This is a genomic window from Saccharopolyspora cebuensis (assembly GCF_039542665.1).
Lineage (GTDB): Bacteria > Actinomycetota > Actinomycetes > Mycobacteriales > Pseudonocardiaceae > Saccharopolyspora > Saccharopolyspora cebuensis.
Window position 1 is genome coordinate 603268 of sequence record NZ_BAABII010000016.1, and the last position, 115343, is coordinate 718610.

Here is a 115343-nt window from a genome sequence, read left to right on the forward strand (position 1 = left end):
TCACCACCCCGCCGGACTACGCGGGCCGGTCCATCGGGTGAGTCGGGTGCGCCCCCGGAGCGGACCTCCGGGGGCGCACCGGTGCTCGTCACCCTGCGTGAGTTCCGGGGCGGGTGCTGAGAACGCCCGCGAGTGGGTACCCCGCGAAGGCGGTGGCGCCGGGAGCCCGCCCGGCCCCGCCCGCACCGGCGGGGTGCGGGTCCGCTCGCGAGGACACGGGAGGACGCATGAACCCTGAATCCGCCGAAGGCGACGCCGTCGAGCAGGCCCAGGACGAAGGCCCGGTCGAGGAGGAGCAGGGCCCGGCGCCGGAGGTGCCGCTGGACGTGGATCCGGCCGACCTCGCCGAACAGCAGCGGGTCGTGCCGGACGACGAGGAGTACGAGCACGACTGAGCCGCCGGGCGGGGGCGGCCACCCGCGCGGGTGGCCGCCCCCGCCCGCGTTCACCCCTCGGGCAGCACCCGTTCCGGGTTGAGGATGCCGCGCGGGTCCAGCGCCCGCTTGATCTCCCGCTGCGCCCACAGCGCCGCGGGGTCCAGCTCACGACCCAGCCAGTGCTTCTTCAGGTGGCCGACGCCGTGCTCACCGGTGATCGTGCCGCCCAGCTCCAGGCCCAGCGCCATGATCGCGTCGAAGGCCCGCTGCGCCCGCACGGCCTCCTCGGCGTCGGATTCGTCGAAGGCGACCACCGGGTGCATGTTGCCGTCGCCCGCGTGCCCGGCGCAGAGCACCTCGACGCCGTGCTCCCCCGCGATCCGGTGCAGTCCGTCGACGAGCTCCACCAGGTGCTTGCGCGGCACGCACACGTCGTCGATCAGCAGCGCCCGCCCCAGCTTCTCGTGGGCGTCCCCGACCAGTCGCCGCGCCCGCATCAGCAGCTCGCCCTCGGCGGGGTCGTCGGCGACCACGACGTCGGACGCGGCGAATCCGCGCGCCACCCGCTCGAACGCGGCCAGGTCCGCCGGTGCGGCCTCGCCCCGGTCGGACTGCACGATGAGCATCGCGGCCATCCCCTCGGGGAAGCCGAGGTCGGCGATCCGCTGCACGGCGGCGACGGTCGGGCTGTCCATGAACTCCAGCACCGAGGGGCGGTAGCCCTCGCCGAGGTAGCCGGCCACGGTGCGGCAGGCGTCGCCGACGGTCGGGAAGAACGCGACGGCCGTCAACGGCTGCGCGGCGGCGGGCCGCAGCGCCACGGTCACCTCGGTCACCACCCCGAGGGTGCCCTCCGAACCGACGACCAGGTGGGTGAGGTCGTAGCCCGCCACGCCCTTGGCGGTCCGCCGCCCGGTGCGCAGGATCCGGCCGTCGGCCAGCACGACCTCCAGCCCCCGCACGAAATCGCCGGTGACGCCGTACTTCACGCAGCACATGCCGCCCGCGTTGGTCGCGACGTTGCCGCCGATGGTGGAGATCGAGCGCGACCCCGGGTCGGGCGGGTAGAACAGCCCGTGCTCGGCCACCGCGGTGGCCAGCACGCCGTTGACCACCCCCGGCTGCACGACCGCGAGCTGCTCCTCGGCGTCGATCTCCAGGACGCGGTCCATCTTCTCCAGCGACAGCAGCACGCAGCCGTCGGTGGCGTTGGCCGCGCCGGACAGCCCGGAGCGGGCGCCCTGCGGGACCACCGGCACGCGGTGCTCGTGCGCCCACGCCAGCGCGGTCGCGACCTCCTCGGTGCTCCGCGGCCGGACCAGCACCGCCGGGGCACCGGCCGGGCAGAACGTGGCGCGGTCGCGGCGGTGCGCCTCCAGCACGTCGGCGTCGTCGATCACGCGCCCGTCCGGCAGCAGCGCCCGCAGCGGGTGCACATCCGTCGTGGTCATCGCCAGCACTTCCTACGGGAATCGAGCAAGCCGCCTCCGGCGGCACGGTCCGCCGCTGAACCTATCCGCCGGACGGCGCGTTGCCCACCGGCCCGACCTGTGGTCCCCGTCGCTCGGCGCTCAACCGAGCCCGGGCACGATCATCGCGCCCCACACCACCAGCGGCGTCACCACCACCATCGTCGCGCCGTAGACGAGCAACCGGCGGAAGACGTGGTCGCGGTCGTCCTCCTGGGAGTTGGCCAGCATGATCGCACCGCTGGTGGAGAACGGGCTGATGTCGACCACCGTCGAGGCGATGGCCAGCGCCGCCACCATGCTCGCCACCTCGACCTGCCCGGCGGCCATCAGCGGGACGGCCAGCGGGATCAGCGCCCCGAGCAGCCCGGTCGAGGAGGCGAAGGCCGAGACCACCGCGCCGATGTAGCACAGCAGCAGCGCCGAGAGCAGCGGCACGCCCAGGCTGCTGACCGCCTGGCTGACGTAGTCGATGGTGCCGATCTCCTGGAGCACGCTCACGTAGGTGAGCACACCGCAGATCAGCAGCACCGTCGGCCAGGTCACGTGCGCCACCGCGTCCTTGTGCGCGCGCGGGGAGATCAGGCCCAGCAGCACCGCCACGGTGATCGCGACCAGCCCGATGTCCAGCTCCAGGAACAAGGTGAGCACCACCATCGTGCCGATGCCCACCAGGGTCAGGATCCGGTCGCGGTCCAGCGCGACCGGGGCGACCGCGGCGCCCAGCGCGCGCTCCTCCTCGGCCACCCCGTCGGCCGCCGGGGACAACCGGAGACCGCCGAGGACCACGAAGGCGACGAAGGCGAACACCAGGTTCACCACCATGCTGCCGAAGAACAGGAACAGCGGTGAGCCGTCGAGATCGCTGCCGCGCACCACCCCGTTGACGATGACGCCGAACACCGAGATCGGCGAGAACCCGCCGACCATCGTGCCGTGCACGACCATCAACGACATCAGCAGCGGCGAGATGCCGTGCTTGACCGCCAGACCCATCGCCACCGGGGCGATGATCGCCACCGCGGCCGGGGGCACCGCGCCGATCGCGGTGAGCAGCCCGGAGACCGCCAGCATCACCCACGGGATCAGCGGGAGCCTGCCGCTGACCATGCGGACGGACTGGTAGACCAGCCAGTCGATGGTGCCGTTGGCGCGGGCGATGGCGAACAGGTACGTGACACCGACCAGCACCATGAAGATGTCGCCCGGGAACCCGGCGAGGATGTCGTCCGAGCTCATCCCGCCGGCCAGGGTGCCGACCAGGAACGCCGCGGCGAACGCCAGCGCACCCATGTTCACCGAGAACACCCCGGTGATGACGAAGATCGCCACCAGCGCGACGATCGAGATCAGCTCAGGCGACATGGGCGGCCCCCGCACCGTCCACATCGGCCAGCGCCGCGATCGCCGCCGTCGCACCGCCGGAGCGGTGCGGCACCCCGGCCGAGCGGAGCCCGGCTTCGACGCCGCCGAGCGCGCCGAGCAGCGAGAGGTCGTTGAAGGCGCCGAGGTGCCCGATCCGGAACACCCGGCCCGCCAACCGGGACAGGCCCGCGCCCAGCGACATGTCGAAGCGCGCCAGCACGATCTCGCGGAACCGGTCGGCGTCGTGCCCGTCGGGCATCAGCACCGCGGTGAGCGCGCTGCTGAAGCGGGTCGCCGGTGCCCCCTCGCGGCACAGCAGCTCCAGGCCCCACGCGCGGACGGCGGCGCGGGTGGCCTCGGCGTGCCGGTCGTGCCGGGCGACCACCGCATCGAGCCCTTCCTCGCGCAGCATGGCCAGCGCCTCGCGCAGCCCGAACAGCAGGTTCGTCGGCGGGGTGTACGGGGAGAAGCCCTTCCGCCCGGCCTCGAGCAGCGGTTCCCAGTCCCAGTAGCCGCGCGGTGCCCGGGCCCGCTCAGCGGCCCGGCGCGCCCGGGGCCCGACCGCGTTGAGCCCGATCCCGGGCGGCAGCATCAGCCCCTTCTGGGAGCAGCCGACGGTGACGTCGACGCCCCACTCGTCGTGCCGGTAGTCCAGCGAGCCGAGCGAGGAGATGGTGTCGACCAGCAGCAGCGCCGGATGACCGGCGCGGTCGAGGGCGGCCCGGATCTCGGGCACCGCGGTGGTCACGCCGGTCGACGTTTCGTTGTGCACCACCGCGACGGCCTTGATCTCGTGCTCCCGGTCGGCGAGGAGCCTGCGCTCGATCGCGCCCGGGTCGGCGCCGCTGCGCCAGTCCCCGGGCAGCACCTCGGGGACGAACCCGAGCCGTCCGGCCAGTTCGCTCCACAGCGCGGCGAAGTGCCCGGTCTCGTACATGAGCACGCGGTCGCCGGGCGACAGGGTGTTGACCAGGGCGGCTTCCCAGGCACCGGTGCCCGACGACGGGTAGACCACCACGTCGCCCTCGGTGCGCAGCACGTCCCGCAGGCCTTCCTGGACGTCCAGGAACAGCCGCGCGAATTCGGGGCCGCGGTGGTCGATCGTCGGGCGCGCGATGGCGTGCAGCACGCGATCGGGCACGTTCGTGGGTCCGGGGATCTGGAGGAAATGACGACTGCTGACAACGGACATCCGGCCCTCCAGCGGGTGTTCCGGGATGCGAAAACCTGAGCGTCGGCTGTTGAATTCTGTAGACCGTCACACGATCATGTCAAGTAGCTCACTCCAGCCTTGACACATCACCGCGTCGGTTCAAGCCCCCGCAGAGGAGCAACCGTGGTCCACGTCGCCCCCGCTCGCACCGATCACCTCGCCGACGTCCTGCGCCGCCGCCTCGACGGCAACGTCCGCTTCGACGACTACACCCGGCACCTGTACTCGACCGACGCGAGCATGTACCAGGTCCGGCCGCTCGGCGTCGTGTTCCCCCGGCACGCCGGGGACGTCGCGACCGCGGTGGAGCTGTGCCGGGACGCCGGGGTGGCGGTGCTGCCGCGCGGTGCCGGGACCAGCCACTGCGGACAAACGGTCGGCGAGGCGGTCGTGCTGGACACCAGCAAGCACCTCAACGAGCTCGTCGAGCTCGACGCCGACGCGCTGCGGGCGCGGGTGCAACCGGGGCTCGTGCAGGACGAGCTGAACCGCGCCGCCGCACCGCACGGGCTGTTCTTCGCCCCGGACACCTCCACCAGCAACCGCGCCACCCTCGGCGGCATGATCGGCAACAACTCCTGCGGCTCCCGCTCCGCCCGCTACGGCATGACCATCGACCACGTCGAGCAGCTCGACGTGGTGCTCGCCGACGGCAGCACCGCGACGCTGCGCGAACTCGGTCCGGACGAACGCGCCGCGCGGTCCGCTGTGGACGGTCTGGAGGGGCGGATCGTCCGCGAGCTGCCCGGGATCGTCGACTCGGTGCGCGGTCCGCTCGCCGCGCAGCAGGACACCTTCTGGCGCCGGGCGGGCGGGTACCGGCTGGACCGGCTGGCCGACGGGCCGTTCGACCTGGCCAGGTTCGCGGTCGGCTCGGAAGGCACCCTGGTGACCGTCACCGAAGCCGTGGTCCGGCTGACCCCGAAACCGGCGTCGGTGGTGATGGTCGTCGGGCACTTCGACTCCACCACCGCCGCCATCGCCGCCACCGACACCGCGATGCACCGCGGGGCGGCGGCGATCGAGATGGTGGACGCGTTCATCCTCGACCTGGCGCGCCGCTCCCCGCAGCACCGGCACCTGTTCGGCGCGCTGGAGGGCGAGCCGAAGGCGCTGCTGTTCGCCGAGTTCTACGGTGACACCCCGGAGCAGGCCCGCCACGACGCCGAGGAGCTGGTGTCGGCGTGGCGGGCCGAGCGGCACGGCTACGCGACCAAGCTGGCCACGGAGGAAGCCGAACTGGCCCCGCTGCGCGCGCTGCGCAAGGCCGGGCTCGGGCTGCTGATGGCCGCGGGCAAACCCGGGGAGCGCTCCATCGCCTTCGTCGAGGACACCGCCGTCCCGCCCGAGCACCTCGCGGAGTACACCTCGCGGTTCGCCGGGATCCTGGACCGGCACGGGTTGCGCGCGGGCTTCTACGGGCACGCCTCGGCGGGCTGCCTGCACGTGCGGCCGTTCATGGACCTCAGCCGCCCGGACCAGGTGCGCACCATGCGCCAGGTCGCCGAGGAGGTCTGCGCGCTCGCGCTGGAGTACGGCGGGGTGAACTCCAGCGAGCACGGCGACGGCTACGCCCGCAGCGAGTTCAACCGCACCATCTTCGGCGAGGAGGTCTACGAGGCGATGCGCCGGGTCAAGCGGCTGTTCGACCCGGACGGCATCATGAACCCGGGCAAGATCGTCGACGCCCCGCCGATGACCGACAACCTGCGCGAACCGACGCTGCCGGTAGCGCCGGCGCTGCGCACCCACTTCGACTTCGGGCACCGCGGCGGGATGCGCGGTGAGGCCGACCGCTGCATGCGCATCGGTGCCTGCCGCAAGCCCGAGACCTCCGGCGGCGCGATGTGCCCGTCGTTCATGGCCACCCGCGACGAGGAGCACTCCACCCGGGGCCGGGCCAACGCCCTGGTCAAGGCGCTGTCGGCACCGGATCCGCAGCACGAGCTCGGCGACGAGCGGCTCACCGAGGTGCTGGACCTGTGCCTGGAGTGCAAGGCGTGCAAGCACGAGTGCCCGATGTCGGTGGACATGGCCACCCTCAAGAGCGAGGCGCTCGCCCACCACCACGAGCGGCACGGCGTGGACCTGCGGTCGCGGCTGTTCGGCGCCACCCGGCTGCTGTACCGGCTCGGCGCGCTGACCGCGCCGCTGTCCACCGCGCTGACCCGGCCCGCCCCGGTGCGCCGGGCCGCGCACCGCCTCCTGGGCATCCACCGGCGCCGGCCGCTGCCGGAGTTCCGCCGCGACCACCTGCTGCGCTGGTGGCGACGCCGCCCCGCGGTGCCCGTCGCCGACGGCATCGCGCCCGGTTCGCGGGGCGAGGTGGTGTTCCTCGCCGACTCCTTCACCAGCCACACCGAACCGGAGATCGCCCGGGCCGCGATCCGGTTGCTCGAACACGCGGGGTGGCGGGTCCGCCTGGAATCGTCGGTCTGCTGCGCCCGCCCGCAGATCTCCAAGGGGCTGCTGCCCGCGGCGAAGAAGCAGGCCGCCCGGCTGGTGCGCGCGCTGGCCCCCGAGGCCGAGCGCGGCGTGCCGATCGTGGGCTGCGAGCCCTCCTGCATCAGCACGCTGCGCGACGAGCACCAGCAGCTCCTGCCGGACTCGCGCGCCGCCCTCGTCGGCGGGCAGGCCCGGCTGGTGGAGGAACTGCTGGTCGAGGCGCTCGAGGACGGCACCCTGCGGCCGACCGGGGACCCCGGCGCGGAGGTGCTGCTGCACCCCCACTGCCACCAGAAGGCGGTGCTGGGCACCTCGGCGACCGCTCAGCTGCTGCGCCACCTGCCCGGCGCCCGCGTCACCGAGCTCGACGCCGGGTGCTGCGGGATGGCGGGCTCGTTCGGCTTCGAGGCCGAGCACTACGAGCTGTCGATGCGCATCGGCGGGCAACGCCTGTTCCCCGCGGTGCAGGGCGCGGCGCCGGGCACCCGCGTCGCCGCCACCGGCGTCTCCTGCCGCCAGCAGATCGGGCACGGCACCGGCGCCGAGGCCGTGCACCCGGTCCTGCTGCTCCACGACGCCGTCTTCGGCTGAGCGCGCGCCCTCAGCCCGGCCAGTGGCCCAGCAGCTCGGCGAAACCCTCCCGCCAGCTGGGCCAGGCCGGGCGCCAGCCGACGGTCTCGCGGAGCCGGAAGTTCGTCGCGCCGCGCTGCTCGGTGAGGCGGTGCACGGTGAGCCAGTCCAACTGGGCCTCGGCCTGCTCCACGGTCAGCGACACCGGTGCCGGGCAGCCGATCATCCGGGCGTAGGCGGGCAGCCATTCCGCGCACTCGGCGGGCTCGTTGTCGACCACGTTGTAGGCGCCGGGATCGATGTCGTCGAGGACTTCCAGCACGGCGCCCGCCGCGTCGTCGAGGTGGGTGAACGAGGTGAGGCCGAACCCGTCGCCGACGACCGGGAGCGCGCTGCCGCGCACCTGCTCGTGCACCGTGCCGCCCGGGGCGAACTCGGTGGCCGGACCGTACAGCGCGCCGTAGCGCAGCGCGACGCCCTCGATGCCGGGGCAGGTCAGCACCGCCTCCTCGACCGAGGCGATGGAGCGCACCAGATCGCCCCAGCAGCCCGGGGCGTCGGTCCACAGCGGCGCGTCCTCGTCGAGGACCTCGTGCCCGTGCGGCCGGTAGGCCGCGGCGGTGCTCTGCGCGACGACCCTGCGGGCACCGGCCGCGACGGCGGCCACCACGAGGTTCCCGGCGGTGGCCGCGCGCCGGTCGGCGGCCCGCCGCGCGGCCTCGGCGTCGTGCGGACCGGCCGGGCCGAACCCCGCGATCTGGTCGACCACGACGTCCGGGGCGGCGGCGGTCAGCGCCTCGCGCAGGGCCGCCAGGTCCAGCACGTCGGCGGTGACGACCTCGTCGGCCTGCTCGGCGCAGGACCGGTCGGGACATCGGCGGACCAGCGCCGTCACGTGATGGCCGCGGGCGCGCAGCAGCGGGAGCAACGTCCGACCGACCACACCGGACGCACCGGCGACAACGACACGCAAGGGCACTTCCCACCTCGCACGGTGCTCGATGTGCAGCGGGCTGAAATCCTACCGGTGCAACGCGCACCCCGAAGAGTGAAAATCACCGTGACGTTCTGTTGAATACAGAAACGGACAAGTGCCGTGAATGCGAAAGTTCGGCGGTGGAACGCGCCGAGCCGAGCGCGTTCCACCGCCGAACGGTAAGTGCGGGGGTTTCAGAGGGCGCGGATCTGCGACGCCTGCGGCCCCTTCTGCCCCTGGGTGATCTCGAACTCCACCCGCTGGTCCTCATCCAGCGTGCGGAAACCGGTGGCGTCGATCGCCGAGTAGTGGGCGAAAACGTCGGAGCCGCCGTCGTCCGGCTTGATGAAGCCGTAGCCCTTCTCCGCGTTGAACCACTTGACGGTACCGGTAGTCATGCTCTGTAGCTCCTGTGTGTCGTAGCCAGGGGTCAACACTGCGCAGACCCCGAGTCGCGGTACTGATCACCCGGCCCGAGGAGGCCCCCGGCACGGAAAAAGCGCCTGCGGTTCGCCGCAGGCGCTTTCCATACTGCTGGCAACCAAAACTGCAACCAAGCGCCACGCTAGCACTGCGGTTGCGGGTTGTCACACCTCGATCGCCGCCGGTCACATCCCTGCCGGGAACGACTCGCGGGATCCGTTCAGGGAATGCTGAGCAGGACCCGGCCCTCCTGCTCGGCCACCCGGTTCTGCTCGGCCTGCCGGTCGGCCAGGCCCAGCGCCGCCCGTCGCGGCGTGGTGCGCTCGGCGTCCCAGGCCGCCAGCAGCGGCGGGATCTTGGCCAGCATCTCCTCCCGCAGCACCTGGAAGGACAGCACCGGGTCGGCGTCGACGCGGCCCAGCAGCAGCCACCACGCCCAGGCCGCCGCCCCGGCGTTGGCCACGAAATCCGGGATCACCGGGATGCCGCGCACCGCGAGCAGTTCCTCGGCCTCCTCGGTCACCGGGGTGTTGGCGGCCTCCACGACGACCCGGGCGGCCACCGCGGGCACCCGGTCCGGGGTGATGGCGTAGGAGATCGCCGCCGGGATGAGCACGTCCACCTCGATCTCCAGCACCGCCTCGCGCGGCAGCCGGAGCACGTCGGCGGGGACCTGCGAGCGGTCGATCTCGCCGTACCGGTCGCGGGCGTCGAGCAGCGCGGGCACGTCCAGGCCGTCCGGGTGGTACAGGGTGCCCGCCGCGTCGGCCACCGCCACCACGTTCAGCCCCGCCTCGTGCAGGTAGTAGGCCGCGCCGCCGCCCATCGTGCCCACGCCCTGCACCGCGACGGCGGTTCGGGCGTGGTTCCAGCCGCGGGCGTGCACGACGCCGAGGCAGCTCTGCGCCACGCCGTAGCCGCCGACGACGTCGCCGAGCAGCAGGCCGCCGGGCACCGGGGCGTTCAACCCGGCCCGCACCCGGCGGAGGGTGCGCTCCACGTCCGGCGAGCGCCGGATCGCCGCGTGGTACGACTGGTGCAGGCCGAGGTCGGCGAAGATGTCGTCGATCAGGTGCTGCGGCACCCCGAGGTCCTCGGCGGTCACCCAGTGGGTGTCGACCCACGGGCGCATCGCCGTGATGAAGCGGCGCAGCACGCCGGTGGCATCCGGGTCCTTGGGATCGCAGTCGATCCCGCCCTTGGCGCCGCCCACCGGGAGTCCGAAGACCGCGGTCTTGCGCGCCATGCCGCGCGCCAGGTCCGCCACTTCCGACAGCGTGCAGCCGGCCCGCATCCGGGTTCCGCCCGTGGCGAGACCGGAAACCAGGCTGTGCACCACCAGATAGCCGTTCTTGCCCGTGACCGGGTCGGTCCAGGTCACCTTCAGCAACGGGTCGTGGTCGACGAGTGCCACCGGCCCAACCTCCTTTCCGTGCGCGTAACAAGCCGACTCGGGCGAGTGCCCGCCGGCTCTGGGTTCGAGAGGGTCCGACCGCGACGCGCGGATTCGGTTCAGCGATGCCACCGGCTGGAATGCCGGCGGTGCGAGGGCGTACTGGCGAAGAGGATGCGCAGCATGGTCACCTCCGCGGTCCGTCGTGGGATGGCTCGAAGCTAAGGCCCGGCTCCGAGGATTGTCAACAATCATCGGCTCGGACATTTCACCGTCATCTCAACGGGTGGCCGCCGCCGCGAAATGGAGTCGAGGAATGCCCGCGCTCACACTTCCGAACGACATTCAAACTGCGGAGGGTAACCGCAGGCCGAAGCCACCGTGACGAGGATTCGGCGGGCACGTCGTTCTCGGGGAACCGTTCACCCGCCCGGCGCGCGGCTGGGAGGATGAGGGCATGAGCCAACCCCACGATTCGGGATCGCTGGACCAGGAAGCACAACAGCAGCTGATCCAGGAGATCGGCCGCACGATCGCGCTCGCGCTCCCCCCGGGATGGCAGGCGGCGAACGTGGAGTACCGCCAGGTGGGGTCGCACCGCGAGCTCGTCGCGTCGCTGCTGGCCCCCAACGGCACCGAGATCCCCATCGCCCCGCCCGGCGACGTCATGGCGTTGTTCACCCGATTGCGCGCCGGCATGTACGAACCGGAGCGGGGCACCTGGGTCAGCGCGCTCTACCGGTTGCAGCGCCCGGGCAGCTACACCGTCGACTTCAACGGGGACCACGAACCGGCGTGGCGCTCCGCCCCGCCCGCCGAGGCCTACGCCCAGGAGCTGCACCGCTTCCCGCGCACCGGTTCGGTCGTCCCGGAATGGCTGGCCCAGCGGGCGGGCGCCCCGCATCCCGGCGACCAGCAGCCGTCGCTGCGCACGGCGGCGGTCTTCGACCGCGACGGCCGCCCCATCACGCAGCGCCCCGCGGTGGAACCCGGGCTGCACGAGCAGCTCCTGGCCTACCTGGAGAGCGCCCCGATCGTGCTGGCCGCGCGCAGCTTCGACACCGACCGGCTGGACCCGGCCGGGGAGGCCGCGGTGCCGCTGACCTTCCACACCGACGGGAGCTGGATCTGGCCGGGCGCGGTCGGCTACTACCTGCGCAGGCACGGGGTCGCACCGGAGGACGAGCTGGTCGAGCACATCCGGCGCAGCGGCTTCCGGCTGCCGGAGGTCGACGAACCAACCCGCGAGCGGGTCGTCGCCGAGATCACCGGGGAACAGCGCTCGTGACCGGCCGATGACGCGCGCGGCGGAGCTGGTGCTCACCGGCGGCAGGGTGGCCACGATGGACCCCGCGCACCCGGTCACCGACGCGGTGGCCGTGCGCGGCGGGCGGATCGCCGCGCTGGGCTCCGCCGCCGCGGAGCTGCGCGGGCCGGCCACCGAGGTGGTCGACCTGCGCGGCAGGCTGCTGCTGCCGGGATTCCACGACGCGCACGCCCACCCCGTCTACGGCGGGCTGGAACGGCTGCGCTGCGACCTCACCGCGAGCACCAGCGCCGCCGACTGCCTGCGCCGGATCGGTGCGCACCGGGCCGCCCACCCGTCCGGCTGGCTGCTCGGCGGCGGCTGGGACATGGGCCTGTTCCCCGGCGGCACCCCGTCGCGGGAGGCGTTGGACGCGGTCACCGGAACGCAGCCCGCCTACCTCGTCAACCGCGACCACCACGGGGCGTGGGTGAACAGCGCCGCGCTGCGCGCCGCCGGGATCGACGCGGACACCCCCGACCCGCCCGACGGCCGGATCGAGCGCGCCGCCGACGGGTCGCCCGCCGGGATGCTGCACGAGGGCGCCACCGGCCTGGTGGCCCGGGTGCTGCCACCGGCGGGACGCGAGGAGTACCTGGCGGGACTGCTCGAAGGCCAGCGGCACCTGCTGGAGCGCGGGGTGACGATGTGGCACGACGCGATCGTCGGCCCCTACCTCGGCTACGCGGACACCCTGGAGGTCTACCGCGACGCCGACCGGCGCGGCCTGCTGACGGCCCGGGTGCGCGGCGCCCTGTGGTGGGACCGGGAGCGCGGCGTCGAGCAGCTCCCCGAGCTGCGCGAGCGCCGGGACCGGAGCCGGGGCGAGAAGTTCACCGCCGAGGCGGTCAAGATCATGCAGGACGGGGTCTGCGAGAGCCTCACCGCCGCGCTGCTGCAGCCCTACCTGGACACCGCCCCGGCGGGGCGGCACCGCGGCCTGTCCTTCCTGACCGCACCGGAACTGCGGGAGGCGGTGGTCGCCCTGGACGCCGCCGGGTTCGACGTGCACTTCCACGCGGTCGGCGACCGGGCGGTGCGCGACGCCCTGGACGCGGTGGCGGCCTCGGGTCGCCGGGGGCGGCACCAGATCGCGCACGTGCAGGTGGTGCACCCCGACGACGTCCCCCGGTTCGGCGCGCTCGGCGTCACCGCGACCATCCAGCCGCTGTGGGCGATCAACGACGCGGCGATGACCGAGCTGACCGTGCCCCGGCTCGGCCGTCCCCGCGCCGACGGCCAGTACCCGTTCCGCGCCCTGCGGGACGCGGGCGCGGACCTCGCGGTGGGCAGCGACTGGCCGGTGTCGGAGGCCGATCCGGTCCGGGCCGCGCACGTCGCGGTGCACCGCCGCGAACCCGGGTCCGAGGTCCCGGCGTTCCTGCCCGAGCAGCGGCTGGACCTGCCCGCGGCGCTCGCCGCGAGCACGGCGGGCAGCGCCCGGGTCAACCGGCTGGAGCACGAGAGCGGCACCCTCGCGGTGGGCATGGCCGCCGACCTGGTGGTGCTGGACCGCGACCCGTTCGCGCTGGCCGCCGACGAGATCGGCGACTGCGCGGTGGACCTGACCGTGGTCGGCGGCCGGATCGCGCACCAGCGCTGAGCGCTCCCGGTCCCGCCGGGGACCGGGAGCGGGACGCCGCGTCAGGCCACCGCGTCCCAGTGCACCAGGTACTTGGCCGACTCCGCCGCGATCAGCGCGTCGAGCTCGGCGCGGTTGGCGTTGCGGCGCAACCGCAGCGGGCGACCGCGCCGCACGTCGAGCACCATCGGGCGGGCACCGGGCAGCAGGTCCGGCATCGCCCGCTCCAGCACGCGCAGCGCCAGGTTCGCGGTGCCGCCGTCGAGCTCCGGTTCCTTGAGGTAGGGCAGCACCACCTCGGTCCCGCCGTCGGCGTACCGCAACGCCACCGCGCTGCGCCCGGAGACGGTGATCGCCAGCTCGCCGCACGGCCACACCGCCGAGCCCAGCGGCACGCCGACCGCCCTGGTGCGCGCCCACCACCGCTCGAAACCCGCGTGGAGCCGCCGGTAGTGCTCCTGCTGCACCGGCCGGGCGGCGTGCACGGCCGCCGCCACGACCGCCACCGGGTCGGTGGCGTGCACCGCCCGCCGCAACGCCGCCCGGAACGGTCCGTAGAACGCCCACGCCATGCTGTGCGGATCGAGGTAGATGCCGCGCTGGTCGCGCACGATGGCGGCGCAGCCGCGCGGTGTGCTGCGCGCGTAGTCGAGGAACGAACCGAGGCTGATCTGAACGCCGTCCACGAGTACCCCTCCGCGGTCGCGGGGGCACGGCCGCCACCGCGCCGGTCGGCAGCGGCCACCCCTGCCGCCCCGCGACCGTCCACAATGGCGCGAATGCCCCCGAAATCCCTGCCCGACAACACATTTTAGCACTTCAGAGGGCGTTTTGAACAGACATTCGAGTGACCGGCACGGGCCGCGGATCACCCGTTCGCGGGCTCCAGGGCGCGGTGCGCGGCGGCCCCGATGCGGGCGATGGCGGCGGTCGCGGGACCGCCGGAGGTGGTGGTCGCGGAGCGCTCGTCGGCGAGCTCGTCGACGAGGACCGCCACGACCGCGCGCGGCCGGTCGGCGGTGCCGATCAGGCCGACGTCGTGCCGCACCCCCAGCAGCTCCCCCGGCTTGTTCCAGCACCCGGCACCGGCGGGCAGCAGCGCGGGCAACCGGTCCCGGACCTGCTGGCGGGACAGCACGGCCAAGGCGTGCCGGGTCAGCTCCGGCGGCAGCGCCGCCCCGGTGACCAGCGCGTCGAGCACCCGGGCCAGGTCCAGCGCGCAGCTCTGCACCCGACCGGGCGCCCGCTCGTCCATCAGCCGGCGCTCCAGCCGGGTCGCCCGGCAGCCCAGCCGATCCGCGCAGTCGGCCACGGCGGCGAACCCGACGGCGTCGAGCACGGCGTTGGTCGCGGTGTTGTCGCTGACCACGACCATCAGGGCGAGCAGCTCCGCCAGCGGCAGCTCCCCGACGCTGGGCAGTTCGGGCAGCACCCCGGAACCGCCCGCCCGGCGCTCCGGCAGCGGGACCCGGGTGTCCAGGTCCAGGGCGCCGTCGCGGACCGCGCGCAGCGCGGCGACCAGCACCAGCACCTTGATCGTGCTGGCCGGGTGCACCGCCCGCTCGGCGCCGAGCAGCACCGGCTCCCGCTCGTCGAGGTCCCAGGCCGCCACCCCGACCCGCCCCGGGAGGTCGTCCCAGCACCCGCTCGCGCGCAGCCGTTCGGCGAACCCCACCCCGCACCTCCTCGTGACCGACCGTCCGACAGGCCATCGTGGCCCAGCGCCCGGCGCGCGAACACCCCCGATCACGCGGCGGCGCGACGAGAGCGCAGGAGATCCACCGCTCCCCGCGCCGAGCACCAGCGGAGCTGTCGCTCAGTTCGAGCAGAAATCACTCTTCTGATCCTCCGCCCGGCCCGCCCGGACGCTCTACGGTGATCAGGAGCCCGGCGTGACCTCCGGCGCACCGGGTCCGCGGCCAGTCCGAACCAGCAGGAAGAGGTGCATGTCGGTGCAGTCGACGTTGAGCTCGGTGATCGGTCCGGCGCCAGCCGGGAGCGCGGTCGACGGCGGTGCCGAATACCTGTCGCGCAACCCGGCCGACCTCGACGACGTGGTCGCCCGGGTGCGGCTCGGCGGCGCCGAGGCGCTGCCCGAGGCCGCCGCGCAGGCCCAGCGGGCGCAGCGGGAGTGGGCGCAGGTGCCCGCCCCGGTGCGCGGTCGCGTGGTCGCCGGGCTCGGCCGCCTGGTCGAGGCGAACAAGGAGTCGCTGGCCCGCCTGGTGACCCGGGAGATCGGCAAGCCCTACGGCGAGGCGCTCGGCGAGGTCCAGGAGATCATCGACACCTGCGACTTCTTCCTCGGCGAGGGACGCAGGCTCTACGGGCAGACGGTGCCCTCCGAGATGCCCGACAAGCAGTTGTTCACCTTCCGGGTCCCGGTCGGGGTGGCGGTGGTGATCACCGCGGGCAACTTCCCGGTCGCCGTGCCGTCCTGGTACCTGGTGCCCGCGCTGCTGTGCGGCAACGCCGTGGTGTGGAAGCCCGCGGAGTACGCCGCGGGGGCCGCCCGGGCGCTGGCCGAGCTGGCCTGGCGGGCCGGGGTGCCGCGCGGGGTGCTCAACCTGGTCTACGCCGACGGGGAGGCGACCTCCGCGGGGTTGGAGACCGCGCTGGCGGCGGGCACCGTGCAGAAGGTCGGCTTCACCGGATCCAGCGCCGTCGGGGCGCGGGTCGGCGAGCTGTGCGGCAGGCACCTGCAGAGCCCGTGCCTCGAACTCGGCGGCAAGAACCCGATGGTGGTCGCCCCGGACGCCGACCTGGACCTGGCGGTGCAGGGCGCGCTGTTCTCCGGCTGGGGGACCGCCGGGCAGCGCTGCACCTCCCTGGGCAACCTGATCGTGCACCGCGACGTGCACGCCGAGTTCGTCGGCAGGCTGGACGCGGCGCTGCGGGCGGCGACGCTCGGCGATCCGACCGGCGACGTGCTCTACGGCCCGCTGCTGGACCGCAAGTTCGCCGAAGGGTTCGAGGCGGTGCTGGACACCATCGCCGAGCACCACACCCCGCTCGGCTCCGACCACGTCGGCCGGATCACCGAGGCCGCGCCGCGCGCCGGGTTCGCCGGTGACCCGGCCACCGGCCTGTACTACCACCCGGTGCTGCTGGACGGGATGCGGCCCGACGACCACGTCTTCCGGGAGGAGACCTTCGGCCCCGTCGTCGGCGTGACCACCTACGGGACGCTCGACGAGGCCATCGAGCTCGGCAACGCCCCCGGCTACGGGCTGTCGGCCGCCGTCTACACCACCGATCCCGCCACCGCGTTCCGGTTCCGGCAGGGCACCAGCGCGGGGATGGTCAGCGTGAACAACTCGACCTCCGGCGCCGAGGCGCACCTGCCCTTCGGCGGCAACGGCAGGTCCGGCAACGGCAGCCGCCAGTCCGGCATCTGGGTGCTCGACCAGTTCACCCGCTGGCAGTCGCTGAACTGGGACTTCTCCGGTGCGCTGCAGAAGGCCCAGATGGACGTCGGCACCGTGGAACCGGAGCTCGACTACCGGCTGCCGCCCGAACTCGGCGGCCCGGCGTGAACCCGCTGCCGCAACGCGCCGAGGTGGTGAGCGGCACCGGCGCCGCCCGCCACCTCGCCGAAGCCGGGGTCGAGGCGCGGCCGGGCGCACCTGGTGCCGGGCCGCGTCCCCGCGGTCGACGTCAGCGGCTGCGACGCCCGGCGCTTCGCCGGGAGCACCGCGCGGGAGCCCGCCGAGCACGACCTCGTCCGAACCCCTAGCGAACGGAGCGACCGAGCGTGCGTGATCTGCTGCAGGACATCGACGAGTGGGGCCCGGAGAAGGTCGTCTGCGTCTCCGACGCCCGGACCGGGATGCGCGGTGTGCTGGTCATCGACAACACCGCCCGCGGCACCGGCAAGGGCGGCACCCGGATGGGCCCGGACGTGTCGGTGGGCGAGATCGCCCGGCTGGCCCGGGTGATGACGTGGAAGTGGGCGGCGGTCGACCTGTTCCACGGCGGCGCCAAGGCCGGCATCAACGCCGATCCGTCGGCACCGGACAAGGAGCGGATCGTGCGCGCCTTCGCCCGGCGGCTGGCCGACCAGATCCCCGCGTCCTACGTCGCCGGGCTGGACATGGGCATGACCGAGCAGGACGCGGCGATCATCCAGGACGAGCTCGGGGACCGGGGCGCGGCGGTCGGCGTCCCGGAGGCGCTGGGCGGGGTGCCCTACGACGAGCTCGGCGTCACCGGGCACGGCGTGGCCGAGGCGGTCGAGGCGGCGCTGGCGCACCGGGGGCGTTCGGTGGCCGGGGCGCGGGTCGCGGTGCAGGGCTTCGGCGCGGTCGGCGCGGCCGCCGCGCGGCGGCTGCACGCGCTGGGCGCGGTGCTCGTCGCGCTGTCCACGGTGGAGGGCGCGGTGCACGCCGCCGACGGCCTGGACGTCCCGGCGTGGCTGGCCGCCCGCGAGGAGTTCGGGGACGCCTGCGTGGCCAAGGCACCGGCGCACCAGCGGATCCGGCGCGGCGAGGAACTGCTCGTCGACTGCGACGTGCTGGTGCCCGCCGCCGGGCAGGACGTGCTCGACGCCGAGCGGGCCGCGCGGGTCCGCGCCGGGCTGGTGGTGGAGGGGGCGAACCTGCCGACCACCCCTCCCGGCCGGGCGGTGCTCGCCGAACGCGGCGTCACCGTGGTGCCGGACTTCATCGCCAACGCCGGGGGCGCCATCGCCGCCGGATTCGCGATGGACGCGCGGCGGTCGGCGTTCCGCCCGGAACCGGCGGCGATCCTGCGCGCGGTCGCCGAGCGCACCCGCGCCAACACGGTGCGGGTGCTCGACGCGGTGCTCCAGCGCGGCGTACCGCCGCACGACGCCGCGCTGGAGCTGGCCCAGGAGCGGGTGCGCACCGCGATGCGGCTGCGCGGACGGCTCCCCGCGGCGTAGCGGACCCGCGCGGTGGTGCGCCGCCGCGGCACCCCGAGCGGTCGGCGCCGCTCGTCGAACCGGAGGACCCCGTGCTCAACCCGATCCACCTCAGGACCTTGCAGGAATGCGTGCGCACCGGCTCGTTCGCCGAAGCGGGCCGGGTCCTGGGCTACACGTCCTCGGCGGTGTCGCAGCAGATGGTGCTGCTCGAACGGGCGGTGGGGGCGCCGCTGTTCGAGCGTTCCGCGCGCAGCGCCCGCAGCACCGCGCTGGCCTCCCGGCTCGCCCTCCGCAGCCGGGACGCGCTGGGCGCCCTCGACGCGCTGGAACGCGAGATCCGGGCGATGGTCGCCGGTGACGAGGGCAGCCTGCGGCTGGCCAGCTTCGCCACCGCCAACGCCCGGCTGCTGCCGGAGGTGCTGGCCACCGTGGTGGCCCAGCGGCCGAACGCGGAGGTGCAGCTCGACGAGGCCGAGCCGGACGAGGTGCTCGACCCGGTGCTCGACGGCGTGGTGGACGCCGCGGTGGTCTTCGAGTACGACCTCGACCCGCGGCAGTGGCCGCTGGAGCTGTGCGCGGAGGAGCTGCTGGCCGAGCCGCTGCGGATCGCGCTGCCCCGGCAGCACCGGCTCGCCGGGGCGAGCGAGGTCGATCTGCGCGACCTCACCGGCGACCCGTGGATCTGCACCCGCGCCGACACCGCGGGCGCCCGGTCGCTGGTGCGGCTGGCGGCCGAGGCCGGGTTCGTGCCGCGGATCATCTTCCGCAGCAACGACTACTCGGTCATCCGCACCCTGGTCGCCCGCGGCCTGGGCGTCGCCGTGCTGCCCGGGCTCGCGCTGCCCGACGAGCGGGTGCGGATCGCGCGCATCGCGGGACGGCGACCGCACCGCCGGGTCAAGACGCTCCACCGCAAGCAGAACACCAATCCGCTGCTGCCGATCGCGCTGGACTGCCTGGCCGAATCCTGCGCCTCGGTGGCCGACGACTGGGACGACCCGCGCTGAGGACGGGCGCGGTGGCTCCGCGCCTCCCGAAAGGAGCCCGATGACCGACAACCCGGTGGACGAGCACTTCCTGACCGCGGCCGCCGCGCTGGCACCCGGCCGAGCGGCCCCCGACGACGGCGAGCTGATCGCGCTGTTCGACGCGCAGGCCGGCAGCAGGCACCTCGACCTCGCGGCCCGCGAGCTCGGCGCCCGCGGCGAGGGCTACTACAGCATCGGTTCCTCCGGCCACGAGTCCAACGCGGCGGTGGCCGCCGCGCTGCGCCCCACCGACCCGGCGCTGCTGCACTACCGCTCCGGCGGCTTCTACCTGCGCCGCGCCCAGCAGGTGCCCGGCCAGGACCCGCTGCGCGACGTGCTGCTGGGCGTCGTGGCCTCGGCCGAGGACCCCATCTCGGCGGGGCGGCACAAGGTGTTCGGCAACGCCGGGCTGCACGTCATCCCGCAGACCTCCACCATCGCCTCCCACCTGCCCCGCGCGGTGGGCCTGGCGTTCGCCTTGGGGCGCGCCGCCAAGCTCGGCCGCACCACGCCGTGGCCGCAGGACGCGGTCGTGGTGTGCGGGTTCGGCGACGCCTCGGCGAACCACTCGACGGCCACCGGCGCGATCAACTCGGCGCTGCACTGCGCCTACCAGGGGTTGCCGATGCCGCTGCTGCTGGTCTGCGAGGACAACGGGATCGGGATCAGCGTGCGCACCCCGAAGGGCTGGATCGAGACCGCCTTCGGGGGCCGGGCCGGGCTGGCGCACCACACCGCCGACGGCGCGGACCCGGAGGAGTGCCTGGCGGTCGCCCGGCGCGCGGTGCGGGAGGTGCGCCGCACCCGGCGACCGGCGCTGCTGCACCTGCGCACCGTCCGGCTGATGGGCCACGCCGGCTCCGACGTCGAATCCGGGTACCGCTCGCGCACCGAGATCACCGCCGACTACGCCCGCGACCCGCTGCTGGGCACCGCGCGGGCGCTGGTGGCGCGCCGCGCGATGACCCCGGCGGCGGTGGTCGAGCGCTACGAGCGGATCCGCGCCGAGGTCGCCCGGACCACCGCCGAGGTGCTGACCCGCCCCAAGCTGACCGGCCCGGAGCAGGTGATGGCCGCGATCCACCAGGACCGCCCGGAGTCGGTCCGGGTCCGCGCCGGGGCCCCGCGCGGCGACCTCGGCGACCGGCTGCCGGAGGACGAGGGGCCGCTGACGCTGGCGCAGGCGCTCAACCGGTCGCTGGCCGAGGAACTCGCCCGCGACCCCCGGGTGCTGGTGTTCGGCGAGGACGTCGCGCGCAAGGGCGGGGTCTACGGGGTCACCCGCGGGCTGCGCGCCCGCTTCGGCGGCACCCGCGTGTTCGACACCCTGCTGGACGAGCAGAGCATCCTCGGCACCGCGCTGGGCACCGGGCTCGCCGGGTTCGTCCCGGTCCCGGAGATCCAGTACCTCGCCTACCTGCACAACGCCGCGGACCAGCTGCGCGGCGAGGCCAGCACGCTGGGCTTCTTCTCCGACGGCCGGTACCGCAACCCGATGGTGGTGCGGATCGCCGGGTACGGCTACCAGAAGGGTTTCGGCGGGCACTTCCACAACGACAACAGCGTGGCCGCGCTGCGCGACCTGCCCGGCGTGGTCGTCGCCTCGCCGTCGCGGCCGGACGACGCCGCCGCGATGCTGCGCACCTGCGTCTCGGCCGCCGCCGAGGACGGCCGGGTCTGCGCGTTCCTGGAACCCATCGCGCTCTACCACACCCGGGACCTGCACGAGCCCGGCGACGGCGGCTGGCTGGCGTCCTACCCGGCGCCGGGCACCGGCCACGTGCCGATCGGCCGGGCCCGGGAGCACGGGACCGGCACCGACCTGACGCTGGTCAGCTTCGGCAACGGCGTGCCGATGAGCCTGCGGGTGGCGCGGCGGCTGCGGGACCGCGGCATCGGTGCCCGGGTGCTGGACCTGCGCTGGCTGGCGCCGCTGCCGGTGGCCGACCTTCTGGCCGCGGCGGAGGCGACCGGCGCGGTGCTGGTGGTGGACGAGACGCGGCGCAGCGGCGGTGTGTCCGAACCCGTGGTCACCGCACTGGTCGACGGGGGCTTCCGCGGCCGGATCGCCCGGGTCACCAGCGAGGACAGCTTCATCCCGCTGGGCGGCGCCGCCCAGCACGTGCTGCTGTCCGAGGAGGCGGTGGAGAAGGCGGCGCTGGAGCTGACCGGCGGCTGAGCGCGGCGGACCCCAGCCGACCGGCCGTCAGCTCGCCGGGTCGCCGAAGACCTTGCCCGGGTTGAAGATCCCGCGCGGATCCAGCGCGTCCTTCACCGCGTGGTGCATCCCGACCACGGCCGGCCCCAGCTCGGCGTGCAGCCCCGCGCGCTTGAGCAGGCCGACGCCGTGCTCGCCGGTGACGGTGCCGCCGAGGGCGAGGGCGTCGGCGACGATGTCGTCGAACGCGCGCTGGGCCCGCTCCCGGGCCGCGTCGTCACCGGGCTCGGTGATGATCAGCGGGTGCAGGTTGCCGTCCCCGGCGTGCGCGATGTTGGCGATCAGGGTGTCGTGGCGCCGTGCCGCCGCCTCGATCCGGGAGAGCATTTCAGGGACCGCGGCCCGGGGCACGCAGACGTCCTCGGTGAGCACCGGGCCGAGCCGCTCCAGCGCCGGGTAGGCCAGCCGCCGCGCGGCGAACAGCGCGTCGGCCTCGTGCTCGTCGGTGGAGCGGGCGCTCCAGGTGGCCCCGGCCTGGTCGAAGCACCGCAGCAGCGCGTCGACCTCCTGCTCCCCGGCCGCTCCCGGGGTGTCGCACCGGCCGAGCAGCAGCACGTTCGCCTCCGCGCTCAGGCCCATGTTCTTCCAGGCGTCCACCGCCTCGAGGCAGTGCCGGTCGAGCAGTTCCAGGGCCGAGGGCACGATCCCCGCGGCGGCGACGGCGGCGACCGCTTCCCCGGCCTCGACCAGCGAGTCGAAGTAGCCGACCACCGTGCGCTCCGGGGCGCGCTGGCCGGGCAGCAGCTTGACGGTGATCTCGGTGATCACCCCGAGGGTGCCCTCGGAGCCCACGAACAGCCCGCACAGGTCGTAGCCCGCGACGCCCTTGGCGGTGCGCCGGCCCAGCCGCACCACCTCGCCGTCGCCGACCACCGCCTCCAGGCCCAGCACGTAGTCGCGGGTGACGCCGTACTTCACGCAGCACACCCCGCCCGCGTTGGTGCCGACGTTGCCGCCGATCGTCGACCACGGGGAGCTCGCCGGGTCGGGCGGGTACCAGGCACCGTGCTCGCGGCAGGCGGCGCGCAGGTCGTCGTTGACCACGCCGGGCTGCACCACCGCCAACTGCTCCCTGGGGTTGATCTCCAGCACGGAGTTCATCGCCTCGAAGGACAGCACGACGCAGCCGTCCACGGCGTTGGCCCCGCCGGACAGCCCGGTGCCCGCCCCGCGGGGCACCACCGGGACGCCGTGCTCGGCGCAGACCCGCACCACGGCGGCGACCTGCTCGGTGCCGTCCGGGCGGACCACGGCCAGCGGTTTGCCGAACGGCGCCCACTCCGCCTCGTCGTGGGCGTAGCGGCCGGTGGAATCCGGGTCGGTGAGCAGCGCCCCGGCCGGAACCCGCTCGCGCAGCGCCGCCAGTACCTCGTCCGTGCCACCCGCCATGTCGTCCTCCTCGACCGATCGTCACCCCCACGTTAACCACGCGAACGGAGCCGCGGACGCGCGGACCCGGTGCCGCTCAGCCGCGGCCGTGCCAGATCCGCCGGGAGGCCGCGACGGGGTCCGCCACCACGGTCGGCGGGGAGTCCCAGAACCGGGCCAGGCGGCGCTCGGGGTCGTAGCGGGGCCAGCCCGGGTCGCCGGTGGCGGCGAACGACGTCCAGGCGCCCCGGATCCGCCCGGACAGCGCCGCCACCTCGTCCGGATCGGAGCCTTCGAGCAGCGCTGCCGCCATCGGGCCGCCGGTGGCGCCGAAGGTGAACGGGACGTCCAGCGAGTGGCAGGCACCGAGCACGCCGCCCCGGGCCGGGGTCCGCCAGCCGAACTCGTAGAGGTGGGTCCGGCCGCCGGCGGCGGCGTGCGCGTCGGCGCACCACACCGACGGCATCCGGAACAGCCCGTCGCTGAGCAGCAGCGTGGTGAGCGCGCGGTCGTCGGCGCCGGGGTGCGCGGCCCGGTAGCGCTCGACCGCGCCGGGCGGCAGCCGCAGCCCCGCGGCGGTGGCCTCCGGGTCGGCGCCGCCGGGCGGGACGTCGGCGGTGAACAAGGCCGCCTCGTCGGTGTTGAAGCCGCTGATGAGGTCGATCGACCGGCCCGCCCCGGAGCGCATCGCCCGCCACGGCAGGTCGGTGAGCAGCTCGCCGTCGACGACCGCGGCGTAGGGGGTGTTGTTGGTCCAGCTCGCCCGGTCGGCGTCGATCGCGGCGAACGCGGGGCCGTGCGCGGCGTGCACCGCCTCCGGCGGGAGCCCGGCGAGCGCGGCGGCGGTCGGCTCGACGCCGAGGCCACCGGTGATCAGCTCGGCGAGCCGGCGCGCCTCGGCCTCGTCGACGAACAGCCCCGAGGCGCTCTGCGCGATGGCCCGCCCGAACAGCCCCTCCGCCGCCGGGCCGGCCACCAGGGCGGCCACCGAGGTCCCGCCCGCGGACTCGCCCATGATGGTCACGGAGCCCGGGTCGCCGCCGAAGCCCGCGATCTCCTCCTGGACCCAGCGCAGCGCGGCGAGCTGGTCGCGCAACCCCCGGTTGGCGGGCGCGTCCGGGAGCCAGCCGAACCCCTCGTACCCGACCCGGTAGTTGAGCGTCACCACGACGACCCCGCCGCGGGCCAGCGCGGCGCCGTCGTAGGTCGGATCCGCCGAGGTGCCCGCCAGGTAGGCACCGCCGTGGATCCACACCAGCACCGGCAGGCCCGCCGCGCCCGGCTCCGGCGTCCACACGTTCACCGAGAGGGCGTCGGTGCCGTCCGACGGGTTCCAGGCGGACGGCAGGCCGGGCAGCGCCGCGGGTTGGGGCACCGAAGGCGAGTGGGCCACCGCCTCGCGGACCCCGTCCCACCGGTCGGGCGGGTGCGGGGCCTGGAAGCGGCGCGGCCCGTCCAGCGGCGCGGCGTAGGGGATGCCCGGGTACGCGGTCACCCCGTCGGCGGTGCGGCCGCGCAGCGCGCCGGAGCGGGTGCGCACGATCGGTTCCATCACCCGATCACAGCACGGCGGGCCGCCCGGGCACACCGGATCGGCGGGATCGCCGGAGCCCCGGGCGGGTGGGCGTCGCGGAGCAGCGCTGCTCCGCGACGCCCACCCGCCCGGTGGATCAGTTCGGCGACCAGTGGTCGAGCATCGCGGCGAAGGTCTCGAACGCCGGCTCGTTGTAGCCGTACGGGGCCTCCAGGTGGACCCCGATCGGGAAGCCCAGGTCGAGGACGCCGTCGACGACCCGCTTGTAGAGGTCGACCACGTGGCGCTTGCGCTGCTCGAAGTCCAGCTCGGCGACCTCGGCCACGAACTGCTGCTCGGCGGCGACCGCCGCGTTGCCCGGGTCCTGGATCAGCCACTGGATGAGCTTCTTCTTGCTCTCCACGCCCGGGATGAACCCGAAGGACAGCAGGATCTCCGGGCGGTGCGGCGTGGTGCGGGCGAACTCCTCCAGGAAGCCCACGATCGCGTCGGAGTGCAGGAGCTGGGTCATGCCGTAGGTGGCGCCGCGCTCGCACTTGAACCCGAACCGGCCCTGCTCGCCCTCCCGCGTGGGGATCAGGATCGAGCCCCGGTGCGGGATCAGGTCCTGGAACTTCGTCAGCGCGTCGGTGGGCGCGACCCCGGGGCCGTCCCCGTCGCTCATCGTGCGCGGGACCCCGACGAACGCGATGCCGTCCATGCCCTCGTCGCGCAGGTTCCGCAGCCGCTCGGCCAACCGCTGCTCGTCGTGGAAGGCGGTGACCTGCGTGCACAGGCCGCGCATCCCGCCCAGCTCCGGCCGGATCGCCCGCCAGTAGTCGATGGTGTCCAGCTTCTCGCGGTAATCGACCGGCCGGTCGCCGTCCTCCTGGATGATGCCGGGGATCATGGCGTGCGTGATGCGGCCGGTCAGCCCGGTCGCCCGGCTGAGTTCGACGATCTTGCGACCTTCCGCCATTGCGCTCTGCACGCCACCGTCGACGTCGGGCGGTACCAGTTCGAGTGCGATGGTGTTCATGTCGGCCTCAGGTTTTCCTTCTGTCGACTTCGGTCACCGCAGAGCTCGACCAGGCGTGCCTGCGAACCCGTTCCGGGGAACGGGGACCATACGGATGAGGAATCTACTCGCCGCGAGGTGCGAGGTGAGGAACGCGGGCGCGACGCGGGGCGCGCGGGGCGCGTGGGGCGGTTCGACGTCGCGCCGCGGTGCGGCGGGCGGGCGGTGGCGGGGCGTCCGCGGCACCGCCCGGTCCCTTCCGGGGGTGTCCCGCGGGCGGGGAGCCCGCCCGCGGGACACCTCGGCCGGAGCCGATCAGTAGCGGTAGTGCTCGGGCTTGTACGGGCCGTTGACGTCGACGCCGATGTACTCGGCCTGCTCCTTGGTCAGCTTGGTGAGCTTGACGCCCAGGGCGTCCAGGTGCAGCCGGGCGACCTTCTCGTCGAGGTGCTTGGGCAGCACGTAGACCTGCTTGTCGTACTCACCGGGCTTGGTGAACAGCTCGATCTGGGCGATCGTCTGGTTGGTGAAGGAGTTCGACATCACGAAGCTCGGGTGCCCGGTGGCGTTGCCCAGGTTGAGCAGCCGGCCCTCGGACAGCACGATGATCGAGTGCCCGTCCGCGAAGGTGAACTCGTGGACCTGCGGCTTGATCTCCTGCTTCTTGATGCCGGGGGTCTTCTCCAGGCCGGCCATGTCGATCTCGTTGTCGAAGTGGCCGATGTTGCCCACGATGGCCTGGTGCTTCATCCGCGCCATGTGGTCGGCGGTGATGATGTTGAAGTTGCCGGTCGTGGTGATGAAGATGTCGGCCTGGTCGATGACGTCCTCGATGGTGGCCACCTGGTAGCCGTCCATCGCCGCCTGCAGCGCGCAGATCGGGTCGACCTCGGTGACGATGACCCGCGCGCCCTGGCCGCGCAGCGACTCCGCCGAGCCCTTGCCGACGTCGCCGTAACCGGCGATCACGGCGACCTTGCCGCCGATGAGCACGTCGGTGGCCCGGTTGATGCCGTCCACCAGCGAGTGCCGGCAGCCGTACTTGTTGTCGAACTTCGACTTGGTCACCGAGTCGTTGACGTTGATCGCCGGGAACAGCAGGTCACCGGTCTTGGCCAGCTCGTAGAGCCGGTGCACGCCGGTGGTGGTCTCCTCGGTGACGCCCTTGATCTCCCCGGCGATCCGGGTGAACCGCTGCCCGTCGACCGACAGGCTCTTGCGCAGGGTCTCCAGGATGACCTTGTACTCGTCGGGGTCCTCGTCGGTCGGCTGCGGCACCGCACCGGCGGCCTCGAACTCCACGCCCTTGTGCACCAGCAGCGTGGCGTCGCCGCCGTCGTCGAGGATCATGTTCGGGGCCTGGTCGCCGAACTGGAAGAGCTGCTCGGTGCACCACCAGTAGTCCTCCAGGGTCTCGCCCTTCCAGGCGAACACCGAGACGCCCGCGGGCTTGTCCGGGGTGCCCTTCGGGCCGACCACGACGGCGGCCGCGGCCTCGTCCTGGGTGGAGAAGATGTTGCAGGACACCCAGCGCACCTCGGCGCCGAGGTCGACCAGCGTCTCGATCAGCACGGCGGTCTGCACCGTCATGTGCAGCGAGCCCGCGATCCGCGCGCCCTTCAACGGCTTGGCGGCCGCGTACTCCTCGCGGGTCGCCATCAACCCCGGCATCTCGTGCTCGGCGAGCCGGATCTGGTGCCGCCCGGCCTCGGCCAGCGCCAAGTCCTTGACGGCGAACTCCAGGCCGTTGACCTTCTGCAGCTTCGCGCTCATGATTTCCTTTCTCGTTCCCGGTCTCGTTTCCGGACTTCGCCCGCTCGCGTCGGTGCGTCGCGGGTGGTGGGCGCCGCCCACCGCCTCACGTGTTGAAGTACTTGGCCTCGGGGTGGTGGGCCACGAGGGCGTCGGTGGACTGCTCCGGGTGGAGCTGGAACTCCTCGGAGAGCTCCACCCCGATCCGCTCGGACTCCAGCAGTTCCACGATCTTGGCGCGGTCCTCGATCTCCGGGCAGGCCCCGTACCCGAACGAGTACCGGGCGCCCCGGTAGCCGAGCTTGAAGAACTCCCGGACGTCGGCGGGGTCCTCCTCGGCGACCGAGCCACCGCTGGACCAGGCCAGCTCGCGCCGCACCCTGCGGTGCCAGTACTCGGCCAGCGCCTCGGTGAGCTGCACGCCCATGCCGTGCACCTCCAGGTAGTCCCGGTAGGCGTTCTTGGCGAACAGCTCGTTGGCGTAGTCGGCGATCGGCTGGCCCATCGTGACCAGCTGCATCGGCAGCACGTCGACCTGGCCGGTCTGCTCGGCCTTCTCCCGGGTGCGGAAGAAGTCCGCCAGGCACAGCCTGCGGTCGCGCTTCTGCCTGGGGAAGAAGAAGCGGCAGCGCTCCTGCGCGTCCGGTTCCTCCTTGTCCAGCACGATCAGGTGGTTGCCCTCGGTGACGCACGGGAAGTAGCCGTAGACCACCGCCGCGTGCTGCAGGATGCCCGCGGTGGACAGCTCGTCGATCCAGTGCCGCAGCCGCGGGCGGCCCTCGCTCTCGACCAGGTCCTCGTAGGACGGCCCCTCGCCCTTCTTCGCCCCGCGCAGGCCCCACTGGCCGAAGAACGTGGCGCGCTCGTCGAGCAGGGCCAGGTAGTCGGCGACCGCGACGCCCTTGACCACCTTGGAGCCCCAGAACGGCGGCGTCGGCACCGGGGCGTCGGCGTCGACGTCGGAGCGGGTGGTGTCGTCGTAGCCCGGCTCCGGGCCCTGCTCGGCCTTGCGCTTCTCGGCGATGCGCGCCGAACGCTCGTGCCGGGCCTTGCGCTCGGCCTTCTTGGCCTCCTCGGCGGCGTCCACCTCGGGGGCCTCTCCGCGCTTGATCGACATCAGGCGGTCCATCAAGGTGAGGCCCTCGAAGGCGTCCTTGGCGTAGCGAACGTCGCCCTGGTACACCTCGTCGAGGTCGTTCTCCACGAACGAGCGGGTCAGCGCCGCGCCGCCCAGCATCACCGGGTACTGGTCGGCCACCCCCCGGGAGTTCATCTCCTGGAGGTTCTCCTTCATGATCACCGTGGACTTCACCAGCAGGCCCGACATCCCGATCGCGTCGACCTGGTGCTCCTGCGCGGCGTCCAGGATCGCGCCGATCGGCTGCTTGATGCCGATGTTGACCACGTCGTAGCCGTTGTTCGACACGATGATGTCGACGAGGTTCTTGCCGATGTCGTGGACGTCGCCCTTGACCGTGGCCAGCAGCAGCTTGCCCTTGCCGCCGGAGTCGTCGGCCTCCATGTGCGGTTCCAGGTGGGCCACCGCGGCCTTCATCACCTCGGCGGACTGGAGCACGAACGGCAGCTGCATCTGCCCGGAGCCGAACAGGTCGCCGACGATCTTCATCCCGGCGAGCAGGTTCTCGTTGACGATGGCCAGCGGGTCCTTCTCGCCCATCGCCGCGTCGAGGTCGGCCTCCAGGCCGTTGCGCTCACCGTCGACGATCCGCCGCTCCAGCCGCTCGAACAGCGGCAGCTGGGCCAGCTCCTCGGCCCGCGAGGCGCTGGAGGACTTCGCCGTCTGGCCCTCGAACAGGGCCATCAGCTTCTGCAGCGGGTCGTAGCCCTCGGAGCGCCGGTCGTAGACCAGGTCCAGCGCCACGTCCCGCTGCTCGTCCGGGATCTTGCTCATCGGCAGGATCTTCGAGGCGTTGAGGATCGCCGTGTCCAGCCCGGCCTCGCGGCACTCGTTGAGGAACACCGAGTTGAGCACCTGGCGCGCCGCCGGGTTCAGCCCGAACGACACGTTCGAGAGGCCGAGGGTGGTCTGCACCTCCGGGTGGAGCCGCTTGAGCTCCCGGATCGCCTCGATCGTCTCGATGGCGTCCTTGCGGACCTCCTCCTGACCGGTGGAGATCGGGAACACCAGGCAGTCGATGATGATGTCGGACTCGGCGAGGCCCCAGTTGCCGGTGATGTCGGCGATCAGCCGCTCGGCGACCCGGACCTTCCAGTCCTTGGTCCGGGCCTGGCCCTCCTCGTCGATGCACAGGCCGACCACGGAGGCGCCGTGCTCGGAGACCAGCCGCATCACCTTCTGGAACCGCGAGTCCGGGCCGGCGCCGTCCTCGTAGTTCACCGAGTTCACCGCGCACCGGCCACCCAGGTGCTCCAGCCCGGCCTGGATCACGTCGGCCTCGGTGGAGTCCACCATCACCGGCAGCGTGGAGGCGGTGGCGAGCCGGCCCGCCAGCTCCCGCATGTCCTGCACGCCGTCGCGGCCCACGTAGTCCACGCACAGGTCGAGCATGTGCGCGCCCTCGCGGGTCTGGCCCTTGGCGATCTCGATGCAGTCCTCGTAGCGGCCGTCGAGCATCGCCTCGCGGAACGCCTTCGAACCGTTGGTGTTGGTCCGCTCCCCGACGTTGAGGATCGAGGCGTCCTGCTCGAAGGGCACCGACTGGTACATCGAGGAGACCGCCGGGATGACCTCCGGGGTGCGCGCCGCCGGGGTCAGCCCGGAGACCGCCTCGGCCACCGCGCGCACGTGGTCGTTGGTCGTCCCGCAGCAGCCGCCGACCAGCCGGGCGCCGAAGTCGTGGACGAACCCGACGAGCGCCTCGGCCAGCTCGGCGGGCTGCAACGGGTACACCGCGCCGTTCGGGCCGAGCTCGGGGAGCCCGGCGTTGGGCATCACCGAGATCGGGATCGTGGAGTGCTGGGCCAGCACCCGGAGGTGCTCGCTCATCTCCGCGGGCCCGGTCGCGCAGTTCATCCCGATCAGGTCGATGCCCAGGGGCTCCAGGGCGGTCAGCGCGGCACCGATCTCCGAGCCGACCAGCATCGTGCCGGTGGTCTCGACGGTGACCTGGGCGATGATCGGGAGCCGCCGGCCAGCCTGCTCCATCGCCCGCTTGGCCGCCACGATCGCGGCCTTGGTCTGGAGCAGGTCCTGCGAGGTCTCCACCAGGACCACGTCGATGCCGCCGTCGAGCATCCCCAGGACCTGATCGACGTAGGCGTCGCGCAGGTCGGTGTAGGGGGCGTGGCCGAGCGTCGGCAGCTTGGTGCCCGGCCCCATCGATCCCAGCACGAAGCGCGGCTTGTCCGGCGTGGAGAACTCGTCGGCCGCCTGCCGCGCGAGCACCGTCCCCTTCTCGGCCAGGTCCCGGATCCGGTCGACGATGTCGTACTCGGCGAGGTTGGCCAGGTTGGTCCCGAACGTGTTGGTCTCGATGGCGTCCGAGCCGGCCTCCAGGTAGCCCCGGTACACGCCGGAGACCACGTCGGGCCGGGTCTCGTTGAGGATCTCGTTGCAGCCCTCCAGGTTGGCGAAGTCGTCCAACGTGAGGTCGTAGGCCTGCAACGCGGTCCCCATCCCGCCGTCCGCGACGAGCACCCGCTCGTCGATCGCGGCGAGGAAACCGCTGGGGTCGTTCTGCCGATCTGCCATGACGCTGTCTGCCTCTCCCCCGTCTCAGCGAAGCTTCGGGCCGACCTCAGCCACCGCGGCGTCGCCGTAGGCCTCGGCGAAGCGGGCGAGGAACGGTTCCCGGTCCACCTCGTACTCCTGCGGACCGTCGGTCTCCAGGGATACCGTCGCGAGCGTGCAGCCGAGCTGCAGCGACCGCTCGATTCCCAGATCGTGGGAGAGCCCGGCCAGGAAGCCGGCGCGCAGCGCGTCACCGACACCCGTCGGGTCGCCTTTCTGCTTCTCCTTCGGCGGCTCCACGACCAGTGTGGGCTCTCCGGCCGCCTCGACCCGCACGCCCTTCGGGCCGAGTGAGGTGAACCACTTCCCGACGCGCTGGAGGACCTCCTCGTGGGTCCACCCGGTGCTCTTGAGCAGCAGGCCGTGCTCGTACTCGTTGGTGAACAGGAACTCGGCGCCGCCAACGAGGGACTTGATCGACTCGCCGTCCATCCGGGCGAGCTGCTGGCCCGGGTCGGCGAGGAAGCGGTAGCCGCGGTCCCGGCACTCCTGGGTGTGGCGGACCATCGCCTCGGGGTCGTTGGCCGAGATGACCACCACGTCCAGCCCGCCGAGGCGCTCGGCGATCGGCTGCAGCTCGATCTCCCGGGACTCCGACATCGCCCCGGCGTAGAACGAGGCGATCTGGTTCTGGTCGGCGTCGGTGGTGCACACGAACCGCGAGGTCTGCTTGGTGCCGGAGACGTGCACCGACCCGGTGTCGACTCCGTGGCGGTCCAGCCACGCCCGGTACTCGTCGAAGTCGCTACCGACCGAACCGACCAGCGTCGAGGTCACCCCGAGCTGGCCGAGGCCGAAGGTGATGTTGGCCGCGATCCCGCCCCGGCGCACCTCCAGCTCGTCGACCAGGAACGACAGCGAGACCTGGTCGAGGCGGTCGGCGACGAACTGCTCCGCGAACCTGCCGGGGTAGGACATCAGATGGTCGGTGGCGATCGAGCCGGTCACCGCAATCCGCACTGCTCTCTCCTTCACACGGGGCGCTCCGCACCGGAGCCGCCCTCGGGGCTTCATCTTGGCGTCGGGATGTCCGACATCGGACCGCGGGGCGCGGCGCGCCACGCCCCGCGGTCCGATGGATGGCCGTGCGGACCGTCAGATGCCCGCCGCGCTCTTGAGCGCGTCGGCGCGGTCGGTGCGCTCCCACGGCAGGTCCACGTCGGCGCGGCCGAAGTGGCCGTAGGCCGCCGTCTGCGCGTAGATCGGCCGCAGCAGGTCCAGGTCCCGCACGATCGCGGCCGGGCGCAGGTCGAAGACCTCGTTGATCGCCGCCTGGATCTTCACCGGGTCCACGTTCTCGGTCCCGAAGGTCTCCACGAACAGGCCCACCGGAGCCGCCTTGCCGATCGCGTACGCGACCTGCACCTCGATCCGGCCCGCCAGCCCCGCGGCCACCGCGTTCTTGGCCACCCAGCGCATCGCGTACGCCGCCGACCGGTCCACCTTCGACGGGTCCTTGCCGGAGAACGCGCCACCACCGTGCCGCGCCATCCCGCCGTAGGTGTCCACGATGATCTTCCGCCCCGTCAGACCCGCGTCACCCATCGGGCCCCCGACCACGAACCGGCCCGTCGGGTTCACCAGGATGCGGGTGTCGGAGGTCTCCAGGCCGACCCGCTGGATCTCCGGGTCGATGACCTTCTCCCGGATGTCCTTGGTCAGCGTCGCGTCGAGGTCGATCTCCTCGGCGTGCTGGGTGGACAGCACGGCCGTGTCCAGCCGCACCGGCTGGTCACCGGCGTACTCGATGGTCACCTGGGTCTTGCCGTCGGCGCGCAGGTACGGCAGCGTGCCGTCCTTGCGCACCCGGGTCAGCCGCCGCGACAGGCGGTGCGCCAGCGCGATCGGCAGCGGCATCAGCTCGTCGGTGTCGGTGCAGGCGTAGCCGAACATGAGGCCCTGGTCACCGGCGCCCTGCTTGGCGATCTCGTCGATCACGCCCTCGACCCGCGACTCGTGCGCGGTGTCCACGCCCTGCGCGATGTCCGGGGACTGCGACCCGATCGCGATGTTGACGCCGCAGGACGCCCCGTCGAAGCCCTTCGCCGAGGAGTCGTAGCCGATCTCCAGGATCTTGTCCCGGACGATCGTCGGGATGTCGGCGTAGGCGTCGGTGGTCACCTCACCGGCCACGTGCACCTGACCGGTGGTCACCATGGTCTCCACCGCCACGCGGGACCGCGGGTCCTGGGCCAACAGCGCGTCCAGCACCGCGTCGCTGATCGCGTCGCAGATCTTGTCCGGGTGGCCTTCGGTCACCGATTCACTGGTGAACAACCTGCGGTTGATCTCACTCACGACTGCTCCTCACTCACCTGCTGCAGGTTCGATCCTTGCTCATCACGCCGACGGCTTCACGCACGGGCGTGGATGATGCCCCACGCCAGGCTCCCGGCCTGCCCGGCCTCGACCCAGTTGCGCAGCCCGACCTTCATCCTGGCCCGGTAGTCCTCGCTGATCTTGCTCGCCAGTTCGCCCTCCTTGGCCTCCAGGACCTCCAGAACCCGCCCGTAGTGCACGGGCAAGTACTCGCTGAGGTCGTCGAAGTCCACCGACTGGAGGCCCAGCCGGGCCAGCTCGCGCCGGTAGAAGCCGGGCGACCCCATGCTGTCGAGGTGCAACCGGTCCAGGATCGGCCCCAGGTCCTTCTTCCGCGCGTGGTCGGCGGCCATCGGGTCGGTGAACAGGAACGACCCGCCCGGCCTGAGCACCCGGGTGACCTCCTCCAGGACGCGCTCCCGGTCACCGCTGTGCAGGATCGCGTCCTGCGACCAGACGATGTCGAAGGCGTTGTCCTGGAATGGGATGTCCTCGAAGGAACCGTCCTTGACCTCGATCAGTTCGTCGAGCCCGGCTTCGCGGTTGAACTCGACGTTGCGGGCGTTCTCCACCTCGCTGAGGTTCAGGCAGGAAACCTTGCAGCCGTAGGTGGCCGCCAGGTAGCGGGCGGCGCCGCCGTATCCGGAACCGATGTCCAGAATTCGGGTTTCCGGCGTGATCTCCACCTTGCCCGCCATCCGCTCCACGGTGCGGCGGGAGGCGGCGTCGATCTCCTCGCCCTCGCCCCGGTAGAGGCCGACGTGGATGTCGTTGCCGCCCCAGACGTGGTAGTAGAAGTTGTCCGCGTCCTCAGAATTGTAGTAATCCCGCGCGGTGTGCACGGCGTTCGAGTAGACGTCCGCCAATTCTTCGTCCGGCCGGTACCGCTTCTCGGCGACGTGGATGAAGAAGTCCGGTTCGGCGTCGTGGTAGGTCTCCTGGAAATCACCGTAGGTGTCGATCCGCTGGAAACCGACCTCGCGCATCAGCCGCCGCACGTAATTCTTCCGCAGCGGATACATGTTGAGGTAGAACTCGGACTTGTCCGGGAAGGTGTACTTGAACCGGGCCAGCCCTTCGTCGACGTAATCCGGCTCGGCGGAAACGTCCTCACCCGCGTAGTAGTAGGTGTGCTTGGAGCTGAATCCGCTGTCCAGGATCGAGTCGTAGTTGCGCTGGTCGACGATCAGGACACCGTCGTGCTTGAGCATCGCGTAGAACTCGGCCAGGGCCTTGCGCCGGTCGCGCTCGGAGAACAGATGGGTGAAGGAGTTCCCGAGGCAGACGATCGCGTCGTACTCGCCGTGCACGTCGCGGTTGAGCCAGCGCCAGTCGGCGTTGACGACCCGGAGGATGTGCCCGCCGTAGGTCAGCCCGTTGCTGAACGCCTTGGCCAGCATCTGCGGGCTGCCGTCCGCGCTGACCGTCTCGAAGCCCTCCTCCAGCAGCCGGACCGAGTGGAACCCGGTGCCGGTGGCCGCGTCGAGCACGGAGCGCACCCCGCGGGCCTTGAGCTGATCGATGAAGAAGGTGCCCTCGCTCTCGTAGCGCTTCTTCCAGTCGATCAGGTCATCCCATTTTTCCACGAATCCGCCGACGTACTCGTGCGTGTAGTGATCAGATTCGCGCACTTCCAACGGATTGTCGCCGAACACCTGCTCTTCGCGACGCACCAGATCGGCGGTATCCGGAGATCCAGGGCTGTCGCTCGAGGCTAGGTCGTCCACGCTCTTGGCCATACTTCACTCCCACCACTCACGTTGGTCATGCGCCACCGCCGGCCCGGGGTCGCGCTAATCCGTGCCCCGAGTTGGTCCCGTGGCCGTGCCGGGTCGCCATGCACAAAAAGGCAACGCCCATGACAGGCGAGGGCGGCCGAGAAATGCTCAGGCCACACACCAGCACCCGTCACGAACCAGGTCGGCACCTTTGCCATCCCGGTTCGACGCGAATTCCTGCGTCGCTTAACCAACCTAGGCGAAGAAGATCCTGAAGCAAGCGTACGAACGTGTGACAACCATCACCGGAATACGATGATTGCGTGATTCCCCCGATCACCCTGGGTGAATAAATGCGCTGCTACCTGCGCAAATTCTAGGGCATTTGAATGCGCGTAACGATCGTGAGAGTGCAGAAAATCGTCGAGTTGTGTACACTCGCGCGCAAGCGTTTACCACATCAACCGCACTCGGGGCAACAGCGGGAACCTGAGAATTCGATGATTTCGGGGGGAGCGCGGGGAGCGGGGCTTCTCCGCCCCCAGTCGTTGCATCGACGAGCGGAGATCGGATGTTACGATCCACCTCCGCCCGGCGCCAGGATTTTCGGCGAGTTCTTCGCCCCGGATCGCGGTACCGCCGCCGTGCGCCACCCGATCGGGGGGCCCGGGCCATCGCGAGGGAGCACCGTCCGGCGGTACCGGCGGCCCCGCTTCGCCCGTCGCCCGCATCAGCGCCCCGTTCCTCGCGCGGCGGTCCAGTCCGCCCGCCGGGTACCCGGCCGCGGCGCGCTGAACCGATCACGCACCAGTGTGGCACGTGACACCGGTGGTGTCGCGCACCGCCCCCTGAGGACGGCGGCCCCGGAGGACGGCGGCCCCGCCGCCCTCGGGGGAGCGGTCAGCTCCGGAGCTCCGGGAAGTCCTCCTCGCGGAACTCGCCGCCGAACCCGGCCGCGTGCGGGCCCTGCTCCTGCTCCCGAGCGCGCAGCTCGACGCGCCGGATCTTGCCCGAGATCGTCTTGGGCAGGTCCGCGAACTCCAGCCGCCGCACCCGCTTGTACGGCGCGAGGTGCTCGCGGGCGAAGCGCAGGATGGACAGCGCCGTGCTCCGGCTCGGCTCGTACCCGGCCACCAGCACCACGTAGGCCTTGGGCACGGCGAGCCGGATCGCGTCCGGCGCGGGCACCACGGCGGCCTCCGCGACCGCCTCGTGCTCCAGCAGCGCGCTCTCCAGCTCGAACGGGGAGATCCGGTAGTCCGAGGCCTTGAACACGTCGTCGGTGCGGCCGACGTAGGTGAGGCAGCCCGCCGCGTCCCGCGATCCCACGTCACCGGTGTGGTAGTAGCCGCCCCGGGTCACCTCGGCGGTGCGCTCGTCGTCGTCGGCGTAGCCGGTCATCAGCCCGACCGGGCGAGGTTCCAGGGACAGGCAGATCTCGCCCTCGTCGGCCGGTTCGCCGGTGACCGGGTCGAGCAGCACGACGTCGAAGCCGGGCAGCGGGCGGCCCATGGACCCGGGCTGGACCGGCTGGCCCGGGGTGTTGGCGACCTGGACGCTGGTCTCGGTCTGGCCGAAGCCGTCCCGGATGGTCACGCCCCAGGCGCGCCGGACCTGCTCGATGATCTCCGGGTTGAGCGGCTCCCCCGCGCCGACCACCTTGGCCGGCGGCCGGGACAGCCCGCTGAGGTCGGCCTGGATGAGCATCCGCCACACCGTCGGCGGGGCGCAGAAGCTGGTGACCCCGCAGCGCTCCACCTGCTCGAGCAGCGCGGCGGCGTCGAACCGGGTGTAGTTGTGGATGAACACCGTCGCCTCGGCGTTCCACGGCGCGAACAGGTTGCTCCAGGCGTGCTTGGCCCAGCCCGGCGAGGAGATGTTGAGGTGCACGTCCCCGGGTTCCAGCCCGATCCAGTACATCGTGGACAGGTGCCCGATCGGGTAGGAGGCGTGGGTGTGCTCGACGAGCTTGGGCTGCGCCGTGGTCCCCGAGGTGAAGTAGAGCAGCATCGCCTCGTCCGCCCGGGTCGGCCCGTCCGGGCTGAAATCGGTCGCCGCGGCGGCGTTGTCGGCGTAGTGCCGCCAGCCGGGCACCGGCCCGCCGACCGCGATCCGGGTGTAGTCGCCCGGCACGTCGTCGAACTTCGGGGCGTCGGCGGCGGTGGTCACCACGTGCCGCACCCGGCCGCGGTCCACCCGGTCGCGCAGGTCGATCGGCCCGAGCAGCGTGGTCGCCGGGATGATCACCGCCCCGAGCTTGATCGCGGCCAGCACGGTCTCCCACAGCTCGACCTGGTTGCCCAGCATGAGGATCATCCGGTCGCCGCGGCCGACGCCGAGCTCCCGCAACCAGTTGGCGACCTGGTTCGAGCGCCGGGTCAGGTCGCGGAACGACAGCCGCTGCTCCGATCCGTCCTCGTCGACGATCCACAGCGCCGTGCGGTCGTGGCGCTCGCCGATGGTGTCGAACCAGTCCAGGGCCCAGTTGAACCGTTCCGGCGCGGGCCACCGGAACTCGCGGCGGGCGGTGTCGTAGTCCTCGCGGTGGCGCAGCAGGAAGTCGCGGGCCGAGCGGAACGCCTCGCCCGGTGTCGCGGCGTCGTGGGCTCCCGGAACAGCGGTCACGTCCCCATCCTCCTGGTGTCGGCGGCGATGCCCGCCACAACGTAGCCGGACGCCCCCGTCCGGTTCCATCAGACTGCTCCGAATTGCGGGCGTTGATCCACCGGCGTTGACTGTGCGTGCGTTTCTGGTCACTGTTGTTGTCCTGTGGTGATTTCGCGCCGCTCCACCGCTCTCGTCCCGGGAGGCCGCCGTTGCGCCGTCGCACCTCGCCGCCGGCCCTGCCCGCCACCGCCCTGCTCGCCACGGCCCTGGCCGCCACCGCCCGGGGCGCCGCGGCGACCGGGGCTCCGGCCGCAGGCGCCGCCGAGCCGTGGCGCCCCGCAGCACCGCCGCTGTCGACCCCCTGGACCGACCAGGTCGGTCCGGACAACGCCCTGCCGGAGTACCCGCGCCCGCAGCTGACCCGGCCGCGGTGGCGCAACCTCAACGGGCTGTGGGACTACGCGGGCGGCGCGCAGCGCCCGACCCGCACCGACGAACGGATCCTCGTCCCCTACCCGCCGGAATCGGCGCTGTCCGGGATCCGGCGCCACGACGACCACATGCTCTACCGCCGGGAGTTCGCCGTGCCCCGGGACTGGTCCGGCGACCGGGTGCTGCTGCACTTCGGCGCGGTGGACCAGCGCGCCGAGGTCTCGGTCAACGGCCGCGAGGTCGCGGTCCACGAAGGCGGTTGCACCGCCTTCAGCGCCGACATCACCGACGCGCTGCGCCCCGGTCGGCGGCAGGAGCTGGTGGTGGCCGTCGAGGACCGCAACGAGCGCGGCCCCCACCCGGTCGGCAAGCAGCGCGACGACCCCGGCGGCATCCTCTACACCGGCGCGTCCGGCATCTGGCAGACGGTGTGGCTGGAACCGGTGCCGGAGCAGCACATCACCTCGCTGGCGATCGTCCCGGACGTGCCCGGCGGCGGCTTCGAGCTCACCGCGCGCACCGCCGGTCCGGGCGCGCTCCGGGTGCAGGCCGTGGTCACCGACGCCGACGGCCGCGAGGTCGCCCGCGCCACCGGACCGGCCGACCGGCCGCTGCGGCTGCCCGTGGGCCCGCCCCGGCTGTGGAGCCCGGACGACCCGCACCTCTACGACTTCACCGTGCGGCTGCTGGACGACGCCGCCCCGGTGGACGAGGTCGGCAGCTACGCCGGACTGCGCTCGGTCCAGCTCGTCGCGGACGCGCGGGGCCGGCCGCGGCTGGGGCTCAACGGCCGGATCCTGTTCCAGCACGGGCCGCTGGACCAGGGCTACTGGCCGGACGGCATCCACACCGCGCCGACCGACGAGGCGCTGCGGTCCGACCTGGAGCAGACCAAGCGCCTCGGGTTCAACACCGTTCGCAAGCACGTCAAGGTGGAACCGGCGCGCTGGTACCACTGGGCCGACCGGCTCGGCCTGCTGGTGTGGCAGGACATGCCGTCGCTGCCCATCGACCTGGCCGACGAGCCGGGCAGCAACCCGCCGCCCGGTCCGGAGGCGCGGGCGCACTTCCGCGCCGAACAGCTCGACCTCGTCGACCAGCTCCGCAACTCCCCCTCGGTGGTCGTCTGGGTGCCGTTCAACGAGGGCTGGGGCGAGTTCGGGACGGCCGCGATCGCCGAACTGGTCCGCGCCGCGGACCCGACCCGGCTGATCGACATCAGCAGCGGGGTGAACTGCTGCTACTCCCTGCCCGACACCGGCGCCGGGGACATCTACGACGACCACACCTACGTCGGTCCCGGCCGCCCCGAGGTGACCGGTGGACGCGCCTCGGTCGACGGGGAGTACGGCGGTCTCGGCCTCGCCGAAGAAGGGCACCTGTGGCCCGGGGAGACCAACGCCTACGAGATGACCACCAGCCGCGCCGAGCTGACCCGCCGCTACGGCGAGGTCAGCCGGGAACTCCTCGACGCGGTCCGCGACCGCGGGATCAGCGCCGCGATCTACACCCAGCTCACCGACGTGGAGAACGAGGTGAACGGATTGCTCACCTACGACCGCCGGGTGCTCAAACCCGACCCGGCCACCACCCGGGCGCACAACCGCGCCGTGATCGAGGAGGGCACCCCATGAGCCCCATCAGCAGGCGCACCGCGCTGACCACGGCGCTGACCGCGGCCGGTGTCGCGACCGCGGCACCCGCCCAGGCCGCACCGGAGCCGCCGCCGTCCGGGACCGCCGTCGGACGGCTCCACGAGCTGCGCGCCGGCCGGCACCGCGTGGTGGTCGCCGGGGTGGCGGCGACCCTGCTGTCGTGGCAGGTGGACGGCGAGGAGGTGCTGCTGACCCACGGGCCGGACGATCCCGGCGAGGGCTACCGGGGCAAGACGATCCTGCCGTGGCCCAACCGGATCGACCGGGGCCGCTACTCCTTCGGCGGGCGGACCTGGCAGGTGCCGATCACGGAGCCGTCCCGGGACACCGCGCTGCACGGGCTGATGAACTTCGTCGAGTGGGAACCGGTGCACCACCGGCGCGACCGCGTGGTGCTGCGCTACGCGCTGCCGCCGCACTACGGGTACCCGTTCCCGATGGTGTTCGAGGCCGAGTACGCGGTGGACGACGACGGGGTGCGGGCCACCGTGACGGCCCGCAACACCGGCCGGACCCCGGCGCCCTACGGCACCGCCAACCACACCTACGTCGCGGCCGCGACCGACCGCATCGACGACGTGGTGCTGGAGCTGCCCGCCCGCACCTACTACCGCACCGACGACCGGCTGATCCCGGTCGGCACCGCACCGGTCGCGGGCACCGGGTACGACTTCCGCACCGCCCGGCGGATCGGGGCGACCACGATGGACACCGCGTTCACCGATCTGGACCGGGAGCGGGACGGCGAGGCGGTGGTGCGGATGCGGCGGCCGGGCGGCGTCGACGTCGAGCTGCGGGTGGACCGGGCGCACGGCTACCTGCAGGTCTACACCGACGACAGCCCGGAGGGCGAGCGCCCGGCGCGGCAGGGCATCACCGTCGAGCCGATGACCTGCGCGCCGAACGCGTTCGTCACCGGCGACGGGCTGGTGGTGCTGCGACCCGGCGAGCGGCACCGGGCCCGCTGGCGCTACCGCGCGCTGGGCTGAGCGGCTCGCCGGCGTCGGCCCGGCGGCCCGGCGCGCACTACAGTGGCCGGGTGGCCGAACACATCCAGATCCCCACGCCCGCAGGCACCTTCGACGCGCTGAGCGCCGGGCCGCAGGACGGGCGCCCGGTGCTGCTGCTGCACGGCTTCCCGGAGGCCGCGCAGCAGTGGACCGAGCAGCTCGCCGTGCTCGGCGGCGCCGAATGCCACGCCGTCGCACCGGACCAGCGCGGCTACTCCCCCGGCGTGCGGCCGGAGCAGGTGCTCGACTACCGGATGGAGGAGCTCGTCGGCGACGTGCTGAGCATCGCCGGGCACCTCGGCTGGGACCGCTTCGACCTGGTGGGCCACGACTGGGGCGCCGCGGTGGCGTGGGCGACCGCCGCCGCGCACCCGGACCGGGTCCGGACGCTGACGGCGGTGTCCGTGCCGCACCCGGACCCGTTCGGCGACGCCGTCCGCGGCGACGAGGACCAGCAGCAGCGCTCGGCCTACATGCGGGTGTTCCGCACCGCCGGTGCCGAGCGGACCCTGCTCGACGACGGCGCCCGCGCGCTGCGCGGCATCTACGGCGGCGCCGTCCCGCAGCACCACGTCGACGACTACGTCCAGCGGCTCTCCGAGCCCGGTGCGCTGACCGCCGCGCTGAACTGGTACCGCGCGATGCGCTACGGCGGCGGGCGGATCGGCCCGATCGCGGTGCCCACGCTCTACGTCTGGAGCACCGAGGACGTGGCCATCGGCTCCACCGCGGCGCTGGCCACCGCCGACCACGTCACCGGGCCGTACCGGTTCGAGATGCTGGAGGACGTCACGCACTGGATCCCGGAGCAGGCACCGGAAGCGCTGTCCCGGATGCTGCTGGAACACCTGCTGGCGCACCAGGGCTGACACCGGCCGAAACGAACCGGCCCGGGGCACCGGGGACGCGAACCGGCCCGGGGCGCCGGTCAGTGGTCCACCGGCAGGCCCGCGGCGAGGAAGCGGATCATGTCCTCGCCGACGACCTCGAAGACGCTCCCGTCGTGGCCGCCCGGCAGCACCGAGAACACCGGGGTGTGCTCGTACCGCGCGGCGAGTTCCTCGGCGCCCGGCAGGAACGGGTCGGCGTCGCCGACCCACAGCCCGACCGGCACGTCGCCGAGGTCCGCGAGCCGCTGCAGCGGATCGGTCCGCACCCACTCCTGCTCGGTGCTGAAGGCCTGCTTCTCCCGCATGTGCTCCCAGGTGATGGGGAGCGCGGGCGCGAGACCGGCCACCGCGGAGACGGGCCGACCCGCCAGGTTGCGGTCCGCGGCGTAGTTCAGCGCGCCGAAACCACCGGTCGATATCCCGGCCACCGCGTAGGGCAAGCCCTCCGGTCCGCCGAGACCGCGGTCGGACAGCCACCCCGGGAGCTCCTCGTGCAGCACCCGGGACAGGTCGCCGTGCCAGTACGGGTTGTACCCGCCGTCGACCACGGCGAGCGCGAACGGCGGGACGGCACCGTCGCGGTGCAGGCGCTCCAGCGACGCCAGCGTGTCGTACGGGATCGGCGTCGGGTTCACCCCGTCGCGGCCGTGCAGGTAGAGCACGACCGGCAGGTCCTCGACGTCCTCGGTCCCGGTCGGGCGCGCGACGTAGAGCTCCACCTCGCGGTCCTGGATGTCGGAGTGCACCAGTTCGCGGGTGATCACCGGGGAATCCTGCTCGGACAGCGCGGGTTCGGCCTCGGCCGCGGGGGGCGGCGGGGGCGGAGCGGGCGCCGGCGGAGGTGGCGGCGCAGCGCACCCGGCCAACGCGACGGCGGACAGCACCGCGGCGGTCACCAGGGCACGTCGGCCGGGAACACGGCGTCCGGACTTCAGAGCTCGCACCCCTTCCACGGTACCGGGCCCCGGATCCTTGCCTCGCGGGCAGGCGGCGGAGAGCATGGGCGAGCACAGATCCCGCCCGATCGGCGGGTTCCGCGACGCACGACAGGAGTAGCGCGTGAAGGGTTCCGAGAGCGTGCTGAGCACCGCGGCGGCGGCCGGGATGCGGGTCTGCTTCGCCAATCCCGGCACCACCGAGATGGCCCTGGTCGAAGCCTTCGACGCGACGACCGGCATCCGGCCGGTCCTGGCCCTGGCCGAGGGCGTGGTGACCGGCGCGGCCGACGGCTACACCCGGATGGCGGGCGTGCCCGCGCTCACCCTGCTGCACCTCGGTCCCGGGTTCGCCAACGGGATCGCGAACCTGCACAACGCCCGGCGCGGGCGCACCCCGCTGGTCAACCTCATCGGCGAGCACGCGAGCTGGCACCAGGCCGCGGACGCCCCGCTGGCCAGCGACATCGACTCGCTCGCCGCCCCGGTCTCGGGCTGGGTGGGCCGCACCACCTCCGCGGCGCGGGCCGCCGAGGAGTTCGCGGCGGCCCGGCAGGCCGCGCTGCGGGACCGGATGCCCGCCACCCTGATCTGCGCCGCCGACCACATGTGGAGCGACGGCGGTGTCGAGGCCGCGGTGCCCGAGCCGCCCGCCCCGCCCGCGGTGGCGCCCGAGCGGATCGAGGAGGTCGCCAAGCTGCTCGCCGGCGCGGCCCGGCCCGCGCTGCTGCTCGGCGGTGACGCGCTGGACGGCGAGGGGCTGCGCACCGCCGCGCGGATCGCCGCCGCGGTCGGTGCGGAGGTCTTCGCCGAGCGCTCCCCCGCCCGGTTGGAGCGCGGACCGGACATCCCGGCGGTGCGCTCGGTGCCGTACTTCCCGGAGGACGTGCTCGACGCGCTGGACGGCTTCAGCGACCTGGTGCTCGTGGGCACCGGCACCCCGGTGGCCTTCTTCGGCTACCAGGGCCTGCCCAGCTTCCCGGTGCCGGACGGCACCGCGGTGCACCCGCTGGCGGACAAGGGCGACGACGTGCGCGGGGCGCTGCGCGCGCTGGCCGAGGCCGCAGGCGCCGCCGCGACCGCGCCGACCGCTCCCCCGCGCCCGGGACCGACCGCGCCGAGCGGCGCGCTCAACGCCTCCGCCGTGGCCGCGGCGATCGCGCTCACCCAGCCCGACGGGGCCATCGTGGTCAACGAGGGCGTCTCCTCCGGGGGCGCCTACCCGGCCGCGGCCACCGGCGCCCCGGCGCACACCGAGCTGACGCTGACCGGCGGCGCGATCGGTTCCGGGATGCCGATGGCCACCGGCGCCGCGATCGCCTGCCCGGACCGCGCGGTGATCGGCTTCCAGGCCGACGGCAGCGCCGCCTACACCGCGCAGGCGCTGTGGACGCAGGCCCGCGAGGAGCTCGACGTCACCACGGTGATCTGCGCGAACCAGCGGTACCGGATCCTGGAGGCCGAGCTCCGGCGCGCCGGGGTCGACGAACCCGGGCCGGGCGCGACGAGCATGACCAGGCTCGCCGGCCCCGTCCTGGACTGGACGGCGATCGCGCGCGGATTCGGGGTGCCCGGGGTGCGCGTCAGCACCGGCGAGGAACTGCTCGACGCGCTGCGCCGCGCGCACGCCGACCCCGGGCCGCACCTGATCGAAGCCGTGCTGTGACCTGGTGAGCGGCGCCCACCGGGCGGTGGGCGCCGCTCACCAGGGGAACGCGGTCGGCCTCAGATCCGCCAGGTGTCGTTGCCGTTGAGCAGCGACTGCAGGTCCGGCGGCGAGATCCGCTCCTCCTCGGCGACCTGATCGCGGGCCAGGTCGTCGTAGGTGGGCCGCTGCGCGGCGCGGAAGATCCCGGTGACGGTCGGGTTCAGGTCCTGCCCGCCGAGCCGGGACAGGGCGAAGGCGTAGGACGGGTCGGCGCGGGTCGCGTCGTGCACCACCACGTCGGCCTCGTCCACTTCGGACAGCTTGGCGATCCGCAACGCGCCGGCCCGGTCGGACACGACCGCGTAGCGGGACTCCTCCGGCCCGAAGGTGATCGGCTCACCGTGCCGCAGCGGGATGATCCGCCGCGCCTTCTCGTCGGCGTCCTTGAGCACGTCGAAGGCGCCGTCGTTGAAGATCGGGCAGTTCTGGTAGATCTCGACCAGCGCGCTGCCCCGGTGCTCGGCGGCGGCGCGCAGCGTCTCGGTCACCCCGGCGCGGTCCGAGTCGATCACCCGGCCGACGAACGAGGCCTCCGCGCCCAACGCCAGCGACACCGGGTTGAACGGGTGGTCCAGCGACCCCACCGGCGTCGACTTGGTGACCTTGCCGACCTCGCTGGTGGGCGAGTACTGGCCCTTGGTCAAGCCGTAGATCCGGTTGTTGAACAGCAGGATCTTCAGGTTGACGTTGCGCCGCAGCGCGTGGATCAGGTGGTTGCCGCCGATCGACAGCGCGTCGCCGTCACCGGTGACCACCCACACCGACAGGTCCGGCCTGCTGGTGGCCAGCCCGGTCGCGATGGCCGGGGCCCGACCGTGGATCGAGTGCATCCCGTAGGTGTTCATGTAGTACGGGAAGCGCGACGAGCAGCCGATGCCCGAGATGAACACGATGTTCTCGCGCTTGAGCCCGAGCGAGGGCAGGAAGCTCTGCACCGCGTTGAGCACGACGTAGTCGCCGCACCCCGGGCACCAGCGGACCTCCTGGTCGGACTTGAACTCCTTCGCGGACTGCTTGGCATCGGTGGTCGGCACACCGGCCAACCCGCCGGTCCCGGGCATGCCCAGGTCTGCGGTCGTCACGCGGACACCCCCTGCACGACGTCGGTGAGCACGTTCTCCAGCTCCTCCGCCCGGAACGGGAGCCCGGCGACCTTGGTGTAGGACTGCGCGTCCACCAGGTACCGGGCGCGGAGCAGCATCGCCAGTTGGCCGAGGTTCATCTCCGGCACGATCACCTTGTCGTAACGCCGGAGCACCTCGCCGAGATTCCCCGGCATCGGGTTGAGGTACCGCAGGTGGGCCTGCGCGACGGAGCGGCCCCCGGCGCGGACCCGGCGGCAGGCGGCGCCGATCGGCCCGAACGAGGACCCCCAGCCCACCACCAGCACCCGGGCGTCGCCGTCCGGGTCGTCGACCTCGATGTCGGGCACGTCGATCCCGTCGACCTTCGACTGCCGCAACCGGACCATCCGGTCGTGGTTGTCCGGGTCGTAGGAGATGTTGCCCTTGCCGTCGGCCTTCTCCAGACCGCCGACCCGGTGCTCCAGGCCGGGGGTGCCGGGCACCGCCCACTGCCGGGCCAGCGTCTCCTCGTCGCGCACGTAGGGCCAGAACTCCCCTGAGCCGTCGGTCGCGTTGGGCTCGGCGGCGAAGTCCACCCGCAGGTCCGGCAGGTCGTCCACGTCCGGGACCAGCCAGGGCTCCGAGCCGTTGGCGATCGCGCCGTCCGAGAGCAGCAGCACCGGGGTCCGGTAGGTCAGCGCGATCCGCGCCGCCTCCAGGGCGATGGCGAAGCAGTCCGCGGGCGAGCTCGGCGCGATCACCGGCACCGGCGATTCGCCGTTGCGCCCGTAGAGGGCCTGCAGCAGGTCGGCCTGCTCGGTCTTGGTGGGCAGCCCGGTCGACGGACCGCCGCGCTGGATGTCGCAGATGATCAGCGGCAGTTCCAGGCTGACCGCGAGCCCCACCGTTTCGGCCTTGAGGGCCAGGCCGGGACCGGAGGTCGTGGTGACGCCCAGCGAACCGCCGAACGACGCGCCCAGCGCCGCACCGATGCCCGCGATCTCGTCCTCGGCCTGGAAGGTCGTGACGCCGAAGTTCTTGAGCCCGGCCAGTTCGTGCAGCACGTCCGAGGCCGGGGTGATCGGGTAGCTGCCCAGGAACACCGGCAGCCCGCTGCGCTGCCCGGCGCCGACGATGCCGTAGGCCAGGGCGGTGTTGCCGGTGATCTGCCGGTAGGTGCCGGTGGGCAGCTTGGCCGGGGCGACCTCGTAGGTGACCGCGAACGCCTCGGTGGTCTCGCCGTAGTTCCAGCCGGTGCGGAAGGCCAGCACGTTGGCCTCGGCGATCTGCGGCTTCTTGGCGAACTTCTCCCGCAGGAACCGCTCGGTGCCCTCGGTCGGCCGGTGGTACATCCACGACAGCAGGCCGAGCGCGAACATGTTCTTGCACCGCTCGGCGTCCTTCTTGCCCAGCCCGGTGCTCTCCAGCGCGCCCTGCGTCAGGCTGGTCATCGGCACCCGGTGCACCGCGTAGGGCTCCAGCTCACCGCTGTCCAGCGGGTCGTGGTCGTAACCGACCTTGGACAGGTTGCGCTTGGTGAACTCGTCGGTGTTGACGATCAGGATCCCGCCGTGCGGCAGGTCGCCGATGTTGGACTTCAGCGCCGCCGGGTTCATCGCCACCAGCACGTCCGGGCGGTCCCCCGGGGTGAGGATGTCGTAGTCGGCGAAGTGGAGCTGGAAGCTGGACACCCCGGGCAGCGTCCCGGCGGGCGCCCGGATCTCGGCCGGGAAGTTGGGCAGCGTCGCGAGGTCGTTGCCGAAGGCGGCGGCTTCCGAGGTGAAGCGATCACCGGTGAGCTGCATCCCGTCACCGGAGTCCCCGGCGAACCGGATCACCACCCGGTTCAGCTTGCGGGATGCGGCCCCACCCGCTCCAGCCGTCGCGGTACCTGAGCCCGGCACCGGCGCGGACCGATGCCCATTCGTCGTGCTCAATTGACCGTTCCCTTTCACCTGCGGGCAACGTCGGTTCTGTGGCGAACGATACAGCCCGGACCCGTTGTCCCTACCCAGAGTAGGGGCGCGGGCACGTCCGCTCCCACCCGCGGTCGCCCCCGGGCGCGGGGACCCCACCACCGCGGTACGACCCGGTCCGCCCGGCGTCCGCGCCGGTCATGGCCCCTGGATCGAGCCGGTGCGGCGGACGGCCGAGCGCGCGGCCCGCCGACCGCGGTGATGCGCGTCACGCGCGGTCTGCTCCCAGGATTCGGGAGCACATCGCCGGTTCGGCCTATTCCGCCGCACGTTCGGGTCTAGTTGCATCGCTCGCACACGCCACGCGCAGGAGGACACCATGCCGCTGCACCCGGATGCCGAGCCCATCGCCGCGCTGCTGCGCGAAGCCCTGCCCAAACCGGGCGCCGCGACGCTGGAACCCGAGGAGGTGCGGGCGGCCCTGCGCGCCGGGGCGGCCGACCGGCCCCGCCAGGAGGTCAAGCGCGTCGAGGACCTGCGCATCCCTGGCCCGGCGGGCAACGAGATCCCGGTCCGGATCTACTGGCCGGACGTCCCGGGGGCCGCGCTGCCGGTGGTGGTCTACTTCCACGGCGGCGGCTGGGTGCTCGGCGACCTCGAGACCCACGACGGCGCGGCCCGCGCCCTGGCCAACGCCGCGGCGGCGATCGTGCTCTCGGTGGACTACCGGCTGGCCCCGGAGCACCGGTTCCCGGCCGCCGTCGAGGACGCCTACGCCGCGACCCAGTGGGCCGCCGAGCACGCCGCCGAACTGGACGGCGACCCGTCCCGGCTCGCGGTGGCCGGGGACAGCGCGGGCGGCAACCTGGCGGCCGTGGTCGCCCAGCTCGCCGCCCGGGACAGCGGCCCGGACCTGGCATTCCAGCTCCTCATCTACCCGGTGACCGACCACGACTTCGGCACCGAGTCGTACCTGGACAGCGCCGACGACTGCGTGCTGACCGCCGAGCACATGGTGTGGTTCTGGGACCACTACGCGCCGGACGTGGCCGACCGCGACGACCCGGTGGCCTCCCCGCTGCGGGCGCCGGACCTCGCCGGGCTGCCCCCGGCGCACGTGGTCGTCGCCGAGCGCGACCCGCTGTGCAGCGAAGGGCTGCGCTACGCCCAGCGGCTCCGGCAGGCCGGGGTGCCGACCACCGTGCAGCACTGCCCCGGCCTGTTCCACGGCTTCCTCGGTGCGGTCGACGCGCTGGAGCCCGCCGCGGCGGCCGTCGACGCGGCGCACCGGGCGCTCGCCGACGCGCTGGCCGAGCGGGGCTGACGGCCGCGGCGCGAGCGCGCCGCGGGCGGAAGCCCTCGTCCGGGCGCGTCCGGATGCGGGTGGGCCCGCCCCCGTGGTGGGCTGGACCGGTCCACCGGACGCGGACAGCGGGAGGCTGCTCATGGACGCGGAAGTCGACGTCGTGGTCCTCGGGCTCGGACCGGGCGGCGAGGACGTCGCCGGGCGCCTGGCCACGGCGGGGCTCGACGTGGTCGGCGTGGAGTCGCGGCTGGTCGGCGGCGAGTGCCCGTACTACGCCTGCGTGCCGACGAAGATGATGGTGCGCGCCACCGACGCGCTCGCCGAGGCGCGCCGCGTGCCCGACCTCGGCGGGAGCACCGAGGTGACGCCGGACTGGTCCCCCGTGCACCGGCGCATCCGGGACGAGGCCACGACCGACTGGGACGACACCGCCGCCGCCGAACGGCTCACCGGCAACGGCGCCCGGCTGGTGCGCGGCGTCGGCCGGATCACCGCGCCCGGCGAGGTCGCGGTCCGCACCGCCGACGGCGAGCAGGTGCTGCGGGCGCGGCGCGGCATCGTGCTCAACCCCGGCACGGAGCCGACGGCGCCGCCGGTCGACGGGCTCGCGGACACGCCGTACTGGACCAACCGGGAAGCCGTCCGCACCGACCGGGCGCCGGAATCGCTGCTGGTCCTCGGCGCGGGTCCGGTCGGGCTGGAGTTCGCGCAGGTGTTCGCCCGCTTCGGCAGCCGGGTCGCCCTGGTCGAGCGCGGGGAGCACATTCTGGGCTCCGGCGAGCCGGAGGCCGCCGAGGTGCTGGCCGCGGCGCTGCGCGCGGACGGCATCGACGTCCGCGAGGGGGCCTCGGCCGAGCGGGTCGACCACGACGGCGAGGGGTTCCGGATGCAGCTGGACGACGGCACCGAGCTCACCGCGCAGCACCTGCTGGTCGCCACCGGCCGGCGGACCGATCTCGCCGCGCTGGGCGTCGGCGCGGTGGGCATCGACGAGAGCGGCGCGACCATCCCGGTCGACGAACACCTGCGCGCCGCCGACGGGGTGTGGGCGATCGGGGACGTCACGGGCCACGGCGCGTTCACCCACGTCTCGGTCTACCAGTCGGCGATCGCCGCGGCCGACATCCTCGGGCGCGGGACCGAACCGGCCGACTACCGCGCGATGCCCGCGGTGACCTTCACCGACCCGGAGGTGGCCACGGTGGGGCTCACCGAGTCGCTGGCCGCGGCGCGCGGGCTGCCGGTGCGCACCGGGACGACGCGCCTGGAGGATTCCCCGCGCGGGTGGATCCACCAGGTCGGCGGCGAGGGCGTCATCAAGCTCGTGGCCGACGCCGACCGGGGCGTGCTGGTCGGCGCCACGGTGGCCGGCCCGCGCGGCGGTGAGATCGTCGGCGCGCTGGCCGTGGCGGTGCACGCCGAGGTGCCCCTCGCCCGGTTGCGCGGCATGATCCTGGCCTACCCGACGTTCCACCGGGCGATCAGCTCCGCCCTGGCCGACCTGGACGCCTGAGCCCTCCGCCGGCGGCGCCAGGGTGGGCGCTCAGCGCTCGTCGGGGCGCCGCTGCCGCTTGCGCCGGTACATGTCGCGGTCGGCGGCGTGCAGCAGTTCCTCCGGCGAGGCCCGCGGGTCGGAGGTGGTGGCGTACCCGACGCTGCCGGAGAGGTCGACCGGGTCGCCCGCCTGCGTGGTGGACCGGGCGTTGAGCCGCTGCACCACCCGGTCCTGCAGCGCCTCGGCCGCCGCCAGGTCCGGCAGCAGGCTGAGCACCACGAACTCGTCGCCGCCGTAGCGCGCCACGGTGTCCCCGGCCCGCACCGCGCCCTCCAGCCCGCGGGCGGCGGCGATCAGGAGCTCATCGCCCACGGCGTGCCCGTAGCGGTCGTTGACCGGTTTGAGGCCGTCGAGATCGGCCAGCAGCACCACCAGCACGCCGTGCCCGGAGGCGAGCTGCTGGAGGCTGTGGTCCAGCCGGTCGGCCAGCAGCGCCCGGTTGGCCAGGCCGGTCAGCGGGTCGTGCAGCGCGAGGTGGGCGAGGTGGGCGTCGACCAGCCGCTGCTCGCCGATGTCCTCGTACTGGCTGACCACGAAGGCGGGGCGGCCGTCGGCACCGGGGACCGCGGTGGCGCGGATCAGGACCCAGATCGGGTGGCCGTCCTTGTGCCGGTAGCGCTTCTCCACGGTGGCGCTGTCCAGGCCCTCGGTCATCAGGGCGGACAGCGCCGCGAGGCCCTGGGACTCGTCGTCCTCGTAGGTGACCTCGTCGAAGCCCATCCCCACCATTTCCTCGCGGGTGTACCCGAGCATCGAGCAGAGCGCGTCGTTGACCTCGATCCAGTTGCCCTTGACGTCGAGCACCGCCATCCCGATCGGGGCGTTGGCGAAGCTGCGCGCCCACAGCAGTTCGGTCTCCCGACGCGCGGTGATGTCCTGGATCTGGGAGAGGAAGTAGATCGGCTCGCCGTCCTCGTCGCGGACGAACGTGCGCGACACCAGGGCCCACAGGACGGTGCCGTCGGCGCGGAGGTAGCGCTTCTCCAGCAGTCCGCGCGACTCGGTGGGGCCCTCGGGGTCGATGTCGTCCGGGTAGGTGACGTCGCGGTAGTCCCGACCGCAGAGCTCGTCGCATGTGTAGCCGAGCATCCGGCACATGGCTTCGTTGACGTACAGGTACACGCCCTGCAAGTCGAGGATCGCCATCGCGGCAGCAGCCTGGTCGAACACGCTCTGCCACGGCACCCGGTCGGCGAAGTCCGGCTCCGAGGCTGCCATGAGAACCGCACCATAGCGCTCCGGCGCGGAGGGCGCAGCGCAGCCGGGCGCGCGTCGCCCGGAAGGCCAGGTACCGGGCTTTCCGTCCACTGTGCTCCCCGACGCCGCCGGTGCACTACGCTCGCGACGGTGCGCGACGGGCGGTGGCGGAAGTGACGGCGGGCGGGGCGGGGCGCCCGGCGGACTCGGTGGGCCGCGCCGTCGAGCAGATCCGCCGGATGATGCGCTCCCACGAGCTGCTGCCCGGGCAGCCGCTGCGCCAGGAGGCCCTCGCCGAACGGCTGGGCGTGAGCCGGGTACCGGTGCGCGAGGCGCTCAAGGCGCTGGAGGCCGAAGGCGTGGTCCGGCACCGCCCCAACGTCGGCTACGCGGTGACCCGGTTCTCCGCCGAGGAGCTGCGGCAGGCCTACCTGATGCGGACGGCGCTGGAAGCGGCCGTGCTGCGCGAGCTGCCCCGGCCGGGCGCCGACGCGCTCGCCGAGCTCAGCGCGCTCAACGACCGGATCGCCGAGGCCGCGCAGGCGGTGGACGTGCAGCGGATGATCGCGCTCAACCACGACTTCCACTTCGCGATCTTCCGCAGCTCGGGCCTGCACCTGATCGTCGACGAGATCGAGCGGATCTGGAAGATGACCGAGGTGTACCGGGTGGTGTACCTCTACGACGAGGCGGCCCGCAAGCGCGTGGTGCGCGAACACCGCCAGCTCATCGGCGCGCTGCGGCGCGGCCGGACCGAACGCGCGATCGAGATCATGGACGCCCACCGCGACGCCACCCGCGCCGATCTCGGTGCCGCACCGGGATTCCCCGCCGCGCCGGCGGACTGACCCCGGCTCCCGCACGCCGCCCCGGGTCTTGACTCGGATTGCATGCACTTTTGCATGGACTTCCGCCGCGGTGACGTGCTTCACTCCCGGCGAGGACGTCCGCGGAAGGGATGCCGGGAGATGGCCGATCTGGAGTACACCGCGGCGGACGGCGTGGGCACCATCCTGCTCAACCGACCCGCCCGCAAGAACGCCTTCACGCTGGAGATGATCGACGACTGGGCCGCGGCGATCCGGTCGGCGCGGTTCGACCCCGAGGTCCGGGTGCTGGTCCTCACCGGGGCTCCGGGCGCCTTCTGCTCGGGGGTGGACCTGGCCGACTTCACCTCCGGCGACAAGACCGTGCTGGACCACAAGCAGGTGCTCACCGAACGCATCCACCAGGTCCCGCTGGCGTTGGAGGACTTCGACAAGCCGGTGCTCGCCGCGGTCGGCGGGGTGGCCGTCGGCGCGGGCATGGACATGGCGCTGATGTGCGACATCCGCTTCGCCGGGGAATCGGCCCGGTTCTCCGAGGGCTACATCAAGGTCGGCTTGGTGCCCGGCGACGGCGGCTGCTACTACCTGCCCCGGCTGGTCGGCACCGCCAAGGCCCTCGAACTGCTGTGGACGGGCGACTTCATCGACGCCCGGACCGCGGTGGAGCTCGGCATCGCCAGCTACCGCTACCCCGACGACGAGCTGCTGGAGCGGACCTACGCGTTCGCCCGCAGGCTCGCCGACGCACCACCGGTGGCGGTCCGGGCCATCAAGCGCACCGTCATGCAGTCCGCGCGCACCGACCTGCGCACCTCCCTGGACCTGATCTCCTCGCACATGGCCGTGGTGCAGTCCACCGACGACTCCGCGGAGGCGATGGCGGCGTTCCGGGACAAGCGCACGCCCACCTTCCGGGGGCGGTGAGGCGGTCGTGGACACCGCGCTCGACAGCGTGCTGCGTCCCCGCTCGGTCGCCGTCGTCGGCGCCTCGCCGCGCTCGGCGATGGCCGCCCGGCTCACCGATCACCTGCGCGGCTTCAGCGGCCCGGTCTACCCGATCAACCCGCGCCACCGGGAGATCGGGGGCCTGCCCTGCTACCCGTCGCTGGCCGCGCTGCCCGGACCGGTGGACCTGGTGCTGGTGCTGGTGCCCGCCGCGGGCGTGCCCGCCGTCGTCGAGGCGGCGGGCCGGGCCGGGGCCGGGGCCGTGGTGGTGCTGTCCTCCGGGTTCGCCGAGACCGGGGAGTCGGGGCGGTCGGCCCAGGAGGAGCTGGTGGCGCTGGCCCGCCAGCACGGCGTGCGCGTGCTGGGCCCGAACTGCCAGGGGCTGATCCACCGCCCCACCGGGCTGACGGCGACCTTCACCGCGGCGGCCTCGGCGGCGAGCCCGGCCGACTCCGGCATCGCCTACGTCGGGCAGAGCGGTGCGCTGGGCGGCAGCTTCCTCGGCCTGGCCCGGGACCGGGGCGTCGGGCTCACCGCGTGGCTCAGCGTCGGCAACCAGGCCGACGTCACCGCCACCGAGGCGGCCGGGGCGCTGCTGGCCGATCCGCACGTGCGGGTGCTGGCGTGCTACCTGGAGGAACTTCCCGACGGCGCGGAGTGGGCGGCGCTGCTCGACCGCGCGGCCGGGACGGGCACGCGGGTCGCGGTGCTGCGCTCCGGCCGCTCGGCCACCGGCCGACGCGCGGTCGCCTCGCACACCGGGGCGATGGTGCGCGCGGGCACCGCCTTCGACCTGCTCACCGCGCGATCCGGGGCGGTGCGGGCCGACGACCTCGACGAGCTGCTGGACGCCTCGGTGGCGCTGACCGCCGCCGCGCGCCCCGCCGGCGGCCGGATCGGCGTCGTCACCAGCTCCGGCGGCGCGGGCGGGCTCGCCGCCGACCACGCCGAGTCGGCCGGGCTCGCGCTGCCCGCCTTGGCCGCGCCGACGCGGGACCGGCTGCGACCGCTCATCCCGGACTTCGGCAGCACGGCCAACCCGGTCGACGTCACCGCGCAGGTGATCAACGACGCCGGGCAGCTCGGCGCGGTCTGCGAAGCGGTCGCCGACGACGCCGACGTCGACGCGGTGCTGGTCGTGCTCACCACCCTCGGCGGTCGCGCCGCGGTGGAGATCGCGGAATCGGTGCGCGCCGCCGCCGCGCGCACCGGCAAGCCCTACGCGGTCGCCTGGCTGTACTCGCACGAGGAGATCGCGCCCGCCGCCGCGGCGCTGCGGCAGGTCGGCATCCCGGTCGTCGGGACCACCGCGGCGGCGCTGCGGCTGCTCGCCCGGCTGCTGCCCGCCCGGCTGCTGCCCACCGACAGCGGACGTCCCGCGGCCACCGGGGCGCCGCGCGGGACGGCTCCCCTGCTGGCCGCCGCGCGCACCGAGGCGGCGGGCGGGGCGCTGCTGGACGCGCTCGGGATCGCCCGGCCGCGCGGCGCGCTGGTCACCGACCCGGCGACGGCCGCCGACGCGGCCCGGGAGCTCGGCGAGCACGTCGTGCTCAAGGTCCAGTCCGCGGACCTCGCGCACAAGAGCGAGGTCGGCGGGGTGCGGGTCGGGGTGCCCGCGGGCGAGGCCGCCGCGACGGCCCGGGCGATGCTCGCCGCCGTCACCGACGCCGCGCCCGCCGCCGCCCTCGACGGCGTGCTGGTCCAGGAGCTGCTGCCCCGCGGGGTGGAACTGCTGGTGTCCGTGCGCGGCGCGGAGCACGGCTACCCGCCGCTGGTCACCGTGGGGTGGGGCGGCACCGCCACCGAACTGCACCGCGACGTGGTCTCCGCGCTCGGCCCGGTGGACCCGGCGGGGGCCACCGCGCTGCTTCGGCGGCTGCGCTGCTGGCCGCTGCTGGCCGGGCACCGGGGGCGGCCCGGCCACGACGTCGCCGCCGCCGCGGCGGCGGTCGCCGCGCTCTCCAGCGCCGGGCAGGCGCTCGGACCCGGCGCCGAGGTCGAGATCAACCCGCTCGTCGTGCACCGCGGCGGCGCGGTCGCCGCCGACCTCGTCGCCTCCGACTCCCCGGGAGCGACCACGAGCGGAACGGTGCGGAGGCGGGACCGCGACGAACGAGAGGAGGCGGTGTCGTGACGGCACCGGAGGAGCTCCGCGACCAGGTCCGGGAACTGTGCCGGACCTGGCGGGACGCGGGGCGCTACCGGCCGCGCCCGGACGCCTGGTTGCGGTCCTTCGACCCCGAGTTCAGCCGGGAACTGGCCGCGCGCGGCTGGATCGGGATGACCTGGCCGCGCGAGGTGGGCGGGGCCGGGCGGTCCCACCTCGCCCGCCTGGTGGTCACCGAGGAGCTGCTGCGGGCCGGCGCACCGGTCGCCGCGCACTGGATCGGCGACCGGCAGATCGGGCCGTCCATCCTCCGGCACGGCACACCCCGGCTGCGCGCCGAGATCCTGCCCGGCATCGTCGCCGCCGACCACGTCTTCTGCCTGGGCATGTCCGAACCGGACGCGGGATCGGACCTGGCCGCCGTGCGCACCACCGCCGCTCCCGTCGACGGCGGCTGGTCGGTGACCGGGCGCAAGATCTGGACCAGCCACGCCCACCGGGCCACGCACGCCTACCTGCTGGCCCGCACCGGGCGCGAGGCGGACAAGCACGCCGGGCTCACCGAATTCGTGGTCGACATGTCCGCGCCCGGGGTCGCGGTCTCGCCGATCGTCGACATGGCCGGATCGCACCACTTCAACGAGGTGGTCCTCGACGAGGTCTTCGTCCCCGGGCACCGGGTCATCGGCGAGGTCGGCCAGGGCTGGCGGCAGGTCACCGAGCAGCTCGCGCACGAGCGCGGCGGGCCGGAACGGGTGCTGTCCACCTACCCGGTGCTGGCCGGGCTCCTGGAGACCGCCGACGACACGGCGGCCGCCGAGATCGGCGAGCTGATCGCCCGGCTGGCCGGGCTCCGCGCGCTGTGCGTGCGGGTGGCCGAGGAGCTCGACGCGGGCCGCGCCCCGGTGCGGGCCGCCGCCACGCTGAAGTACCTCGGCACCGCCTTCGAGCGCGACGTGCTGGACGTCGCCCGCCGCGCCGCGGGCGGTGATCCGGTGGCCCCGGACAGCCCGCTGGGCGAGGCGCTGCTGGCCTCGCCCGGCTTCGGCATCCGGGGCGGTGCCTCCGAAGTGCTGCTGTCCCTGCTCGCCAAGGAGGAGGCCCGCCGATGAGCGAGCGCGATTCCCTGATCGCCGACGTCGCCGCCGACGTGCTGGGCGGCATCACCGAGCAGGCACCGGAAGGCGCGGTGCACCCGGTGTGGCCCACCCTGGTGGAGCTGGGCTGGCCGCAGGTGGGCGTGCCGGAGGACGCGGGCGGGGCCGGCGGCTCGCTGGGCGACCTGGTGGAGCTGATCAGCGCCACCGCCGCCAGCGGCGTCTCGGTCCCGCTGGTGGAGGCGGCGCTGTCCCACTGGCTGCTGGGCGAGCGCTGCTCGGGACTGGTCGTCGCGGTGGAATCGCTGCGGGCGGTGCCCTGGGGGCGGCACGCCGACCGCGTCCTGCTCCGGCCCGCCGACGGCCCGGCGCGGTTCGTGGACCCGGCAGCCGCCGAGGTGGTGCCGGGACTGGACCTGGCGGGCGCCCCGCGCGACGAGATCCGCCCGGGGCCGGACGCCTGCTCCCCCGCACCGGAGGTCGCACCGCACCGGGCGGTGCGCGCCCGCGCGGGGGTGCTCAACGCGGCCGCGCTGCTGGGCGCCGCGCGCGGTGCCCACGAGCTCACCCGGCGGCACGTCACCGAACGCGAGCAGTTCGGCCGTCCGCTGGTGGCGATCAAGGCGGTGGCGAGCGGGCTGGCCGAGATGCAGGTCCGGTTGGTGGCGGTGGCGGCGGTCGTCGACCGCGCCGTGGCGGCGCACGAGCGGGGCACCGCCGAGGAGGCGTTCGCGGCGACCGCGGCGGCCCGGATCACCGCCGCGGGCGCGGCCACCGACGTCGCCGCGGCGGCGCACCAGCTGCACGGCGCGATGGGCGTGACCCGCGAGCATCCGCTGCACCACCGGACGCGCAAGCTGTGGGCGTGGCGCGACGACGCGGGCAGCGAGCGGGAGTGGTCGCTGCGGCTGGGCCGGGAAGCGCTGGCGGCGGGCGAGATCGGGGTGTGGGAGCGGTTGACCGGTCCCGGGTGAGCACCGCGGTGCCCGCATCGGGGAGCGACGGTCGTTGCCTCCCGGCCCAGCCCGTATCCTGGGATCGTGGCAACGGAATCCGCGGCCCCCACCGCCATCCCGCGCGGCCGAGGCGGGGATGCGCTGACGGTCGCCGCGCGGGAGATCTTCGCCGAACGCGGGTACCACGGCACGTCCATCCGGGACATCGCCAAGCGCGCCGGGTTGAGCCTGTCGGCGCTGTACTACTGGCACTCCAGCAAGCAGGAGCTGTTCGCCGGGCTCATCGAGGACAGCGTCAACGACTACTTCCAGACCTGCGACACCGCGCTGCGCTCCTGCGGCGACGATCCGGCGGAGCGGTTGGCCGCGATCGTCCGGGCCACGGTGGACTACCGGGTGCGACGCCGGGTGGAGAGCACCATCGCCGCGCGCGAGATCCGCAACCTGGAACAGCCGCACGCGCAACGGCTCGCCGACCTGCGGGAGTCGGCCACCCGGTTGTTCCAGGAGATCATCGACGAGGGCATCGCGCGGGGCGTGTTCGGCTGCGCCCACGCCACCGACGCGCGGCGGGCCATCCAGGCCTCCTGCAACGCGATCTCGCAGTGGTACGACCCGGACGGTGACGTGAACCCCGCCGAGCTGGCCGATCGCTACGTCGCCATCGCCGAGCGGATCGTCGGGCTCACCCGCTGAGGTCCCGCCGCGCGCGACGGGTTCACCGCGGGAGCGCAGCCGCCAGGTCCACCGGGACGTCGACGTGGCGCGCCCGCAGGAACTCCCCGACCGCCTTGCCGATCGGGTCGACCCGCAGGTTGCTCGACCCGCCGGTGCCCAGCAGCCCGCGCAGCACGAAGTGCACGGCGCGCAGCTCGGGGAACTCGTGGCGGACCACCTCGACATCGGCGGCCTCGGGCATCAGGCGGCGCAACCCCGCGGTGCTGAGCAGGTCGCGCAACCACGGCCAGGCGCGCGGATCCGGCACCCACAGCCCGACGTTGCTGTTGCCGCCCTTGTCACCGCTGCGGGCGTGCGCGAGCGCGCCCAGCGGCAGCCGGCGGGTCGGCCCCGGCGAGGGCGGGCCGGGTTCCGGGTGCACCGGCTGGGCCTGCTCGGCGGTGGCCGCCGGCGGCGGGACGTCCAGCCGCTCGCCGCCGTCGAGCACCACCCGGTGCGGCACGGCCTCGACCGCGAGCAGCGCGGGCCAGTAGTCGATCCGCGGCCGGGCGGCGCTCGCCTGCCGGGCGGCGGTGTCGGTGTAGAAGCCGGGGATGCTGGACAGGAAGAGCCCGCCGAGCCCCTGGACGAGGTCGTCGAGCGGTTCGGGATCGGGCCCGGCCGCCATCACCCGGATCTGCGCGGTGGCCTCCCACTGCGTCCGGGGGTCCACCGCGGGAACGCCCAACGCGGTGACGTCGACCTCGACGTCGGGCCGCTCGCCGAGCAGCGCCGCCACCTGCGCCCGGACCAGGGCGACCTTCTCCTCGACCGCCAGCCCGGTCGCGTAGAGGGTGTGCACGACCTGGTGGCCGATCGGAGCGAACGCGGCGACCTTCGTGGTCGGCGGCGGCGGTGACCCGGTGACCCCGGACAGCTCCACCCGGTCGGGTCCGGTCGTGCGCAGCCGCACCGAGTCGAGGTGCGCGGTGACGTCGGGGTTGAGGTACCTCGGTCCCTGGATCTCGTAGACGAGCTGGGCGGTCACCGTGTCGGCGGTGACCATCCCGCCGTGCCCGGCGTGCTTGGTGATGACCGCGGTGCCGTCCGCGGCGATCTCGGCGATCGGGAACCCCGGTTCGACCGCGCCCGGGACCGCCGCGAAGCCGGAGAAGTTGCCCCCGGTGGCGTGCGGCCCGCATTCGACGACGTGCCCGGCGACGACCGCGGCGGCCAGCCGGTCCCAGTCCGCCGGGTCCCACCCGTGCCACCACGCCGCCGGGCCCGCGGTGAGCGAGGCGTCGGTGACCCGGCCGCAGACCACGACGTCGGCGCCCGCGCGCAGCGCCGCGGCGATCCCCCACCCGCCAAGGTAGGCGTTGGCCGCGATCGGCCGCACGCCCCAGTCCGACAGCGGCGCACCGGTGTCGAGGTGGGCCAGCGCGTGCCCGTCGGCCCGCAGCCGGTCGAGCTCGGACAGCACGTCGTCACCTTCCACGTGCGCCACCCGCAGCCGCACGCCCCGCGCCGCGGCCAGCGCGCGGAGGGCCTCGGCCAGCCCCGCGGGGTGGAAGCCGCCCGCGTTGGCCACCACCCGGCAGCCCCGCTCGGCCACCGCGCCGAGCTGCGGCCCGAGCTGGTCGAGGAAGTACTCCACGTACCCCTTCGACGGGTCGGCGCGGTGGCGGGAGGCCAGCATCGCGAGGGTGAACTCGGCGAGGTAGTCGCCGACCAGCACGTCGACCGGATCACCGGCCAGCACGTCGGCGAGGGCGCTGCGCCGGTCGCCCAGGTAGCCGGAGAAGTTGCCGATGCGCACCGGCCGCCGCGTCACCGCGCACCGCCGGTGAGGCCGAGCTCCTCGACGGCCCGCCACGCGGCCTCGGCCTGCCGCCGCTCCCGGGCGTCCTCGCCCCGCGCGGTGTAGCCGTCGTCGCCCATCACCCCGGCCTGGTAGCGGGCCCGGACCCCCGCGGTGATGCACGCCGAGCGCCAGCGCTGGAACGCCACGTAGTAGGGCAGGTCGGCGACGTCGCGACCGGTCAGCTCGACGTAGCGGTCCACCAGCTCCCGCCTGCGGGGGAAGCCCGGTTCGACGGTCGGTCCCGGGGTGGTCGGCGGGGCGGCGTCGTCCGGTTCGGCCCACGTGGAGATCAGCCAGCCCAGGTCGGCGAGCGGTTCGCCGAGGGTGGCCAGTTCCCAGTCGAAGACCGCCAGCACCGCGCCGTCGGCGGCGAAGGACAGGTTCCCGGGCCGGAAGTCGCCGTGCACGATGCCGGTGGTCTGCTCCGGCACGCCGGAGGCCAGCGCGTCGTGCACCGCGTCGAGCAGCGCGAGGTCCGGCGCCCCGGACTGGTGCACCTGGCGCCGCCACCGCCGGAGCTGCCGGTGCAGGTAGCCGTCCCGGCGGGCGGCGTCCCCGAGCCCCACCTCGTCCGGCTCGACCCGGTGCAGCGCCGCGAGGCAGTCCACCACCGCGAACCCCGCGGCGCGGCGGGCCTCCGGCGGGAAGGGCCGGGCGGCCTCGGCGTCGACGAGCACGGTGCCGTCGACGTAGCCCATCACGTAGAACTCCGCGCCGGTGACCGCGGCGTCGGCGCAGTAGGCCAGCGGTTCCGGGACGGGGACCGGGGTGCCGGCCAGCGCCGAGATGAACCGCCACTCGCGGCCCATGTCGTGCGCGGTGCTGAGCACTCCCCCGGTGGGCGGGCGGCGCAGCGCCCGCACCGAGCCCGCCGCGTCGGTGAGCCGGTAGGTGAGGTTGGACCGGCCGCCGGAGATCAGCGCGAACTCCACCGGGGGCACCAGGTCCGGCACGTGCTCGGCCAGCCAGCGGGTCACCGCCACCGGCTCGATCCCGCGCAGTTCCATCTCAACTCCTCGCGACGGCATCGGTGATCTGCTCGCGCAACCGGCGCTTGAGCACCTTGCCGGTGGTGGTCCGGGGCAGCTCCCCGGCGTGGAAGACGACGTGCGCGGGCACCTTGAACGCGGCCAGCCGCTGCCCGACGTGCGCGCGCAGCGCCGCGGCGTCGACGCCGGACCCGGAGCGCGCGGTCACCACCGCCACCACCTCCTCGCCGAGCTCGCGGTGCGGCACGCCCACGACGGCGGCGTCCACCACGTCGGGGTGCTCGAACAGCGCGGCCTCCACCTCGGCGCAGTAGACGTTCTCCCCGCCGCGGATCACCACGTCCTTCATCCGGTCGACCACGTGCACCCAGCCGTCCTGGACGTGGCCGAGGTCGCCGGTGCGGAACCAGCCGTCGACGAACGCCGCCGCGGTCGCCTCGGGGTTGTTCCAGTAGCCGCGGACCACGTTGGGCCCCCGGAACCACAGCTCGCCGATCTCCCCGTCGGTGACGTCGGCACCGGTGGCGGGGTCGACGACCCGCAGGTCCGCACCGGGGGCGCAGCGCCCGACGCTGTCCGGCCGCTCCTGGTAGGCCTGCCCCGCGTTGCTCACCACGGCCGAGGTGGTCTCGGTGAGCCCGTAGCCGTTGGCCGCCGAGGTCACCGGGCCCAGCGCGCCCACCCGCCGCACCAGGTCCGGCGGGATCGGCGCGCCGCCCATGTTGACGCCCTCCAGCCGGGACAGGTCGGCGCCGTGCTCCACGAGGTCGCGCACCACCGTCGGCACGCCCGCCACCGTGGTCAGCGCTTCCCGCTCGATCAGCTCGGCCGCCTCCGCCCGGTCCCAGCGGTACATCGTCGCGACCTTGACCCCGGCGAGGGTGGCGAAGCACAGCGTGGTGAGCCCGGCGATGTGGAAGATCGGGAAGGTCAGCAGCGCGCCCGCCGGGGGATCGTCCGGACCGGCCGGGGGCGGGAACTCCCCGCCGTTGGCCAGCGCGGCCCCGACCCGGCGGGCCACCACCGTGTTGAGCACGTTGGTGCAGTGGTTGCGGTGCGTGCCGACGGCGCCCTTGGGGCGTCCGGTGGTGCCCGAGGTGTAGAGGATGGTGGCGTCGTCGTCGGGACCGATGGCCACCTCCGGCAGCGCGGCGTCGCCGGGCAGCGACGCCAGCAACTCGTCCCAGGCGCGCACGCCGCGCCGCGACCCGCCGCCGCGCACCTCCACCACCGGCACGTCGGTGTCCAGCAGCGCGGTCCGCTCGGCGTCGGCGAAGATCAGCCGGGCGCCGCAGTCCTCGATGCCGAAGCGCAGTTCGGCGGCGCTCCACCAGGCGTTGAGCGGCACCGCGATCAACCCGGCGGCCTGCACCGCCCAGAAGATCGGCGCCCACTCCGGGTAGTTGCGCATCGCGATGGCCACCCGGTCCCCGGCGCCGAGGCCGTAATCCTCGCGCAGGCACCGGGCCAGTCCCGCCACCCGGCGGAAGTGCTCGGCGAAGGTGCACCGGTCGGATTCGCCGTAGACCAGGAAGTCCCGGTCCCCGTACCCCGCGCTGAAGGCGACCACGTCGCGCAGGGTTTCGAGCGGTCCGCCGTACACCCGCATCGGGATGCCCCGGATCTCGCGTTCGACGATCGCGAACTCCCCGCCCGGACCGGTGAGCTCGTCGACCAGCCGTTGCCGCTGTTCCTCCGACACCGCGCTTCCTCCCCTCCGGTTCATGCCTGGTGCTGGAGCGCCAGCCCCGGCCTCGGCCACCGCACCGCGTAGAGCAGCCCGCGGCCCGACGAGGTGACGTAGGCCGTGCGCAGGTCGGGGCCGCCGAAGCAGATGTTGGTGACGTGGAAGTCGTGCTCGGGCACCGCGACCACCTCCAGCAGCTCCCCCTCCGGGGACAGCACGCTGATCGCACCGGTGCCCAGCGTGGCCACGCAGACGTTGCCCGCGCCGTCCACCGCGAGCGAGTCCAGCAGCTGGTAGCCGTCGAAGCCGTGCAGCAGCGCCGCGCCCGCCGGTCCGCGGCCGGTCCGGCGCAGCAGGCCCGGCCCCGCCACGTCCCAGTACCAGACCCGGCCGGTGGAGGTCTCGGCGACGTAGACGCGGGAGCCGTCCGGCGCGAGCCCGACGCCGTTGGGCTCGGTCAGCGGATGGGCGATCTCGGCGATCCGGGACCCGTCCGGCAGCGCGTAGTACAGCCCGCCCCGGTCGGTCTCGCGCTCCCGGCGCTTGCCGAGGTCGGTGAAGTAGAAGCCGCCGTGGGCGTCGAAGACGAGGTCGTTGGGGCCGCGCAGGCCGCGGCCGTCGACCTCGGTGTAGAGGTCGGTGACCGCGCCGTCGGCGGTGACCCGCTGGATCCGGCCGCCGATGTAGTCGGCGGGCTGGTGCCCCGGCACCATCCGGCCCCCGATGTCGAGCCACTCGAAGCCGCCGTTGTTGCACACGTAGACCGCGCCGTCGGGGCCGATGGCCGCACCGTTGGGACCGCCGCCGCACTCGGCGACCACCGACACCGTCCCGTCGGGCGCCACCCGCGACAACGTGCCGCGCTTGATCTCCAACAGCAGGACGGACCCGTCGGACATCGCGATCGGTCCTTCGGGGAACAGCAGGCCGGATGCGATCAGGCGGACCTCGGTCATGACGTTCCTCCCTGCCGTGGGTCGGTCCCGTGCCGCGGGTTGGCCACCGCGAGGCGGTCGAGCACCGACCGCCACACCGCCTCGGCCACCCGCGGGTCCTCGCCGCGCACCTCGCCGCGCCGGATCGCCCCGGCCAGCGCCGCGGTGCCCGGGAAACCCAGCGCGGCCAACCGGTCCCGGTGCGCGGCGTCCGGTCCGGCGCCGTGCCGCAGCTCCCGCTCGACGACGGCGAGCGCGTTGGCCGCGACCCGGCTCTGGAACCGGAGGTGGCCGCGCTGGCCGGGAAGCACCTCGTCGCGGAGGAACCCGGCCACCGCCGCGACGAGGTCGGCCGCCGCAGGACTGCCGTGCAGCTCGGAGATCACTTCCGGTACCGCCTCCGGGACCGGGGCGGGCCGGGGGATGGCGAGCTCCTCCAGCAGGTCGTGCTCCTGCTCGCACACCCGGCGGCCGATCGCCGCGAGCTCCACCGAGGGTTGCGCCCCGCTGAGGTGGCGCTCGGCCTGCGCCCGGCAGATCACGCCCCACCGGGCGGTGCCGAACACCTCCCACCAGCGCAGCGCCGCCGGGTCCGGGCGTCGCCCGGCGACCTCGGCGTAGCCGTCGAGCAGCTCGTCGCGGGTACCGAAACCGCCTGCCGGCGAAGCGGATCCGAACCGCCACGCCTTGACGCACAACCAGCCCAGGTCCTCCACCGGATCGCCGAGGTGCACCAGTTCCCAGTCCAGCACGGCGCGCAGCCCGGTGCGGTCGACCAGGAGGTTGCCGGTGCGGAAGTCGCCGTGCACCACCGCGGGTTCCGGTGCGGGCGGGCGGTGCTCGCGCAGCCAGCGGAAGGCGATCTCCACGGCGGGCAGCGGTTCGCCCAGCGCGTCGTAGTCGGCGATCAGCCGTTCCAGCGGGTCCTCGGTGGACAGACCGGGCACCGACTCCGGCGGGATGCGGTGCACCCGCGCGGCCTGCCTGCCGAGCTCGCGCGCCAGCCCGCGCCGGGCGTCGGCGTACTCCTCGTCGCGCAGCAGGCGGCGCGCGATGCTCTCCCCGCCGACCTTCCCGGTGATCAGGTACGGCGCCCCGAGCACGCCCGGATCGGTGCCGTGGTCGACCAGCTCGGGGACGGCGACCCCGGACCGGGCCGCCGCGGCCAGCGCCGCGGCCTCCCGGGCCATGCCCTCGGGCCGGGGTGCGCGCACCGGATCGCGGCGCAGCACCAGCTCCCGGGCACCGCCCGCGCCCTCGGGGCGCGCGGCGAACAGCCAGGTCTCCCGGCTGGCCCCGCCGCTGGCCCGCTCCAGCCCGGTGACCCGCACCGGGGCGCCGAGCACCCGGTGCAGCCGCGCCCCCAGCGACCGCGCCAGCTCGTCCGGGTCGTCGGCGTTCATCGGCCACCGGTGCGGTGGGGCCCCGCGAAACCGAACAGGTACCCGGCCACCTTGCGCATCTGGATCTCCTCGGAACCCTCCGTGATCCGGTAGCGGCGGTGGTGGCGGTAGATGTGCTCGAACGGCGTGTGCCGGGTGTAGCCGAGTCCACCGTGGACCTGCATCGCGCGGTCCGCCGCCTCGCAGGCCAGCCGGTTGGCCCGGTAGTTGCACATGGACACCCGGTCGCTGATCTCCGCGTGCGGGGTGCGGTCGAGTTCCCACGCGGTCTTGCGCACCAGACCGCCCACCAGCTCGACGTCGGTCCGCAGTTCCACCAGCGGCCACTGCACCGCCTGCCTGCGGGCCAGCGGCTGCCCGAAGGTGACCCGCTCGCGGGCGTAGGCGACGCTGCGGTCGATGCAGTGCCGGGCCACGCCGACGCCGGAGGCCGCCTGGCGGATCCGGTTCTCGTGCACGAAGTGCTGCGCCAGCTCCAGCCCGCCGCCGATCTCGCCGAACACCGCCTCGGCGGGCACCCGGACGTCGCGCAGGGTCACCTCGGCGTGGTCGGTGGGCATGTTGAAGGTCCACCAGTGGAAGTCCACCGAGAACCCCGCGGTGTCGGTCGGCACCAGGAACGCGGTGATGCCGCGCGCGTCGCCGGGCCGGCCGGAGGTCCGGGCGAACACGATGTCGTGCGTGGCCGAGTGCATCCCGGAGTTGAACCGCTTGACGCCGTTGAGGACCCAGTCGGTGCCGCGGCGCTGCGCGGTGGTCTCCAGCCAGGTCGCGTCGCTGCCGTGGTCGGGCTCGGTGAGGCCGAAGGCGATCCGCCGGGTGCGCGAGAGCACGCCCTCGACGAACTCCGCGCGCTGGGCGTCGGTGCCGAAGGCCAGCAGCATGTGCACCACCGGGAAGTTGCCCACCACGGAGGATTCGTTCTGCAGGTCGTTGTGCAGCCCGAGGCCCCGGGCCGCGAGGTGATCGCGGATCACCGCCATGTCGAGGTTCCCGCCACCGCAGCCCCCGACCGATTCGGGGAGCCCGTAGCGCAGCCAGCCCGCCGCGTCGGCGCGCCGGAACATCTCGCCGAGCAGTTCCTCCCACTCCCGGCTGGGCGTGCCGCCCGCCTCGACGTCGGTGCGGGCGAATTCCCTGCGGTGGTCGAAGAACCGTTGGTTGTCGTCCTGCTCCTGCAAGGGACGGATCTCGGCTTCGATGAAGGCGTCGAGCCGTTCCAGCCGGTGCACGAGTGCGGTCGGAAGCTCGAAGTCCACGTGGACCTCCCCTAAACGCTCGTTCAGTGACCTTAGACACGTCGGCTCGGCGAGCACAAGGGTGCGGACGGTGCCCGGGTGCGGCTTGACGCACCGGGCGCCTCGCCTTAGCGTGCGCGAAATCCCCGCCGTCGCACCGGATTCCGCCCTCGCGGGCGGATCGTCGGCGGCCGTCCCGCAGGAGGAGCCGTGAGCGCTGCCGAAGCCCGCGTGTCGTGCACCGTCACCGACGGTGTCGCCGACGTCCGGCTGGACCGCCCGGACAAGCTCAACGCGCTGGACCAGCCGATGTTCGAAGCGCTGGTCGACACCGGACTGCGCCTGGCCGAGGAACCGGCGGTCCGCGCGGTGGTGCTCTCCGGCAACGGCCGGGCGTTCTGCGCCGGCCTGGACTTCGGGGCCTTCCGGGCGATGGCCGACGGCACCCGGTCGGCCGAGCGCATCCCGGCGACCGACCGGCCGATCGGACCGGCGCGGGCGCGCGGGCAGCAAGCGGCGCACGTGTGGACCGCGCTGCCGGTGCCGGTGATCGCCGCGATGCACGGCGTCGCCTACGGCGGCGGCCTGCAGATCGCCCTGGGCGCCGACATCCGGCTGGTCGCCCCGGACGCCCGGCTGTCGGTGATGGAGGTCCGCTGGGGACTGGTGCCGGACATGACCGGCAGCCAGCTGCTGCCGGAGCTCGTCGGCCGCGACGTCGCCAAGGAGCTGACCTACACCGCCCGGGTGGTCAGCGGCGAGGAGGCCGCCGCGCTCGGCCTGGCCACCCGCACCGAATCCGACCCCCGGGCCGCGGCCCTGGCGCTGGCCACCGAGATCGCCGAGCGGAGCCCGGAGGCGGTGCGCGCCGCCAAGCGGCTCCTGGAGACCGCGGGCCGGGTCGACCTGGCGACCGGCTACGAGGCCGAGCAGCGCGAGATCACCGCGCTGATCGGAAGCCCGAACCAGGTCGAGGCGGTCGAGTCCGGGATGGCCGGGCGGCCGCCGCGGTTCACCGACCCGGCCTGAGCGCACGTCGTCGGCTCCGTCCCCGGCGGCGGCTCACGTCCCGCCGGGGCGCGACGGCCACCGCGGCACGAACTCCGGGAAGTCCGCGCTGGGGCTCAGCGGGAACCGCGCCGGGCGCTTCTCCAGGAACGCCGAGACCCCTTCGGCTGCGTCGGCCATCGCACCGAGCCGGTTCATGCCGAGCGAATCGAGCCGGTGCGCCTCCCAGGGGTCGTCGGCGCCGAGCATCCCCCACAGCAGTTGCCGGGCCACCGCCACCGAGACGCCGGAGGTGTTGTCCGCGATCTCCCGGGCCAGCGTGCGCGCCGCGGGGAGCAGCTCCTCGTCGGGCACCACCCGGGAGACGAGCCGACCCGACAACGCCTCCTCGGCGCTGAAGATCCGGCCGGTGGCGACCCACTCCATCGCCTGCGAGATGCCCACCACCCGGGGCAGGAACCAGGTGGACGCCGCCTCCGGGATGATCCCGCGCCGGGCGAAGACGAAACCGAACCGGGCCGAGCTCGCCGCGATGCGGACGTCCATCGGCAGCGTCATGGTCACCCCGACGCCCACCGCCGCGCCGTTGATCGCGCCGATCACCGGCTTGCGGGAGGCCGCGATGCGCAGCGCCACGGTGCCGCCGCCGTCGCGGGGCACCCCGTCCACCTCCCCGGACTCCCACCGCGCCCGCGCGCGTTCGTCGCCGGCGGCGTGGTCGAAGGTGCCCGCGCCGTGGCTGAGATCGGCGCCCGCGCAGAACCCGCGCCCGGCGCCGGTCACGATGACCACCCGGACCTCGTCGTCGGCGTCGGCGGCGTCGAACGCCTCGATCAGCTCACCCCGCATCACGTGGGTGAAGGCGTTGAGCTTGTCCGGCCGGTGCAGCGTGATCGTCGCGATCCCGTCGGCCACCTCGTACTGGATCTCGTTCACGGCGCGCTCCATCGTCCGGTGAAGGTCGGTTCGGTCTTGTTCACGAACGCCTCGCGGGCGGCCGGGGCGTCGGCGGTGGCGAAGTTGACGGTCTGGGCGCGCGCCTCGTTCTCCAGCGCCTCGCGGTAGCTCTGGTGCACCCCGGCGTGCAGCAGCGCCTTGTTCTGGGCCACCGCGATGGGCGGGGCCTGCGCGAGCCGGGCGGCCAGCTCGTCGACGAACCCGTCGAGCTCGTCGGCCGGCTTCACCCAGGTGACCAGGCCGAGCTCGCGCGCCTCCTCGGCACCCACGAAGTCGCCGAGCAGCGCGAGCCGCTTGGCCTGCTGCATCCCGACGATCCGGGGCAGCAGCCAGGAACCGCCGAAGTCCAGCGACAGCCCGCGCTTGGCGAAGATCTGGGAGAACCGGGCGTCCGGCGCGGCGACGACCAGGTCGCAGCCCAGCGCCAGGTTCCAGCCGGCGCCCACCGCGACCCCGCGCACCTTGGCCACGACCGGCTTGGCCAGTTCGTGCAGGGCCAGCGCGATGTCGTTGATGTGGTGCATCCGGTGCAGCGGGTGCCGCTCGCCCCGGTCGGAGCCGAGGTCGGCCCCGGCGCAGAAGTCCCCGCCCGCGCCGGTGAGCACCAGCGCGCGCACCTCGTCGTCGGCGCCGGCGTCGCGCAACGTCGCCAGCAACCGCTGCCAGGTCGGCCCGTCGATCGCGTTCTTGCGCCGGGGCCGGTTGATCGTCACCGCCAGCACCGGACCGGAGCGCTCCAGCAGGACCGACTCCGCCTCGTCACCGTCCACCGCACTCGCCACGTCGCGCCTGTCCCATCGTCGGGGCACCGGTCGCGCCGGTGCTCGGCCGGACCTGATCAGTCGTTAAGTTATCACCCGGCGCCGTCCGGGCCCAAGTGCCGGATGCTTGAAAACCCGCTGCCACGCTGGAAAAGTGCGCTGCGCGATCCGCGAACGGAGGCGACCATGTCCGCAGTGGAGTACCGGCAGCACCGCTTCAGCGCACCGCCCGGCTCGACCGAGGTGCTGCTGATCCGCCACGGCGAGTCCGCCCCGGCCCGGCCGGACCGGCCGTTCTCGCTGGTCGACGGCCAGGGCGATCCCGAACTCGCGCCCACCGGCGTCGCGCACGCCCGGGCGGTCGCCGACCGGCTGGCCGGCGAAGGGCTCGACGCGCTGTACGTGACCACGCTGCGCCGCACCGCCGAGACGGCCGCACCGCTGGCCGCCCGCCTCGGCGTGGAGCCCCGGGTGGAGGCCGGTCTCCGGGAGGTGCACCTGGGCAGTTGGGAAGGCGGCCTGCTGCGGCGCAAGACCGCCGAAGGCGATCCGGTCGCGGTGCGGCTGCGCGCCGAGCAGCGGTGGGACGTCATCCCGGGCGCGGAGACCAACGAGGCGTTCGACGCCCGGGTGGCCGCCGCGCTCGACCGGCTGCACGGGGACCACCCGGACCAGCGGATCGCGGTGTTCACCCACGGCGGCGTCATCGCCGCCGCGCTGGCCCGCGCCACCGGCTCCCGCCCGTTCGCCTTCCTCGGCTCCGACAACGGTTCGCTGTCCCAGCTCGTGCTCGCCGGCCCGCAGTGGATCCTCCGGCGCTTCAACGACACCACCCACCTCGGCGGCGGGTTGAGCCAGGCCCCGCAGGGCCTGACCTGAGCACCCGGCCGCGGCCTCCTACCGCAGGCCGAGCGCGCGGATCGCCTCCGCCGGGTCCCCCGGGGCGGACAGGGCGAGCACCGGCGTGGTGACGCCGTTGTCGACGTACTGCTGCACCCGCTCCCGGCAGTAGCCGGCGGGGCCGTGCACCACGAGCTCGTCGACGACCTCGTCCGGGATGGCGGCCAGCGCCTCCTTGCGCTCCCCGCGCTCCCACGCCGCCCACATCGGCTCCAGCCGCTCGCGACCCAGCCACTCGTGGAACGCCCGGTAGACCGGGACGTTGAGGTAGGCGGTGATCATCCGGCGAGCGATGCCGCGCGCGGTGTCCGGCTCGACGTCGGGCATCACGAAGATCCGGGCCGCGATCTCCTTGCCGGTCCCGCCCTGCTGGACGTGCGGCACCACGGTGCGCACGTCCTCGGCGGAGAGCCAGTTGATGATCGCCCCGTCGCCCTCCCGGCCGGCCAGCCGGAGCATCCCCGGGCGCAGCGCGGCGATCAGGATCGGCGGCGGCTGGTCCGGGACCAGTCCGGCGGTGAAGCCGCGGACCTCGAAGGTGTCGTAGCGCTCGGTGACCTTCTGCCCGGTCCACGCGGCGCGCAGGAAGCGCACCGTGTCGCGGACCCGCTTGTAGGGTTCCTCGAACGGGATGCCGTTCCACTTGCCGACGATCACGTCCGAGGAGGTGCCGACGCCCAGCGCGAAGCGGCCGGGTGCCGCCGCGGCCAGCGTCGCCGCGCTCATCGCCAAGGTCGCCGGACCCCGGGTGTAGACCGGCACGATCGCGGTGCCCAGCCGCAGTTCCGGCGCCCAGGTGGCGGCCAGGGCCAGCGGGGTGAAGGCGTCCGCCGCACCGCCCTCGGCCGACCACACGTCGGTGTAGCCCAGGTCCGGCAGTGCGGCGATGAGCTCCCGCTGCTCGGCCAGCGGCCGTTCCGGCAGCGGGATGGTGATGCCCCAACGTTGCGCCACGGGTGGTCCTCTCGATCAGCTCGCGTACCGCTTCTTCAGCTCGCCCTTGACGAGCTTGCCCGTAGGGGTGCGGGGCAGCGCGTCGACGAAGTCCACGCTGCGCGGCGTCTTGTAGTGCGCCAGCCGGTCCCGCACGTGCCGCAGGATGCGCTCGGCCAGTTCCGGCCCCGGCTCGGCGCCCGGCGCCGGGCGCACCACGGCCTTGACCGCTTCGCCCATCTCCTCGTCGGGCACCCCGATCACCGCGACGTCGGCCACCTCGGGGTGCAGCGCCAAGGCGTTCTCGACCTCCTGGGGGTAGATGTTCACCCCGCCGGAGATGATCATGAACGCCTTGCGGTCGGTGAGGAACAGGTAGCCGTCCTCGTCCAGGTAGCCCAGGTCGCCGACGGTGGCCCAGCCCGGGTGCTCGGGGTGCCGCGCCGACCGGGTCTTCTCCGGGTCGCCGAGGTATTCGAAGGTGAGCTCGTCGCGGGCGAAGTAGACGGTGCCCACCTCGCCCGCGGGCAGCTCCGCGCCGTCGTCGTCGCAGATCCGCAGCTCGCCGAGCAGGCCGGTGCCGACCGAACCGGGCTTGTCCAGCCAGCGCGCCGAATCGATCAGCGTCATCCCGATGCCCTCGGTGGCCGCGTAGTACTCCCACAGCACCGGGCCCCACCAGTCGATCATCGCCCGCTTGACGTCCACCGGGCACGGCGCGGCGGCGTGCACCGCGACCCGCATGCTGGACAGGTCGTGGCGGGCGCGGACCTCGGGATCGAGCTTGAGCATCCGGACGAACATGGTCGGCACCCACTGGCTGTGCGTGACCCGGTAGCGCTCGACGGCGCGCAGCGCCTCCGCCGGGTCGAAGCGCTCCATCATCACCACGGTGCCGCCCACCGCCTGCACGGAACCGCAGTAGCGCAGCGGTGCGCTGTGGTAGGCCGGAGCCGGGGACAGGTACACCATGCCGGGGCCGAACCCGAACGCCTGCTGCAGCAGCGAGGACAGGCCGCCCTCGTCGGGCTCGTCGACCTCGCGGTCCGGCAGCGCCGGTTTGATCCCCTTGGGACGACCGGTGGTCCCCGACGAGTACAGCAGGTCCGCACCGGCCGGCTGGTGCGCCGGTCGCTCCGCGGAGGCCGCCGCCAACGCCCGCTCGTAGTCCCCGTGGCCGGGGACCGCACCGCCGTGCGCGAGCAGCAGCTCCACCCGGGGCAGCCGTTCGGGCAGCGCCGCGGCGACCTCCGCCAGCGCCGCCGAGCTGATCAGCGCCCGCGCGCCGGAATCGTCGATGATGTAGGCGGCTTCGTCGGCGCCGAGGTGGCTGTTCACGGCGCACACGTAGAGCCCGGAGCGCAACGCCGCCCAGTACACCTCGGACACCTCGGGGCAGTTGTCGCTGAACAGCGCGACCACGTCACCGCGGCGCAGGCCGCGCCGCCGGAGCACGTCGGCCAGCCGCAGCGAACGGTCGTCGAGCTCCCGGTAGGTCAGCGTCCGGCCGGAACCGGACATGATCACGGCCGGACGATCGGGGGCGGTGGCTGCATGAACACCTGGATACATGCGGTTTCCTCCTCGAACCCGCGTGCTGTGTGCCGGTGACCCGCACCCGTCCGTCCACAGCGGCCGGAGGCGGTGCCGCACCGCGGATTGTCGCGCGCCGCGGCACTGCGGGGCATCGGCCGAATCGGGCATCCGCCCGCTCCCGCCGCACCGTCCATCCACTCGGGACGGACGCGCTCCGGCGGCGGCCCGCGGTGCCGGTGCTCCCGGACCGCCCGGGTCCGCCGCGCGGACCGCGCCTAGAACGCCTCGCCGACCAGTTGCTCCTCCTCCATCGCGCCGAACAGGCGCCGGGCCTGCTCGGCGGTGGGCAGCACGAAGTTGCCCTCCGCCTCGACCAGCACCACGTCCGGCTCGGCGGCGGTGGCGATGGTGCCCACCGAGGACGTCCACCGCTGCCCCGGGTCGCCGTCGAGCACCCGGCCCACGATCCGCAGCGGGGTGGCCAGCGGAACCGGCGCGCGGTAGCGCATCGCGAGCTTGGCGGTCATCGCGGGCCGCCCGAACCAGGCGGCGTGGGCGTGCCCGAGGATCTGGTCCAGCAGCGTCGCGCTCACCCCGCCGTGGACGTAGCTCGGCGGCCCCTCGTAGGCGAGTCCGAGCTCGACGGTGCCGATCGCCGCGCCGTCGACGAGCTCGACGGTCATCGGCGGGGACATCGGGTTGCCCTGCCCCACCACCAGGTTGTAGACGCGCTGCGGCGGCCCGTCCCGGTCCACCGCGGCGGCCTCGCCCGGTTTCCGGCGGACCGCGGTCAGTTCCGGCAGCACCTCCCGGAGCCGGGCGGTGACGTCGTGCAGCGCCGCGGTGGGGACCTCGGTGGACACCGCGGCGTCGGTGAGCCGCCGCAGCACCTCGCCCAGCTCGGCGGCCGCCTCGCGGCGGGCGCTCATTCGCCCCGCCAGACCGGCGCGCGCTTCTCGGCGAAGGCCCGCGCGCCCTCCTGGGCGTCGGCGGAGGTCATCACCGGCGCCATGATCTCCTGCTGCCACCGGAACGCCTCGGCGTCGGTCCAGGACACCGCACCGGCGACGATCTGCTTGGTGGCGCGCACCGCCAGCGGGCCGTTCACCGCGATCCGCGCCGCGAGCGCGCGCGCCCCCTGCAACGCCTCGCCCGGCTCGGTGAGCGAGTTGACCAGGCCGTGCTCGTGGGCGGCTTCGGCGGACAGCGGGTCGCCGGTCAGCGCCAGTTCCATCGCCAGCTGGTAGGGCAGCGTCTTGGGCAGCCGCAGCAGGCCGCCCGCGCCCGCCACCAGGCCGCGCTTGACCTCGGGGATGCCGAACTTGGCCTCCCGCGAGGCGACGACGAGATCGCAGGCCAGGGCGAGTTCGCAGCCGCCCGCCAGCGCCCAGCCCTCGACCGCGGCGATCAGCGGCTTCGACGGCGGGCGTTCGGTGATGCCGCCGAACCCGCGACCGGGGACCGATGGCCGCTCCCCCCGCGTGAAGGCCTTGAGGTCCATGCCCGCGCAGAAGGTGCCGCCCGCGCCGGTGATGACGCCGATGACCGCGTCGGAACGGCTCTCGAGCTCGTCGACCGCCGCCGCCAACCCCTCGGCCACCGACAGGTCCACCGCGTTGCGGGCCTCGGGGCGGTTGATCGTGATGACGGCGACGCCGTCCCCGATCTCGGTCAGGACGCTCCCACCCACGCTGCTTCCTCCGTCCATCGACGCCGATGCGGACTTCCCAGTCTGACCGGCGGTCGCTCCCCAGTCCAGACCGACCGTCCGGTTCGCCGCAGAGCGACGGCCGCACGCGCCGTGAGCCCGGACCAATGCGAACCCTGTCCGCCGTCCGGAGGCGGGGCTATGCTGCGCGGATGGACCTGCGGCTGGTGGAGTACTTCATCGCCGTGATCGACCACGGCAGCGTCACCAAGGCCGCCAAGGCGCTCTACATCGCCCAGCCCTCGCTGTCCCAGGCGATCCGCACCCTGGAGCGGCAGCTCGGCGTCCAGCTCTTCCACCGCACCGGCAGGCAGCTCGTGCTCACCGCCGACGGGCACGCCTTCGCCGGTCCCGCGCGGCGCATCCTGCACGACGTCGGGCGGGCCCGCAGCGCCGTGGACGCGGTGCGCGGGAGGAGCAGCGGGCAGCTCGACATCTCCACCCTGGCGACGCTGGCCGCCGACCCGCTGCCGGAGCTGGCCGGCCGGTTCCGGCAGCAGCACCCCGGGGTGCTGCTCAACGTGGCCGACCCCGGCGGCTCGGCCGGGGTGGTCAGCGACGTGCGGCGCGGCCACGCCGAGCTCGGCCTCACCGACATGCGCGCCCGGGTCGATTCGCTGCGGGTCCGGCCGCTGTGCAGCCAGGAGATCGCCCTGGTGCTGCCGCCGGAGCTGGCCGAGGGCCTGCCCGATCCGGTACCGCTGTCCGCGCTCGCCGGGACACCGCTGGTCATGGAGTTCACCGACACCACCACCCGGACGCTGGTCGACGACGCCCTGGAACCGGCCGTGCAGGCCGTGGCGGTGGAGTGCGCGCACCGGCAGGCCATCTGGCAGCTCGTCGAGCACGGCGCCGGCGCGACGTTCCTGCCCCGGGGGCTGGCCGAGCGCGAGCTGTCCGGCGTCGAGGTGCGCGCCACCGTGCCGGAGATCCGGCGCGAGGTCGGGATCGTGTTCCGCGCCGGTGCGCTGTCCCCGGCCGCCACGGCGTTCCTGGAGGTCGCCGGGGTCAGCCCGGCGGAGACGGCATCGCCAGGTTCAGGAACGCCCGACCGGCCGGGGACAGCCGCACCGGGTCGTAGACCACCCCGTACGCCTGCTTGATCGGCGGCCGCACCGAGCGCACCACGGCGCCGCGGCGGGCGGCGCGCTCGGCCATCGGCCGGTACACCACGGTCGCGCCGACCCCGGTCAGGACGAACGGCACCATCACCTCGCGGTGCTGCACGATCGCCGAGGGCCGGGTCCGCTTGTGCGCGGCGCTGAGCGCCCGCTCCACCTGGGTCCGCCCGGAGGCGCCCTTGGGCACGATCACCAGCGGCAGGTCCGGCAGCTCGGCCAGCGGCAGCGGATCGCGGTCGGGGACCTCGGTCCCGGGCGGGAAGACCAGCCAGTACTCGTGCTCGCCGAGCTCGCGCACCTCCAGGTCACCGGAGGTGGTGACCGGCAGGTGGCAGATCACCATCTCGCAGTGGCCCTCGCGGATCAGCGCGGCGCACGCCTCCTCGTCGCGCAGGTCCCCGATCCGCAGCGAGACGTTCGGGTAGCGCTTGCGGAACCGGCCGACCAGGTGCGCCATCGGATCGAACGCCAGCGAGGCGGACACGTGCACGTCCAGCCGTCCGCGCGGCAGCCCGGCCGAGTCCACCAGCGCGCCCTCCGCGGCCACCACGTCGCGCAGCACCTGGCGGGCCGGACCGACGAAGGCGCGGCCCGCCGAGGTCAGCACCATGCCGCGGCCGATCCGGTGGAACAGCTCCACCCCCAGCTCGCGCTCCAGGCCGCGCACCGCCTGCGACACGGTGGGTTGCGCCAACTGGAGCGCACCCGCCGCGGCGTTGATGCCCTTGTGATCGACGACCGCCAGGAAGTACTCGACCTGGTGCAGCTCCACACGGGCACTGTAGTGCTCCGCACGACCCGCACCGCTGTGTCACGCACCACTCCCGCGCCCCCACGCACGCGCCGAACGGAACCCCCGCCAGGCAAGCGGCGAAAGCCGCTTCCGCACTACCCCACCCTCGCAACTTGCACCGCCGCGGGTTCTCAGCGGTCTTCTCGCGAGGACAGCCGCGACGCTGTGTACGCGCTTGCACATGAGAAGCGGCTCCCGGAGCGAGAAGGCCGCTGAGGTTCCGCCACCCGCACCGCATCGCAAAAAGACCACGGACACCGAAAGATCACAGACCAAGCGATTTGGCTACTATTGTCTTGAGCACCTCGGTGGTCCCGCCGAAAATGCGGGTGACCCGCGCGTCGGCGTACATCCGGGCGATCGGGTACTCCAGCATGAAGCCGTAGCCGCCGTGCAGTTGCAGGCAGCGGTCGATCACCCGGGACTGCAGTTCGGTGCAGTACACCTTCACCTTGGCGGCGTCGGCGCCGCTGAGCGTTCCGGCGTCGTGCTCGTCGAGCGCCTTGTCCAGCACCGCCCGGCCCGCCTCGATCTCGATCTCGCAGCCCGCCAGTTCGAACTTGGTGTTCTGGAAGGACGACACCGGGTTGCCGAAGACGGTGCGTTCGCGCACGTAGTCGAGGGTCTGGCGCAGCGCGGATTCCGCCGCCGCCTGCGCGGCCACCGCGATGCCCAGCCGTTCCTGCGGGAGGTTCCCGGTCAGGTACCGGAACGCCGCGCCCTCCTCGCCGAGCAGGTTGGCCGCCGGGACCCGCACCGAGTCGAAGAACAGCTCGGCGGTGTCCTGCGCCTTGAGCCCGAGCTTGTCCAGGTTGCGGCCCCGCGTGAACCCGTCCATGCCGCGCTCGACGACCAGCAGCGACAGCCCGTCGCGGCGGTCCTGCCCGGCACCGGTGCGGGCCACCACGACCACCAGGTCGGCGTTGATCCCGCCGGTGATGAAGGTCTTGGCGCCGTCGAGCACGTAGTGGTCGCCGTCGCGGGTGGCGGTGGTGGCCATGCCCGCGAGGTCGGAGCCGGTGCCGGGTTCGGTCATCGCGATCGCGCTCATCAGCTCGCCGCCGGCCAGGCCGGGCAGCCACCGGCGGCGCTGGTCCGCGTCGCACAGCGAGGTGAAGTACGGGACCACGACGTTCATGTGCACCGACAGCCCGCCGATGCCGACGCCCGCGCGGGCCGCTTCCTCGGCGACCACCGCGTTGAACTTGAAGCTGGTCGAGCCACCGCCGCCGTACTCCTCCGGCACCTGCAGGCCCGGGATGCCGAGCGCGCCCGCCTTGATGAACAGCTCGCGCGGGACCACGCCCCGGCGCTCCCACTCCGGGAACTGCGGCACGACCTCCTTGGCCAGGAAGTCCCGGACCACCTCCCGGAAGGCGTCGTGTTCGGTGGTGTAGGCGGTGCTGCGCATCGGTCCTCCCGGTTCGTGGTCTGCCTACAGCAGTTCGAGGACGGTGGCGTTGGCCAGCCCGCCCGCTTCGCACATCGTCTGCAACCCGTAGCGGAGGCCCCGGTCGCGCATGTGGTGCGCCAGCCTGGTCATCAGCACCGCGCCGGAGGCGCCGAGCGGGTGGCCCACGGCGATCGCCCCGCCCAGCGGGTTGAGCCGGTCGGGCGCCGCGCCGGTCTCGGCCGCCCAGGCCAGCGGGACCGGGGCGAACGCCTCGTTGACCTCGTAGGCGCCGATGTCGTCGAGGCCCAGCCCGGACTTGCGCAGCGCCTTCCTGGTCGCGGGCAGCGGCGCGGTCAGCATGATCACCGGGTCGTCGCCGGCCAGCACCGAGGTGTGCACCCGGGCGATCGGCGACCAGCCGCGCCGCGCGGCGATCTCGCCGGTGGTGAGCAGCAGCGCGGCGGTGCCGTCGGAGATCTGCGAGGAGTTGCCCGCCGTGATCACCCCGTCCGCGCGGAACGCGGGGCGGAGCCCGGCGAGCTGGTCCGGGGTGGTGGTCCGGCGAACGCCCTCGTCGGCGTCGAGCGCGCCGGGTACCGGCACGAGCTGCCCGTCCAGCGCACCGGAGTCGCCGGCCGCCGCGGCCCGGCGGTGGGATTCGAGGGAGTAGTCGTCGAGCCGCCGGCGGGACAGGCCCCAGCGCTCGGCGACCAGTTCCGCCCCGACGCCCTGGTTGAAGCCCCCGACGCCGAACCGCTCCAGCACCGACTCGGGCATCGGCCGGCCGTCCTGGTTCGCCGCGCCCATCGGCACCCGGGACATCGATTCGACCCCGCCCGCGACGACGATGTCGTGCTGACCGGCGATGATCCCGGCCGCGGCGGCGTGCACCGCCTGCTGGCCCGATCCGCACCGGCGGTCCACCGAGGTGCCGGGCACCGAGGTCGGCCAGCCCGCGGCGAGCACCGCGGTCCGAGCGATGTTGCCCGCCTGGTCACCGACCTGGCCGACGCAGCCCCACACCACGTCGTCGATGTCGGCGGGGTCCAGCCCGAGGCGGCCGACGAGCGCGTTGAGCGCCTGCGCGGACAGGTCCGCGGGGTGGATGCCGGACAGCGCGCCGCCGCGCTTGCCGACCGGGGTGCGCACCGCGTCGACGATGACCGCGTCCCGCATGACGACTCCTTCCCACGACCTCGGTCGAATCAACCACCGCGCCCGGCCCGCCGCAAAGACCGGGCCCGGAACAGCGCGATAGGCCGCACCTATGCGCTCCAGTACGGGGCCCGCAGCGAGCGGCGGGACAGCTTGCCGGTGTCGGTGCGCGGCAATTCCCGGTCGAACCGGTAGCGGCGCGGGACCTTGAACCCGGCGAGCCCGGCGCGGCAGTGCGCGTCGAGCCGGTCGGCGAGTCCGTCGGCCGCTTCCGGAGCGGGTTGCACGACGGCCAGCACCGACTGGCCCCACTCCTCGTCCGGCACGCCGATCACCGCGGCGTCGACCACCTCGGGGTGGGACAGCAGCACGCCTTCGACTTCGGCCGGGTAGATGTTCACGCCGCCGGACAGGATCAGGTCGGTGCGCCGGTCGCACAGGAACAACCAGCCGCGCTCGTCGAGGTAGCCGACGTCCCCGGCGGTGATGAAGCCGCCGTGCCGGGCCGCGGCGGTCTTGGCCGGGTCCTTGAAGTACTCGATGCCGGAGATGCCGGAGCGGAAGTACACCGCGCCGATCTCCCCCGGCGGCAGCGGGTCGCCCTGCTCGTCGAGGATGCGGACCTCCGCGCCGGGCAGCGGGTGGCCGACCGAACCCGGTGCGGACAGCCATTCGGCCGCGGTCAGCGCGGTGGCCGAGCCCTCGGTGGCACCGTAGAACTCGGCGACCACCGGCCCCAGCCACTCGATCGCCCGCCGCTTGACCTCCACCGGGCACGGCGCCCCGGCGTGCACCACGCTGCGCAGCGAGGAGGTGTCGTAGCGGGCGCGGACCGCAGCGGGCAGCCGGAGCATCCGGTGCAGCACGGTCGGCACCGTGAAGGTGGTCGTGACCCGGTGCCGCTCGACCAGCGCCAGCACCGGTTCCGGATCGCGGCTGCCCGCCAGCACCACGGTGTGCCCGAAGTGCAGCGCCGCGGTGGCGAAGGTGCCGGGCGCGGCGTGGTGCAGCGGGGAGAGCACCAGGTGCGTCCCGGTACCGGGGTGGATGCCCAGCCGCGCCATGAAGTCGAGGTGGTACCGGCCGAGGCGGGGCGGCCCGCCGGTCAGGGAGCGGCGCACGCCCTTGGGACGACCGGTGGTGCCGGAGGTGTAGAGCATCACCTCCCCGGCGGTGCGGTCCTCCGGCGGGCTCGCGGGCATCCCGGCGAAGAGCTCCTCGTAGTCCCGCCAGCCCGGGACCGCGCCGACGGTGAACCGGCGTCGCGGCGGGACGTCGGTGGTGTCCAGCGCGGGCCCGCACCGCGGCGCCAGGTCGGCGTCGACGACGACCAGCGCCGCTTCGCTGTTCTCGACGGTGTAGCCGATCTCCGGTTCGGCGAGGTGGTGGTTGATCGGGGTGAAGTACAGCCCGGTCTGCCAGGTGGCCAACCGCAGCTCGAAGTAGGCCGGGCCGTTGCCGATCACCGCGGCGACGCAGTCGCCCCGCCGCAGACCGGCGGCGCGCAGTCCGCGGGCGAGGCGGTCGGCCCGCGCGGCGAGCCGCTCGTAGCTGGTCGCCCGGCCGTGCTCGTCGATCAGCGCGGTGCGGCGGGGGTGCTCGCGGGCTTCGGCGAAGAAGTCGAGCCGGGGCTGCTGGGACGTGTCGGGCATGCGGACCTCCTGGTCGTCAGCCGAGGATCCGGCGAGCGTCGCGCTCGGGGTTGACCAGCAGGCCCATCACGATCCCGCCGACGACCACGGTGAGCCCGAAGACCTGGAACGCCTGGGCGTAGCCGACGGCGGGCTCCGCGGCGGCGTCCACCAGCGCCCCGGTCAACGCCGGGGCGAACAACCCGGACAGCGTTTGCACCGCCAGGAACAGGCCCAGCGCACCGGGCTGCTGGCGCACCGGGCTGATCTGCGAGACGACCGCGTTCATCACCGGCAGGGCCACGACCATGAACCCGTAGGCGACCACCACGATCGTCACCGCCGCCCACGCCGGTCCGATGTAGGGCAGCGTGGCCAGCAGCGCACCGCCGACCAGCAGCGCCCCCGCCGGGACCAGCCCGCGCTGCACCCGGCTGCTGGCCCCGCGCGAGACCATCCGGTCGGTGAGCCAGCCGACGCCGATCATGCCGATCATGCCGGTGATGCTGGGCAGGCCGAACATGCTGCCCGCTTCCAGCCGGCTGAAGCCCAAGCCCACCTCGAAGTAGGACGGGAGCCAGGTCAGGATCACCGACACCATGCCGTAGACGCTGAAGGTGCCGAGGGCGCCGCCGATGAAGCTGCGGCTCAACGCGATCCGGTGGAACGGGACCGTGCGGGTGTCGTCGGCGGGCGCGGCGGCCAGCGCGCTCTTGCCGCGCGGGGTGGCGTACGGGCCTTCGCGGCCGATCAGCAGCCAGGCCAGGCACCACACCACGCCGACCAGCGCGAGCGTGAGGAACGCGGCCCGCCAGCCGAAGGCCACCACGATCACCGTCAGCAGCGGCGCCACCGCGATCTTGGCGATGGAGGCGCCGGAGTTCAGCCACGCGGCCGGCAGGCTGCGCTTCTCCTTCGGGAACCACTCGAAGGCACCGGCGCTGGCCATCGCGGTCGCGGGCCCCTCGGCCGCGCCCAGCGCGATCCGGCTGATCAGCAGGGCCGTGCCGGTCGCCGAGACCAGCACCGGGACCTGGGTGACCGACCACAGCACGGCCAGCGCGAGCAGCACCCACTTGGTCTTGACCCGGTTGGCCAGGAACCCGACGGCCACGCCGCTGATGCTGTAGAGGAAGAAGAAGGCGCTGCCGATGAAGCCGATCTCCGCGGCGCTGAGGCCGAGGTCGTCCTGCAGCGGCTGGGCCACGATGCCGAGGACGGCCTTGTCCGCCCAGTTGACGATCATGAAGATCACCAGCATCCCGGTGATCGTCCAGGCCATCACCGGCCGGTACCCGGACGGCCCCTCCCCGGTTCGCGCGGTGCGCTCGGTATCGGCGGTCATCGCGGGTTCCTCCGCTCGTCGGAAACGACTGGTGCGCGGCCCCTCCCGGGCGGCCCGGCGGTGCGGCACGGTCATTCAACGAGACGCCCATCACACGGTCAAAGATGCGCGGTCGAACGTTCGGATAGGCGACCACTATGGACGCCCCGGGCCCAGCGCGGTCCGCAGAGCCCGCGCCGAACACCGCGATAGGCCGCCTCGATGGCGCGCGGACTCGACCGGTGACGGCGGATCTGGTTCCGTGGGCGGTCGGATCGACGAGAGGAGCCGGTGATGAGCGCGATCGAGACGTGGTGGGACGCGGGCACGCGGTGGATCCGCTTCGACCGGCCGGACAAGCTCAACGCCCTCACCGTCGACGAGCTCCGCGCCGTGACCGACCTGCTGTCGGGCGGCGCCGAGGAGCCGGAGGCCGTGGTGTTCACCGGCACCGGCGAGCGCGCCTTCTCCGCCGGGATGCACGTGGATTCCTTCGTGGACCTCGACCCGGACGGCGCGCGGGCGCTGATCACCGCGGTGCGCGACTGCGTGGCGGCGGCCCGGACGGCACCGTGCCCCACCGTCGCCGAGGTGGGCGGCTACTGCCTGGGCGCGGCGTTCGAGCTGGCGCTGGCCTGCGACGTCCGGGTGGTCGCCGAGCACGCGGCGTTCGGCCTGCCCGAGATCCGGGTCGGGGTCCCCTCGGTGGTCGACGCCGCGCTGCTCCAGCAGCACGTGGGGCTGGGCAAGGCCAAGGAGATGATCCTGACCGGCGAGGTGTACCCGGTCGCCGCGCTGCCGGGCCTGGCCGGCGAGCTCGTGCCCGCCGCCGAGCTGCGCGCGGCGACCCGGCGGATGCTGGCCCGGCTCACCGGGCACAGCAAGGCGGCCGTGGCCGCGCAGAAGCGCTTGTTCGAGACCTGGCAGAACACTTCCCTGGCCGAGGGGATCGAGGCCAGCGTCGAGGAGTTCGCCGCCGTGTTCGCCGACCCCGGCACCGCCCGGGCCGTCCAGGCCCGCCGCGCCCACCTCACCCGTTCGGGAGAGGAGTGAGGGGCACCCTTGCCCGAGTTACTTGGACAAGGGTGCCCCTCACCTGGTCACCTCGGGGCGGGGGCTCGACGTTGAGCCTTACCGCCCCGAGGCGGTTCGGGGACCGGCTCAGCTCAGCGGCCGGTCGGTGGGCTCGATCGGCGCGGGCAGCACGTCCCGCCCGGTGAGGTAGCGGTCCACGCCCGCCGCCGCGGCGCGGCCCTCCGAGATCGCCCACACGATGAGCGACTGACCGCGCCCCATGTCGCCCGCGCTGAACACGCCGTCGACCGAGGACATGAAGTCGCCGTCGCGGGCCACGTTGCCGCGCTCGTCGAGGTCCACGCCCAGCGAGTCCAGCAGGCCCTCGCGTTCCGGCCCGGTGAACCCCATCGCCAGCAGCACGAGCTGGGCGGGCAATTCCCGCGAACTGCCCTCCACGGGGACGAAACCGCCGTCCTCGCGGCGGACGTCGACGAGCTCCAGCGCGCGCACCCGGCCGGCGCCGTCGTCGAGGAACCGCTCGGTGTTGACCGAGAACAGCCGTTCCCCGCCCTCCTCGTGCGCCGAGGACACCCGGTAGATCATCGGGTAGGTCGGCCACGGGTGGGCGTCGGACCGCGTGGCGGGCGGCATCGGCATGATCTCGAGCTGGGTCACCGACTTCGCGCCCTGCCGCAGCGCGGTGCCCAGGCAGTCCGCCCCGGTGTCACCGCCGCCGATGATCACCACGTCCTTGCCCTCGGCGTGGATCGGCGCGCGGGCCAGGTCGCCCTCCTGCACCCGGTTGGACAGCGGCAGGTACTCCATCGCCTGGTGGACGCCGTCCAGCTCGCGGCCCGGCGCGGGCAGGTCGCGGGTCCTGGTCGCGCCACCGGCCAGCACCACGGCGTCGTAGTCGGCGCGGAGCCGCTCCACGGTGACGTCCACCCCGACGTTGACGCCGGTGCGGAACTCGGTGCCCTCGGCGCGCATCTGCCCGATCCGGCGGTCCAGCCGCCGCTTCTCCATCTTGAACTCGGGGATGCCGTAGCGCAGCAGCCCGCCGACGCGGTCCGCCCGCTCGTAGACCACCACGCCGTGCCCGACCCGGGTCAGCTGCTGCGCCGCGGCCAGCCCCGCCGGACCGGACCCGACCACCGCGACCTTCTTGCCGGTGCGGGTGCGCGGCAGCATCGGCCGCACCCAGCCCTCGTCCCACGCCCGGTCGATGATCTCGATCTCGACCTGCTTGATGGCCACCGGATCGGCGTTGATCCCGACCACGCACGCCGCCTCGCACGGGGCGGGGCACAACGTCCCGGTGAACTCCGGGAAGTTGTTCGTGGCGTGCAGGCGTTCGGCGGCATCGCGCCAGTCGTCCCGCCACACCAGGTCGTTCCACTCCGGGATCAGGTTGCCGAGCGGACAGCCCTGGTGGCAGAAGGGGATCCCGCAGTCCATGCACCGGCCGGCCTGCCCGCGCAGCCGGTCCTGCTCGAACTCCTGGTAGACCTCGCGCCAGTCCTTCAGCCGGAGGTCCACCGGACGGCGGCTCGGCGTCTCCCGGGGAGTCGTGATGAAGCCCTTGGGGTCAGCCATGTGCGGCCTCCATGATCGCCTCGTTGACGTCGCGCCCGTCGCGCTCGGCGGCCGACTGCGCGGCCAGCACCCGCTTGAAGTCCTTCGGCATCACCTTGCCGAAGCGCTCCACCTGGCCGTCCCAGTCCGCCAGCAGCGCGCGGGCCACCTGCGATTCGGTCTGCTCGTAGTGGCGCCGCACCCGGTCGTGCAGGAACTCGCGGTCGGAGTCGGCCAGCGGGTCCAGGTCGACCATCTCGGCGTTGACCCGCAGCGGGTCGAGGTCCAGCAGGTAGGCGACGCCGCCGGACATCCCGGCCGCGAAGTTGCGGCCGGTGCCGCCGAGCACGACGACGCGGCCGCCGGTCATGTACTCGCAGCCGTGGTCGCCGATGCCCTCGACGACGGCGATCGCGCCGGAGTTGCGCACCCCGAAGCGCTCCCCGACCACACCGCGCACGAACAGCTCACCACCGGTCGCGCCGTAGAGCAGCACGTTGCCCGCGATGATGTTCTGCTCGGCGGCGAACGGCGCGGACTGGTCCGGCCGCACCACGATCCGGCCGCCGGACAAGCCCTTGCCGACGTAGTCGTTGGCGTCCCCGAGCAACCGCAGGGTGACCCCGCGCGGCAGGAACGCGCCGAAGGACTGGCCCGCCGAACCGGTGAAGGTCACGTCGATGGTGTCGTCGGGCAGCCCTTCCGAACCCCACCGCCGGGTCACCTCGGACCCGAGCATGGTGCCGACGGTCCGGTTCACGTTGCGCACCGGGATGTCCAGCCGGACCGGGGTGCCGTCCTTGATCGCGCCCTCGCAGAGCTGGATCAGCGTGTTGTCCAGCGCCTTGTCGAGCCCGTGGTCCTGCTCGGTGGTGCGGTGCCGCGCCGCCCCGGCGGGCAGCTCGGGCACGTGCGTGACCGGCGCGAGGTCGAGGTCGCGGGTCTTCCAGTGCCGCTGGGCTTCGGAGGTGTCGAGCAGCTCGGCGTGCCCGACCGCCTCGGCCACGGAGCGGAACCCGAGCTGCGCCAGGTACTCCCGCACCTCCTGGGCGACGAACTCGAAGAAGTTCACCACGTACTCGGCCTTGCCGGAGAACTTCTCGCGGAGCTGGGGGTTCTGCGTCGCCACGCCCACCGGGCAGGTGTCGAGGTGGCAGACCCGCATCATGATGCAGCCCGAGACGACCAGCGGCGCGGTGGCGAAGCCGAATTCCTCGGCGCCCAGCAGCGCCGCCACCACCACGTCGCGGCCGGTCTTGAGCTGACCGTCGGTCTGCACCACGATCCGGTCCCGCAGCCCGTTGCTCAGCAGCGTCTGCTGCGTCTCGGCCAAGCCGAGCTCCCAGGGACCGCCGGCGTGCTTGATCGACGACAGCGGTGAGGCGCCGGTGCCGCCGTCGTGCCCGGAGATGAGCACCACGTCGGCGTGCGCCTTGGACACCCCCGCCGCCACGGTGCCCACGCCGACCTCGGAGACCAGCTTGACGTGGATCCGCGCCCGGGGGTTGGCGTTCTTCAGGTCGTGGATGAGCTGCGCGAGGTCCTCGATCGAGTAGATGTCGTGGTGCGGCGGCGGCGAGATCAGCCCGACGCCCGGCGTGGAGTGCCGGGTCTTGCCGATCCACGGGTACACCTTGTGCCCCGGGAGCTGGCCGCCCTCGCCGGGCTTGGCGCCCTGCGCCATCTTGATCTGGATGTCGTCGGCGTTGACCAGGTACTCGCTGGTCACCCCGAAGCGCCCCGACGCGACCTGCTTGATGGCCGAGCGGCGGGAATCCCCGTCCGGGTCCGGGGTGAAGCGGTCGGCGTCCTCCCCGCCCTCACCGGTGTTGGACTTGCCGCCCAGCCGGTTCATCGCGATCGCCAGCACCTCGTGCATCTCCTGGGAGATGGAGCCGTAGGAGATCGCGCCGGTGGCGAACCGCTTGACGATCTCCGAGACCGGCTCGACCTCCTCGATCGGCACCGGTTTGCGCGCGCCGTCGCGGAACCGGAACAGCCCGCGCAGCGTCAGCAGGTCCCGGGACTGGTCGTCGACCGCGCGGGTGTACTCCTTGAAGACCTCGTAGCGCCCGGTGCGGGTGGAGTGCTGGAGCTTGAACACCGTCCTGGGGTTGAACAGGTGCGGCTCGCCGTCCCGCCGCCACTGGTACTCCCCGCCGACGTGCAGGTCGCGGTGCGGCGTCCGCACCTCATCGCCCGGGTAGGCGCGGCGGTGCCGGTGCGCGACCTCCTCCGCGAGCACGTCGAACCCGACGCCGCCCAGCCGCGAGGTGGTGCCCGTGAAGCACCGCTCGACGACCTCCGCACCGAGCCCGATCGCCTCGAAGATCTGCGCGCCGGTGTAGGAGGACACCGTGGACACACCCATCTTGGACATGGTCTTGCGCACGCCCTTGCCCAGCGCCTTGATCAGGTTCGCGGTGGCCTGCTGCTCGGTGACGCCGTGCACGACCCCGCCGCGGACGAGGTCGGCCACCGTGGCCATCGCGACGTACGGGTTCACCGCGGCGGCGCCGTAGCCGATCAGCAGCGCGACGTGGTGCACCTCCCGCACGTCCCCGGCCTCGACGACCAGGCCGACCTGGGTGCGCTTCTTCTCCCGCACCAGGTGGTGGTGCACCGCTCCGGTCACCAGCAGCGACGGGATCGGCGCGCGCGCCGAGTCGGCGTCCCGGTCGGAGAGCACCAGCACGTGCGCGCCCGCGTCGACCGCCGCCGACACCTCGTCGCAGATCTCCTCCAGCCGGGCGCGCAGCGCGGCGCCCCCGCCGCCGACCCGGAACGTCGCGTCGACCACGGCGGGCCGCAGCCCGGGCCGGTCCCCGTCGTCGTCGAGGTGCACGATCTTGGCGAGCTGCTCGTTGTCCAGCACCGGGAACGGCAGCACGAGCTGGCGGCAGGCGTCCGGGTCGTGGGCGAGCAGGTTGTGCTCCGGCCCGACGTGGGTGGCCAGCGAGGTCACCAGCTCTTCCCGGATCGCGTCCAGCGGCGGGTTGGTGACCTGGGCGAACAGCTGGGTGAAGTAGTCGGAGAGCTGCCGCGGCCGCTCGGAGAACGCCGCGTGCGGCGCGTCGTTGCCCATCGACCCGATGGGCTCGGCGCCGGTGGTGGCCATGGGCGTGAGCAGGACGCCCAGCTCCTCCTGGGTGTAGCCGAAGACCTGCTGGTCGCGGGTCAGGCCCTCCGGGGTGGGCAGCTCGCGCTCCCGGTCGGGCAGGTCGGCCAGCCGGACCACGCCCTCGTCCAGCCACTGCTGGTACGGGTGCTCGGCGGCCAGCTCGGACTTGATCTCGTCGTCGTCGACGATCTTGCCCGCCTCGGTGTCGACCAGGAACATCCGGCCGGGCTGCAGGCGGCCCTTGCGCACCACCTTGTCGGCGTCGACGTCGAGCACCCCGACCTCGCTGGCCAGCACGACCAAGCCGTCCTCGGTGACCCAGTAGCGACCCGGCCGCAGGCCGTTGCGGTCCAGCACCGCGCCGATCCGGGTGCCGTCGGTGAAGGCCACCAGCGCGGGCCCGTCCCACGGCTCCATCAGGTAGTTGTGGAACTCGTAGAACGCCCGCCGCGCCGGGTCCATCTCGGCGTGGTTCTCCCACGCCTCGGGGATCATCATCAGCACCGCGTGCGGCAGCGACCGGCCGCCGAGGTGCAGCAGCTCCAGGACCTCGTCGAAGGTCGCCGAGTCGCTGGCCCCGGGCGTGGCGATCGGGTAGAGACGTCGCAGGTCACCGGGGATCAGGTCGGTGTCGAGCATGCTCTCCCGGGTCCGCATCCAGTTGCGGTTGCCCTTGAGCGTGTTGATCTCGCCGTTGTGCGCGATGAAGCGGTACGGGTGCGCCAGCGGCCACGACGGGAACGTGTTGGTGGAGAACCGCGAGTGCACCAGGCCGATCGCGCTGGCGAAGCGCTCGTCGCGCAGGTCGGGGAAGAACGCGGGCAGCTGGGCCTCGGTGAGCATCCCCTTGTAGACGATGGTGCGGGCCGACAGGCTCGGGAAGTAGACGTCGGCCTCGTGCTCGGCGCGCTTGCGCACGCAGAACGCGCGGCGCTCGAACTCCAGCGCCGATTCGCGGTGCGCGCCGTCGGCGCCGTGGCCGAGGAAGAGCTGCCGGAACGCCGGCATCACCGAGCGCGCGGTGCTGCCCGCGGCGTCGGGGTCGACCGGCACCACGCGCCAGCCCAGCAGCGACAGGCCCTCTTCGGCCACGATCCGCTCGATCGCGGCGACCGCCTCCTCGGCGGCGGCCTCGTCCGCGGGCAGGAACGCCGTCCCCGCCGCGTAGCCGCCCGCCTCGGGCAGCTCGAAGGGCACCACCGCGCGGAAGAACTCGTCCGGGACCTGGGTCAGCAGCCCGACGCCGTCACCGGTGTCGGGGTCGGCGCCCTTGGCACCGCGGTGTTCCAGGTTCCGCAAGGCGGTCAGGGCTTTGCCCACCAGGTCGTGGCTGCGCCTGCCGCGCAGGTCGGCCACGAACGCGACACCGCAGGCGTCGCGCTCCTGGGAGGGATCGTTCAGACCTCGGGGCTCGGCGCCACGCTGCGCCTGATTTCTCAACACATGAGACTGGGGCATCGGACCTCCCGTCGTCAGGCCGCCGGGCGTTTCCGCGCACGAAGCAGCGACGAACTACCCGCTAGGGGCCTTTTTGGGGGTGCTGACAAAAGGATGCGCCGTTGCACTCTCGGTCAGTTTGAGGCACTCTACATACCCAGCGACCGGAAGGCTACCGTTAAGTAGCGCGACGTTACGATCACGTGACGCGATCCCGAAGCCGCCTGATCAGGCCGTCGAAAACAGCGTGACCTCGATCGATCCGCATCCGCACGTCCGTCCACATTCGACTGCCGAAGTCCGCCGAGTGGGATGGTTCACGCAAGCTCGAACCCTTCGGGTTCGGTTCAGAGACCGCCGATCCCGTGACGCACCGCCGCGATGCGGGCACCAGCGGTGAGAAATGCACCGGAAACGAATTGCACCCGAATGCCGAATCCTGATTCGCGGCGAGGTGGGCGGAATGCCGGTTTCAGCGGGCGGCGCTCATCGGCGGGTACCGCCGCGACCGCCGCCGGGCCTCGCGCGCGGCGAAGCGGGACAGCAGCACGACCAGCAGCAGCCCGAACAGGAGGTAGGGATTGCCGATCAGGTGCTGCGCGGCGGTCCACGGCGGCCCGGCGGGCTGGTCGCGGAACGTCGCGGTGACCGCCGCGACGACGCCGAGCACGAACAGGGCCAGCCAGCCCGGACTGCGCAGCCGCAGGGCGCAGCCCAGCAGCACCAGCAGCCCCGGCACGCACCACACCCAGTGGTCCGACCACGAGGTCGGCGAGATGAGCAGCCCGAGCAGCGCGTTGGCGGTCACCGCCAGCACCGGCTCCACCCGCCGCATCGCCATCAGCACCAGCACCGCGCACACCAGGCAGCCGACCACCCACAGCGCGGTCTGCACCCCGGAGGGCAGGTCGGTGCGCGCCAGCGCCCCGGCGATGGACTGGTTGGTGTGGAACGCCGACCCGCTCACCCCGTGCGCCGGTCCGGTGCCGAACCAGTAGGAGAACGCGGCGCGGTAGTCGAGCACGAATCCCACCAGGGTCGCCCCGACGCCGGTGAGCACCGCGACCAGCATCGCCCGGAAGTCCTTGCGGACCAGGAAGAACAGCACGAAGATGGCCGGGGTCAGCTTGATCGCCGCCGCGATGCCGATCAGGGTTCCGCGCGGCCAGCGCGGGTGCCGCACCAGCGTGTCGAGCACGACCAGGCCCAGCAGCGCGATGTTGACCTGGCCGAGGCCGAAGGACGAGTGGACGGGCTCCAGGAACAGCGTCAGCGGCAGCAGGGCCATCGCCACGGCGAGGGCGCCGTGGCGCCCGACCGAGGGCCACAGATGCCGGGTGACCAGGTACAAGGCCGCGCCCAGCGCCGCCAGGTCGACCGCGTACAGCGCGAACAGGCCGACCGAGAACGGCAGCAGCGCGAACGGCAGCAGCGGCAGCAGCGCGAACGGCGGGTACACCCACGGCAGGACCCGGCCGATGCTCACGGTGGGCGCGGAGTTGACGATGTCCCCGCCGTCCAGCCAGGTGTGCACCGCCCAGCGGTAGACCTGGTAGTCGATCCCGCTGCCGCTGTGCAGGCCGGCCCTGCCCAGCAGCACCATGACGGCCAGCGACGCCAGCAGGGCGGGCACCGAGACCGCGATGATGGTCCGGGACCGCCCCACGACCACCGCGCGGAGCCGCTCCGGCAGGTCGCCGAGGTTCAGGACGGCCCGACCGCCTTCGAACTGCACCGGAGCCAACTGAATCCCTTCGTCCGCGCGGCCCGGAGGTACGGTTCACCCGTGCGTGGTCGTCCGATCACGCGGGGCCAGGGCGGGGCCGCGGTACCCGTCCCTGGAGAACCGCAAGACCTTAACGCACCGGCCGCAACGCCCTCCGGCAGCGACGCGGCCGGGTCACCGCACCGTTATCCGAGCGCCCGCTCGGCCCCGGCCAGCGCCTTGGCGAGCAGGGCGCCGAGCCGCGCCAGCTCGTCCTCGGTCAGCGCGTCGAGCACGCCGCGCTCGCGGACGACCTGCTCCGGGAACAGCCGGTCGATCAGCTCGTAGCCCTCCTCGGTGAGCCGGACGTCGACCTCCCTGCGGTCCCGGGCCGAGGTCGCCCGGCTGATCAGGCCGAGCGATTCGAGCCGGGTCAGCCGCTTGGTGGTGGCCGCGCCCGAGGACAGCGTCTCCCGGGTCAGCTCGCTGGGGCGCAACCCTCCCCCGGCCCGGCGCAGCGCGCTGAGCACCTCGAACTCCGCCCCGGAGACCCCGTCCTCGGCCAGCGCGGTCTCGTTCACCTGTTTGAGCAGCGCCGTGAGGCGCAACACCCGGCCGACCACGCCGACCGAGGAAACGTCCAGGTCGGGGCGCTGCCGCCGCCACTGGTCCTGGATCCGTCCGACCGCATCGTCCAACGGGACTCCTTTTACCGGTAAAACACCTGATAATATTTTACTCGTGAACCAACAGTCGAGCCGCTGGAGCACCGCCCTGCACCATCTCAAGCACGTGCTGCGCGCCCGCGACGCGCTGCGCGTCACCACGCCGATCGGCGGCGTCCTGGTACCCGCGTTGCGCGTCGGCGTGTCGATGGCGATCCCGATCCTGCTGCTGGTCTCGCTCGACCGGATCGACCTGGTGCCCTTCGCCGCGCTGGGCTCGTTCACCTCGCTGTACTGCCGGGTCGACACCTACTCCCGCCGGGCCTGGCTGCAACTGCTCATCGCCGTCGGCATCGTGGCCGGGGTGGCGGTCGGCGCGGTCACCTCCGCCGCCTCCGGCGGGGACATCGCCAAGGTCCTCGCGGTGGCGGCCGTGGCCACCGCCGCCAAGCTGTTCTCCGACTCGCTGGCGCTGGGCGCCCCCGGCGGGCTGATGTTCGCCTTCGCCGCCGGCGCCGCCGCGTACGTGCCGCAGCAGTGGTCCGACGTCGCCCTGCACGTCGGGGTGGCGGCCGGGTCGGCCGCCCTCTCCTACGCGCTGAGCATGGCAGGCGGGATGCTGCACCCCAGCGGGCCGCAGCGGGTCGCCACCGCCCGCGCCGCGTCCGCGGTCGCCGACCACCTGGAGCGGGGCACCCCGGCGACCCGCCACCTCGCCCACGCCGCCGTGCAGCGCGCGATGGGCACGCTCAGCAGCGGCCGCGCCACCCACGACCAGCTCCGCGGGCACCTGCTGCACGCCCGGCGGGTGCTGCACCGCCCGGAACCGGGTGCCGCCGCGGCCCTGCGCGCTCTGGCGGCGCGGGTGCGGCGCGGCCGGGTGCCGGAATCGGGGGGCCCGGCGGCGGAGACCGAGGTCCGGTCGCCGCGCCGCACCCCGTGGCAGGCCGTCCAACCGCACCTGCCCAACGCCGCCCGAATGGCGGTCGCCGCGCTGGTGTCCGGTCTGCTGGTCGCCGCGGTGCACCCCGACCACGCCTACTGGGCGGTGGTGTCGGCCAGTTCGGTGCTGCAGGCCACCAACGCCACCGGGACCTGGCACCGGGCGTTGCAGCGCATGTGCGGCACGGTGGTCGGCGGCCTGATCACCCTCGTGGTGTTCAGCTTCGACCCGGGCCCGCTGGTGATCATCGCGGTCGTGGTCCTCGCGCAGGTCGCCGCCGAGCTGGTGGTGATGTCCAACTACGCGCTGGGCCTCACCTTCGCCACCCCGATCGCGCTGTCGCTGGTCGCGCTGCGCCAGCCCGGCGAGTCCTTCGCGCTGGTGACCGAGCGGGTGGGCACCACGCTGGTGGGCGCGGCCATCGGTACCGCGGTCAGCCTGCTGCTGATCAACCGGCACATCGCGCACCGCCTGGAGCACGCCCTGCTGCGCTGCGAGCGGGCCCAGGCCGAACTCCGGTCCTGCGCTCCGGAGCGGCTCGCCCCGGCCCGGGCCGGCCTGCTGAGCTCGGTGTTCGCGCTGCGCGACGCGCACTCGCTGGCCGACGGGGAGCTGTGGCCGCGGCAGAAGCGCACCCAGGAGGTGCTGGACACCGAGCACCGCGCCTACGCGCTGCTGGCCGAATCGGTCCCGGTGCGCTGACGCGACGCGGCTCCCCGAGCGGGATGCCCGGGGAGCCGCGCGGAGGGCGGGTGGTCAGCGGTCCTTCTTGCCCGTGACCGCGTCCTTGATCTTCTCGCCGGCCTGCTTCAGGCTGCTCTTCGCCTGTTCGGCCTTGCCCTCGGCCTGCCACTGCTCGTTGCCGGTGGCGTCGCCGATCCTCTCCTTGGCCTGGCCCTTGAGCTCGTCGGCCTTGTTCTGGGCCTTGTCGTCGGTCGCCATGCGTGGACCTCCTCCACGACGTCGCGCACTGGCCGTGCGCCGGACAGGGCCGGACGGGGCCGCTGCGCGGTCCCGCTCACCCGGGGACCTACCCGAGGGCCCCCGGGGGCCAAACCCGCCGTCCGCTGTGGACGCTCACCACACGTCGGCGATCGGGTGCGCCGCCGGGTTGGTCCACCCGGAGCGCGGCACCGGTGGCAGGGCGCGCAGCAACAGCTCCCGGGTGTCGGCGGGGTCGATCACGTCGTCGATCTCCAGGTGCATCGCGGTGTTGAGCGCGCTGCCGTTCTCGTACATCGCCGCGACGAGCTCGTCGTAGCGCCGCTGGCGCCGCTCCGGGTCCTCGATGGCCGCCAGCTCCTTGCGGAACCCGAGCCGCACCGCGCCTTCCAGCCCCATCCCGCCGACCTCGCCGCTGGGCCAGGCCACGGTCAGCGCGGGCTTGACCATGCTCCCGCCCGCCATCGCCATCGCGCCCAGCCCGTAGCTCTTGCGCAGCACGACGGTGGCCATCGGCACGGTGAGGTGCGCGCCGTGCACGAACAACCGGCCGAAATGGCGCACCGCTGCGGTCTTCTCCGACTCCGGGCCGACCATGAACCCCGGCGTGTCGCACAACGAGACCACCGGCAGCCCGAACACCTCGCACGACCGCAGCAACCGCGCCACCTTGTCGGCGCCGTCGGCGTCGATCGCCCCGCCGAGCACCACCGGGTTGTTGGCGATCAGACCCATCGGCCGACCGCCGATCCGGACCAGCGCGGTGACCGCGCACCGGCCGAACCCGGGCCGCAGCTCCAGCACCGACCCGGGGTCGCAGAGCAGGTCGATCGCGGCGTGCACGTCGTAGGCGCGCTTGCGGTCCTCGGGCACCACGTGGCGCAGCAGGCGCTGGTCGGCGACCTCGGCACCGGGCAGGTCGCCCTGGAAGTAGCCGAGGTAGCGCCGGGCCACCGACACCGCCTCCGCCTCGTCGGCGACGGCCACGTCCACCACGCCGTTGGCGGTCTGCACGTCGATCGGGCCGATGTCCTCCGGGCGGTGCACGCCGAGCCCACCGCCCTCGATCATCGCCGGACCGCCCATGCCGATGGTGGCGTCCCGCGTGGCGATCACCACGTCGCAGGTGCCCAGCAGCGCGGCGTTGCCCGCGAAGCAGCGGCCCGCGGCGATGCCGACGGTGGGCACCCGTCCGCTGAGCTCGCCCAGCGCGAGGAACGACGGGGTGTTCAGGCCGCCGCCCTTGGGGACGTCCACATCACCGGGCCGACCCCCACCGCCCTCGGCGAACAGCACGACCGGATAATCGCGCTGCCGGGCGACCTCCAGCACGCGGTCGGTCTTGCGGTGGTTGTAGTAGCCCTGGGTCCCGGCCAGCACCGCGTAGTCGTAGGCGAGCACCGCGCAGGTGCTGCGCTCGGGCCCGAAGTGCTCCCCGTTGACCCGGCCGACACCGGTGACCATGCCGTCGGCGGGGGTGTTGCGGAGCAGGTCGTCGAGCTCGCGCCGGGAGCGCTGCGCCGCGACGGCGAACCGGCCGTACTCGGTGAAGCTGCCCGCATCGACGAGGTCGGCGACGTTCTCCCGGGCCGTGCGCAACCCCAGCGCGTGCCGCTTGCGCACCGCCTCGGGTCTGCTGCCGTCGGCGAGCAGCTCCGCGCGGGCCCGCAACCGGGCGAGGTCGGGCCGGACGTGGTCCGGATCGGGGGTGTCGTCGACCCGCTCGGCCACCGCCGGATCGTCGCTGCCCAGCACCAGCGCGACCGGCTGGCCGGCCTCGACGAGCTCGCCCTCCCGGTGCTCGATCCGCGCCACCCGGCCACCGCGGTCGGCCCGGACCGCGTGCTGCATCTTCATCGCCTCCAGGACCAGCAGCACCTGGCCGGGCGCCACCAGGTCGCCCTCGGCGACCTCGACGGCGACCACCGATCCGCTCAACGGGGCGGCCACCGCACCCGGTTCCCCGCTCGGCACCGGTCCCGGTGCGGCGGGCACCAGCGCGGCGAGGCGCTCGTCGGCGGTCCCGGTGCGCCAACGCCCGTCCGCGAACTCGTCGGAGCCGAGGATCGCCCGCTGCACCGCGAGATTGGTGTCCACGCCCTCGATCCGGGTTTCGCCGAGGGCCCGCAGCGCCGACCGGCGGGCGGCGGCGAACCCGGTCGGCTCGTGCACCACGACCTTGGCCAGCAGCGAGTCGAACCCGGGGTGCGTGCGGTGCCCCGCGCGGGCGGCCGCCTCGACCCGGATGCCGCGCCCGGTCGGCAGGTCGAACCGGGTGAGCGCACCGGAACGCGGCAGGACCTCGCCGTCGGCGGTCATGGTCTCGGCGTTGACCCGGACCTGCACCGCGCTGCCCCGGGGTTCCGGCACCCGCTCCTGGGCCAGTCCGACCGCCGCGAGGTCGGCGCCCGCGGCCAGTTCGAGCTGGGTGCGCACCAGGTCCAGCCCGAGCACCTCCTCGGTGACGGTGTGCTCGACCTGCAACCGCGGGTTGACCTCCAGGAAGAAGAACTCCTCGGCGGTGACGAGGAATTCCGCGGTGGCCAGGCCCCGGTAGCCGGACCCGCCGAGCAGCCGGGTCGCCGCCGCCAGCACCCGCCGCCGCACCTCGGGGTCCAGCCCCTCGGCGGGGGCCACCTCGATCAGCTTCTGGTGCCTGCGCTGGACGCTGCAATCCCGGTCCCACAGGTGCGCCACCTCGCGGCCGTCGCCGACGAGCTGCACCTCGACGTGCCTGGCGCCGGTGAGCAGCCGCTCGACGTAGAGCTCCCCGGAACCGAAGGCGGCCCGCGCCTCGGCGCCGCAGGCGCGGAACGCCGCGGCCAGCTCGTCGGCGTCGTCGACCACCCGCATCCCGCGACCGCCGCCACCCGCCACCGCCTTGATCAGCACCGCGGCCGGTGCGACGGCGTCGAGGAAGGCGCGCGCGTCCCGCTCGGTGGCCGCGGCGGTGCCGGGCAGCACCGGCACGTCGAGCTCGGCGGCCAAGGCGCGCGCCTTCGCCTTGTCGCCGAACAGCTCCAGCAGGTCCGGTGCCGGTCCGACGAAGGTCAGCCCGGCGCGCGCGCAGGCGTCGGCGAGCGCGGCGCTCTCGGAGAGGAACCCGTAGCCCGGGTGGACCGCGTCCGCACCGGCCCGGCGGGCGGCGTCGACGACCGCCGCCACGTCGAGGTAGCCGGCCGCACCGGTGCCGGGCAGCGCCACCACCTCGTCGCAGCCGTCCAGGTGCGGGGCGTCGGCGTCGTCGGCGGTGTGCACGCCGATCGAGCGGATCTCCAGGAGCTCGGCGGCCCGGCACACCCGGCGGGCGATCTCGCCCCGGTTGGCGACCAGCAGTCGACGCGGCGGCCTCACGCGTCCTCCTCGACGAGTCGGCGGGCGCGGTCGAGCAGGTCGCCCTTCTTGACCTTCCCGGTGGCGGTCATCGGCAGTTCGGCGACGATCTCGAACCTCGGCACCTTGTAGCGGGCCATGTTCGATTCCGCCCAACCGCGCAGCGCCGCCGCGTCCGGCTCCGCTCCCGGGACCGGCACGACGAAGGCGAGCGGCCGCTGCCCCGTCGCCGGATCGGGCACCGGCACCACCGCCGCGCCGAGCACGTCGGGGTGCCGGGCGAGCAGCGCCTCCACCTCCGCGGGGAACACGCTCATCCCGTTCACCTTGATCATCTCCTTGTCCCGGCCCAGGTAGTGCAGGCAGCCGTCCTCGTCGACCAGCCCGATGTCGCCGGTGCGCAGCCAGCCGTCGCGCAGCACTTCGGCGTCGGCGTCCGGGCGGCGCCAGTAGCCGGTCAGCAGCGACGGGGTGCGGATGACGATCGCGCCGCGCTCGCCCAGCGGCAGCGGTGCGCCGTCCTCCGGGTCGACCACCGCGAATTCCGTGCCCGGCACCGGAAGACCGCAGAACACCGGCTCCGAGCGCAGATCCCGATCGTCGTCGGCGAACCCGTAGGTGAAGGTGTCGGCGGTGTGCGTCTCGGTCATCCCGTAGGAGGCCTCGCGCAGCACGCTGTGCGCCCCGACCCGGTCCGACCACCGCCGACGCAGCTGCGGGGTCAGCTTGCGCACGAACGACATCGAGCGCGGGTTGTCCACGCTGGACAGATCCCGGGTGGCGAACTCCGGGTGCTCCATCAGCTCGACGTAGTTGTCCACCGTGCCCACGACGTCGGTCACCCGGTAGCGCTCGACGGCGCGCAGCACCGCGGTGGCGTCCCAGCGGTTGAGCAGCACCACCGTGGCGCCGTGCACGATCGGCACCAGGATGCCGAAGTCCTCCCCGGCGATCCAGAACACCGGCACGTAGCCGAGGTAGACGTCGGGGCCGTCACCGCGCCGCGGCGGACGCGCGGCGCGCGCGGTCACGGCGGTGTAGAGCATGTGCCGCTGGGTGTGCTCGCAGCCCTTGGGCATCCCGGTGGTGCCGCCGGTGTAGTTCAGCGCGGCCAGGGCGTCGAGGTCGGCGTCGCGGTGCGGTGCCCGCGGCGAGGCGGACACCCGGGACCACTGCCCGCCGGGCGGAGCCCGGTCCAGCGCGGGCGGGACCGGGATCGCCGGATCGGCCGGGACCAGGTCGGCCGGGGAGGTGGCCAGCACCTCGCGCAGCGGGGTGTCGGCGCGGACCTGCTCCACGAGCGGGAGCAGCTCGGTCGCCGCGACCAGCACCTCGACCCCGGCGTCGCGGAGTTCGTGGCGCAGTTCGTGCTGCTGGAACATCGGGTTGACCGGCACGTGCACCGCGCCCGCGCGCAGGATGCCGAGCATCGCGACGGTGAACTGGGGGCAGTTCGGCAGCAGCACGCCCACCCGGTCGCCGGGGCGGACCCCGACGCCGAGCAGCCAGCCGGCGAACCGGTCGACCGCCTCGTCGAGCTCCGCGTAGGTGATCTCGGTGCCGTAGAAGACGATCGCCGGGTGCGCCGGGCGCTCCCGGGCCCAGTGCTGCAGGTGGTCGGTCACCGCGATCTCGCCGAGGGGGTGGACCACCTCCCGCGCGATGCCCTCCGGCCAGCTCCGGCGTTGCCGTTCTCGCAGGTCGTCGAGGTAGCGCTCCACGTCCATGCCGGTCTCCTCCCGCCCGCGCCGCTGCGGCATACCGACCAGTCGGTCGCACGGCACCAGCGTTGTTCCGCCGGGGCGGCGTGTCAACACACGGATGGCCCAGTCCGCGTCGATCGGCCCAGTCCGCGGCGATCGGGGGGCTCAGGGCTCCAGCGGGTAGAGCCCGGGCAGGTTCACCACGATGGCCTCCTGGGTGCTGCGGGCGATCACCACCACGGCCTGCTCGTCCGGATCCGGGTTCTCCTCCCGGTGCGGGACGAACGGCGGCACGAAGACGTAGTCGCCGGGCCCGGTGCGGAGCCGGACCTCCTCGGTGCCGTCGTGGAAGACGAACTCGGGACGGCCGCTGACCACGTGGATCGCCGTCTCCGACTCGCCGTGGTGGTGGTCGTCCGAGGCGGTCGCGGGCGCCACCCGGGTCTCGCCCATCCAGATCCGCTCCGCCCCGACGAGGTCACCGCTGATCGCGGCCAGCCGCCGCATCCCCCCGGTCTGCGCGGTGCCGGTGTCCAGGTCGGCGGCGCGCACGTGGTGCAGCCGGGAGCGCAGCGGTGCCGCTCCCGCCGCCGGGAAGTCCGGGTGGAACGCGTCGGCCATGGCATCCTCCTCGTGTGGTCCGCACCGCACCGGTAGCACACCGGCGGGGCGCACCGGAAGTCCCGGCGAACCCGGCGCTCGTGCGGAACGGCCCTCCGGGGTGGTGCGCCGCGCTCGCGGGCTACCGTGGGGCCGTGCTCCTCCCCGACCGCCGCGCGGGTGCCGCGTGATCGAACGGATCCTGCCGCCCGAGGTCCGGGTCGCCGAGGCGCGCGAGGACCCGCCGGACGTGGCGCTGTTCCCGGCCGAGGAAGCGCTGATCCGCCGCGCCGTGGACAAGCGCAGGCGGGAGTTCGGCACCGGGCGGTGGTGCGCCCGCCGCGCGCTGCGCGAGCTCGGCGTCGCCGACGCGCCGCTGCTGCGCGACGAGCGCGGGGCACCGCGCTGGCCGGACGGCGTGCTGGGCAGCATCACGCACTGCGACGGGTACCGCGCCGCGGCGGTGGTCCGCGCCGGGCGCTGGCGGGCGCTGGGGATCGACGCCGAGCCGGACTCCCCGCTGCCCGGGGGCGTCGGCGAGGTGATCGCACTGCCGGAGGAGCGCCGCGCGCTCGCCGCGCTGGGCACCGACCTGCCGTGGGACCGGATCCTGTTCAGCGCCAAGGAATCGGTCTACAAGGCGTGGTACCCGCTGACCCGCGCCTGGCTGGAGTTCGAGCAGGCGCGGGTCGAGCTCGACCCGGCGGGCACCTTCCGGGCCGAGCTGCTCGTCCCGCCCCCGCTGGTCGACGGCGAGCCGCTGACCGGGTTCAGCGGCCGCTGGCACCGCGAAGGCGGCGTCGTGGTCACCGCGGTGGTGCGCTGATCCACCGCTTCGCCAGGTCGATGGCCTCGAAGGTGATCTGGTGGCCGCCCTCGTGCCAGTGCTCGGTGACCTCGGCGCCGCGACCGCGCAGCACCGCGACCAGGTCGCGGGCCGCCACCATCGGGGCCATCGGATCGCGCTGGCCGCCGGAGAGCAGCACCCGGCTGCCGGACAGGTCCCGCTGCGGGGACTCCGGCAGCGGCAGCATCGCGGAGAACAGCACCGCCTCGTCGAGCACTTCGGGCCGCAGCAGGGCCAGGGCCGCCGCGATGTTGGCGCCGTTGGAGAAGCCGACCGCCACCACGCGGCGGTCGGCGACGCCGTGCTCCTCCCGCGCGGCGGTGACGAACTCCGCGAGCTGACCGGTGCGGGCGACCACGTCCTCGTGGTCGAAGACGCCCTCGGCGAGCCGGCGGAACCAGCGCGCGGCGCCGTTCTCCGACACCGGCCCCAGCGGGGCCAGCAGCGGCGAACCGGGGCTGATCTCGCGCGCGAGGCGGACCAGGTCGCCGGGGCCGCCGCCGGTGCCGTGCAGCAGGAGCAGCAGCGGGGCGTCCGGGACGCCGTCGTGGAATTCGTGGGTGAGCCCGCTCATCCTCGCTCCAGGTCGTTCTCGCTCGGCAGGTCCAGCGTGGGCAGCAGGTTTTCGATCTGCTCCCGGTTCGGCTCCAGCCACGGCGGGAGCTTGAGCGCGCGGCCCAGCTCCAGCAGCGGCTCGTCGGCGGTGAACCCGGGCTCGTCGGTGGCGATCTCCAGCAGCGTGCCGCCCGGCTCCCGGAAGTAGATCGACCGGAAGTACTGGCGGTCCAGCACGGAGGTGACCTCCACGCCGTCGTCGACGAGCTCGGCGCGCCAGCGCCGCTGGGTCTCCTCGTCCGGTGCCCGCCAGGCGACGTGGTGCACGGTCCCCGCGGCGACCAGTCCGCGCGGCGCGTCCGGGGACACCTGGACGTCGACGAACGCACCGGGCCCGCCGTCCCCGGCGGCGAAGCGCAGCCGGTCGCCCTCCTCGGCGACCAGCCGCAGCCCGAGGTCGCCGAGCATCCCCGCGGTGGCCTCGTCCCGGTGCACCGAGAGGGTCACCGAGTGCAGGCCGCGGATCGCGTGCTCGGCCGGGACGTGCCCGTTGTCCCACGGCGCCCGCGGGTCGCCCTGCGGGTGCGCGACCAGCGCTAGCGCGAGGCCGTCGGGATCGCGGAAGCCCAGCGCCTCTTCGCCGTCGCGAGCGGCGACCTCGCCCACCTCGACGCCCAGCCCGGTCAGGTGCTGCTTCCACCAGCCCAGCGAGTTCGCCGGCACCGACAGCGACGTGGTGGTCGCCTGCCCCGCGCCGCGGCGTCCGCTCGGCGCGTCCCGCCACGGGAAGAAGGTGATCAGCGAACCGGGCGCGCCCGCCTCGTCGCCGTAGTACAGGTGGTAGGTGCCGGGGTCGTCGAAGTTGACGGTCGTCTTCACCAGCCGCAGGCCCAGCGCCCGCAGGTAGAAGTCGACGTTGCGCTGCGGGTCGCCCGCGATCGCGGTGACGTGGTGCAGCCCGCTCGTGGCGATGGTCATGGTGGACTCCTGCGATCGGTCGTCGCGGGCGCGCGGCCGGCCCCTCGTCGGTCGCGCACCCGGATCGGGTCGCGGCGCGGTCGGCGTTCAGTGTCGCCGCGATGACGACGAGCCGCTCGGCCCGCACCGCGGGCGAGGTGGGTCCCACCCGCCGCGCCCAATCACTTTCTAGAAAGAGATTACCCAGAATTTATCTTCCATGCAAGAGTTTCGCGCGGGAGCTGTTAGACTCCGGGGACGCACGAGACGCGGCGGAGGGAGCAACCGTGGGTGAGCCGGACGCGCGGACCGATGACGACGAGATCGTCACCTGGTGGGGTCTGGTGATCGAGGGTTACCACGTCACCCAGGACCGGCTGATGCGGGAGATCGACGCGCAGTTCGGGCTGGCCCCGGCCTCCTTCGACATCCTGATCCGACTCGTGCGCACCCCCGAGCAGCGGATGCCGATGACCCGGCTGGCCCGCGAAGCGGCGTTGAGCAGCGGCGGCTTCACCAAGGTCGCCGACCGGTTGGCCACCGCCGGGCTGATCCGCCGCGAACCCTGCGAGACCGACCGCCGCGTCACCTACGCGGTGCTCACCGAGCGCGGCCGGGAGCGGGCCGAGGACGCGCGGCGGCTCTGCGCCCGGGTGCTGCGCGAGAGCGTGCTGGACCCGCTCGGCGAGGACCGGGCGGCGGCGCTGGCCGACGCCATGCGCACCCTGCGCGGCGCCAACGGCTGATCGGTGTCCCGACTGGACGTTGCGACCCACCGGTGATCGGATGGTGCCCGGTCGGCGCGCGCCACTCCGCCGACCGGAGAGGACGACGATGGCGACCGAACGGATCCTGATCACCGGTGCCTCGGGCACCATCGGCCGGATGCTGCGCGAGAGGTTGCGCGCGCCCGGCCGGACGCTGCGGCTGCTGGACCAGGTCGCGCCGCCGGAGGGCGGGCCCGGCGAGGACGTCGAGCCGATGGCCGGCTCGGTGACCGACACCGCGCTGCTGGCCGAGGCCTGCCGGGACGTCGACGCGGTGCTGCACCTGGCCGCGCTGCCGGTGGAGAACACGTGGGAACGGATCCTCGCGGTCAACGTGGACGGCACCCGCGCCCTGCTGGAGGCCGCGCGCGGCGCGGGCGTGCCGCGGGTGGTGCTGGCCTCCAGCAACCACGCCGCCGGGTTCCACCCCGCGACCGGGACCGACCTGCCCGCCGAGGCCGCGCCGCGCCCGGACACCTACTACGGGTTCAGCAAGGCGGCCACCGAGGCGCTGGGCAGCCTCTACCACTCCCGGTACGGGATGGACGTGCTCTGCCTGCGCATCGGGGCCTACGGCGACCGGCCGGACGACGAGCGCGGCCTGTCGATCTGGCTGTCCCCCGAGGACGGCGGGCGGCTGTTCGAGGCGTGCCTGAGCACGCCCTCCCCCGGGTTCCGGGTCGTCTGGGGCGTCTCGGCGAACACCCGGCGCCTGGTCTCCCGGGCCGAGGGCGAGGCGATCGGCTACCACCCGCGCGACGACGCCGAGGTCTTCGCCGACCAGGTGCGGTCCTTCCCGCCCGGCACCGAGCGGGACTTCCTCGGCGGGACGTTCACGACCGCACCCCTGGGCGAACCGATGTGATCGGCGAACCGATGTGATCCGGCTGGCTCCGGGGTTCCCGCCCGAGCCGCCGGGCACGATCATCAGGTCCCGCGCCGACAGCGCCGCGCTGCCGACGAGGCCCACGCACGAAGCTGGAGGAACGACATGCGCGAAGCGGTCATCTGCGAACCGCTGCGGACCCCGATCGGCCGGTTCGGCGGGGTGTTCACGACGGTGCCCGCCGCCGAACTGGCCACCACCGCGATCCGGGCGCTGCTGGAGCGCACCGGGCTGCCCGGCGACGCGATCGATGAGGTGATCCTCGGGCACTGCTACCCCACCAGCGACGCCCCCGCGATCGGCCGGGTGGCGGCGCTGGACGCCGGGCTGCCCGTCGAGGTCGGCGGAACCCAGGTGGACCGGCGGTGCGGCTCCGGGTTGCAGGCGGTGCTCGACGCCGCGATGCAGGTGCAGACCGGGGTCGGCGACGTGCTGCTGGCAGGCGGCGTGGAGAGCATGAGCACCGCGCCGCTCTACACCACCGAGGCGCGGTGGGGCGTGCGCGGCGGCGGTCTGGAGCTGCACGACTCGCTGGGGCGCGGCCGGGTGACCGCGGGCGGCGAGAACCACCCGGTGCCGGGCGGCATGATCGAGACCGCCGAGAACCTGCGGCGCGAGTACGGCATCCCCCGCGCTGAGCAGGACGAGCTCGCCGCGCGTTCCCAGCAGCGGGCGGCGGCGGCCATCGCCGACGGCCGCTTCGACGACGAGATCGTGCCGGTGGCGGTGCGCTCGCGCAAGGGCGAGACCGTGATCGACGCCGACGAGCACCCGCGCCCGGACACCACCGCGGAGTCGCTGGCGGCGCTGCGGCCGATCATGGGCGGGCAGGACCCGGAGGCCACCGTCACGGCGGGCAACGCCAGCGGGCAGAACGACGCCGCCGCGGTCTGCGTGGTGACCACGCCGGAGCGGGCCGCGGAGCTGGGCCTGCGCCCGCTGGTCCGGCTGGTGTCCTGGGCCCGGGCCGGGGTCGCGCCGCGCACGATGGGCATCGGCCCGGTGCCCGCCACCGCGACCGCGTTGCGGCGCGCCGGACTCGAACTGTCCGATGTGGACCTGATCGAGCTGAACGAGGCGTTCGCCGCGCAGGTGCTCGCCTGCACCCGGGAATGGCGGCTCGCCGAAGCCGACTTCGACCGGCTCAACGTCAACGGCTCCGGCATCTCGTTGGGGCACCCGCTGGGCGCCACCGGCGGCCGCATCCTGGCCACCCTCGCGCGCGAGATGCACCGCCGCGACGCGCGGTACGGCCTGGAGACGATGTGCATCGGCGGCGGGCAGGGCCTGGCGGCGGTGTTCGAGCGGGTCTGAGCCGCCGGTCGCGCTCCGGGTCCGCGGTGCGGGTGCGCCGCGGACCCGGAGCGCCCGGTCAGTCGAAGAGCACGATCTGCCGGGCGACCTCACCGAGCTTGAGCTCGTCGTAGGCCTCGTTGATGCCCTCGAGCCCGATCGTACCGCTCACCATCGAATCCAGGTCCAGCTTGCCCGCCAGGTACATGTCGACGTAGCGCGGCATGTCCACCCGGAACCGGTTCGAGCCCATCGTCGAACCCTGGATCCGCTTCTCCTGCAACAACGACGGCCCGTCGATCTCCACCTTCTCCCCCACCGGGATCATCCCGATGATGGTGGCGGTACCGCCCGGCCGCAGCATGTCGAAGCACTGCTGCGCGGCGCTGGCCACGCCGACCGCCTCGAAGGAGTGCTCCACGCCGCCCGCGGTGAGTTCGCGCACCGCCGCCACGGCGTCCACCTCGGCGGCGTTGATCACGTCGGTGGCGCCGAACCGCCGCGCCAGGTCGAGCTTGCTCGCCACCCGGTCGATCGCGATCACCCGGCCGGCACCCGCGATCACCGCGCCCTGCAGCGCGGAGAGCCCGATGCCGCCGCACCCGACCACGGCCACCGTCTCGCCCGGCCGCACCCCGGCGGTGTTGATCACCGCACCGGCACCGGTGGTGACCCCGCACCCGATGAGCGCGGCCTTGTCCAGCGGCATGTCCTCCCGGATCTTCACCGCGCCGTGCTGGTGGACCAGCATGTACTCGGCGAAGCTGGAGGTGAAGAGGAACTGGTGCACCGGCTGCCCGTCCCGGCTCAGCCGCGGCGGCGCGGACGCGGGACGCAGCACGCCTTCCTTCGAGCAGAGCTGCGGACGTCCGCTCAGGCAGTAGTCGCACCGCCCGCAGAACACCGACAGGCAGGTGATGACGTGGTCGCCGGGGGCGAACCCGGTGACCCGGTCGCCGACCGCCTCCACCACCCCGGCCGATTCGTGCCCGAGCACGACGGGCAGCGGGTACGGGTACTTGCCCTCCATGAAGTGCAGGTCGGAGTGGCACACCCCGGCCGCCACCGTGCGGACGAGGATTTCATCGGGAGCCGGGGAATCGACGTCGATCTCGCCGATCACGAGCGGTCCGGGGGCGGATTCCAACACTGCGGCCTTGCACTGCATGGCGGTCACTCCTGGTGCGGGAGGGCGGTGGACCGGGGTCGGCGCGAAGATGATCTCGTTTCCCCCTTCTAGCCCGGTTCGACCCGCCCTGTCAACACGCTGCCCGCCCGCCGGATCCGTTGCGGGAGCGGGGATCCGCGGCGTTACCGGAGCACCGCCCGCGCGGCGATCCCGCCGCCGACGACGAGCAGCAGCGCGGCCAGCGCCCAGCGCCGCCCGTCCCGGACGTCGTCCTGCGCCGCGCCCGCGTCGTCCTCGGCCAGCAGCGGGACCGGCGGCGGTGGGGACCGCCGCACCGGTGGTTCCGGCGGGGGCGGCGGAGCGGTCGGCACGGCGGGTTCCGGCCGGACCGGGGGCGCGGGCCGCGGCGGCACGGGTGACGCGCTCTCCGGCGGCGGTTCCGGCGCGGGCGGCCCCGGCGTCGGCGGAGGTCCGGGAGGCGAAGGTTCAGGCGTCGGCGGTGGTTCCGGCGGCGGGGGCGGTGGACCGGGCGCGCTCGGCAGGCAGCCCGCGGCGTCGGAGTGCAGCACCCCCGCGCGGGCGGCCAGCCGCGTCGTCGTGCCGTCCGGGGCGATCCGGTGCAGCGCGGCGCGTCCCGCGCGGTGCACCACCACGTACAGCGAGCGGTCCGGGCCGATCACCAGCGCGCCGTAGTCGCCGCGGGCGAGCTCGTCGAGCCGGGCGCGGACCGACACCGCGCCGTCGTCGGCCAAGCGCACCAACGCGGTCCCCGAACCGGTGCGGGCGACGCCGAGCAGGGCCCCGTCGACCGGGTCCACGGCCAGGTCGTGCAGCCCGCCGACGGCGGGCCGGAGCCGGTGCGAGGCGACCACGTGCAGGTACCGCGGCGATGCGGGATCGACGTCCACCACGTGCAGCGCGCCGCGCCCCACCAGGTACCAGCGGTCGCCGCGGATCGCGCCCCCGGTGGGCACGAACGGCGGAGCCGACCGCAGCACACCGAGTTCCTCGGCGGAGCCGTCCGGCCGCCAGGCGACCACCCGGCGGCCCGGCGCGAGGGCGTACACCCGGTCCTGCGCCGCGGCGTGCCCGAGCGCGGTCCAGCGCCGCGGGGACACCCGCACTACCGCGCCGTCCCCCGCGGGCAGCTCCACCCGGGCCAGCACCGTGGCGGTCGGCGTGCCGATCGCGAACACCGCGGTGCACGGCGGTTGCGCCCGCGCGGCACCCGGCAGGGCGCAGGTGGGCACGAGCACGGCGACGACCAGCGCGGCGCGGCCCAGCCGCCGGGGCATCAGGAGCGCCCGAGCCGGTCCAGCGCCCAGCGGAAGGCGTCCGGGTCGATGCTCGACCCCCCGCTGAACGGGTTCTGGAGCTGGTGGATGGCGAACAGCATCAACGCCAGCGCACCGGCCAACGTGGACACCAGGAGCACGTGCGGCCCCAGCCGGGTACCGCCGAAGAGGTTGGGCAGCACGACGCACACCACGCTGCCGAGGATGAGCACGAACCACACCACGGCCACCACGCCTTCGTCGAAGGCGCGGGTCAGCCGCTCCTGCCGCTCCTGGTAGACCTGCCCGAGCTGGTCGGCCGCCTCGGTCTTGCGGCCGTCCTGCCAGTCGCCCTGCGAGCCGGCCGCCAGGACGGTGGCGCGGATCCGGTCGAGCTGCGCCCAACCCGGGCCGGTCACCTCCCCGCCGATCCGCATCACCGGCCACTCCTGGTCGATCACGGTGCGGGCGTACCGGGCGCTGAGGTCCCGCACCTGCTGCCCGGCGCCCGGTTCCAGGGCGTCCACCGCCCACGCGACCGAGACCAGCGCCTGCGCCTCCCGGTACGTCCCGTCGCGGGCGTCGGAGACCGCGTCGAACAACTTCACCAGCACGAAGGCCAGCACCACCGCGTGCAGGCCGTTGACGATGGTGAACACCTGGCCGGCCGCGTCGTTGTTGCTGCTGCGCCCCTCGTCCTGCCCGATCCGGCGCACCAGGTAGCCGACCGCCCCGGCGATCAGGGCCGCGCCGAACACCCACAGGGCGCCGACGAGGTAGGTGCTCATCCCGACCCTCCCGCGCCGCCTTCCTCGAACGCGGGCACCGCGCCGCCCGGCGGCTCCGGGATGAGCAGCTCGCCGATCTCGCAGCCGAGCACGGCGCAGATCACGTCGAGGTCGTCGAGCTTGATGCTGGCCGGGGTCTTGGCCCACAACCCGGACATCTTGCCCGCCGAGATCACCAGCCCGCCGCGGGCGAGCCGGTGCTGCAGATCGGTCGCCTTCCAGATGCCCCGCTGCGCGGCCGCCAGCCGGAGGTTCCACCTCACCGCGGCCACCCCCCGCCGGCCGCCGGACCGCTCCGTTCGCGGCCCGCGCACCGCACTCCCCTGCGGACAGACAACTCGACCACCTCGTTGCGCCCCCGACAATTCACCGGCAGACCGGTAAATAGCAGTTGAATCGTTTTGCACGACACTACTGCGAAGGCGCCGCCGAGTGGATAACCCAATTCGTCGATTTCCGCGGGTCGACCAATACGCTCGAATGGAGCAGCGGAGCGCGGAATATGCCGGTCCGACCCGGAAAACCGCAGGAGGAGGCACCGCAGGCGGACACATGGCGTATCGTCCGCGCCGCACAAGAGGTTGTTCAGGTGAAATCCGGAGCCGTCCGGACAACCGGCTTAGGCCGGCGGGGCGAGCCACCACTTTCGAGTGACTGTACGACCCCGATCACGGGTGCTAGCGTCGCTTCCGACGAACGGGAAAAGCACCCGCCGAACAATTGGCGAACAGCAGATTCCGACCATTCCCCTTTTCACTAATTGACGCGGTAGTAGCACCGCGCGTCCTCCCCTGCCTGACGACACATGATTGGTGGTATCGGCGTGACCTCGATCGACCCGCTCAACAGCACCGAAGCGGAGCAGCAGCAGTCGAGCCTGAGCACGGCGGCAGCCCGGAACCTGGCCACCACGACCAAGTCCGCACCGCAGATGCAGGGCATCACCTCGCGCTGGCTGCTGCGGATGCTGCCCTGGGTGCAGGCGGCGGGCGGCACCTACCGGGTCAACCGGCGGCTGAGCTACACCCTCGGCGACGGCCGGGTGACCTTCACCAACACCGGTGCCGACGTGCGGGTCATCCCGCAGGAGCTGGGCGAACTGCCTCTGCTGCGCGGTTTCGACGACGACGCGGCGCTGACCGCGCTGGCCGACCGGTTCGAGCAGCGGGAGTTCGAGCCGGGCGAGGTGATCGCCGAGGAGGGCCGGCCCGCCGAGCAGGTGGTCCTCATCGCGCACGGCAAGGTCAACCGGATCGGCCGCGGCGAGTACGGCGACCGCACGGTGCTCAGCGTCCTCGCCGACGGCGAGTACTTCGGCGCCGACGTGCTCACCGGCGCCGAAACCACCTGGGACCACACCTTCAAGGCCGTCACCCGGTGCACCGTGCTGACCCTGCGGTACCAGTCCTTCCAGGAGCTCAACGGGCACTCCGAGGCGCTGCGCGAGCACATCCGGCAGGCCCTCGACAGCCCGCGCCGCGCGCACAACGACCACGGTGAAGCCTCGATCGACATCTCCTCCGGGCACAGCGGCGAACCCGCGCTCAGCGCCACCTTCGTCGACTACGAGCTGGCCCCCCGGGAGTACGAGCTCAGCGTGGCCCAGACGGTGCTGCGGGTGCACAGCCGGGTCGCCGACCTCTACAACCAGCCGATGAACCAGGTCGAGCAGCAGCTGCGGCTCACCATCGAGGCGCTGCGGGAGCGCCAGGAGGACGAGCTGGTCAACAACCGGGACTTCGGGTTGCTGCACAACGCCGACCTGCGGCAGCGGGTGCACACCCGCAGCGGCCCGCCCACCCCGGACGACATGGACGAGCTGCTCGCCCTGGTGTGGAAGGAACCGGGCTTCTTCCTGGCGCACCCCAAGGTGATCGCCGCCTTCGGCCGGGAGTGCAGCAAGCGCGGCCTCTACCCGCACGCCGTCGACCTCGCCGGCCACCAGGTGCCGTCCTGGCGCGGCGTGCCGATCCTGCCGTGCAACAAGCTGCACGTCAGCGACTCGCGCACCAGCTCGGTCCTGCTGGTCCGCCCCGGCGAGGAGAACCAGGGCGTCGTCGGCCTGCACCAGACCGGCATCCCGGACGAGTACCGGCCCGGCCTCTCGGTGCGGTTCATGGGCATCAACGACCAGGCGCTCATCTCCTACCTGGTCAGCGCGTACTACTCGGCCGCCATCCTGGTGCCGGACGCGGTCGGGGTGCTGGACCACGTCGAGATCGGGTTGGAGGGCTGATCGGGCCGCGAGCGACGAGCAACCAGCGCGAACGAGCCCAGTGAGGAGTCCAGTCCAGTGACCTCGACAGAGATCGACGAGGCCGAGCAGCACGCATCCAGCCTGAGCACCGCCGCGGCGCGAAAGCTGTCCTCCACCACCAAGACGACACCGCAGATGCAGGGCGTGACCCCGCGCTGGTTGTCGGCGATGCTGCCGTGGGTGGAGGTGGAGGCGGGCACCTACCGCGTCAACCGGCGCCTGACCTACGCCGTGGGCGACGGCCGGGTGACCTTCGCCGGCGGCGACGCCGACCTGCGGGTGATCCCGCAGGAACTCCGGGAACTCCCGCTGCTGCGCGGCTACGACGACGACTCGGCGCTGTCGGCGCTGGCCGACCGGTTCGTGCGGCGGGAGTTCGAGCCGGGCCAGGTGATCGTCGCCGAGGGACAACCGGTGGAGCAGGTGTTCCTCGTCGTGCACGGCAAGGTCAGCCGGCTCGGGCACGGCGAGTACGGCGACCGCGCGGTGCTCGGCGTGCACGCCGACGGCGAGTACTTCGGCGCCCAGCTGCTGGCCGGCGAATCCGAGTGGGCGCACTCGTACCAAGCGGTCACGCACTGCACCGTGCTGGCGCTGGGGCGCACCGGCCTCGCCGAGGTCACCGACCAGTTCGCCGACCTGCGCGCGCACGTCGAGCGGGTCCGCGACGCCCCGCCCGCTGCCCGCAACAAGCACGGCGAAGCGGCGATCGAGATCAGCTCCGGCCACTCCGGGGAACCGGCGCTGCCGAGCACCTTCGTCGACTACGAGCTGGCACCCCGGGAGTACGAGCTCAGCGTGGCCCAGGCCGTGCTGCGGGTGCACAGCCGGGTCGCCGACCTCTACAACCAGCCGATGAACCAGATCGAGCAGCAGCTGCGGCTGACCGTCCAGGCGTTGCGGGAGCGCCAGGAGCAGGAACTGCTCACCAACCGCGACTTCGGGCTGCTGCACAACGCCGACCTGCGGCAGCGGATCCCGACCCGCACGGGTCCGCCGACGCCCGACGACATGGACGAACTGCTGTCCCGCCGACGCGGCTCGCGGTTCTTCCTCGCCCACCCCAAGGCGATCGCCGCCTTCGGGCGGGAATGCAGCAAGCGCGGGATCTACCCGGACACCACCGAGGTCGGCGGCAAGCGGATCGCGGCGTGGCGCGGTATCCCGCTGCTGCCCAGCGACAAGATCCCGATCAGCGAGCGGGGCACCAGCTCGATCCTGTGCATGCGCACCGGGGAGGACGACGAAGGCGTCGTGGCCCTGCACCAGACCGGCATCCCCGACGAGCACGAACCGGGGCTCAACGTCCGGTTCATGGGGATCGACGAACAGGCGGTCATCTCCTACCTGGTCAGCACGTACCACTCCGCCGCCGTGCTGGTCCCGGACGCGCTCGGCGTGCTCGAACGCGTCGAGATCGCCCGCTGAGGTCGCGGTGCCCGCGGTGGGCCACCGCGGGCACCGCACCCGATCCGGCACGCAACCCCATCGGCGAACGCAGTCCGAAAGAAGGAAGTCATGGCCACCACGCAGCAGGAAACGAACAGCGGTTCGGACGCCCACGAGGCCCTCTCCCGCAGCCGCGCGATGGTCGACCCGGCGCTGCGCTCCGCCGTGGACCGGTTGCCGACCAGGATGCAGACCATCGTCGGCTTCCACCTCGGCTGGTGGGACGAGCACGGCAATCCCATCCGGGCGGACCGGGGCAAGACGGTCCGCCCCGCGATGGTGCTGCTCTCCGCCGCCGCCGTCGGCGGTGATCCGGCGGCCGCGGTACCGGCCGCGGTGGCCGTCGAGCTGGTGCACAACTTCTCGCTCCTGCACGACGACGTGATGGACGGCGACGTCACCCGCAGGCACCGGCCGACCGCGTGGACCATGTTCGGCAGCGGACCGGCGATCCTGGCCGGGGACGCGTTGCTGAGCCTGGCCACCGACGTCCTGGCCGCCAGCGGGCACCCGGAGGCCACCAGCGCGGTGCGGGTGCTCAACACCGCCGTGCTGAGCCTGATCAACGGGCAGAGCCAGGACCTGGCGTTCGAGGACCGGCGGGACGTCGAGGTCACCGAGTGCCAGCGGATGGCGCGGGACAAGACCGGCGCGCTGCTGGGCTGCGCGTGCGCCCTCGGCGCGCTGTTCGGCGGCGCCCGCAACGGGCAGGTCGCCCGGCTGCGCAGCTTCGGCGAGCGGCTCGGGCTGGCCTTCCAGCACGTCGACGACCTGCTGGGCATCTGGGGCGACCCGGCGCTGACCGGCAAGCCGGTCTTCTCCGACCTGCGGACCCGGAAGAAGACCCTGCCCGTGGTCTCGGCGCTGAACTCCGGGTCGCCCGCCGGGCAGCGGCTCGCGGCGCTGTACTTCAGCGATCAGCCGCTCTCCGGCAGCGACCTGGCGCGGGCGGCGGAACTGGTCAGCGTCGCGGGTGGTCGGCTCTGGAGCCAGAAGCAGGCCGACGAGCTGCTCACCCGGGCGCTGGGCGACCTGCGGGCGGCGGAACCGGTGGCACGTCCCGCCGAGGAGCTCAGCGCGCTGGCCCACCTGCTCACCCACCGGGACCACTGACCCCGACGCCGTCCGGGCGCACGGCGCGACGCGGCGACGATCACCGGATGGGGTGAGCTTGCCAGCGGACGATCATCCGCTGCCCCAGACTTCCGGCGGAGCACCCCCGCCGGAAGGAAGTTCCCGTGCGCCTGCGACCCGCCCACGCATTGCCGTTGACCGGGGCGTTCACCGCTCTGGTGCTGGCCGTCGGAGCCCACCCCGGCGGCGGCGCCCCGGAACGGCCGACGACGCCCACCCCGGTCCGCCCGGTCGCCGCCGCGGTGGCCCCCGTCGACGCCGCCGCCCTCCGCTCGCACGAACCCGATGGCACCGCCGCGATCGGCGTCGTCCGGCTCCCCGGGCCGGACGTCCCCGGGCCGAACGTCGCCGGGCCGGTCGACGTCCGGGGCGGAGAGACCTCCGCGGTGCCGCCAGGCAGCGCACCGGGGCCGACCGGCACGCCGCCCGCCGGGGAGGGCGACCCGAGCACGCCGCTGGCGCGGACGGGCAGCGCGACGGGCGGCTGGCTGCCGCTGGGCATCGCGCTGCTCGGGCTCGGCGGCGCGATCGTGGCCGTGCTGCGCCCGCCCCGGGACCGGGACGTCGACCACCGCTGATCCGCTCCCCCCGCCCGACGGCCCGCCGCCGGAATCCTCGCCGAGGACGACCTTGGTCCGGCGTGGCCGAAGGGCTAAGGTTCGGTCAGACCATTTGACGGCCGAACCGGTGAGGACGAACATGCGGTCGCAGAACGACGCCGACGCCGGACCGCGCCCGGTGCGCGGCGCGGCACCGAGCTCCGCGGCGGACGGCGGTCGTCGGGATGGCTGAACCGGTTCCGGTGCGACTGGCGTACGGCGAGACCGGGCTGGACGTCGAGTTCCCCGCCGACCGCACCACGGTCGTGCGCCCCGAGTACCACCCGGGGCTCGCCGACGAGGCCGCCGCGCTGCGGGCCGCGCTGCGCGAGCCGGTGGCCGGTCCGCCGCTGCGGGACCGGGTCCGCCCGGGGCAGACCGTGGCCGTGTCGGTGTGCGACAGCACCCGGCCGCAGCCCCGGCACCTGATGATCCCGGCGCTGCTGGCCGAACTGGACGGCATCGTGGACCTCGCCGACGTCGTGCTGCTGGTGGCCACCGGCACGCACCGGGCGAACACCGACGCCGAACTGCGCGCGATGTTCGGCGACGAGGTGGTGGACGCCGTGCGGATCGTCAACCACGACTCCCGGGACCGGGAGTCGCTGGTGTGGTGCGGCCGCCACGGCAAGGACGTGCCGGTGTGGCTGCACCGCGAGTGGGTCGAGGCCGACGTGCGGATCACCACCGGGTTCGTCGAGCCGCACTTCTTCGCCGGGTTCAGCGGTGGCCCGAAGCTCGTCGCGCCGGGGCTGGCCGCCTTGGAGACGGTGCTGACCCTGCACGACGCGGCGCGCATCGCCCACCCCTCCGCGACCTGGGGCGTCACCGAGGGCAACCCGGTGCACGACGACGTCCGCGCCATCGCCGAGGGCACCGGGGTGGACCTCGCCTTCGACGTCCTGCTCAACCGGGAGCACCGGATCGTCGAGGCGTTAGCCGGGGACCTGCTGCCGATGCACCGGGCGGCCTGCCGGGCCGCGCAACGGCTGGCGATGCGCCCGGTCCCGGCCGCGTTCGACGTCGTGGTGACCACCAACTCCGGCTACCCGCTGGACCAGAACCTCTACCAGGCGGTGAAGGGGATGTCGGCGGCGGCCGAGGTGGTGCGCCCCGGCGGGCTCATCGTCTGCGCCGCGGAATGCCGCGACGGGTTCCCGGACCACGGCTCGTTCCGGGAGGTGCTGGCTTCGGCGGCCTCACCGGAAGAGCTGCTCGCCGACATCGAGGCGCGCGAGCGCACCGTGCCGGACCAGTGGCAGGTGCAGATCCAGGCCAAGATCCAGAGCCGGGCCCGCGTCGCCGTGCACAGCGCGCACCTGGGCCCGGCGGAGCTGCGCTCGGCGCACCTGGAGCACTGCGCGGACGTGGGGGCCACCGTGCGCGACGCGCTCGCCGCCGATCCCGCCGCCCGGGTCTGCGTGCTGCCGGAAGGACCGCAGACGATCCCCTACCTCGCGACGGAAAGGAAGTGACCGTGGCACAGCAGCAGCCGCTGGAGCGCCTCAGGTCCCGGCTCGGCCGGGAGGACGCGCTCGTCGTCGCCTTCTCCGGCGGTGTGGATTCGGCGCTGGTCGCCGCCACCGCGCACGCGGTGCTCGGGGAGCGGATGCTCGCCGTCACCGCCGTCTCACCGAGCCTGGCCGCCGCCGAGCGCGCGGAGGCCAAGCGATTCGCCCGCGAGCGCGGCATCCCGCACGTGGAGGTGTGCACCGACGAAGCCGAGCGCCCGGAGTACGCGGCCAACGACGCGAACCGCTGCTACCACTGCAAATCGGCCCTGTTCGACGCGATCGAACCGCTGGCCGGGATGCTCGGCGCCCGGGTCGCGCTGGGCACCAACCTCGACGACCTCGGCGATCACCGGCCCGGTCAGCGGGCGGCGGCCCAGCGCGGCGCGATCGCCCCGATGGTCGACGCCGAGCTGACCAAGCAGGACGTCCGGGCCGCGAGCCGGGAGCTGGGGCTGGTCACCGCGGACAAGCCCGCGGCCGCCTGCCTGGCCTCCCGCGTCGCCTACGGCGAGCAGGTCACCCCGGAGGTGCTCGGCCGGATCGAGCGCGCCGAGGAGCGGGTCAAGGCGCTGGGCTTCGCGGTCTGCCGGGTCCGCTCCCACGGCGACGGCACCGTGGCCCGGTTGGAGGTGCCCGCCGAGGACTGGGACCGGGCGGCCGCGCTGCGCGAGGAGCTGGACCGGGCCGCGCGCGAGGCCGGGTTCGAGTTCTGCGCCCTGGACCTGGCGGGGTTCCGCAGCGGCCGGATGAACGCGCTGCTGCCGCTGCTGCCCGCCCGGAGCGCGTCATGACCGGCTTCGCCGACCTCGGCTACGCGCGGGTGGACACCGATCGCGAGGACCGGCAGGGCTTGCCCGAGATCGTCTACGGGCCGGGCAAGCAGCCCGACGAGATCGTCGGCATCGTTTCCGAGCTGCTGCGCCGCAGCACCGGTCCGGTGCTGGTCACCCGGGTCGATCCGGAGGTGGCCGAGCACGTCGCCGAGCGGGTCGACGGGGCCGTGCACCACCCGGCGGCGCGCCTGCTGACCTGGCGACCGGCTCCCGCGGGCACCTTCGAGGTCTGCGTGGTCACCGCGGGCACCGCCGACGGGCCGGTGGCCGCCGAGGCCGAGGCCGTCGCGGCGGCGATCGGGTTGTCGACCCGGCTGGTGCGCGACGTCGGGGTGGCCGGCATCCACCGGCTGCTCGCGGTGCGCGAGGACCTGGCGCGGGCGGACGCGGTGATCGTGGTCGCGGGCATGGAGGCGGCGCTGGCCAGCGCGGTCGGCGGCCTGGTCGGTTCTCCGGTGGTCGCGGTGCCGACCTCCACCGGCTACGGCGCCGCGCTGGACGGGGTGACCGCGCTGCTGTCCATGATGACCTCCTGCGCGGCCGGGCTCACCGTGGTCAACATCGATTCCGGGTTCTCCGCGGCGATGGCCGTGCACCGGCTCGCCCGCACCGCCGCGAGGCCGCGGTGATCCTCTGGCTCAACCCGGTGACCGGCGCTTCCGGGGACATGCTGCTCGGCGCGCTGCTCGGTCTCGGCGCACCGCTGGAGCGGGTCCGCGATGCCGTCGCCGGGACCGGCCTGACCGGCTGGCGGCTGGCGGCCGAACCGGTGCAGGTGGCGGGTGTCGCGGCGACGAAGGCGGTCGTGGAGGTCGACGACCGCGCGCCGGAGCGCCGCGCCGCCGAGCTGCTGGAGCGGGTCGGGCGCGCCGCGCCGGAACCGGTCGCGGCGCTGGCCTCGGCGGCGGTGCGGGCGATCGCCGAGGCGGAGGCGGCGCTGCACGACCGGCATCCCGACGACGTGCACCTGCACGAGATCGGCGGGCTGGACACGGTGGTCGACACCGTGGGGGTGGCCGCCGCGCTGCACGCCCTGGACATCACCGCCGTGCACTCGGCCCCGCTGGCGCTGGGCAGCGGCACGGTCCGCTGCGCGCACGGCGTGCTGCCCGCCCCGGCCCCGGCGACCCTGGCCCTGCTGCGCGGCGCGGCGGTCGTCGGCACCGACCTCGA

At 73.7% G+C, this 115343-nt stretch carries 90 protein-coding genes (2 of these 90 only partly in view); 38 read left to right on the forward strand and 52 right to left on the reverse strand.

The features are described 5' to 3' along the window. Positions 1-41, forward strand: partial view of a thioesterase family protein gene (locus ABD976_RS23025; RefSeq protein WP_345366572.1) — the 3' end only. Its footprint begins 400 nt before the window's first position; only the last 41 of its 441 coding nucleotides appear in the window; its start codon lies off the left edge, out of view; its stop codon occupies positions 39-41. Positions 42-227: 186 nt separating this feature from the next. After that, positions 228-395, forward strand: a complete 168-nt coding sequence (locus tag ABD976_RS23030; protein WP_345366574.1) for a hypothetical protein — start codon at positions 228-230, stop codon at positions 393-395. A gap of 50 nt (positions 396-445) precedes the next feature. On the opposite strand, the gene ABD976_RS23035 is transcribed toward ABD976_RS23030, so the two are convergent. The 3 genes from ABD976_RS23035 to ABD976_RS23045 form a co-directional block, all read right to left on the reverse strand. After that, a complete protein-coding gene (locus tag ABD976_RS23035) occupies positions 446-1828 on the reverse strand; it encodes an FAD-binding oxidoreductase (RefSeq protein WP_345366576.1) in 1383 nt (460 codons plus the stop codon). A gap of 120 nt (positions 1829-1948) precedes the next feature. Beyond that, entirely contained in the window at positions 1949-3211 is a 1263-nt protein-coding gene (locus tag ABD976_RS23040; RefSeq protein WP_345366578.1) for an SLC13 family permease, read from the reverse strand. Next, positions 3201-4403: a pyridoxal-phosphate-dependent aminotransferase family protein gene (locus ABD976_RS23045; RefSeq protein ID WP_345366580.1), complete on the reverse strand. Its 1203-nt coding sequence runs from the start codon at positions 4401-4403 to the stop codon at positions 3201-3203. Before ABD976_RS23045 ends, ABD976_RS23040 begins: the two co-directional genes overlap by 11 nt. A gap of 144 nt (positions 4404-4547) precedes the next feature. Between ABD976_RS23045 and ABD976_RS23050 the strand changes: the two genes are divergently transcribed. Next, the gene (locus ABD976_RS23050; protein ID WP_345366582.1) at positions 4548-7460 is read left to right on the forward strand and encodes an FAD-binding and (Fe-S)-binding domain-containing protein; all 2913 of its coding nucleotides are present in this window, start codon (positions 4548-4550) and stop codon (positions 7458-7460) included. Positions 7461-7470: 10 nt separating this feature from the next. Here ABD976_RS23050 and ABD976_RS23055 read toward each other — a convergent pair whose 3' ends face one another. From ABD976_RS23055 to ABD976_RS23065, 3 genes are all read right to left on the reverse strand, one after another. Continuing rightward, positions 7471-8412 (reverse strand): NAD-dependent epimerase/dehydratase family protein, encoded by a 942-nt coding sequence (locus tag ABD976_RS23055; protein ID WP_369774601.1) that lies wholly within the window; start codon positions 8410-8412, stop codon positions 7471-7473. 197 nt (positions 8413-8609) lie between these two features. Further along, positions 8610-8813 (reverse strand): cold-shock protein, encoded by a 204-nt coding sequence (locus ABD976_RS23060; RefSeq protein WP_345366586.1) that lies wholly within the window; start codon positions 8811-8813, stop codon positions 8610-8612. Positions 8814-9058: 245 nt separating this feature from the next. Beyond that, complete coding sequence (locus tag ABD976_RS23065; protein ID WP_345366588.1) at positions 9059-10252, reverse strand: Glu/Leu/Phe/Val dehydrogenase dimerization domain-containing protein; 1194 nt, start codon at positions 10250-10252, stop codon at positions 9059-9061. Between the two features lie 436 nt (positions 10253-10688). Between ABD976_RS23065 and ABD976_RS23070 the strand changes: the two genes are divergently transcribed. After that, positions 10689-11519 (forward strand): hypothetical protein, encoded by an 831-nt coding sequence (locus ABD976_RS23070; RefSeq protein WP_345366590.1) that lies wholly within the window; start codon positions 10689-10691, stop codon positions 11517-11519. Between the two features lie 7 nt (positions 11520-11526). Continuing rightward, positions 11527-13140: an amidohydrolase gene (locus tag ABD976_RS23075; protein WP_345366592.1), complete on the forward strand. Its 1614-nt coding sequence runs from the start codon at positions 11527-11529 to the stop codon at positions 13138-13140. A 41-nt stretch (positions 13141-13181) separates the two neighbouring features. Here the strand turns inward: ABD976_RS23075 and ABD976_RS23080 are convergent, their stop codons facing one another. Beyond that, positions 13182-13805, reverse strand: coding sequence for a hypothetical protein (locus ABD976_RS23080; RefSeq protein ID WP_345366594.1), 624 nt, complete (start codon positions 13803-13805; stop codon positions 13182-13184). Between the two features lie 182 nt (positions 13806-13987). Then, complete coding sequence (locus ABD976_RS23085; RefSeq protein ID WP_345366596.1) at positions 13988-14794, reverse strand: serine hydrolase; 807 nt, start codon at positions 14792-14794, stop codon at positions 13988-13990. 271 nt (positions 14795-15065) lie between these two features. Between ABD976_RS23085 and ABD976_RS23090 the strand changes: the two genes are divergently transcribed. The 4 genes from ABD976_RS23090 (at position 15066) to ABD976_RS23105 (ending at position 21208) form a co-directional block, all read left to right on the forward strand. Continuing rightward, on the forward strand, positions 15066-16652 hold the full coding sequence (locus ABD976_RS23090) for an aldehyde dehydrogenase family protein (protein WP_345366598.1): 1587 nt from the start codon (positions 15066-15068) through the stop codon (positions 16650-16652). A 218-nt stretch (positions 16653-16870) separates the two neighbouring features. Continuing rightward, positions 16871-18019 carry a Glu/Leu/Phe/Val family dehydrogenase gene (locus ABD976_RS23095; protein WP_345366600.1) on the forward strand — a complete coding sequence of 383 codons (1149 nt, stop codon included), beginning with the start codon at positions 16871-16873 and terminating at the stop codon, positions 18017-18019. A gap of 71 nt (positions 18020-18090) precedes the next feature. Further along, positions 18091-19008 carry a LysR family transcriptional regulator gene (locus ABD976_RS23100; RefSeq protein WP_345366602.1) on the forward strand — a complete coding sequence of 306 codons (918 nt, stop codon included), beginning with the start codon at positions 18091-18093 and terminating at the stop codon, positions 19006-19008. A 40-nt stretch (positions 19009-19048) separates the two neighbouring features. Next, positions 19049-21208 carry a thiamine pyrophosphate-dependent enzyme gene (locus tag ABD976_RS23105; protein ID WP_345366604.1) on the forward strand — a complete coding sequence of 720 codons (2160 nt, stop codon included), beginning with the start codon at positions 19049-19051 and terminating at the stop codon, positions 21206-21208. A 27-nt stretch (positions 21209-21235) separates the two neighbouring features. Here the strand turns inward: ABD976_RS23105 and ABD976_RS23110 are convergent, their stop codons facing one another. From ABD976_RS23110 to ABD976_RS23150, 9 genes are all read right to left on the reverse strand, one after another. Beyond that, a complete protein-coding gene (locus tag ABD976_RS23110) occupies positions 21236-22636 on the reverse strand; it encodes an FAD-binding oxidoreductase (protein WP_345366606.1) in 1401 nt (466 codons plus the stop codon). 76 nt (positions 22637-22712) lie between these two features. Further along, positions 22713-24167, reverse strand: a complete 1455-nt coding sequence (locus tag ABD976_RS23115; RefSeq protein ID WP_345366609.1) for a carboxylesterase/lipase family protein — start codon at positions 24165-24167, stop codon at positions 22713-22715. 118 nt (positions 24168-24285) lie between these two features. Then, positions 24286-25167 carry a mycobacterial-type methylenetetrahydrofolate reductase gene (locus ABD976_RS23120; protein ID WP_345366611.1) on the reverse strand — a complete coding sequence of 294 codons (882 nt, stop codon included), beginning with the start codon at positions 25165-25167 and terminating at the stop codon, positions 24286-24288. Between the two features lie 294 nt (positions 25168-25461). Then, positions 25462-26919, reverse strand: coding sequence for an adenosylhomocysteinase (gene ahcY / locus ABD976_RS23125; protein ID WP_345366613.1), 1458 nt, complete (start codon positions 26917-26919; stop codon positions 25462-25464). An 85-nt stretch (positions 26920-27004) separates the two neighbouring features. Next, positions 27005-30571, reverse strand: coding sequence for a methionine synthase (gene metH, locus ABD976_RS23130; RefSeq protein ID WP_345366615.1), 3567 nt, complete (start codon positions 30569-30571; stop codon positions 27005-27007). A 24-nt stretch (positions 30572-30595) separates the two neighbouring features. Continuing rightward, positions 30596-31570 carry a carbohydrate kinase family protein gene (locus ABD976_RS23135; protein WP_345366617.1) on the reverse strand — a complete coding sequence of 325 codons (975 nt, stop codon included), beginning with the start codon at positions 31568-31570 and terminating at the stop codon, positions 30596-30598. A gap of 135 nt (positions 31571-31705) precedes the next feature. Next, entirely contained in the window at positions 31706-32908 is a 1203-nt protein-coding gene (gene metK / locus ABD976_RS23140) for a methionine adenosyltransferase (protein ID WP_345366619.1), read from the reverse strand. A 56-nt stretch (positions 32909-32964) separates the two neighbouring features. Then, positions 32965-34668, reverse strand: coding sequence for a glycine/sarcosine N-methyltransferase (locus tag ABD976_RS23145; RefSeq protein ID WP_345366621.1), 1704 nt, complete (start codon positions 34666-34668; stop codon positions 32965-32967). 879 nt (positions 34669-35547) lie between these two features. After that, a complete protein-coding gene (locus ABD976_RS23150) occupies positions 35548-37272 on the reverse strand; it encodes an AMP-binding protein (protein WP_345366623.1) in 1725 nt (574 codons plus the stop codon). A 248-nt stretch (positions 37273-37520) separates the two neighbouring features. Between ABD976_RS23150 and ABD976_RS23155 the strand changes: the two genes are divergently transcribed. Genes ABD976_RS23155 through ABD976_RS23165 form a run of 3 tightly spaced genes read left to right on the forward strand, consistent with a single transcriptional unit; the run spans position 37521 to position 41220 of the window. Further along, the gene (locus tag ABD976_RS23155; RefSeq protein ID WP_369775674.1) at positions 37521-39320 is read left to right on the forward strand and encodes a glycoside hydrolase family 2 protein; all 1800 of its coding nucleotides are present in this window, start codon (positions 37521-37523) and stop codon (positions 39318-39320) included. Then, positions 39317-40330, forward strand: coding sequence for an aldose 1-epimerase family protein (locus ABD976_RS23160; protein WP_345366625.1), 1014 nt, complete (start codon positions 39317-39319; stop codon positions 40328-40330). Before ABD976_RS23155 ends, ABD976_RS23160 begins: the two co-directional genes overlap by 4 nt. A 50-nt stretch (positions 40331-40380) precedes the next feature. Continuing rightward, entirely contained in the window at positions 40381-41220 is an 840-nt protein-coding gene (locus ABD976_RS23165) for an alpha/beta fold hydrolase (protein WP_345366627.1), read from the forward strand. A 59-nt stretch (positions 41221-41279) separates the two neighbouring features. Here ABD976_RS23165 and ABD976_RS23170 read toward each other — a convergent pair whose 3' ends face one another. Next, the gene (locus ABD976_RS23170; RefSeq protein WP_345366629.1) at positions 41280-42185 is read right to left on the reverse strand and encodes an alpha/beta hydrolase; all 906 of its coding nucleotides are present in this window, start codon (positions 42183-42185) and stop codon (positions 41280-41282) included. Between the two features lie 115 nt (positions 42186-42300). On the opposite strand from ABD976_RS23170, the gene ABD976_RS23175 reads away from it, so the two are divergent. Beyond that, positions 42301-43842, forward strand: coding sequence for an acetolactate synthase large subunit (locus ABD976_RS23175; protein WP_345366631.1), 1542 nt, complete (start codon positions 42301-42303; stop codon positions 43840-43842). A gap of 59 nt (positions 43843-43901) precedes the next feature. Here ABD976_RS23175 and ABD976_RS23180 read toward each other — a convergent pair whose 3' ends face one another. Next, positions 43902-44966: a 2-oxoacid:ferredoxin oxidoreductase subunit beta gene (locus tag ABD976_RS23180; protein ID WP_345366633.1), complete on the reverse strand. Its 1065-nt coding sequence runs from the start codon at positions 44964-44966 to the stop codon at positions 43902-43904. Next, positions 44963-46852 (reverse strand): 2-oxoacid:acceptor oxidoreductase subunit alpha, encoded by a 1890-nt coding sequence (locus tag ABD976_RS23185; RefSeq protein WP_345366880.1) that lies wholly within the window; start codon positions 46850-46852, stop codon positions 44963-44965. Before ABD976_RS23185 ends, ABD976_RS23180 begins: the two co-directional genes overlap by 4 nt. A gap of 391 nt (positions 46853-47243) precedes the next feature. Here ABD976_RS23185 and ABD976_RS23190 point away from each other — a divergent pair, with 391 nt between their 5' ends. Both ABD976_RS23190 and ABD976_RS23195 read left to right on the forward strand, forming a co-directional pair. After that, positions 47244-48188, forward strand: coding sequence for an alpha/beta hydrolase (locus ABD976_RS23190; protein WP_345366635.1), 945 nt, complete (start codon positions 47244-47246; stop codon positions 48186-48188). 121 nt (positions 48189-48309) lie between these two features. Further along, on the forward strand, positions 48310-49683 hold the full coding sequence (locus tag ABD976_RS23195) for a dihydrolipoyl dehydrogenase family protein (RefSeq protein WP_345366637.1): 1374 nt from the start codon (positions 48310-48312) through the stop codon (positions 49681-49683). 30 nt (positions 49684-49713) lie between these two features. Here the strand turns inward: ABD976_RS23195 and ABD976_RS23200 are convergent, their stop codons facing one another. Beyond that, on the reverse strand, positions 49714-50943 hold the full coding sequence (locus tag ABD976_RS23200) for a PAS domain S-box protein (RefSeq protein ID WP_345366639.1): 1230 nt from the start codon (positions 50941-50943) through the stop codon (positions 49714-49716). 143 nt (positions 50944-51086) lie between these two features. On the opposite strand from ABD976_RS23200, the gene ABD976_RS23205 reads away from it, so the two are divergent. From ABD976_RS23205 to ABD976_RS23230, 6 genes are all read left to right on the forward strand, one after another. Continuing rightward, complete coding sequence (locus ABD976_RS23205) at positions 51087-51770, forward strand: GntR family transcriptional regulator (RefSeq protein ID WP_345366641.1); 684 nt, start codon at positions 51087-51089, stop codon at positions 51768-51770. A 120-nt stretch (positions 51771-51890) separates the two neighbouring features. After that, a complete protein-coding gene (locus ABD976_RS23210) occupies positions 51891-52673 on the forward strand; it encodes an enoyl-CoA hydratase/isomerase family protein (protein WP_345366643.1) in 783 nt (260 codons plus the stop codon). A 7-nt stretch (positions 52674-52680) separates the two neighbouring features. Further along, a complete protein-coding gene (locus ABD976_RS23215; RefSeq protein ID WP_345366645.1) occupies positions 52681-54828 on the forward strand; it encodes an acetate--CoA ligase family protein in 2148 nt (715 codons plus the stop codon). Further along, positions 54825-55913, forward strand: a complete 1089-nt coding sequence (locus ABD976_RS23220) for an acyl-CoA dehydrogenase family protein (protein ID WP_345366647.1) — start codon at positions 54825-54827, stop codon at positions 55911-55913. The genes ABD976_RS23215 and ABD976_RS23220 overlap by 4 nt, the downstream gene beginning before the upstream one ends. Then, the gene (locus ABD976_RS23225) at positions 55910-56872 is read left to right on the forward strand and encodes an acyl-CoA dehydrogenase family protein (RefSeq protein WP_345366649.1); all 963 of its coding nucleotides are present in this window, start codon (positions 55910-55912) and stop codon (positions 56870-56872) included. The genes ABD976_RS23220 and ABD976_RS23225 overlap by 4 nt, the downstream gene beginning before the upstream one ends. A gap of 66 nt (positions 56873-56938) precedes the next feature. Continuing rightward, the gene (locus ABD976_RS23230; protein WP_345366651.1) at positions 56939-57550 is read left to right on the forward strand and encodes a TetR/AcrR family transcriptional regulator; all 612 of its coding nucleotides are present in this window, start codon (positions 56939-56941) and stop codon (positions 57548-57550) included. 22 nt (positions 57551-57572) lie between these two features. Here ABD976_RS23230 and ABD976_RS23235 read toward each other — a convergent pair whose 3' ends face one another. From ABD976_RS23235 to ABD976_RS23260, 6 genes are read right to left on the reverse strand one after another with little or no spacing between them, the layout of a single operon-like run. Further along, on the reverse strand, positions 57573-59345 hold the full coding sequence (locus tag ABD976_RS23235; protein WP_345366653.1) for an acyclic terpene utilization AtuA family protein: 1773 nt from the start codon (positions 59343-59345) through the stop codon (positions 57573-57575). Next, complete coding sequence (locus tag ABD976_RS23240) at positions 59342-60382, reverse strand: phosphotransferase family protein (protein ID WP_345366655.1); 1041 nt, start codon at positions 60380-60382, stop codon at positions 59342-59344. The genes ABD976_RS23235 and ABD976_RS23240 overlap by 4 nt, the downstream gene beginning before the upstream one ends. A 1-nt stretch (position 60383) precedes the next feature. Next, a complete protein-coding gene (locus tag ABD976_RS23245; RefSeq protein ID WP_345366657.1) occupies positions 60384-62066 on the reverse strand; it encodes a class I adenylate-forming enzyme family protein in 1683 nt (560 codons plus the stop codon). A 20-nt stretch (positions 62067-62086) separates the two neighbouring features. After that, the gene (locus ABD976_RS23250; protein WP_345366659.1) at positions 62087-63007 is read right to left on the reverse strand and encodes an SMP-30/gluconolactonase/LRE family protein; all 921 of its coding nucleotides are present in this window, start codon (positions 63005-63007) and stop codon (positions 62087-62089) included. Next, on the reverse strand, positions 63004-64389 hold the full coding sequence (locus ABD976_RS23255) for a phosphotransferase family protein (RefSeq protein WP_345366661.1): 1386 nt from the start codon (positions 64387-64389) through the stop codon (positions 63004-63006). The genes ABD976_RS23250 and ABD976_RS23255 overlap by 4 nt, the downstream gene beginning before the upstream one ends. Further along, positions 64386-65648 (reverse strand): acyl-CoA dehydrogenase family protein, encoded by a 1263-nt coding sequence (locus tag ABD976_RS23260; RefSeq protein WP_345366663.1) that lies wholly within the window; start codon positions 65646-65648, stop codon positions 64386-64388. Before ABD976_RS23260 ends, ABD976_RS23255 begins: the two co-directional genes overlap by 4 nt. Before the next feature lie 189 nt (positions 65649-65837). Between ABD976_RS23260 and ABD976_RS23265 the strand changes: the two genes are divergently transcribed. After that, a complete protein-coding gene (locus tag ABD976_RS23265; protein ID WP_345366665.1) occupies positions 65838-66656 on the forward strand; it encodes a crotonase/enoyl-CoA hydratase family protein in 819 nt (272 codons plus the stop codon). 33 nt (positions 66657-66689) lie between these two features. On the opposite strand, the gene ABD976_RS23270 is transcribed toward ABD976_RS23265, so the two are convergent. Then, a complete protein-coding gene (locus ABD976_RS23270; protein ID WP_345366667.1) occupies positions 66690-67583 on the reverse strand; it encodes a crotonase/enoyl-CoA hydratase family protein in 894 nt (297 codons plus the stop codon). Continuing rightward, positions 67568-68362: an enoyl-CoA hydratase/isomerase family protein gene (locus ABD976_RS23275; RefSeq protein ID WP_345366669.1), complete on the reverse strand. Its 795-nt coding sequence runs from the start codon at positions 68360-68362 to the stop codon at positions 67568-67570. The genes ABD976_RS23270 and ABD976_RS23275 overlap by 16 nt, the downstream gene beginning before the upstream one ends. A 177-nt stretch (positions 68363-68539) precedes the next feature. On the opposite strand from ABD976_RS23275, the gene ABD976_RS23280 reads away from it, so the two are divergent. Beyond that, positions 68540-69232, forward strand: a complete 693-nt coding sequence (locus ABD976_RS23280) for a histidine phosphatase family protein (protein ID WP_345366671.1) — start codon at positions 68540-68542, stop codon at positions 69230-69232. An 18-nt stretch (positions 69233-69250) separates the two neighbouring features. Here the strand turns inward: ABD976_RS23280 and ABD976_RS23285 are convergent, their stop codons facing one another. The 4 genes from ABD976_RS23285 to ABD976_RS23300 form a co-directional block, all read right to left on the reverse strand. Then, positions 69251-70207, reverse strand: a complete 957-nt coding sequence (locus ABD976_RS23285) for an LLM class F420-dependent oxidoreductase (RefSeq protein WP_345366673.1) — start codon at positions 70205-70207, stop codon at positions 69251-69253. Positions 70208-70222: 15 nt separating this feature from the next. Continuing rightward, positions 70223-71758, reverse strand: coding sequence for an acyl-CoA synthetase (locus ABD976_RS23290; protein ID WP_345366675.1), 1536 nt, complete (start codon positions 71756-71758; stop codon positions 70223-70225). Positions 71759-71997: 239 nt separating this feature from the next. Then, positions 71998-72651: a PaaI family thioesterase gene (locus ABD976_RS23295; protein WP_345366677.1), complete on the reverse strand. Its 654-nt coding sequence runs from the start codon at positions 72649-72651 to the stop codon at positions 71998-72000. Then, positions 72648-73412 carry a crotonase/enoyl-CoA hydratase family protein gene (locus tag ABD976_RS23300; RefSeq protein ID WP_345366679.1) on the reverse strand — a complete coding sequence of 255 codons (765 nt, stop codon included), beginning with the start codon at positions 73410-73412 and terminating at the stop codon, positions 72648-72650. The genes ABD976_RS23295 and ABD976_RS23300 overlap by 4 nt, the downstream gene beginning before the upstream one ends. Before the next feature lie 170 nt (positions 73413-73582). On the opposite strand from ABD976_RS23300, the gene ABD976_RS23305 reads away from it, so the two are divergent. After that, a complete protein-coding gene (locus tag ABD976_RS23305; RefSeq protein WP_345366681.1) occupies positions 73583-74533 on the forward strand; it encodes a LysR family transcriptional regulator in 951 nt (316 codons plus the stop codon). Here the strand turns inward: ABD976_RS23305 and ABD976_RS23310 are convergent. From ABD976_RS23310 to ABD976_RS23330, 5 genes are all read right to left on the reverse strand, one after another. Beyond that, positions 74439-75323, reverse strand: coding sequence for a LysR family transcriptional regulator (locus ABD976_RS23310; RefSeq protein ID WP_345366683.1), 885 nt, complete (start codon positions 75321-75323; stop codon positions 74439-74441). The two genes, ABD976_RS23305 and ABD976_RS23310, sit on opposite strands and share 95 nt — an antisense overlap. Before the next feature lie 286 nt (positions 75324-75609). Next, positions 75610-76755, reverse strand: coding sequence for an acyl-CoA dehydrogenase family protein (locus ABD976_RS23315; protein WP_345366685.1), 1146 nt, complete (start codon positions 76753-76755; stop codon positions 75610-75612). 24 nt (positions 76756-76779) lie between these two features. After that, a complete protein-coding gene (locus ABD976_RS23320) occupies positions 76780-77913 on the reverse strand; it encodes a thiolase family protein (RefSeq protein ID WP_345366687.1) in 1134 nt (377 codons plus the stop codon). Between the two features lie 89 nt (positions 77914-78002). Next, positions 78003-79544: an AMP-binding protein gene (locus ABD976_RS23325; protein ID WP_345366689.1), complete on the reverse strand. Its 1542-nt coding sequence runs from the start codon at positions 79542-79544 to the stop codon at positions 78003-78005. Between the two features lie 16 nt (positions 79545-79560). Beyond that, positions 79561-80868 carry an MFS transporter gene (locus tag ABD976_RS23330; protein WP_345366691.1) on the reverse strand — a complete coding sequence of 436 codons (1308 nt, stop codon included), beginning with the start codon at positions 80866-80868 and terminating at the stop codon, positions 79561-79563. Positions 80869-81141: 273 nt separating this feature from the next. Between ABD976_RS23330 and ABD976_RS23335 the strand changes: the two genes are divergently transcribed. Beyond that, the gene (locus tag ABD976_RS23335) at positions 81142-81900 is read left to right on the forward strand and encodes an enoyl-CoA hydratase/isomerase family protein (RefSeq protein WP_345366693.1); all 759 of its coding nucleotides are present in this window, start codon (positions 81142-81144) and stop codon (positions 81898-81900) included. Between the two features lie 108 nt (positions 81901-82008). On the opposite strand, the gene ABD976_RS23340 is transcribed toward ABD976_RS23335, so the two are convergent. From ABD976_RS23340 to ABD976_RS23355, 4 genes are all read right to left on the reverse strand, one after another. Next, a complete protein-coding gene (locus ABD976_RS23340) occupies positions 82009-83460 on the reverse strand; it encodes a glutamate synthase subunit beta (RefSeq protein ID WP_345366695.1) in 1452 nt (483 codons plus the stop codon). Continuing rightward, positions 83453-88018: a glutamate synthase large subunit gene (gene gltB / locus ABD976_RS23345; protein WP_345366697.1), complete on the reverse strand. Its 4566-nt coding sequence runs from the start codon at positions 88016-88018 to the stop codon at positions 83453-83455. Before gltB ends, ABD976_RS23340 begins: the two co-directional genes overlap by 8 nt. Positions 88019-88469: 451 nt before the next feature. Further along, entirely contained in the window at positions 88470-89732 is a 1263-nt protein-coding gene (locus ABD976_RS23350) for a glycosyltransferase family 87 protein (protein WP_345366699.1), read from the reverse strand. A gap of 176 nt (positions 89733-89908) precedes the next feature. Next, entirely contained in the window at positions 89909-90400 is a 492-nt protein-coding gene (locus ABD976_RS23355) for a MarR family winged helix-turn-helix transcriptional regulator (RefSeq protein WP_345366701.1), read from the reverse strand. A gap of 43 nt (positions 90401-90443) precedes the next feature. Between ABD976_RS23355 and ABD976_RS23360 the strand changes: the two genes are divergently transcribed. After that, the gene (locus tag ABD976_RS23360) at positions 90444-92012 is read left to right on the forward strand and encodes an FUSC family protein (protein ID WP_345366703.1); all 1569 of its coding nucleotides are present in this window, start codon (positions 90444-90446) and stop codon (positions 92010-92012) included. A 54-nt stretch (positions 92013-92066) separates the two neighbouring features. On the opposite strand, the gene ABD976_RS23365 is transcribed toward ABD976_RS23360, so the two are convergent. The 4 genes from ABD976_RS23365 to ABD976_RS23380 all read right to left on the reverse strand — a co-directional run bounded on the left by ABD976_RS23365 (position 92067) and on the right by ABD976_RS23380 (position 97909). Further along, positions 92067-92252, reverse strand: coding sequence for a CsbD family protein (locus ABD976_RS23365; protein ID WP_345366705.1), 186 nt, complete (start codon positions 92250-92252; stop codon positions 92067-92069). A gap of 135 nt (positions 92253-92387) precedes the next feature. Beyond that, positions 92388-95606: an acetyl-CoA carboxylase family protein gene (locus tag ABD976_RS23370; RefSeq protein ID WP_345366707.1), complete on the reverse strand. Its 3219-nt coding sequence runs from the start codon at positions 95604-95606 to the stop codon at positions 92388-92390. Then, the gene (locus ABD976_RS23375; RefSeq protein WP_345366708.1) at positions 95603-97312 is read right to left on the reverse strand and encodes an AMP-binding protein; all 1710 of its coding nucleotides are present in this window, start codon (positions 97310-97312) and stop codon (positions 95603-95605) included. The genes ABD976_RS23370 and ABD976_RS23375 overlap by 4 nt, the downstream gene beginning before the upstream one ends. A 141-nt stretch (positions 97313-97453) precedes the next feature. Next, positions 97454-97909, reverse strand: coding sequence for a cupin domain-containing protein (locus ABD976_RS23380; protein ID WP_345366710.1), 456 nt, complete (start codon positions 97907-97909; stop codon positions 97454-97456). A gap of 166 nt (positions 97910-98075) precedes the next feature. On the opposite strand from ABD976_RS23380, the gene ABD976_RS23385 reads away from it, so the two are divergent. Then, on the forward strand, positions 98076-98714 hold the full coding sequence (locus ABD976_RS23385; protein WP_345366712.1) for a 4'-phosphopantetheinyl transferase family protein: 639 nt from the start codon (positions 98076-98078) through the stop codon (positions 98712-98714). Here the strand turns inward: ABD976_RS23385 and ABD976_RS23390 are convergent. Together ABD976_RS23390 and ABD976_RS23395 are read right to left on the reverse strand one after the other, a co-directional pair. After that, positions 98695-99309, reverse strand: coding sequence for an alpha/beta hydrolase (locus ABD976_RS23390; RefSeq protein WP_345366714.1), 615 nt, complete (start codon positions 99307-99309; stop codon positions 98695-98697). The genes ABD976_RS23385 and ABD976_RS23390 overlap by 20 nt on opposite strands. Continuing rightward, positions 99306-100268: a ring-cleaving dioxygenase gene (locus ABD976_RS23395; RefSeq protein ID WP_345366716.1), complete on the reverse strand. Its 963-nt coding sequence runs from the start codon at positions 100266-100268 to the stop codon at positions 99306-99308. Before ABD976_RS23395 ends, ABD976_RS23390 begins: the two co-directional genes overlap by 4 nt. Positions 100269-100534: 266 nt before the next feature. Here ABD976_RS23395 and ABD976_RS23400 point away from each other — a divergent pair, with 266 nt between their 5' ends. The 3 genes from ABD976_RS23400 to ABD976_RS23410 all read left to right on the forward strand — a co-directional run bounded on the left by ABD976_RS23400 (position 100535) and on the right by ABD976_RS23410 (position 103214). Next, positions 100535-100993 carry a MarR family winged helix-turn-helix transcriptional regulator gene (locus tag ABD976_RS23400; RefSeq protein WP_345366718.1) on the forward strand — a complete coding sequence of 153 codons (459 nt, stop codon included), beginning with the start codon at positions 100535-100537 and terminating at the stop codon, positions 100991-100993. A gap of 88 nt (positions 100994-101081) precedes the next feature. Next, positions 101082-101879: an NAD-dependent epimerase/dehydratase family protein gene (locus ABD976_RS23405; RefSeq protein WP_345366720.1), complete on the forward strand. Its 798-nt coding sequence runs from the start codon at positions 101082-101084 to the stop codon at positions 101877-101879. 126 nt (positions 101880-102005) lie between these two features. After that, positions 102006-103214: an acetyl-CoA C-acetyltransferase gene (locus ABD976_RS23410; RefSeq protein WP_345366722.1), complete on the forward strand. Its 1209-nt coding sequence runs from the start codon at positions 102006-102008 to the stop codon at positions 103212-103214. A gap of 58 nt (positions 103215-103272) precedes the next feature. On the opposite strand, the gene ABD976_RS23415 is transcribed toward ABD976_RS23410, so the two are convergent. The 4 genes from ABD976_RS23415 to ABD976_RS23430 all read right to left on the reverse strand — a co-directional run bounded on the left by ABD976_RS23415 (position 103273) and on the right by ABD976_RS23430 (position 106647). Continuing rightward, entirely contained in the window at positions 103273-104361 is a 1089-nt protein-coding gene (locus ABD976_RS23415; RefSeq protein ID WP_345366724.1) for a Zn-dependent alcohol dehydrogenase, read from the reverse strand. A gap of 143 nt (positions 104362-104504) precedes the next feature. Further along, positions 104505-105617, reverse strand: coding sequence for a hypothetical protein (locus tag ABD976_RS23420; protein WP_345366726.1), 1113 nt, complete (start codon positions 105615-105617; stop codon positions 104505-104507). Then, the gene (locus ABD976_RS23425) at positions 105617-106384 is read right to left on the reverse strand and encodes a bestrophin-like domain (protein WP_345366728.1); all 768 of its coding nucleotides are present in this window, start codon (positions 106382-106384) and stop codon (positions 105617-105619) included. Before ABD976_RS23425 ends, ABD976_RS23420 begins: the two co-directional genes overlap by 1 nt. Then, a complete protein-coding gene (locus ABD976_RS23430; protein WP_345366730.1) occupies positions 106381-106647 on the reverse strand; it encodes a helix-turn-helix domain-containing protein in 267 nt (88 codons plus the stop codon). Before ABD976_RS23430 ends, ABD976_RS23425 begins: the two co-directional genes overlap by 4 nt. Before the next feature lie 542 nt (positions 106648-107189). Between ABD976_RS23430 and ABD976_RS23435 the strand changes: the two genes are divergently transcribed. The 8 genes from ABD976_RS23435 to larC form a co-directional block, all read left to right on the forward strand. Beyond that, complete coding sequence (locus tag ABD976_RS23435) at positions 107190-108620, forward strand: family 2B encapsulin nanocompartment shell protein (protein ID WP_345366732.1); 1431 nt, start codon at positions 107190-107192, stop codon at positions 108618-108620. Between the two features lie 57 nt (positions 108621-108677). Continuing rightward, positions 108678-110069, forward strand: coding sequence for a family 2B encapsulin nanocompartment shell protein (locus ABD976_RS23440; RefSeq protein ID WP_345366734.1), 1392 nt, complete (start codon positions 108678-108680; stop codon positions 110067-110069). A 90-nt stretch (positions 110070-110159) separates the two neighbouring features. Beyond that, entirely contained in the window at positions 110160-111203 is a 1044-nt protein-coding gene (locus ABD976_RS23445; RefSeq protein WP_345366736.1) for a family 2 encapsulin nanocompartment cargo protein polyprenyl transferase, read from the forward strand. A 125-nt stretch (positions 111204-111328) separates the two neighbouring features. Beyond that, positions 111329-111802: a hypothetical protein gene (locus tag ABD976_RS23450; protein ID WP_345366738.1), complete on the forward strand. Its 474-nt coding sequence runs from the start codon at positions 111329-111331 to the stop codon at positions 111800-111802. Between the two features lie 206 nt (positions 111803-112008). Then, a complete protein-coding gene (gene larA / locus ABD976_RS23455) occupies positions 112009-113298 on the forward strand; it encodes a nickel-dependent lactate racemase (protein ID WP_345366740.1) in 1290 nt (429 codons plus the stop codon). A 2-nt stretch (positions 113299-113300) separates the two neighbouring features. Next, positions 113301-114128: an ATP-dependent sacrificial sulfur transferase LarE gene (gene larE / locus ABD976_RS23460; protein WP_345366742.1), complete on the forward strand. Its 828-nt coding sequence runs from the start codon at positions 113301-113303 to the stop codon at positions 114126-114128. Then, on the forward strand, positions 114125-114799 hold the full coding sequence (larB, locus tag ABD976_RS23465) for a nickel pincer cofactor biosynthesis protein LarB (protein WP_345366744.1): 675 nt from the start codon (positions 114125-114127) through the stop codon (positions 114797-114799). The genes larE and larB overlap by 4 nt, the downstream gene beginning before the upstream one ends. Continuing rightward, on the forward strand, positions 114796-115343 hold the start of the coding sequence (larC, locus tag ABD976_RS23470) for a nickel pincer cofactor biosynthesis protein LarC (RefSeq protein WP_345366746.1). The gene runs 622 nt beyond the window's last position; the window shows 548 of its 1170 coding nt (coding positions 1-548); the start codon lies at positions 114796-114798; its stop codon lies off the right edge, out of view. The genes larB and larC overlap by 4 nt, the downstream gene beginning before the upstream one ends.

What these genes read in the sequence shown, in the direction of transcription:
- ABD976_RS23030 (WP_345366574.1), top strand. Translation starts at nt 228, where the DNA reads ATGAACCCTGAATCCGCCGAAGGCGACGCCGTCGAGCAGGCCCAGGAC.
- ABD976_RS23035 (WP_345366576.1), bottom strand. Translation starts at nt 1,828, where the DNA reads ATGACCACGACGGATGTGCACCCGCTGCGGGCGCTGCTGCCGGACGGG.
- ABD976_RS23040 (WP_345366578.1), bottom strand. Translation starts at nt 3,211, where the DNA reads ATGTCGCCTGAGCTGATCTCGATCGTCGCGCTGGTGGCGATCTTCGTC.
- ABD976_RS23045 (WP_345366580.1), bottom strand. Translation starts at nt 4,403, where the DNA reads ATGTCCGTTGTCAGCAGTCGTCATTTCCTCCAGATCCCCGGACCCACG.
- ABD976_RS23060 (WP_345366586.1), bottom strand. Translation starts at nt 8,813, where the DNA reads ATGACTACCGGTACCGTCAAGTGGTTCAACGCGGAGAAGGGCTACGGC.
- ABD976_RS23070 (WP_345366590.1), top strand. Translation starts at nt 10,689, where the DNA reads ATGAGCCAACCCCACGATTCGGGATCGCTGGACCAGGAAGCACAACAG.
- ABD976_RS23075 (WP_345366592.1), top strand. Translation starts at nt 11,527, where the DNA reads ATGACGCGCGCGGCGGAGCTGGTGCTCACCGGCGGCAGGGTGGCCACG.
- ABD976_RS23090 (WP_345366598.1), top strand. Translation starts at nt 15,066, where the DNA reads ATGTCGGTGCAGTCGACGTTGAGCTCGGTGATCGGTCCGGCGCCAGCC.
- ABD976_RS23105 (WP_345366604.1), top strand. Translation starts at nt 19,049, where the DNA reads ATGACCGACAACCCGGTGGACGAGCACTTCCTGACCGCGGCCGCCGCG.
- ABD976_RS23110 (WP_345366606.1), bottom strand. Translation starts at nt 22,636, where the DNA reads ATGGCGGGTGGCACGGACGAGGTACTGGCGGCGCTGCGCGAGCGGGTT.
- ABD976_RS23115 (WP_345366609.1), bottom strand. Translation starts at nt 24,167, where the DNA reads ATGGAACCGATCGTGCGCACCCGCTCCGGCGCGCTGCGCGGCCGCACC.
- ABD976_RS23120 (WP_345366611.1), bottom strand. Translation starts at nt 25,167, where the DNA reads ATGAACACCATCGCACTCGAACTGGTACCGCCCGACGTCGACGGTGGC.
- ahcY (WP_345366613.1), bottom strand. Translation starts at nt 26,919, where the DNA reads ATGAGCGCGAAGCTGCAGAAGGTCAACGGCCTGGAGTTCGCCGTCAAG.
- metH (WP_345366615.1), bottom strand. Translation starts at nt 30,571, where the DNA reads ATGGCAGATCGGCAGAACGACCCCAGCGGTTTCCTCGCCGCGATCGAC.
- ABD976_RS23145 (WP_345366621.1), bottom strand. Translation starts at nt 34,668, where the DNA reads ATGGCCAAGAGCGTGGACGACCTAGCCTCGAGCGACAGCCCTGGATCT.
- ABD976_RS23160 (WP_345366625.1), top strand. Translation starts at nt 39,317, where the DNA reads ATGAGCCCCATCAGCAGGCGCACCGCGCTGACCACGGCGCTGACCGCG.
- ABD976_RS23190 (WP_345366635.1), top strand. Translation starts at nt 47,244, where the DNA reads ATGCCGCTGCACCCGGATGCCGAGCCCATCGCCGCGCTGCTGCGCGAA.
- ABD976_RS23195 (WP_345366637.1), top strand. Translation starts at nt 48,310, where the DNA reads ATGGACGCGGAAGTCGACGTCGTGGTCCTCGGGCTCGGACCGGGCGGC.
- ABD976_RS23200 (WP_345366639.1), bottom strand. Translation starts at nt 50,943, where the DNA reads ATGGCAGCCTCGGAGCCGGACTTCGCCGACCGGGTGCCGTGGCAGAGC.
- ABD976_RS23210 (WP_345366643.1), top strand. Translation starts at nt 51,891, where the DNA reads ATGGCCGATCTGGAGTACACCGCGGCGGACGGCGTGGGCACCATCCTG.
- ABD976_RS23225 (WP_345366649.1), top strand. Translation starts at nt 55,910, where the DNA reads ATGAGCGAGCGCGATTCCCTGATCGCCGACGTCGCCGCCGACGTGCTG.
- ABD976_RS23240 (WP_345366655.1), bottom strand. Translation starts at nt 60,382, where the DNA reads ATGGAACTGCGCGGGATCGAGCCGGTGGCGGTGACCCGCTGGCTGGCC.
- ABD976_RS23250 (WP_345366659.1), bottom strand. Translation starts at nt 63,007, where the DNA reads ATGACCGAGGTCCGCCTGATCGCATCCGGCCTGCTGTTCCCCGAAGGA.
- ABD976_RS23255 (WP_345366661.1), bottom strand. Translation starts at nt 64,389, where the DNA reads ATGAACGCCGACGACCCGGACGAGCTGGCGCGGTCGCTGGGGGCGCGG.
- ABD976_RS23270 (WP_345366667.1), bottom strand. Translation starts at nt 67,583, where the DNA reads ATGGAGCGCGCCGTGAACGAGATCCAGTACGAGGTGGCCGACGGGATC.
- ABD976_RS23280 (WP_345366671.1), top strand. Translation starts at nt 68,540, where the DNA reads ATGTCCGCAGTGGAGTACCGGCAGCACCGCTTCAGCGCACCGCCCGGC.
- ABD976_RS23290 (WP_345366675.1), bottom strand. Translation starts at nt 71,758, where the DNA reads ATGTATCCAGGTGTTCATGCAGCCACCGCCCCCGATCGTCCGGCCGTG.
- ABD976_RS23295 (WP_345366677.1), bottom strand. Translation starts at nt 72,651, where the DNA reads ATGAGCGCCCGCCGCGAGGCGGCCGCCGAGCTGGGCGAGGTGCTGCGG.
- ABD976_RS23305 (WP_345366681.1), top strand. Translation starts at nt 73,583, where the DNA reads ATGGACCTGCGGCTGGTGGAGTACTTCATCGCCGTGATCGACCACGGC.
- ABD976_RS23315 (WP_345366685.1), bottom strand. Translation starts at nt 76,755, where the DNA reads ATGCGCAGCACCGCCTACACCACCGAACACGACGCCTTCCGGGAGGTG.
- ABD976_RS23320 (WP_345366687.1), bottom strand. Translation starts at nt 77,913, where the DNA reads ATGCGGGACGCGGTCATCGTCGACGCGGTGCGCACCCCGGTCGGCAAG.
- ABD976_RS23325 (WP_345366689.1), bottom strand. Translation starts at nt 79,544, where the DNA reads ATGCCCGACACGTCCCAGCAGCCCCGGCTCGACTTCTTCGCCGAAGCC.
- ABD976_RS23330 (WP_345366691.1), bottom strand. Translation starts at nt 80,868, where the DNA reads ATGACCGCCGATACCGAGCGCACCGCGCGAACCGGGGAGGGGCCGTCC.
- ABD976_RS23335 (WP_345366693.1), top strand. Translation starts at nt 81,142, where the DNA reads ATGAGCGCGATCGAGACGTGGTGGGACGCGGGCACGCGGTGGATCCGC.
- ABD976_RS23340 (WP_345366695.1), bottom strand. Translation starts at nt 83,460, where the DNA reads ATGGCTGACCCCAAGGGCTTCATCACGACTCCCCGGGAGACGCCGAGC.
- gltB (WP_345366697.1), bottom strand. Translation starts at nt 88,018, where the DNA reads ATGCCCCAGTCTCATGTGTTGAGAAATCAGGCGCAGCGTGGCGCCGAG.
- ABD976_RS23365 (WP_345366705.1), bottom strand. Translation starts at nt 92,252, where the DNA reads ATGGCGACCGACGACAAGGCCCAGAACAAGGCCGACGAGCTCAAGGGC.
- ABD976_RS23375 (WP_345366708.1), bottom strand. Translation starts at nt 97,312, where the DNA reads ATGGACGTGGAGCGCTACCTCGACGACCTGCGAGAACGGCAACGCCGG.
- ABD976_RS23380 (WP_345366710.1), bottom strand. Translation starts at nt 97,909, where the DNA reads ATGGCCGACGCGTTCCACCCGGACTTCCCGGCGGCGGGAGCGGCACCG.
- ABD976_RS23390 (WP_345366714.1), bottom strand. Translation starts at nt 99,309, where the DNA reads ATGAGCGGGCTCACCCACGAATTCCACGACGGCGTCCCGGACGCCCCG.
- ABD976_RS23395 (WP_345366716.1), bottom strand. Translation starts at nt 100,268, where the DNA reads ATGACCATCGCCACGAGCGGGCTGCACCACGTCACCGCGATCGCGGGC.
- ABD976_RS23405 (WP_345366720.1), top strand. Translation starts at nt 101,082, where the DNA reads ATGGCGACCGAACGGATCCTGATCACCGGTGCCTCGGGCACCATCGGC.
- ABD976_RS23410 (WP_345366722.1), top strand. Translation starts at nt 102,006, where the DNA reads ATGCGCGAAGCGGTCATCTGCGAACCGCTGCGGACCCCGATCGGCCGG.
- ABD976_RS23415 (WP_345366724.1), bottom strand. Translation starts at nt 104,361, where the DNA reads ATGCAGTGCAAGGCCGCAGTGTTGGAATCCGCCCCCGGACCGCTCGTG.
- ABD976_RS23420 (WP_345366726.1), bottom strand. Translation starts at nt 105,617, where the DNA reads ATGCCCCGGCGGCTGGGCCGCGCCGCGCTGGTCGTCGCCGTGCTCGTG.
- ABD976_RS23425 (WP_345366728.1), bottom strand. Translation starts at nt 106,384, where the DNA reads ATGAGCACCTACCTCGTCGGCGCCCTGTGGGTGTTCGGCGCGGCCCTG.
- ABD976_RS23435 (WP_345366732.1), top strand. Translation starts at nt 107,190, where the DNA reads ATGATTGGTGGTATCGGCGTGACCTCGATCGACCCGCTCAACAGCACC.
- ABD976_RS23445 (WP_345366736.1), top strand. Translation starts at nt 110,160, where the DNA reads ATGGCCACCACGCAGCAGGAAACGAACAGCGGTTCGGACGCCCACGAG.
- larA (WP_345366740.1), top strand. Translation starts at nt 112,009, where the DNA reads ATGGCTGAACCGGTTCCGGTGCGACTGGCGTACGGCGAGACCGGGCTG.
- larB (WP_345366744.1), top strand. Translation starts at nt 114,125, where the DNA reads ATGACCGGCTTCGCCGACCTCGGCTACGCGCGGGTGGACACCGATCGC.